Source organism: Pseudonocardia sp. CA-107938 (genome assembly GCF_050936315.1).
Classification (GTDB): Bacteria; Actinomycetota; Actinomycetes; order Mycobacteriales; family Pseudonocardiaceae; genus Pseudonocardia.
The window spans coordinates 836887-952229 of sequence record NZ_JBNJNA010000001.1; the positions used below are offsets into that span (position 1 = coordinate 836887).

Here is a 115343-nt window from a genome sequence, read left to right on the forward strand (position 1 = left end):
TCGACCCACACCGGGGTCCCGTCCGGCACGCGCATCAGCTGCGGACGAAGCTGCCGCCCGCCGATCTCCCGGTTCGTCAGCCGATCGATCATCCGCAGGTTCGCGGGCACGTCAGCACCTCCCACCTGCAGCTCGTGCATGTGATCCGGATCCTGCAACTGCGTCACGCGGTGGATCAGCCGAGCGGCGTGCTCAGCGTTCCACGGCCCGATCATGCTGGTGATCCGGTTGACCAGATCCCGGGTGTACCTCCTGGTCACTCCCGGATCGCGCGCCACGGGGTTCTTCGCCTTGAACAGCTGCCCCGCATCGGACAGGCGCAGCAGCCAGCCCGCCTTGCGCCGGAACTCGAACATCGGCATCGCCTTCTCCCGCCAGACCCACACCAGCACCGCCCCGGCCGGCGGCGCACGCGCAGCGCCCGCCCCCGCCAGTGGCCGGACGCCGGGCACCGCCCAGTCGAACCACCAGGCGGCGATCGGGTGGGCGTGCGCGTCGTGCGCGGGCCCGGTGTGCTCCGGGTGCTCGCCGAGGTGGAACCGCACCTCGTGGTCGAGCAGCCGCTCCCACCACGCCTGCACAGCTGCCTCGTCGACCGCGAAGCGCAGCGCGAGCTGCTCCGCCACGGCCCGCGTGATCACGACCGCGCCGCGCTCGGCCCAGCCGAACGCCACCACCCCCGGCACCGGGAATGCGCCGTCCCAGACCAGCACCTCCACCCCGGGCGGCGCCCGCGGCACGGCGCGCGTCAGCTCCTCCAGCGGCGTCATCCGATCCGTGCTCGCCCGCAAAGCGGCGACGACCCGCTCCCGGTCCCCGTCCATCAAGGGGTGCTCGGCCACCGCACCCCCGCCGGCACCGCCAGCTCGCGCCGGCAATCCGTTGGCGCGGAGGAACGCGTGCAGCACGTCCGCCCGGACGGCCAGCACACCTCTCCTCGCGCCCGAGATGCGCGCATGGACGACACCGGCGAGTACCCACTCGCGGCGGCCGTTCCGGTCGGCGATCTCCACCAGGACCGGTCCGCCCGAGTTGCCTTCTCGGACGGTGTAGTTCCGCGCGATCATGATGTCGAGCGCGCCGGCCGGACGGCGTGCAGCGACTCCGGACCCGATCACCAGGGTGTCGCCGTCAACCTCGAGCGCACCGCCCAATCCGACCGGGAGTGCAGGCTCGAGGCCGTTGCTGCCGATCGGGTCCGCCGTGTCGGGGAAGCCCATCACTGTGACCGGGCGACGCCTGAGTTTCGACCCGTCGTGCAGACGCAGGGGTGGGAGCCGGAGGTCCGCGAGATCGGGGTGCTCGATGCGCACCACCGCGAGATCGAGCGTGTACGCCGCTGTGGCGAGGTCCTCGCCGACCAGCCCGCCGGTGGCGCCGAGCGCGATCAACTCCCGTGTGAGGGCCCGGATCGACGGCTGCAGCAGCACCGTGCCGCGGATGGCCCGCACACCGGCGCGGGTGGGCACCTCCACGGCGACCGCCCGCGTGAAACCTCGATCGTCCACGACGACATGACGGGCGGTGACGACATATCCGACGGAGCCGGTAGTCCACAGGATCGTCCCCGATCCGCTCACGTGGCGGGTCACGAGCCGAACGACCCGGCGCGCGACGTCCGGCGGCCGGTACCCCAGCTTCGGATCCTGCCAGCCGAGGCGGCCGGTGGCGTCGCGGACCAGTACGAACGGACGCTCCCCGCCCCAGGCGGCGCGCCACGCGGTCAGCAGCTCCTCGCTGATCGGGTCGGCATCCTGGTCGTGGCCGTGGCCGGTGTGGTCGTCGCCGAGCAGGTGGAAGTCCCGCTCGTGCGCCAGCAGCCGCACCCAGAAGTCGGCGGCCAGCCGCCGGGTCGTGATGAGTTCGAGGATGTCCTCGAACGTGTCCTCGAAGATCAGCACCACGCCGTCGGGGACGAGGACCGGGTGCTTGAAGCCGAAGGCGACGACGCCTTCCGCACCCGCCGGGCGGAAGCGCGCCGGCACCACGCGCACGTTCACCGGCGGGCCGCGCGGCCGACCCGGTTGCCTCCGCGGGTCCAACGGCCTGGACACCCAGTACAGCTTCTGGGCCGCGTCGAGCATGACCTGCCGCGCAGGCTCGTGCGGCCCGATGACGACACCGCCGCCAGTGCCGCCGCCGGCGTCGTCCGTCCGCATGAACGCCTCGATGGAGAACCGGTCGAAGTAGCGGGGGTGCCCGCCGAACTGGCTGTCGGTGAACACGACCACCACCTGCGGCACACCCTCGATCACCGCGGCCACCGAGCGCACGTTGAACGCGTGGGACGCGGTGACCACGATCCCGCGCACACCCGCACCGGCCGCGGCCATGATCCGCACGACCTCCGCCTCACCCGAGACGGGCTGGAAGCGCCGCCCGTACCGATCCTCCAGGGCGCGGGCCGGCGCGAAGTAGGCCGCGGGATCGGCCTTCAGGTCCTGGTAGGGGACACCAGCGGGGAGCACCGCCGGCGCAGCCACCTCGGCACGGCCGGACGCGGACCGGTCCGCCGCCTCCGCGCACAGGTCGCAGTTGAACTGCCTGGCCTGCTCGGTGCGGAATCCCGGGTTCACCCACCACACCGACCGCTGCACCATCCGGCTCACCAGCAGGCGGTGCTCGACCTGCTCCGGGTCGAGCCCCAGCAGCGCATCGATCTCCCGCGCCCGATCCAGGTCGACTGCCGACTCGTTGCGCATCCGCGTCGCGAGCTCGGCCCGCTTCTGCGGCGACGCCGTCAGCAGTTGCTCCCCGTGGTACATGCGCAGCACGTGCACGACGTCGGCGGGGAGCCGGTGCTCCACGGCGAGCGCGGCGAGCACCTCCTCCACCGCCGGCTGATCGGCCGGCGGCGCGACCGGACCCGCCCAGTCGCCGACCAGCGAGACCTCCATCCCCGGCGTGGTGAACTCGATCCCACCGATCACCGACGTAACCGGAGCCTCGTCCACCAGCGCGCCCAGCTCGGCCCGCACGGCCGGCTCGGCGGGTACCCGCTCGTGCACCTCGTGCTCGGCCGACCCCGGATCCACGACGTGCGCCAGCTCGTGCGCCTCCGCGAAGCTCCTGGCCGCGGCGCTGAGCCGGCTGACGCGCCGGTCGAACAGCTCCCGATCGGCGACCACCCGGCCACCGGTGTGATCGGTGAAGTAGACGACCACCACCGGCGGCAGCCCCAGCCCGACCAACCGGCGGCCGATCAGCTCGTTCAACCCCGCGACCAGCTCGAAACGCACACCCGCCGAGCTCCACCGCCCCGACGGGCTCGCCGCCGCGAGCTCGTCGACACCGGCCGGGTGCACCGCGCCTGCCGCGTCCAGCTCGGCCAGCACCTCGGCCACCACCGGCGCGTACCGCTCGTCGACGACGAACTCGCCGCGACCGTCCACGGCCAGCAGATGGCCACTGCTCGTCGGGGCGGTCGGTCGCACCATCACCAGCTTCGCCCCGCCGCGCCCTGCCGAGATCGAGACGATCCCGGCGCCCAGTGCGTCGGCTCGGCGCAGCGCTTCGTGCGCCGCGGCCAACCCGCCGGTCGCGACGACCTCCACCGACTCCGCGGTCGCCGGGCCGAGCTGGAGCACGGCCCGCTGGGAGGCGGGGCCGAACTCCAGCACCTCGACGGGCCCGCTCTGCGGATCGTGGGTCCTGGCCACGATGGCGGCGATCCCGGTGAATGCCGCGTCGGCCACCTGGCGCCGACGCTTCGGCAGCCCCCTGCGCACTGATTCCACGCTCGCCCAGGCGGCCCGCTCGTGGGTGCTGAGCAGGGGATCATCGCCGTCGTACCGACCGGCCGGCGGCCCGGGCAGGTGCGGCTCACCGGGAGCGGTGACGTCGCCGTAGCGGCCGGTCGCGATGCGCGCGATGTTGATCAAGCCTGGTTCACCGGGCTCGAAGTAGATGCGGTGCGGCAGCCGGGCTCCGCGGCCGCCGTGCCCGCTGTCGAAGACCCGCGCCCCGAACGCGGGATCCGTGGGCTCGCGCCCGTGGAACGGGGTGAACCGGATGCTGTCGTTGGCCGCGGTGCTCGCCCACACGTGGTCGGGCCGGATCCCCAGCTCCGACGCGTGCATCACGCCGACCCCCGGGCTGCCCAGCAGCACCAGGTCGTGGACGGGGAGGCCGTACCGGGGATCGACCGCGGTCAGCCCGGTGACCAGGGAGCCGTAGCTGTGGCCGACCAGGGTCAGGTGCGCCGGCGCGCGCCGCACCGCCCGGATCCCGTGCAAGGCGCGATGCAGACCGGCCTTGCCGCGGCGTGCCGCTGCCCGGGACATCGCCCTGCGCAGGTCGGCCGGCGGACGGTAGCCCAGCCAGTAGACGACGGCCACCGTCTCGCCGGGCCGCGCCTGCGCCAGTGCCGCCTCGTACATCGCGTCGGCGCGCCACACCCCGAACCTGGCGAGCTCCAGCGAGTGCGTGGTTCCCGGCACGTAGACGACGACGTGGTCCGCGGTGGCGACGTCCCCGATCGCCAGCACGACCCGGCCCCCATCGGCCGGATCGAACGTCAGCAGGTAGGCGCGCGGTCGAAGCGGGTGGTGCAGCCGCGCGCTCACCGCCAGTGCACCGGCCAGGCCCTGACGCCCGGGCTCCGCGTCGGCGAGGAAGGTGCGCAGCCGGGGCCGGTTGAGGTCGTCACGCACGTGCGGCGGCAGCCCCTCGGTACGGGCCAGGTCGACGTGCTCGATGGCGCGGGCGCGCATCTCGTCGCGCATCCCGGCCCACCAGCGGTGCACCGCGTAGGGACCGGCGCGCAGCGGTGGGTGCCGGTAGCGCACCAGGTGGCGGTGCAGGGCGCGGCCGAGCGAGAGCGCCACCGCGACACCGCCGACCGCGACGGCGACCCCGAACCCGTTCGGTACGGCGGTCGCGGCGCCGCCGGCCAGCGCGTTCGTCGCGGCGTGGGCAGGAACGGCGTCCCAGCCGAGGAGGACGCCCGCGAGCGGCACCGCGGCCACCCACAGCGGCCAGCGGCGACCGGTGACCCGGTCGAGCTCGTTCGCCAGGTCCGGCTCCGCTGAGCGCAGTGCGCCGGCCAGATCGCGCCACCCGGTCGGCGAGAGGTCGCGGCGCACTGCGGCCAGGCCGCGCCGGAACTCGCCCACGAGAGCCCCGCGCAGGTGTTGCAGCTCCGGGTCGCGGACCGTGTCCCACGCGGTGCGCACCTCGGCGAGCAGCGCCGGGTCCACCGCCTGTGGCCGCGGTAGCGGCGCGTCCCGGCCCACCAGGTGCAGCCGCCAGCCGTGTGTGCGGTTCAGCGCCCGCAGCACCGGCGCGAGCGTCGGCTCCTGCGTGACGAGCAACCGGGCCAGCTCCGCGCGCTGCGGCAGGTCAGCGCGGCGGAAGTCGTGGACGAGCCCGCCCAGCAGCTCGTCGCGCTGCGCGCGGTAACGGCGCGCCGAGAGCGACCCCCTGGCCTGCAGGAACGCCTGCCAGCGCGCGACGAACGTCGACACGGCTGCGGTATCGACGACGTACGCCGGCCGCGCATGCAGCGGGGGTGCCCGCGACCACGCCAGCCGCACGAGCACCGCGGCAGCGCCCAACCCGATCGCCAGCGGCAGCGCACCCGCGGCCGCGACCGGCCACAGCGCCGCCGCGGCCGCACCGATCCCCGCCCAGCGCAGCTGCGTCGGCCGCGCCAGCACGGCTACCCCGACGCCGACCACTGCCAGCCCCGCCGCGACGATCACCGGCGCCACGACGGCGAGCCCCAGCGCGGGCGCTGCACCCAGCAGCGCCGCCGGTACGCGCAGTGCCAGCTGCGGGCGGTCGCGCAACACGTACCGGGCCACGGCCGCCGTGACGACCAGCGCCACCATCGCCGCCACCGGGTGCGCGGCCACCACGTCCAGCAGGCTCGGATCCGCCACCGGCAGCGCGCCGACCAGCGGCGCCGCACGCGGTCGACCCCGGTCGACCTCGTCGACGAACGCCCGTTCCGCCTCGACGGTGGACGGCCGGTCGAACGCAGGCGTCGTCGCCATGTCGTCGGTGCCGTCCAGGACCGTCGCGCGTGCCTGCCCGAAGTCGGGGACGACCTCGTCGCCGGACCGACGATCGGCTGCAGGACCACCACCGGCCACCACCGGCGGCGCCCGCGGGTCGATCGGCAGCCACGTGTTCCGTGGTGCGACCAGCTGGGCACCGGCCACCGACAACGGGTCGACCAGCGCCGGCGGAGCCGGCACGTCCTGCGGTGAGTAGTAGCCGTCGACACGCACCCAGCCGCTGTCGGTCTGCACCCGCGCTCCCAGCAGCGACTGCAGCACCGTCAGCGTCGAGGTAGCCGCGACCACCGGACGCCCGATGGCCAGCGACAGCTCCCGTACCGGGCCTTCGGCGTCCACACCGACCGAGCAGGCGCACAGCACCACGTCACCAGGACCGGCGACGACACCGAGCGCGGCGAGGACCCGGCTCAGCTGTTCCCCGGACAGCCGGACCTCGACCCCGTCGATCAGGTACCAGAACCCGTCCCCGTCACCGTGCACGGCCACGGTCACGTCGCCGGGGCGGTTCCACAGGCGCTGTCCGAACGCGCGGTACCCGTCCCCGGGCGCAACGACCACGAACCCGTGGCCGTCCGGGTGCACCAGCGCCTCGCCGGTGATGCGGGCCAGGTCGGCGTCGGTGGCGGCGCGGCGCTCGCGGGAGGGTGGGCCACGCAGCCGCTTCGCCCGCCAGTTGTCGATGCGGCTGGCCCCCCACATCGTGGCAGCGGCGCCTGCGGTCACGCCCAGTACGAGCGGCCATCCGGCGGACGGCACGATCGCCGCGAGGCCGAACGTGAGCAGGCTGCCGGACAGCACCAGGTTGGCGATCACGCCCTTGCGCGTGGTGATGCGGCCCAGCCGCAGCTCGGCGGCGATGCCCAGGCGGGACAGGTAGGCCGAGGACACGGTCAACGTCACCCCGGCGATGGCCAGCAGGCTGTGGTCGACGAACGCCACCTGCAGGGAGAACAGGAAGTTCGCCAGGGTGATCACCGGCATCGCCCAGGCCTGCGTGATCGCGCGGATGCGCGGCAGGAGGTTCGGGTCGTAGCCGACCCAGCCGGCGACCATCGCGGGCAGCGCCTGGGCCAGGAACAGCGCGTCGGCGAGCGCGAACACCCCGTTGACGGCCAGCGCCAGCGGGCCGGCCGCACCGGGAGGCCCGGCCCCCACGACGACGGCCCACGCGTTCGCCACGTGCAGGACCAGGTTGACCACGAACGTGCCGGCCAACGCCGTGGTGACCAGCCGCCCGAGCAACCCGGCGTGCGGGGAGAACCCGTACATGGACTGGGCCTGGACGCCGAAGATGCTGCCCGCCTTGTCCAGGAAGATCGAGAACTCCTTCAGCGAGGTCCGCAGCCGCGAGTCGGCGGTCTCGTTCGGCCCCAGCGGGACCTCGATCAGCGCCCACGCGTCGGCCAGGACCTGCTCGGCGAGCCGGTCGAACCGGGTGAGCCGCCACCGGGGCATGTGGTCGAGTGCGGCGTACTTGCCGATGATCCCGATGAGGTTGCGGATGACGTCGTGGTCGAACTGCTCGCGCTCCAGGATCGACTCGATCATCGCCCGCAGCTCCTGGGCGTAGACGGTGCGGTGCACGTTGAGGGCGCCGCGCACCGCGTACGCCCACCCGGCAGCGACCGTCGCGGCCGGCAGCATGACGGCGCCGGCGACGACTCCGGCCACGATCCCGCCGACGAGGGCGGCCGCGGTCGCGACGCCGGCCACCGCTGTCAACACGACGTACTTGCTCCGCAGCTTCGCGATCTCCTCGTTGTCGGCGCGCTGCGCGAGCTCGGTCCGCTGGACCTGTGCAGTCACCCGAGCAGCGACGACCGCGTCCGAGGTGGCCAGCAGCGACTGGTGCCCGGCGATCAACGCCTCCACCGTGACCGGGTTCCCGTCGGCGTCGACCAGGCCGATCCCGGTCGCGTCGGCGGCCAGGTCCAGACCCTCCGCGGCCGCCTGCGCTGCGGCCTCGCGCTCGGCTCGGACCGCGGCCAGCGCCCTCTTGCTCGCCCGGGCCGCCTTGATCGACGCGGCGATCAGCTTGACCGAGATCAGGCGGCCGGTGGTGACCCGATGGTTGACCGCCGCCGTCCACATCACCAGCTGACGCGCCTGGTCCGACCCGGGCCGTGCCGGATCGAACACGTCCGCCGGGTCGACCAGCTCGATCTCCGCCCGCTGATCCGCCGTCGGCTCGCCCACGGAGAGCTCGTAGTGGACCAGCCACCGCTCGATCACCGCCTGGCGGTCGGCGTCCAGCGTGCCCAGGAACTCCGTCCACCTCCCCGACGTCCACTGGACGTAGGCCCAGCGCTGCACCCTCTCGCGGGCGGTGGCCAGCAGGCCCTCCAAGTTGTCGTGACGCACGTTGTGGTACGCGTCCATGCCGATCTCGGCGCGGATCCGTTCGAAGATCGGCTCCAGGTCGTAGGCATGGCGGAGGTACTGCGGGATCGACTCCGGCTTGACCGCGTCGGAGCCGAAGACGATCCGGTCGGAGTGCTTCCGTACCAGCTCGAGGAACGCGTTCGTGATCTCTGGCGTCTCCTGCAGGTGGCGGGCCACTTCGTTCCAGGAGATGTCGAACGAGACGTGGTCGTAGGCGGGATCGTCGAGGATCTGGCCGATGAGCTGCAGGTGCTCGACGGAGAGCTTGGTCCACTTCCCGACCCCGAGGTGCGCGAGGATCACCTTCGAACCCGGGTACTGCTTCAGCAGGGCCAGCAGCGGCATGCCGAACCGCTCGTCCGGGACCTCCTCGCCGAACCGGCCGTCGGCCAGGATCCGGGCGAGCCCCCAGTCGTTGTGCAGCACGACCAGGTAACCGATGTCCGACGATGCCTTCAGCAGCTCCTCGACGTGCGGGTTGTGCACCGGCAGGACCTCCAGCTGAGCCTGCGACAGGAGCTGGCCGGCCTCCGCGGCGAACCCGTTGGCCGCGAGCAGCTGCCTGATCGCGTCCGTCTCGTCCAGCAGCGTGGCGATCAGCCCGGCCGCGTCCGCCATCGTCGGCAGGGTCAGCGCGGGCTGCAGCGCGGCCGGCACGTCGGTGAGGTGCAGGCCTGAGTCGGGATCCGCGATGAGCCTGCGCAGGATCCCCACCGCGGTGATCAGGCGGCGCACCTGGCGCTCCCACTCCGGGTTGAGGATGTGGATCCCCTCGTCCCCGAGCAGGTCGCGCACCGCCTCCTTGGCGATCGTGGTCTCGCCCACCAGTACCGCCAGATCGGGGTTGATCATCGCCATCGTCTGCAGGTAGCCCTCGGCACCGGGGATGTCCAGGCGCGCACCGGTCACGCCCATCACCGCGCGCCAGGCCAGGTCCGGCGGGAGCCTGCGGACCGCGTCCACCAGTCGGACGTCGGGGAACGTGCCCCACATCTGCAGCATCGGCACGCGGAACACGAGGCCGAGGGACAGCGCGTTCGTGACCGCGTAGTAGAAGACGCCGCCGGCGGTCGAGATGCCCTTGCCGCGCTGCGGGATCGGGTGGAACGTGATCACGCCCTGGTGCCCGTCGTCGGCCAGCCGTCGCAGGAAGCCGGCGATGTTCGTGCCGCGGGGGTCGTCGTAGCCGATGTGGTGGAAGTGCCCGTCGGACAGGTCGAAGACCGGCAGCCGCGACACACCCAGGAGGTGGGCGACCCGCGGGTCGATGCCCAACGCAGCCAGCCCCTCGGCCGTCACGCCCTCCCTGCGGAGCTGCTCGCGCAGCCACCGCGTGGACACGACGTCACCGTTCGGCAGCCGCATCCTGCTCGCCGGGTGCACCCACGCCGTGAACCGCATCCACCTGGTGAAGACCGGGTCCCAGAACCGGTTCCGCATGCCGGGGTCCGGCTCGGCCCGCTTCGTCAGATCCGACACGACCGACCAGCTCAGCCCGGTCCGCCGCATGATCGCCACGACGGACAGCCCGGCCGTGCCCGCGGCGACCACCGCAGGCTCCACCGCGTCCACGAACGCCTGCCGTGCCGACGCCGCCGCCGTTGCGGCGTCGCCGGCCACCGTCGCCGAGGCCTTCAGCTGCGCCACGGCCGCCTGGTGGGCGGCCTTGCGCTCGCGCCAGAGCGTCGTGTCCGCAGGAGCGAGCTGGTGCCCGTTCCGGTCGAGCACGGCGAGCAGCCCACCGGCACCGGCGACCAGCTCGTCGCGCAGGTCGCGGTAGGCGGCCTGCGCCTGCGCGGCCCGGCGGTCGAGCTCCTGCCACTCCGTCCAGGCCGCGTGCTGACCGCGCAGCGCGGCCACCAGTGCCCGCCGGGCCGTACCCCCGGCGAGGAGGCGACGCGCCCACGGTGGCCCCCGCACACCGGCTCCACCGCTCGCCGGGTCGATCGCCGCCGCACCGTCTGCGGTCGGCACCGGCCGGGGCCGGGCCGACCCCGCTGCCAGTTCGACCACACCGCTGACGGGCGCACCCGAGCCAAGGGTGAGCACCCCGCTGGCATCGATCGCGGCCGCAGGCAGGCCGGTCGCGCGGGCCACGGCCCGCACCCCGTGCCCGGCGGCAACTCCCTGAGCGACGGCCTCGGCGACCACGGCGCGGTGCGCCTCGACCGCGGTGTGCCAGGCCTGCACGCTCGCGTCGAGCCGGCTCTGCGCCCGTTCGAGCGTGGTACGCGAGCGGTGCAGTGCCGCCAGCACCAGCGCCAGGTCGCCGGTGAACGAGCGGTGCCGACCGGGCGTCGCCCCGACCGCGGGCGGCACGTCGGCTGTGATGCGCCGATCGGTCGCGTACGCCCGCGCGAGCTCCAGCGGAATGCCCAGCCGATCCGCTGCGCGACGCAGCTGCGCCTCGTCACCCGCGGGACGGCCCCGCGGGAACATCAGCCACCGCATGCCGTTGCGGATGGTCGACTCGACCTGCGCGGTGTAGACCTCCACGAGCGCCGCGTCGTTGCCGAGCCGGCGACGCGCCATCTCCACGTCGGCCGCCGACGCACCGACCCGGTCGCGCAGCTCGGCCAGGCCGAAATCGGACACCAGGCCGAACCGCGGCCCGGCCGACCCCGCCGGCAACACCGCTCGCGCGTCCGCCATCAGGACCGCCGCCACCACCTCGGCGACACCGAGCGCGGCGGCGATCCGCCGGTCGTCGATGTCGTGGCGGACCGCGTCCACCAGCAGCCAGCCCGCCACCGCGTCGAGGGCATCGGCGGCACGTCGGCGCGCCGCCTCAGCCGCCCGCAGCGCCGCCAGCAGGCCGGCGTCACCGGGGGCTGCCGCGGCAGCCTCACGGGCGGCCGCCAGCCGGCGCTCCGCCTCGACGAGCGCCTCCACCGCGTCGCCGCCCGCGGTGCTGCCGAGCGCCGCCGACAGCCGGCGCAGCACCTCGGCAGCCGATCCTGCTACCGGTGCCGACCGAGCCTCCGAGCGACGGAAGGCCCGAGCCCTCCGCAGCTCGCCGCGCGCCACCACGAGCACCGCCAGCACGTATCCGCCGAGCAGCAACGACCCGGCCAACCAGAGACCGGACCAGCCACTCGAGCCGGGGGCCGCGACCTCCGGGCCGGGGCCGGGGTCGGGTTTCGGTTGACCGGTCGCGGGCGGAGCGGGCTGGTCCGGCACATGCTGGTGCCCGGGGTCGACGGTCTGCCCGGTGCCCGGCTCGGGCTTCGGAGGCGGCGGCGGCTCGGGGGCCGGCGCCGGGACGACGAAGCGCTCGCCGGGATGGATCAGGTCCATCGCTGCGGCGTCGATCCGGCCGTGCACCCGGAACCGGTCGCCCTGCAGCTCTGCGAGCTGGCGGGCCGACATGCCGTACCGCTTCGCGATCCCGGTCAACGTGTCGTGGACATGCACGACGACGATCTCCGTACCGGTCTGCTGGGTCCCGGTGGGCTGCGCGAACGCCGACGCCGACACGGCCATCGACGTCGAGGTCGTCACGTGCCCGTCCCCGGTGTCGGCCTGCGCCTGCGAGGACAACACGCCGATCCAGCCCGCAGCCGCGACCGCGACGAGCAGCACGGCGGTCGCGACGCCCTTGGCGACCGCACCCAGCAGGCCCGACGTCCCGCCCGCACCGGTCCCCGCATCGTCCGACGTCGTGGTCGCCTCATCGGTGTCGTCGCCCGTTGCCCTGCCCGACCCCGGGGGCGGCGCGTCCTCGGAGTCCTGATCGTGCTGCGAGTCCGTGGTGGCCCCGTCCTCGGCGCCGGTCCGCGGGCCCTGATCAGGCGCAGCGCGGCCCCGCGAGTCCCCCGCCGCATGGCGGGACGGGACGACGAGCCCACCGCTCGCCGTGTGCTCCGGCCGACCCCACGGGCCGGATCCCACCGTCGCGGTACCTGCGGAGACGGCCCGCAGGGCCAGCTCCGCAGCCGCGACGGCCTGCATCCCGTCGGCCACGAGCTCGTTCGCGAGCTCGGTGGCGCTGACGAGGTGTTGGCCGGCGGGCGGGGCGCGGGCCTGGGCGGCGCCGACCGGCCGGCCGCCGCGGAGGCGGCCGCCGATGCGACCCATGGCCGCTTCCACGACCCGAGCCTCGCTCGGGGACAGCCCGCCGACGCCGAGCGGGCCGCCGGGTCCACCGGTGTCACCAGGACCCGACGTGGTGCGCGCAGTGCTCCGGTCGGTCGTCCGTAGGTCCACCGCGCCCCGCTGGTCGGCGATCAGCTGCTCGGCCGGTGCCGGCTGCGCGTCGGCGAGGCGCAGGTCGACGGCGCCGTGCTCGTCCGCGGCCCGCGGACCGGGCACGTCGAGCGGATGCCGGTCGGACGGGTCGAGGAACTGGCCGAGGTCGGTGGCCCCCCGCTCCAGACCAGCCGGCAACCCCGCGATCGGCCCGAACACCGCGGCACCGGTGACGGCGCCGTCGGGTCCGACCTGCACGGGCGCGGTGCGGCCGGACGCGTCGGTCAGCACGACCGTCACGGGCGCGCCGCGCGCGGCGGCGACGCCGGCGATCGTCGCGAGCACCGCCGGCACGTCGCCCGGGCCGGCGGTGGCGTGCACGGTGACCGGGCCGCGGCCGGGGAGCTCATCGGCGATGGTCCGGTAGGGCGCGGCAGCGAACCCGGGACGTTCCCCGGCGGCGGTGACGACGTCGGCCCAGTCGGTGGCCGCCGACGGGGCGTCGGTCTGATCGGGCGCGACGGCGCGGAGGTCGGCGAGCGTCAGCCGGCGCTCGAGCCGCGGCAGCGCCGGGATGACGTCGGCGAGCCTCTCGGCTGCGGCCCGCGTCTCGCCGGCGAGCTGCTTCTCGACCGGCAGGAGCGCGTCGTCCCACAGAGCCGGGAGCTCGGCCGGGTCGATGCCGGGCAGGCTGCCCCGCTTGCGGAGGACGGCCAGCGCGGCGAGGTCGAGGCCGAGCTCGTTCGGCACCGGATCGGCCGTCACGCGCAGGCGGCGCAGCGACCGCGCCCGCTGCTCCGGTTCGGCCGTCGGCATGGCCTCCTGCCCGGCGAGCACCTCCAGCGCGAGTTCGGCGTCGCGGCCGCTGAGCTCGCGCGTCGCGAGCACCGGCGGCGCGGTCCCGCGATCCACGCCGACGACCGGCGCGTCCGCGTCCAGCGCGACGTACAGGTGGGTCTCGCCGGGCGCGCCGTTGCGGGCGGTGCGCCCGGTGAGCTGGCCGTACTCGCGGCTGGTTCGCGGCTGCCCGATGCGGAACACCTGCACCCCGCCGAGCGCGTTCACGTCGTCCCTGAACCTGGCGACGTCGTCGGCGAGCTGCCCCGCCGGCACCCCGAGGGTCTCGGCGAGGTACGCGAGGTCGCCGCCGGGGAGGACGTCGACGCCGCGGCCGAACACGTTGGTGGCCAGCGTGACCGCGCCCAGCAGGCCACCGACCGCGGCCGTCTCGGAGAGTCGGTTCCGCACCGTGCGCTCCGCGGTGGCCAGCCGGAGGTGCGGCACGTGCGCCGCCAGCTCGTCGGCGAGCGCGCGGATCTCGGGGATCGAGTCCGCCATCCCCAGGACGGGCACGCCGGTGCGGTGCGCGGCGAGCATGGCGGCGACCATCTGGGTGCGGGACGCGGCGTTGTTCTCGTAGACGTGGACGTGGTCGGTGCGGCGACCGATCCGGTCCGGCCGGACCTCGACGACCTGCTTGCCGTAGAGCGAGTCGACCTGCCGGCTGCCCTCCGCGCCGCCGATCGTGCCGGTGATGCCGGCCCACTTCGGCGCGCGGGTGAGCGTGTCGGTGATCGGCATGCTGGCCACCGTGGTCGACGGCACCTGCACCTCGTCGGGCCCGAGGAAGTGGAACTCCAGCGCCTCGTGCAGGCCACCGTCGAGACGACGCCCGAGCTTGGCCTGCCCACCCGGGCGGTCGACGAGCACCAGCACGCGCCGCCCCGGCAGGGACGGATCGGGCTCGATCAGGAAGTGCCGGTCCACCTCGGCCAGGTGCAGGGCGACCAGCGCGTTGCGCACCCGCGTCTGCAGCGCCTCGGACACCTGGTTGCGCCCGACCCCGGCGATCTCGGCGATCCGCGCGATCCCGACCGGGGTCAACTCGACGGCGAGCTCCCCGGTGCGGCGGAAGTGGCCGGGCCGGTCGACCGTGGACTCGCCGAGCCACGCGGCGATCGCCTCGCCCGTCTGCAGGTCGGGGATCGGTGCGCGGGCGCCCCTCAGCTGGGCCGCGATGCGGGCGCGGTCGTTGATCCCGTCGAGGATGATGGCGTCGATCTCGTCGCCGATGACGAGGCCGAGCCGCGCGGGCACGATCTCGTCGCTGCCCAGCTCCGCCCTGAGCAGGTCGAAGGCGAACTCGTCGTACGTCGAGACGACGATGTCGGCCGTGGCGGCCTCAGCCCTCGACTCCGGGGTCAGGTGCGCGGTCGAGTGGGCGAGGCGGAGGCCGAGCGCGGCGAAAACGTCCCGCGCGCTCACCACCATGTCGCGCCCGAGCTGGTCGTTGAGCGTGAGGACGACGACCTGCTCGCCCGTCGCCTTCGCGAACGCGCCGGCCGCGATGACCACGCTGTAGGTCTTGCCCTGGCCCGTGAGCTGTTCGACGACCGCACCGTCGAGCAGGGCCAATGCTGCCGTGATCTGGCCGTGGCGGGCGGTGATGCCCCGCTGCTCCTTCAGCGCGCGGACCACCTCGGCGATCGCGTCCTCACCGACCACGCCCTCGGACGGCTCGTCCGTCGGATCGATGATCGCGCGTTCGACGGCCGCTCTGCGCTCGCCGTACGCCGTGTCGGTGTCACCCCAGGTCGGCCGGTCCGCGACGGGCCCGAGCTCCACCGGCCGGGCCTCGGCCAGCGCACCGGCCAGTTCCGCGCTAATCCGGGCGGCCCGGTCGAGGGCCTCCTGGGCCAGCTGCCGGTCCTGCTGGCGCTGGGCCTCGGCCGCCGCGATGAGGTCGGCCAGGTCGAACAACGTGTACTGGGGATCCGCGGATGCCCCATCCGCGGGGTTCTCGGGATCGGCGTCCGGTGACGCCGTCGTCGGAGGATCGTCCTGGTCGGTGCTCCTCGCCGTCGGGCCGGTGCGGTGATCGATCGGGTCCGCAGGCGGGGGCGAGCGACCGCCCTCGTCGCCCGGCAGCCGGGGCGGCACCGCGGCGGGCCGCGTGGCCCCACTCGGACCGGTGCCGGTGTGGCCGGCGGGAGCCGCGGCGGCCACCCCGCCGTCCACGCCGCCGCGGCCACCGCCGGCTTCGGTGGGAGCGCCCAGACCGACCGTCCCGTTCGTGCCCGCCGGCACCGTCGCCGGCTCCTGCGCCGGCTGGACGGGCTGATCATCGGCCGGGCCGTCCGACGGGCGCGGCACCTGCCGACCCGCGCCCCCGCTCGGGTCGAGCGGTGTCGGGTCGTCGCCGGGCCCGGCCGGGGCGCCGCCCTCGGGGCCGTCCGGTCCGTCGAACGGTCGCAGCTCCCAGGTTCCGGTGCTCGGGTTCTGCACGAACACGAACCCGTCCGGGGCCGCGCCGGGCGGCGGCGCGTGCTCGCCGGTGAGGATCATCGTGAGCCCACCCGACGGCGTCCAGCGGACCACGCCCTGCGGGATCCACACGGCGACCGAGTCGACGGCTCCGGTGGCCGCCGCAGCCTGCACGCCGCGCACGACCCCGGCGAGGCCGACGGGCCCGGCACCCCGCGCGTCGACGACGACGTCGCGCGCGCCGGCAGTCGCGACCGCGTCGGCGACACCTGTCGCGTCCAGCGCGTCCGGCGTCGCCCGGACCACGGCCGCCCGCGGCTGTTCGGACGGCATGTCGAGCTGCATCCGGTAGCCGGTGTCCGTCGGGCTCCGCCGGATGACGACCGGCCGATCCTCGCTGCCGACCCACGTCATCCGGTAGTCGGGGTGCATCGCGACCTCGACGGCGAGCTCGTCCATCGTGACCGGGTGGCCGCGCTCCTGCGCCACGCGCGACAGCAGCTCGTCGGCCACCATGCCGGGGCGACCCTCGAGCGCGCGGCCGATCGCGCCGTCGCCAGCCGTGCGCACCGCCTGCTCGGGCTCCGCCGCGCGCTCGACCCGCACCGTGCCGTCGGGTCCCGGGACGAGCCGGTGCCCGCCGGCGGTCTCCATCTCGCGCAGCAACTCCATCGCGGAGGCCGGTCCGGTGCGCCCGCGCAACGCGCCCAGCCGGTCGAGCACCTGGTACAGCGGCCGGGAGGTCTCGCCACCCATCGCCCACGTCACCGGGTCGCTGCCCAGGTAGCGCAGCCCCGCGTCGACCACTGCGTCGAGGATCTGGCTCCGGTTGAACCGCACCATGATCCCGAAGTTGGCCGGGTCGGCCGGCATCAACGGCTCTGGAGTGATGGTCTCGGGATCCACGCCGTTGACGTACCGGCTGCGGAACTCGGCGACCGACATGTGCTCGGTGCTGCCGTCGACAGTGACGGTGAAGCGCTCGAACCCGGCCAGCTGCTCCGGGGAGTAGCTGGCGTTGCCCTTGCGGTCGGTCTCCTTGCCCAGGTGCGCACGCTGAGCGGCCGGATCCTCCGGGACGTCGCGGAAGAACTCCTTCAGCTTGGCCTCGTCGACCCCGTTCTTGAGCGAGCCGACGGAGGCCTTCGCCGAGATCTCGCGGACCGGGTGCCCGTCCGCGTCGACGACGAGGAAGTCCATCTCGTTGTGCTTGGTGACCTTGCCGTTCATCCAGCGCCACATCTGGATGTTGCGCACGAGCTTCTCGCCAGGCTTCAGCTGCGGAGTCAGCCGCTCCGCGCCGAGGACCTCGACGCCGTCGCCGACCGCGGAGTTGGCCCACGTCTTCCCCGGCCCCTCCAGGTAACCCTTCGGGTCGGTGAGGAACTGCGTCCGATCACCCGGCCGGTCGAGGAACTTCTTGCCGTGCTCGATGATCACCCCGTCCATCCCGGCCCGCTCAGGGGCCTTGAGCGGGGCCTGGCCGCGGCCACCGAGGTTCTCGATCCGCACGCCGCTCCCGCGGGTCCACACGACGGCACCGTCGGCGGTGAACACCGAGACCGACTTCAGGTCCGGGAACTCCGCCGCCGAGCGCAGGACCGCCGCGGCCGCGTCGTCGAGCGTGAGGCCGTAGGCGCGACGACCGTCGAGCGCGATCGTGTCGCGCGGGTAGTCGGTCCGCCCGGCGAGGGCGCGGACGAACTCGCCGACGTCGTCACCGGTGATGCGGCCGTCGCCCAGCGGCAGCACCGCGTCCTTGGCGGCGCGCATCGGCCGCGGGTCCGGCGACTCGACCGGCAGGTCGTCGAGGACCGCGTCCAGGCCGGACGCCGCCAGGTCCTCGGCGGAGAAGAAGTCCGGCACGAAGTCGCTCTCGCCGTCGTGCATGGTCATGGGCGGCTCACCGACGCCGGGCGCCGGGCGCACGTACAGCTCGCCGTCGACGTCGACGAGGTCGTTGTTCGGATCGGCGCTGACCTTGTCGATCACCTGCTGCCGCGTGAACCCGGTGCGCGCGGCGATCTCGTCGACGGACTCACCGGCGGTGGGCGGCTGCACCCCGGCCACCCCGGCCACCCCGGCCACGTCGCCGGGCTGACCGGGCGCGGGCCGCGGCGCGACCACGATGTCGGCACCGGGCTGCGCGCCCGTGGCCGGGTCACCGGCGACGCTGCGGACGTGCGGCACGCCGTCGACGTCGACGACCTCGACCGTCGGGTCGGCCTGTGCCCTGGCCAGCATCTCCTCGGTGCTGATCCCGGCGAAGCGGGCGAGATCCTGGACCGGCACCCCGCGCGGCGCGCCGGCGATCTCCTGGCGGGGCACGATCGCGGGCTCGGGCCCGGTGCCGGGCTGCGACCCGTCCGGTGCGGGCTGCTGCTGCTTGCGGACACCGGCCGCGGTGACCGGCTTCTCGCCGTTCATCTGGCGGAGGTAGGGCACGCCGTCGACGTCGACGACCTCGAACCCGCGCTCGGTCTGCGCCATGGCGCGGATCTGCGCGTCGGTCATGCCGGTCTGCCTGGTGATGTCGGCGAACGGCACGATGCGCGCATTGCCGCCGAGGCGGTTCTGCACCACCTTGACGCCGCCGTAGGTCGCCGCGGGCAGCAGCACGTTGCCGACGAGCAGCGCGCCCTGGTTCCAGCGCTCGCCCACCGACATCCGGTCCCAGTTCTGGATGTAGGTGGCCGTGCCCTGGGCCAGCGCACCCGCGGCGACCACGAGCCCGGCGCCGTTCACCATGCGGAAGGCCGGCATGGCCGCCGCCCGGCTGAGCACCGCCGCCGTCGCCTGGTTCGCGGCGGCGCGCGCCGTGAGCCCGGTGGCGACCTCGGCCCCGACCTCCGCGGTCGTCTGGACGCCGGCCTTCAGCCCGGCCTTGATGCCCGCCCGCAGCGCCAGTCCGCCCACTCCGCCGGCCGGCAGCGCCAGCACGGCAGCCACGCCGTTCAGCCAGACCGCGCGGGCGTTCGCGTCGGTGAACGGGTTGATGCTCTGCCCGTGGTTGGAGCGGTTGTTGAGGTCGATGATCGTGTCGGTGACGCCGACCACCGCGGTCGCGCCGGCGAGCGCCCAGCCCGCCGCGACCAGCGGGGTGGCCGTGCCACCGGAGCCGATGATCACCGCGGCGCTCGCGATCGCGCCGGCCCCGATGAACACCCAGCCCTTGGTCTTGTCCCAGCCGGAGATGTAGCGGCCCTCGGTCTCGAAGGACTCGACGTTCTTCAGTCCGGCCTGCTTCTCGTCGGCGGACAGCGGGACGACCCTGCCGTCCTGGATCTTCGCCGGCGCCAGGAACTTCCAGTCCTTCGGGCTCGCGAACCGGTCCTTCTCCCCCAGGACCTCGTTGTTCTCCCGGAAGTCGTCGCGCGAGCTGTAGAAGTGCCCGTTCTGGTCGACGAACCGCACCGAGCCGTCGGGGTTCGTGATCCGGTAGATCGTCAGGACGCCGGCCTGGCCGTCGTGGGTGTAGGCGGTGTTGAAGACCTCCCACAGAGCGCCGTCCTTCGCGAAGCCCTTCGCGCCGTCGCGCACCTTCCCGCCGACGTCGATCGGCTTGCCGTCGGCGCCGAGGACCTTGCCGTCCTTCTCGTTGCCCAGCGTCACCGTCATGTGGAACCGCTGCATGAGCTCCTGCGCTGAGCCCTGGCTCGCGAAGTCGGCCAGCACGTCCGCCTTGGAACCCTTCACCAGCTTCGACGGACCGCCCTGCTCGAACAGGGCACGGGCCACGTCCTCGTCCTTGAACGAGGGCAGGTTGTACGCCGAGCGCACGGCGTTGAACACGTCGGCGCGACCCGTCGACGGCAGCGACATGTCGCCCAGCAGCATGTCGGGCGTGCGGAACGCCGTGCTTCGGGCGTGCACGTCGTACATGTGGCCGGCCACCACGGCGAAGTCGGTGTAGGTGCCGGCCAGCTGCTTCTGCAGCGGGTCGCCGGACGCCTTCATGTCGGCGCCGAGCTTCTCGGCGTCGACCTGCAGCTGGTTCCAGTCCTTCAGCAGCTGCGTCAGGCGCGGGTTGTTGTCCTGACCCACGAACCCGATGTCGTAGGCGCGGAGGCGGTCCCGCTTCGCCGGGTCGTTGCCGGCGTCGGGCAGGCCCTTGACCAGTTCCTTGAGCCCGGCAGGGATGGTCTCGGTCAGCGCCGTGTACTCGCCCTTGAGCCGGTTCTGCTCGGCCTCCAGCGCCGCCCGTTCCGCGGGGCTGCCGGGGTTCTTGTTGAACGCATCGATGCGCTGGTCGAGCGCGTCGAGGTCGCGTGCGTAGGCGTCGCGTCGCGCGCCCAGGTTCATGCGCACGACGTTCGCCGCGGATCCCTTGGCGACCTGCGCCGGATCCGGGGTGACCAGCGGCTTGCCCTCTGCGTCGAGCCCGAACTCGGCGTAGCCCTGCTGGTACAGGCGCTTCTGCTGCTCCGACAGCGTGCCGGAAGTGCCGACGAACTGCCCGGGGAGGCCGGGCTTGCCGCCCAGCTCGGCCTGCTTGGCGTTGACGTGGACGACAGAGCCGTCGGCGACCCAGCGGGCGTAGGCGAGGCCGTCGATGGCGTCCACGAGGTCGATCGCGTCGGCGATCCGGGCGTCCGTCGCCTTGGCCTTGTCGATCTTGTCGAGGTAGGGCTTGAGCGCGTCCACCTCGGCCTTGGTCAGCCCGTCCAGGTTCGCGACCGTCTGCTTCTGCAGGGCCTCCTTGAAGCCGGGGATCTGCCGATCCAGCTCGTCCGCGGCCTCGTAGATGACCAGCTTCGCCTTCGTGACGGTCACGGCCGCGTCCGTGGTCTGCCGCAGCGACAGCTGCGGCAGGTCCCGCTGGTACTGCGCCGCCAGGTCGGGGTGGTTCTTCGCCAGCCACTGCTCACCGCTGACGTCGAGCGGGGCCAGCGGCATGCCGACCGTGAACTCCTTGCCCTGGGCCTGCGCGATCGCCCGGTCGAGCTCGGTGTCCTGGGCGGGGCGGGTGAAGTTCGGGTCCAGACGCGTCATCCACGACGGCTCCGGCACACCCGCCAGACCGAGGTCGACGGTGTTGGTGGCGCAGTCGGTGTTGAACAGGCACGCGGCGCCGACGTTGGTCTTCTTGCCGTCCTTCATCTCCGGGTACAGCAGGACGCCCTGCCCGTCGACCTTCTGGCCGTCGACGTTGGTCAGGTGGCAGTCGGCGCCGAGGCAGAGGCCGGCGCCGCCCTCGCCCATGCGCATCCCGATCTTGCAGCTGCCCCCGTTCGGGTTGCACGTGCCGGCGTTGCCGTACGGGTCCTTCCAGGTGCCCTTGGCGTTGCCGTACTGGAACTCGACGCCGGTGAACGCACCCTTCTCGCCCGGCTTGATCATGTCCTCGTCGATCGTGCAGTAGCTGGAGCACGGGTCGTTCTGGACCATGCCGTTCGGCCGGACGAGGGTGCACATGCCGTTGCACTTGATGTTGCCGTGCACGTCGCCGGCGACGGGGAGCTGGACGTCGATGGACGGGCCGTCGAGCTCGTCGATGGCCAGCATCTCCGCCATCGTCGGCGGGCCGCCCTCCTTCACCGTCACCGCATAGCCGCTGGGGTAGGTGACGGTGCCGGTCTGCTGGCCCTCGAACACCACCCGGCCCGGCGTGCCGTTCGCGTCGGGCGTGCGCACGCGCGTCCAGGACGGGAGGAGCGGGGGACCACCGGCGTTCTCGAAGCCCGGGAGCTTCTCCAGACCCGTCGGGATCTTGGCCTGCGTCGCCGGGTCCGTGGCGTCGACGACGACGCCCTCGTGCGTGATCAGCTTGCCGGTGCCAGAGAAGTCGAGCGTTCCGGCTCCGCCGCGGCCGTCGCGCGCGACCAGGATGCCCGGCGAGTCGACGATGCCGATGATCCGGTCGGTCCAGACGCCCTTGCCGATGTCGACGTTGCGCAGTTCGCCGGAGCAGCCGCCGTTGCAGGTCGTGGTGAACGGCGAACCGGCCGGGTTCGCGAAGTGACCGGTGTTCTCGACCGGCTGCGGAGCCTTGGGTGCGTCCGGGACGCCGCCGGTGTAGTGCACGGTCGATCCGCTGACCCCGTCGGTAACGGTGCCCGACCCGCGCGCCCAGTACTTGCCGTTGCCCTCGGCGTCGCGAGCCAGGCCGCAGCCGTCCGACATGGCGCACGTGTCGTCCGGCTTGCCCGCCGTCGACGGGTTGGAGGCCTTGACCCCGTCGTCGGTGACCACGACGTGCTGGCCCTTGCCGCCGCGCACGTCCGAGCCGGGCGCACCGACCTTGCACGGCGCGGGGCAGGTGATGTCGACCGGCGCCTTGTCCGGATCCTTGACCGTGATCAGGTAGCCACCCTTGCCGTCCGGCTTCCAGCCGATGCCGTACTCGCCGGGGCCCAGCTCCTTGACCGCGAGCGTCGGGTCCTTGCCGGCGCCTGCCGACAGGGTGAAGGTCGTGTGCTTGTTGTAGCCGCCCTCCTTCGCGTTGGCGCAGTTGCCGGTGCAGATGCCGTAACCGCCGTCGACCGCGTCGCCCGGGACCGCGATCGCCGTGACACCGCAGCCGCCGTTGCCGCCGCCGCTGCAGCTCATCCAGTGGTAGGCGTCGTCGCGGCCGTACGCGTCGCTCTGGCTCGCGTACTGCTGCGCGAACGCGTAGTAGCTCGCGGAGCAGTTCGCGGCACCCACGCACGACGCCCCCGCACCCGCCGAGTTGCCCTTCGCGTAGGCGTAGGCCATCACGGCCACCCCGCCGCCGCCCATGCCGCCGCCGCCGGAGCCGCGGGCCGATGCCTCGGCGTGCGAGCCCGTCACCGGGTCCTTCGCCGCCGCGCTCGCCGACGCCGAGTAGCTGTGTGAGCAGGACGTGCCGGGCGTGCCCATGCAGGACGCCGACGCGGACGCCGAGCCGCCGCCCGCGTTGGCCGACGCGGTGACGGCGACGCCGCCGCCGCCCATGCGGCCGCTGCCCGACCCGTGCGCGTTCGCCCGCGCCCGAGCGCCGCCGGCAGCAGCGGAATCACTCGCGGTGGCCTCGTAGTGGTAGCTGCAGGACGTGCCGGCGGTGCCCACGCAGCCCGCCGACGCCTGGGCCGCGCCGTTCGCGGCCTCGGCCGTCGTCACGGCCTGGCCGCCGCCCACGGCGCCTTCGCCGTGCGCCGTCGCGTTCGCCCGGGCGCCGGACGCGCTCGCCGCGCTGTTGGCCCGGAAGCGGAAGGAGCAGCCGGCATCGGCTCCCGTGCAGGCGGCACCGGCGACCGCGGTGCCGCCGGCCGCTGCGGCCATGCCACCGATCTCGCAGGCACCCTTCGCCGGCCCGCCGCAGGTGGCCGCAGCCTCGGCCGCGTACCGGCCGGTGCGGGTCGTCGCCGTGGCATCGGTGGCGAGCGAACAGGTGGACCCGGCGGTGCAGGACGCGGACGCCTCGGTCTGCGCAGCGCCCGGCGCGGCACCGACCTTGGCCGACAGCAGGCACGCCCCGCCGGCACCCGCAACGCAGTCGGCCGCGGCGTCCGCGGCCGTGGCGCCGGCCCGGTCGGTGAACCGACCGGTGCCCTCGACGTGGCTGCGGCACCCGGTTCCGGTGCAGCCGGCCTGCGCCTGGCCGATGTGGTCGGCGATGAACTGGCCCGTGCTCGCGCCACAAGCACCCGTCCCTGCGCAGTCCGCGGTGGCGACGAAGTGCGTGGTGTGATCCGCTGCCGGAGCGGTGCCCTTGCGCAGGTCCTGCTCGAGGGTTGCCGGGTCGTCGGTGCCGACCGTGACGCTGCGGGTCGCGACCGGGCAGGCAACGCCGCCCTGGTGGCAGCTGCCCTCCACGGATGCCGCGGTCGTCCCGAAGCGGGAGGCGTCGTTGGGCGACGCCGCCACCGCCCCCGAGGTCGTCATCGCGACCTGGCAGTCCGCTGCGCCGGTGCAGGCCGCGTGGCCGCTGGCGACGGAGACACCTGTGGGGTCGGTCGCCGTCCCGTTGCCGGCCTGCGCGGGACCGGCCATCGTGCCGGTGGGGTCTGCGGCCACGCTGCGGGCGCGGTCCGCGACGGCAGCCGCCCCGCCGTCGGGGCTGACGGCCGACACCGTGTCGGCCGACGCGGTGCCCGTGCATCCCTTCGGGCAGACCAGCGCTGCCGACGCCTGGGTGGCGCCCGACATCCCCGGCAACATCCGCGGGTGGGCCGGGTCGGGGCTCGCGGGATCGGGGGCCCCGCTGTGGGTCGTGGTGACGGCCGTGACCTCGGCGCCGACCTGGCACGCGGCACCGCCACACGTGCTCTCGACGTGGGAGCGGCTGACTGCCGCGTCGTCGCGGCCGGCGTACGTCGCGTCACCCGTCGCCGCGACGACGCAGCCGGGGCCGGCGCAGGCGCCTGATCCGCGGGAGGTGGCGTAGGTGGCCGGGGCGTCGGTCACGGGCTTGGCCGCGCGTGCCGCGGCGTCCTTCGCGGCCTTCTCGGCCTCGGTCGCCGCGGTGGCGGCGTCGGTGGCCTTCTTGATGTCTTCGGGTGTCGCGCCCTTGCCGGCGGCGACCCGCTGGGCCTGCTCGGCGTCCGCGCGGGCCTGCTTGGCCTGCTGGGCGAGCTGGTTGGCGGTGTCGGTGTTCTGCTCGGCGATGATGTCGGCAACGACCTGGCCGGTGCCGGCGGTGGAGCTGGTCTGGACCTGGCACCCGGACTGGGTGGTCACGCACGTGCCCGACGTGGTTCCGCGGCCTTCCGGGGGACCACGGGCACCGTTGGCGCCGTTGACGGTGTTCGGACCGTCCGAGCCGGCCGCGGACGTGCGCGCGGTGCCCGCGCAGCCGCTCGCCGCGCCGGCGCAGTCCAGCATCGCGTCGGCCATCGTCCACGAGGACGCACCGGCCACGGTCGGCCCGCCGGTGTTCGCGGACGAACCCGGCGCGACCGGGGCGGGCGGGGTGGCCGGCTGCTGACCCGGCTGCTGCTGGGCGGGCTGGTCACCGGTGTTGGTCGTCGTGGTCTTCGCGTTCTCGGTGGGGGCGGCGGCCATGATCGGGGCGATCCGGTTCGCGTCCGGCCCGGTCGAGGCACCCGAGTTCGTCACGCCCTGGCAGATGCCACCGGTGACGCCTTCGCACACGCTCTCACTGGAGGAACCGCGCGGGTTCGCCGACACGGCCGGGTCGGTCGCGGTCGCCGCGGAGGTGGCCTTCCCGGTGCAGGTGGTGGTGCCCTGGCAGACCACCAGCGCACCGGCCACCGACGCCGCCGACGGGCCGGCGGGCAGCCGGGCCACGTTGGTGGCCTGGTTGTCACCGGCCAGCGCCAGCGCGGCACCCGGCCCGGTGGCCGCGGTCGAGCTCGACCGCACCTGGCAACCGCCGGTCCCCCCGGTGCAGGACGCGGTACCGGTCGAGGTCCGCGGACCCGCCGTGGTGGTCTCGTCGTAGGCGGTCGTGGTGGTGGTCACCGTGCCGGTGCACGCGCTCTGGCAGTCCAGCGACGCGTTCGACCGCGCCACCGACGACGGACCGGCCAACGCCTGACCGGCCAGCGGCTTGCCGGTGGCCGGGTCCACCATCACGTAGTCCGGGGCACTGGAAGCGGCCGAGCTGGACTCGCCGCGACACCCACCACCGGTCACCGTGCACGCGCTGGTGGTCGAGGTACCCCGCGGCTTCTCGGTGACCGCGGTGTCGCGGGCACTCGTGGCCGCCAGCGTGGTCCCGCCGCACTCGGTCGCCGCACCCGCGCACTGCACGGTCGCCGAGGCGTCGGAGGTCGACACCGGACCCGACACCTGCGCCACACCCGACGTCAGGTCCGCCTTCGACACGGTCGGGGCGCGGTTGGCGACCGCGGTCGTCGCCTCGGTCGAGCACCCCCCACCCGTGCCGTGCACCGTGCACCCGGTGCTGGCCTGGCTGTCACGCACCCCGGTCACATCACCGGTCGCGCCCCCCGCCGTCGTCGACCCCGCCGCGCCCAGGCACCCGACCAACTGGCAGTCCGCGCCGGCGCCGGCGGTGCTGGACGCGGTCAACTCCCGCACCCCCGCCGCGGTCGCGGCGCGCGACCCGGTGGTGTCGCCGACCTGCGACCGGGCGTGGCTGCCGCAGGAGCCGCCGGTGGTGGAGCAGGTCGACGACGCCGTCGTGTCCCGCACCCCCGTCACCGGAGCAGCCGGCACCGGGGCAGCCGCCGGGTCGACAGGGGCCGCGACCGGGGCGGCGATCTTGCCGGTGGTCGCGGTGGTGGTGGCACCGGTGCAGGTCGCGGTGGCGCAGTCGACCCACGCGTTCACCGCCGACACCGCCGCACCCGCACCGTCCACCGTGGCACCCGGGATGCGGGTCACCGCACCGGCCACCGCGTCCCACGTGTAGCGGGCCGCCCGGGTCTCGGTGGGGTTGTCCGCGCGGGTGTCCGACGAGGCCCCGCACGAACCGCCGGCCACCGTGCAGTCGGCCTTGCCCGACCCATCCCGGGTGGTCGCCACACCGTTGACCGTCGACGCCGTCGACGCCGCACCACGACCCGACCCGTCGACCTGCACGGTGGCCTGCGCCGCGCCCTGGTCGCCGCGGTCGGCGTCCGCACCGGAGTGCGCCGAGCACCCGCCGGCGGTGACCGCGCAATCCGCCGCGGCGTTCGTGGCGCGGGTCCGCGGCTTCTCCGCCACCGCCGCCGCGACCACCGCGGGGGTCTCGGTGTGCTCGCCGTTGCTCGCCGTGGCCGCGGTACCGGTGCACCCGGTCGCGCCCTGCGAGCACCGCGCCGACGCATCCGCCGAAGCCTGCTCGCCCACGTGCACCCGGGTGGTGACCTCGCAGCGGCCCGCCGTGGAGGCGCAGTCGCCCTTCGCCGTCGCCGCGCCGGAACGCTGCTCGGTCGGGCCGGCCGCTGCGTTCACCGCAACGGCGCCGGTCTTGTCGCCGGCCTTGTCGCTGTCGCGTCCGGTGCTGGCGGCCGCGCAGGTACCAGCCTCCGAGGAGCAGGAACCTTCCGCGCCCCAGCGGTCGGCCAGCCCGTCGATCGAGCAGGTCCCCGTGCACGACGCGTTCTGCGCCGTCTTCTGGGCCGTCTTCTGGGCAGTCTTCTCCCCCGCGACCCCGCGGCCGTCCTGGCCGGAGCGCGGCGGACCGGTGGTGTCGCCACTGCAACCGCCACCGCTGGACCGGCACGCCATCGTCGCGCCATCACTCGTCGCTCGCGTCGACGCGCCACCATCGCCCTTGCCCAACTCGAACCGGGCATTCGCCACCACCGCGTCCTCGCCAGAACCCTTACGGCTCGACGTCGAACACGACCCCGCAGTCAGATCACATGACGCACTCGCCGCACTGTCGCCGGACCCGGCGGATGCCCCGCACCCGGACGACACCCCGGCCAAGGCGACACACCTGTCCCCTGAACCCCGGTCGCCCCGATCACCGTCGCCGTTGTAGCGGCCCTGCTCGCGATCATCCGCGGTGACCGCGCGGCACTCCACGAACGCGCCACTCGCGCCACAACCCGCGGCCGCACCGTCCCCGGCATCCGACGCAGCGTCCGACACGGTGTCCGGCGACCCACGACCCGTCGCCTCCCGCAACCGATCGGTCTGCTCGTACACCTGCTCGCGGCGCTGCTCGTAGGCGGCCACGTTCTGCTCGTGCGCGTCCTTGCTCACCGCACCGGCAGCGACCTGCTTGTCCTCCGCAGCCAGCTTCGCCTGCGTCGCCGACAGCTCCGCATGCCCGTCGACCACCTCATCGACCAACTGCGCGTCCTCGTCGGAGACCTGCTCCCGCGACGCCGCAGCCTTGGTCTCACGCTCGGACTGCGCCTTCTCCGCCGCCGCGTACTCAGCAGCGGTCATCTTCCCCGCGTCGGCGTTCTTCTTCGCCTCGGCAAGGTCCTTCTCGCCCTTGTCCGCCGCGATCCGATCGTTCAGGTAGTCATCGGTCGCGTTCGGCTCGTGCTCATCGCCGTCGTGATCAGACCAGTCACCATCCCCGTCACCACCATGCCGCGATGACCGAGCGTGACCATCCCCGTCGTGCGACGGCGGGCCCCGACCCGACTTCAGCAACACCGCGTTCTGCGCCGACCCCGCCCCCGCACAGTCGTGCGCCGAGCCGGTGCACTGCCCCGCCGACCCGCTCCCCTCCGACAGCACACCCACCTCGCCGTGCTTGCCCGAACCGTCCACCGCCGACATCGCGTACTCCGCGGCAGCCTGCACCACCCGGCGCACCTCGTGCCCGCCCGGCAGATCCGACGTCGCGTCGACCAGATCGCGCACCGCACCCCGGACGTCACCACCGTCCTCCGCCGCCGAACGCACCGCGTCGACCTTCTCCGAGAACCGCTCGCCGAGCTCGCCCCATTCATGGGCCGACTTCTTCGCGAACTCCATCGCAGCCTTCGCCGGCTCGCGGTCGGAATCCGCGGAATCCTTCGACCAGTGCTCTGCCACCGCGCGGACGAACTTCTCGCCGTCCTCGCGCACGCGCTCGCGGTAGGAGTCGTCGCCGTCATGACCGGAGGCCGAATCCGAGTCGGAATCTAGGCCGGCGCGAGACGCCGCCTCACGGAGTGCGCCCTCGACCTTCTCCTGAACCTTCTCGCGGATCTTCTCGCCGAGCTCCGACGCGCGGTCGCCCTTGTCGTGGCGGTCCGCCTCATCCGCGTCCTCGGAGCTGTCGACCCGGTGGATTTCGCCGGCGGCGTCCTTCACGACGTCGCGAACGATTCCGGTGATGGTCTTCCGCAGTTCCTCGCCGTTCGAGCCGTCGGCGTGGTCGCCGTTCTCGGTGTGCGTCGTGCGGGCCTGCTTCGCGTCGCCGTCGTTGCCCTCGTCGTCGGTACGACCGGCCTTGCCGGTGGTGGCGCCGGAGCGGTGCTCGCCGTCCGTCGCGCGCTCGCCGTCCTCACCGTCACCCTCGTGGGAGCGATCACCGTCGGTGACCCCGAACCGGTGCTCCAGCTCCTTCGCCACACCCTCGGCATCGGCGGCGAACCGATCCCGGAGTTCCTTCACGTCGTCGGCCGAGATCTGCTTGCGCCCGTTGTCCTCGTCGGAGGAATCGGCCTTCTCGTGCTTCGCGGATTCGCGGTCGGACTTCTGCTCCGATCGGACCTCCGCCTCGGCATCCGAGTCGCCGTTGGACCGCTGCTGCTTCTCGTTCTTCTCGCTCTCGTCGTGCGACCGCCGCTTCTCGCCGTCGTCCGACTTCTGCTGCTTCTTGCCGCCGTCGTCCTGCGACTGCTTCTTCTCGCCGTCCTCGTGCGACTGCTTCTTGTCACCGTCGTCGTGCGACTGCTTCTCGTTCTCGCCGTCCGACTTCTGCTGCTTCTCTTCGCCGCCGTCGTTGTCCGACTTCGATTCGCCGCCGTCGTCGTGCGACTTCGACTCACCGCCGTCGTCCGACTTGCCGCCGTTGTCGTCGCCGCCCTTGTCGCCGCCGTCGGAACCGTGCCCGCCGTCGTCGTTGCCGCCGCCGCTGTTTCCGCCGTCGTTCCCGTCGCCGCCGTTGTCTCCGCTGTCCTTGCCTCCCTTCAACAGCGAAGTCGAGGCCATCGGAACAACCACCGCAGCCGACGCCGGAGTCGCCAACAACACCGACCCCAACCACAACGCGACAACAGCACCCGCCACCGCGAGCACCCATCGCAGCAACCGCACCGCCACGTCCGCCGGACCGAACCGCAACTGCACGCACACGGGCACGCCGACAGCGAGGCCGACGGCCTCACCCTCGTGCGCGCTGTGCCCGTACATGTGCAGGAACCCCTCGATGCAGCCGCCCGAACGGCGGAGACGATGCAGAGATACCGACCCGAAAGGCCGGACAGACAGGATTTTGCCAACAGGGAACCAAGCCCTGGGATGTCCGCACGTCGCGCCTGAGGCTGCGACCTGCACTCGGAGCTCTCGACCGAGCTGCTCGCGCTACGTCAGCGACCAGTCCTGGCAGAGAGTTCACCTGCCGTCTCGAAGACGGCTCGATCAAGGTAACCGACGATGGGCCGATCAGTCCATCCATCGGCGAACTTTCGTGATACTTCGAAGTGTCGCCGGGTCCTCCGGCTGACCCGGCCGCGTGCTCGCAGCCGCCTGCCGGGCCCGCTCTCCGCGTGTCCCGACGGTCGACGGAGAGCCGGCTCGGCTGCAACGTCCTCAGCACGGAAACGCGATCGCGGTGAGTTCGTGGGAGGTTGTCAGGATCTGATCGCTTCGTCGTGGCGGAGCGGTTGCGATGCGGATGCGGCCCATCGCGTCCGGTGCACATCGCGCGGCCGGCCATCGCGCGCCGTCCAATCACCGCAGCCGACCCATCCTCATCCTCATGGGTCCGCACGCCGGAAACCCGCGCAATGCGCCGTCGTCACGACCCGAGTCATTCCACGAGTCCCGCCTTCGACGTCTCCTCTCCACCGAGACGCGTTCATCGATCACGGCGCGATCTCCCGATGCAGAGCGGAGTGAAGTTACCGCCGGGGCGGACGGCGGCAGCCCTTGGTCGACGGGCGACGATCCTGCGGAATCGACCCGCTCCGTACGCTGCGCTCTGCTCGAACAGTTCGCTGCTCATCGGCCACCTACGGGGCGAGCGGAGTGATCCGCGACCGACGCGCTTCACGTCCCCCTATGTTCGGCCGCGCAAGACCGATCTATGCGAATCTCGCGGTGGGTTCGGGTTCGATCTCCGGGTGACGATCACCGGATCACCCGGCGCCGCGGCAACCCCGAAGTCCGACACTGCGCGGTGGAGTTCCCTTCACCGGGTCTGCAGATCTGCACCGGAAAGCCCGTGCCGGTCATGCCCTCGGGCGCTTCGGCGATCACGCCAGGTGACCGGAGCTGTCCGTGGCCCACCGCCGCAGCCGCTCGCGCAGCCGGCCACCCAACGCCTCCAGCAGTTCCTCGCCCTCGCCGGCCGAGGCCCCCGCCGGGTCGCCGAGCACCCCGCTGGGACTGGCCGCCCGGACGCCGCCCGCGCGCAGGATCGGGAGCAGTTCCGACAATGGTGTGGTGTTCCCCGCCGCGAGGGACGCGGTGCGCACGGCGGCGGGATCGAGCGCGAGCATCATCGATGTCTCGGTGCGGCCCGCATGTGCATCTCCGCCGCGGATTCCACATCCGAACCACGCCGCATTCCGATCCTCGGCGCGCAGTTGCAGCACCGCGTTCGGCAGGGTCGGAAGGTTCCCGCCGTGACCGTTGACGAAGAGGACGCGCTCGGCCCACGACGTCGCCGATCGACCCAGCTCGAGCAGCACCAGATGGAGCGCCTCATGTCCGATGGAGAGCGTTCCGGGGAATCCGTCGTGCTCCCCGGACGCGCCGAACACGACAGGCGGCGCGACGACGACTCCGTCCACACCCGCCGTTCCGCGAGCCGCGACCGCTACGGCCACCCGGACATCCGTGTCGAGTGGGAGGTGCGGCCCGTGCTGCTCCACCGATCCGACGGGAATGACGACGGTGAGCGGGCCGTCGAGCTCCGTCCACGACGTGTCGGCGAGGTGGCGCGGCATGCCCGTCACGGTCGCATCCCGACGCGCTCGCCGTCACGGATCGCGGCGTCCGCGCGGCGTGGCGCGAGGCAGTCGCCGATCCGGTGGGCGGCCACACCGGCATCGCGCAGCGGCGCCCAGAGGGTGTCGGCCGGCGCGGCCGGGACTGCGCACACCACCCAGTCGTACGTCCGCGCGAGCGTGGTCCCGCGGGTGTGCCGGAGGAGTTCGAGACGGACCCGGTCGCCGGCGGTGGTGGCCGACAGGATCGCGAGTTCCTCACTCAGCGTGATGCCGGCGGATCGCGCGCGGCGGTGGAAGAGCTCGCTGTCGAGGGTCGTGCCCAGGTGCTGGGCGACGACGAGAGCGGGCGTCGCGAGCTCCACCCGGCACCCCCGGAGTGCCAGCAACTCGGCCGTCGAGGTCGCCTCGTGGCCGCCGAGCTCGTCGTGCACGAGCACCTCGCCGGACGGCGTCACGCGACCGGAGAGCACCTCCCGGACGTCGACGACGCGGTCGAGTCCGCCCGCCCACGACGGCCGGACGGGCACCGCTCCGGTGGCGAGGACGACGCTGGCGGCGGCCATCGCGGCGATGCCCGCTGCGTCCAGCTCCACGCCGGTGCGGACGTCCACACCGGCCCGTCGACAGGCGTCCTCGAGAGCCGCGACGAGGCCCGCCCACTCCCCGCGGTGGGGCGCCGACGCGGCCCACCGCAGCTGCCCGCCGAGGGCGTCGGAGCGCTCGCAGAGCACCACCGCGTGCCCGTGTTCGGCGGCCGTCGAAGCCGCCTTCAGCCCGGCTGGACCGCCGCCGACGACGAGCACGTGCCGGCGCCGAGCGGGCGCCGGCACCGTGATCGACTCCCGTCCGGCACGCGGGTTCACGGCGCAGCCGAGCCGCTGGTTCCGACCCACCCGGCCCACGCACTCCTGGTTGCACCCGACGCACGGCGTCGTGGGTCCACGGGCCCACGCGGGGTCGGCGATCTGGCCGCGCACGACCCCGACCAGATCGCAGCACCCACCTGACAGCGCCTCCTCGGCCTGGGCGTGGGTGGTGAACCGCCCGATCCCGATCGTCGGGAGCCCGCTCCCGCGGCGGATCGCCGACGCCACCCCCAGCGCGTAGCCGGCCGGGACGGCCATCGGCGCCTCGATCATGTGCAGAGTCGCCGTGGCCACCCCGACCGCGGTGTTGACGTAGGAGACGGTGCCGTCGGCGGCGAGGAGCCGCGCCGTCTCGACGGCCTCGGCGAGCGCGATCCCGCCCGGAATGCCCTCGTCGCCGCAGAGCCGCACACCGAGCGCGCGCCCGCCGATCGCGTCGCGGACCGCCGCAGCGACGTCCCGCACGATCCGCGCGCGGCGCTCGACATCGCCGCCGTAAGCGTCGCTGCGACGGTTGGTGAGCGGGGAGAGGAACTGCCGCAGGATCGACGCGTGCGAGCACTGCAGCTCCACGCCGTCGAACCCGCCCTCGACGCACAACGCGGCCGTGCGCGCGTACCCGTCGACGAGCTCGCCGATCTCCCGGCTCGTCACCTCGACGGGGACCTCGCGGAACAACGGGTCGGCGATCGGCGACGGCGCCCACACGGGCGCGCGCGAGTACCGCCCGCTCGACTGGCCGCCGTTGTGGTTGAGCTGCGCGAGCACCGGCACGTCGTGGGCGTGGACGGCGTCGGTGATCGTCCGGTAGCCGGGGAGCGCGGCCGGGTCGCCGCCGCGGATCAGCTTCTCGTACGGGCGGTCCGACGGCAGCACCGAGTGCTCCTCGGTGATCACCAGCCCGCTGCCGCCTGCGGCCCGCTCGGCGTAGTAGGCGGCGTGCTGGGCCGTCGGCAACCCGTCCTGCGCGGCGAGGGTGAGGTGGGCGGCGAAGACGATGCGGTTGCGCAGCCGCAGGGGGCCGAGGTCGAAGGGGGTGTGCAGCAGGCTCACGGCGGGCCGTCCGGCTTGGCGTGCCGCGGTCCCCGTCGCGCAATCCACGACTCGCCGACGCGAATCCCACGACTCGCCGTCACCAGAACCACGACTCGCGCACGCCGGAACCGCGACTCGCAGGCGCGGGAACCGCGACTCGCGGGGTCATGGGGTGGCTCCGAGAGCGAGGGCGGCGTGGCGGGCTTCGCGGACGGCCTCGTGGACGGTGCGGGGGGCGACGCAGTCGCCGACGCGGAGGAGGTCGGGGCGGGCGCGCCACAGGGCGTCCGCGGGGAGGCGGTGGGCGCAGTCGAGCACCGCGGCGCAGGGCAGCGAGCGGCGCGCGCCCGTCCAGACGTGCTCGAGCCACGCCGTCCCGTCCCGCACCTCGACGAGCCGGGCGAGGCGTTCCCGGGCGACCCCTGCGCGTTCGAGCCGGACCGCGGCACCTGCGGGGTCGGCCAGCTGCGTGCCCACCACGGGATCGGGCGTCACGATGGCGGCGGCGCCGAGGGCGACGGCGAGGTCGCAGCCGGTGCCGTCGCCGACCGGGTCGTGGACGAGGACGGGCCCGGTCGGGCGGGCACCCGCGGATGCCGGCCACACCGGCACGTCGGACGGGAAGCCGGGCGGCGCGTCGCGGCCACCGGTCGCGAGGACGACGGCGCCGTCGAGATCGTCCGGCCCGGCGTCGACGCCGATCCGGACCGTGACGCCGGCCCGCGCCAGCTCGCTCTCCCACCACGCGACGAGCAGGGCGGCGCGCGGGTTGGGCCATGTCCAGAGCGCGCCGCCGAGCCGGTCGGCGCGCTCCACGAGCCGTACGCGATGGCCGCGGAGCCCGAGCACCCGGGCCGTCTCCATGCCGCCGGGCCCACCCCCGACGACGAGCACGTCGCGGGCGACCGGGTCGCGCCCGTGCACCGGGGGGTCGACGGTCTCGTGGCCGGAGCGGGGCTCGGCGTCGTCGGTGACGAGCGGGCTGCGGACGTCGCGCACCTCGGTCCACCGGTTCGACAGCAGAGCGGGCCGGATCCGCTCCGGCTGCCCACTGCGCACGTGCGCGACGAGGTCCGGGTCCGCCATCAGGCTTCTCGTCATCTCGACGAGATCGCACTCGCCCGCGTCGAGCGCCTCCTGGGCCATGGCGGGATCGACGATGCTGCCCTGCAGCACCACGGGCGCGGCGCCGCGGACCTCGGCGCAGAGGGAGCGGTTGAAACCGGGCGGGGTGTGGAAGTCGGGACGGGTCGCGCCGACGGAGAGCCCGCTCCCGCGCACCGGCACCAGGTAGTCGACGGGCAGGTCGCGCGGGACGTCGGCGGGGGTGATCCCGGCCCAGGGCGCCAGCTCGTCGCAGGACAGCCGCAGCCCGAGCACGCCATCGCCGAGCGCGGCGCGGACCGCGTCGAGGACGGCGCGCAGCACGTCCCAGGTCGGCCGCGGGTTCGTCAGCCCGGACGCGAACTGGCGCAGCAGCGCGTGCTGGCCCGCATCGATCTCCACACCGTCCAGTTCCGCGGCGACGGCGAGTCGGGTGGCCGCGGCGAACCCGTCGACGAGCGCGGCGATCTCCTCGTCGCCCATGGCGAGCGGCACCTCGCCGACGACGACGTCGGGGACCGCGGCGGCAGCCCACAGCTCCCGCTGGGTGTACGCGGAGCTGCCCTGGTGGCCGGCGTGGCCCAGTCCGGCGAGCACCAGCGGACCGTGCGGCCGGCACGCTGCCGCGACCGCGCGCCAGCCCGGCACGGCCGAGGTCGCGAGCGGCGCCCGCTCGTAGGGGTGGTCGAGCGGGTGGACGGACGCGGTCTCGGTGACGATCAGGCCGACCCCGCCGGCGGCCCGTGCGGCGTAGTACGCGACGTGCCGTTCGGAGAACGCCCGCCCGTCGCCGAGGTTGGTGACGTGCGGTCCGAACAGCACCCGGCTCGGCGCGACCCGTCCGCCCAGCCGCACGGGTTCGGTGATCAAGGGCAAAAGGTCGTTCCGAATCGAGTCAGGAACGACCTTTTGCCCTTGATCACCGCAAACCCGCGACCGGACTGCTCTCGCACGCCTTGTCCGGCCGCTTGCCGATCTGCAGGAGGACGGGGGCCTTGCCGGAGCGGCCGTTGCGCGGGGCCGAGCGGGAGTGGTCGACGTCCGAACGCGGGATGACCACGCCCTCGCGCGCCGCCAGTGCGTGCTCCCCGTACCCCTGCACGCACTCCGGGTCGGGTCCGTCCAGCGGCAGCCCGGTGAAGAACTTCGCCGCCATGCACCCGCCCTGGCAGGTGTCGTAGTGCATGCACGAGCTGCACGCGCCGCCGGTCTGCGGTTGCCGCAGCTCCTGGAACAGCGCCGACTCCCGCCACACGCCGGCGAAGCCACCGGCGTCGCGGACGTTGCCGGCGAGGAAGTTCTCGTGGATCGCGAACGGGCACGCGTACACGTCGCCGACGGGGTCGATCAGGCAGACGACCCGCCCCGCCCCGCACAGGTTCAGCCCGGGGAGGGCCTCACCGTAGGCGGAGAGGTGGAAGAAGGAGTCGCCGGTCAGGACCTGGTCGCCCTTCGCGACGAGCCAGTCGTACATCTGCCGCTGCTGCGCGGCGGTGGGGTGCAGCTCGTCCCACACGTCCGCGCCGCGGCCGGACGGGCGCAGCCGCGTGATCCGCAACTGGGCGCCGTACTTGTCGGCGATGGCCTTGAACTCGTCGAGCTGGTCGACGTTGTGCCTGGTCATGACCACGGAGATCTTGGGCTGGCCGAACCCGGCGGCAGCGAGGTTCTCCAGCGCCCTGATCGCCATGTCGTACGAGCCGGGGCCGCGGACGTGGTCGTTGACCTCCGCGGTGGCGCCGTCGAGCGAGATCTGGACGTCGACGTAGTCGGTGCGGGCGAGCTGCTTCGACCGCTGCTCGTCCAGCTTGACTCCGTTGGTGGAGAACTTGACGCCCACCTGGTGGTCGATGGCGTAGTCGAGCAGCTCCCAGAAGTCGGGCCGAACCGTCGGCTCGCCGCCGCCGATGTTGACGTAGAAGACCTGCATCCTCTGCAGCTCGTCGACGACGGCCTTGGCCTCCGCGGTGGACAGCTCGCGCGGATCGCGCCGGCCCGACGACGAGAGGCAGTGCGCGCACGTCAGGTTGCAGGCGTAGGTGAGCTCCCACGTGAGGCAGATCGGGGAGTTCAGGCCGTAGTGGAAGTGCTCGACCAGTTTCACGAAGGACGCTCCTCGATCGTGCCGCTGGCCAGGAGGCCGGCCAGTGCGCGGAGGTAGGCGGGGCGCTGCGGTTCGGGCACGCCGGCGGCGGCGATCGCGGAGTGCACGTCGGGGTGGTCCGCGAGCCCGGAGACGACCGTGACCAGCTCGGGCGTCTTCAGGAACGAGAGTTTCCGGGTCGCGAAGTCGTAGACGAGTGCGCCGAACGGCTCGGGGCGCAGCGACACGGACGGGCTGCAGCGATGCGGGAGCCCGGGGTCGAACCCCGGGCTCGCCATCAGTAGACCCCGCACATGCCGTCGATCGAGACCTCCTCGACGAGGGTCTCCTCGACGACGGGTTCCTCCGAGGTGGTGGACTGGGGCTCGTTCTCGGCCATGTTCGCTCCTCGTGGGCGGGTGGGCGTACCAGCCGAGACGTTAATTGGCACCCGGTGCCAAAGACAAGGACGAGCAAGGGGAAGCCATCCATGCGGGCAGTTCTGCTGCACCTGATCACTACCGCCGAGTGGCGCTCGGTGCTGGCCGTTGGGGCAGTGACGCCCCTGCCGGAGGTCGGTTTCGTGCACCTCTCCGCCGTGGACCAGGTTGCGCTGCCGGCCAACCGGCTCTTCGCCGGTAGGAACGACGTCCTCCTGCTCGTGCTCGACCCCGACCGCCTCGGCGTCGAGGTGCGGTGGGAGCCGGGCGTGCCCGGCGACCCGGAGTCCATGCGGTTCCCGCACGCGTACGGGCCGGTGCCGGTCTCGGCCGTCGTCGCCGTCGAGCCCTACCGGCCGGGCGCCGACGGCTTCGCAGAGCCCCGGCTGCCCGAGTTCGACACCGCGACGCGAGCCCTGCGCCTGGAGATGTCGGTGACACGCCGCATGGCGACGACCGAGGTGCCGGTCACCGGCGGGGTGGCGGTGCGCACCCCGGCCGTCGCGGGCTCCCGCCAGCACAACCAGCTGCTGATCGACGGGCCGACCGATGCCGCGACGATCGTCGCGGAGGCCGACCGGGTGCTCGCCGGGTACGACCGCCGCATGGCGACCCTCCTCGGTGCCGGCCAGGCGGGCACGGCGAAGGCCCTCGCCGACCTCGGCTGGGAGGTCGACGAGGTCGCCGTCATGGCCGCGCCCGCGGGCGGGACGCGGGACGCGCGGGTCGAGCTGGTCGACGTCGACGCGCTCCGCCCGTCCTGGGCAGAGAACCGGCGGCGCAGCGTGCCGGGGATCCGGGACGCGGTGATCACCGACCTGGCCGAGCGCTACGTCCTGCAGCAGCAGGTCGTCGACAACCGGTACCTGGCGGTCCGGGACGGCGACCGGGTCCTGGCGTCGGCGCTCCTGTCGGTGGACGGGGCCACGGCGTGGCTGAACGACGTCATGACGGATCCGGCGCACCGCCGGCGGGGGCACGGCGAGGCGCTCCTCGACACCGCGCTCGCGCTGGCCGACGAAGCCGGCTGCGACCTCGTCGGGCTCGGTGCCGTCGCCGACGACTGGCCGCTCACCTGGTACGCGCGCCGCGGCTTCGTCGACGTGGAGCGCTGCTGGTGCGCCACATCGGTCCGGTAGCCGGTATCTGTGCGCGTCCACGCCGCTCCTCATGGTGACGAGACGGGGGGCACATGGAGCGGCGTGCACGAACGGCCACGCCGACTACGGTCTGGGGATCGATGGCCGGGGTCGACGTGTGGGCGGGCAGCGTGGAGCAGAGCGAGGTGGCGGGCACGGTGCTGCGGGCCGCAGCCGGGGACCGGGCCGCGTGGGACGAGATCGTCGCCAGCTTCAGCGGCCTGATCTGGACGATCGCCGTCACCCACCGGCTCGGCCCGGCCGACGCCGCCGAGGTCACGCAGACCACGTGGATGCGCCTGGTCGAGAACCTGGGCACGATCCGCGAGCCGGAGCGGCTCGCCGGATGGATCGCCACGACGGCGCGGCGGGAGAGCCTGCGGCTGCTGCGGCTGCGCGGGCGCGAGGTCGTCACCGGCGAGGAGGCGACGTTCGACGCCGGCGACAGCGACCCGACACCCGAGGAGCACCTGCTCGACCGCGAGCGCGACCGCGTGCTCTGGCGGGCCTTCGCCCGGCTGCCCGAGCGCTGCCGCACGCTGCTGCAGCTCGTCGTCGTGTCGGCGCCCTCCTACGTCGAGGTCGCGGCGGCGCTCGACATGCCCGTCGGCAGCATCGGGCCCACGCGGGCCCGGTGCCTGAAGCGGCTGCGCGTGCTGCTGGACGGCGGAGTGGTCGGATGACCGACGACGAACAGCTGTTCACCGAGCTCGCCGAGCTGCTGCGACCGCGCCTGGAGCCGCCGCCCGAGGTGCTGGACGCGGCCCGGCTCGCGTTCGGGTGGCGCGACGCGGAGCTCGCCCGGCTCGTCGAGGACTCGCTGCTCGAGTCGACCGCCGGGACCCGGGCCGGCGGCACCGGGCCTCGGCTGCTCGCGTTCGAGAGCGGCGAGGTGGTGGTCGAGCTGCAGATCGACGGGCGGCGCGTGGTGGGGCAGGTCGACCCGCCGGCCGAGGTCGAGCTGGAGCTGCGGGCCGGCGCCCCCGACGGACCCGGCGCGCTGTTGGCGACCGGGCGCTCCGACGCCCTGGGCAGGTTCGTCCTGCACGTGCCCGCCGGGGTCCAGCTCGTCACCCTCGGCTGCACCTACCCGGACGGGACAGGTTTCCGCACCTCAGCGGTGCGGTTGTGAGGCTCCGCGCAGCCGGGCGCCGCGGGGGGCGTTGATCAAGGGCAGAATGTCGTGCTGGATCGATCCCGCAACGACCTTTTCCCCTTGATCAACGAACCTGCTCCGGCCGGCCGCCCCGCACGCCGGGCTGGTTCGGTGATCATGGGCAAACCGTCGTTGTGGATCGATTCCGAAACCACGGTTTGCCCATGATCGACGACCGGCCGTACCGCCGGCCCCGGCCGGCCCTCACGTACCGGGCAGCACCGTGACCGCCTGCCCGTAGTACTGCACCGGGTTCCCCGCCGCGATGAGCTGGTCGAAGGCCTGCTTCGGCGTCAGCGAGGGCTGTTCGCGGCAACGGCGGGCGACGGCGCCCGCGATCTGCGGCGCGGCGAAGGAGGTGCCGGTCCAGCCCGCCCACGCGTTGGGTGGGAAGACGTCGCCGGGGTTCTGCACGATCGGCGACTCGGTGCCCTCGACGTACGTGGAGACGACGCCCTCGCCGACCGTCGAGCAGGTGACCCACGGGCCGTGGCTCGACCACGGTGCCGGGGTCCCGGCCGCGGTGAGCGCCGCGACGGCGACGACGTTGTCCGGGAACTCCTGGCTGAACGCGGCCGGGTAGACCGGCCGGTCGTCGGAGCAGTTGCCCGCGGCCGCGACGACGAGCAGGTCGGGCGCGTCGGCGATGGCCTGCGCGAGCGCGGCCCGCAGGATCGGCGGACCCTGGTCGTCGAGGGTCTGGGTGCCGAACGACAGGCTGAGGATCCGCGCGCCGTCGTCGACCGCGGCCTGGATCTGCTGGGCCACGTCGCTCTCCGACCCGATGCCGTCGGAGTCCATGGCGCGGTACATGCGCAGGTCCGCGGCCGGATCGACCTGCTGGACGACACCGATGGCGAACGTGCCGTGCCCGGCGGCGAGGTCGAGGAGGTTGTCTGGCTGCGGGATGGCGTCGAGCGGGTCGTCGTTGGTGGCGGAGTGGATGCCGGCGAGCCAGCCGTCGGAGCGGACCTCGTCGCTGATGCCGGTGTCGATCACGGCCACCGGCGTCGGCACACCGGTGAGGGGCCCGGACGGGAAGGGTCGAGCGCCCGTCGTCGGGTTCGGGCCGCCCTTGCCCTTCATGACGATGCCGAGCGGCGTGATGTGGTCGAACGTGACGGGAGCGCCGTGCCGCTCGATCGCCGCCAGCGCTTCGGGGGCGCGGCCGGTCAGGCGGTCACTGCCGCGCGGCGTGAGCCGGACGACGCCGGTGAGGCGCGAGAGCGGCGACGGTTCGAGGTCGAGCTCCGTGATGAGCCCCTGGACGCGCTCGTCGTCGAGGTGGCGGCGGTCCGCGACGAGCACCCCGGCGACGACCAGCACGTCGAAACCGCCGTTGGGGATCCTCTCGAACGAGACGAGGTCGCCCCGGCGGGCGCGCCGCTGCTGCAAGGTGTCGAGCACGTTGTCGCGGTACGGCTGGTCGGCGCGCAGCCGGGCGAGGTGCCCGGCCTGCCTTTCGACGGCCGCGCGCTCGGCCTGAACGGCGGCAGCCGGCCGCCGGTCGGGGTAGTCGGTGCCGAACACCGCTGGTGCGGCGGGGTGGTCCATCGATCATGCTCCTTTGCCCGTGACGCGGGGTTGGGCAGGATGCCTCTGTGGTCCGCGCATGACTGACGATGTGGATCGGGGCCTGCTGATACAGGCGGAGGCCGCCTATGACCTCGTGCTCGGCGATCCGGCCCGTTACGGCCCGGCCGTCGCGGAGCTGGTGCGGCGGGCCCGCGAGCGGGACGACCGCGAGGCGCTCGTCGTCGCGCTGCGCGCCCAGGCCTGGTTCGAGCGCTCCCGCCTGGCGAACCGCCGGGCACGGGCGCTGCTCGACGAGGCCGTTTCCGCGGCAGCGGACCTGCCGGTGCGGATGGGCGAGGCGCTGGTGACGCGATCGGCGGTCAACCAGGAGCTGGGCCGCATCGACGCGGCTGTGCGCGACCTGGACCGCGCCGCTGGACTGGTCGACGCGGCCGGCCGACCCGATCTGGACCTCAAGCGGGCGTCGCTGCTGCACAACATCGGCCGGCTCGCCGAGGCCGCGGCGGTCTACCGCGGCATCCTGGACTCGACCGCCCCCGCGGACGTGCGGGTCCGTGCCGCGAACAACCTCGGGTTGATCGAGTCCCTGCGCGGCCGGTCCGGGCCGGCGCTCGCGCACCTGGCGGAGGCCACGGCGCTGGCCCCGGCCGTCGGGCCCGCGTTCGTGGCCGTCGTGGCGCACAACCGGGCCCTCGTGCTCGCGCAGTGCGGGCGACTCGCGGAGAGCGTCGAGGTGTTCACGGCTGCCGAGCAGCTGTTCCTGGACGCGGAGCTGCCGCTGGGCGAGCACCTGGGCGAGCACGCCGAGGTGCTGGCGGACCTGCGGCTGCTGCCCGAGGCGCGGGAGCTGTCGCAGCGCGCCGCCGACGAGCTGGAGCACCACGACGTCCCGCTGATGGCGGCCGAGGCCCGCCTGCGGGTGGCGCAGATCGACCTGCTCCGCGACGAGCCCGTCCCGGCCATCGCCTCGGCGGCGCAGGCCCGCGCGCTGTTCCGCGCGCACCGGCGTTCGGCGTGGACGGCGCGGGCCACCGTCGTGATCGCGCAGGCCCGGCTCGCCGCCGGCACGGCCGACCGCACCGACCTCGCCGCCTGCCGGCGCGCCGGCCGCACCCTCACCGAGCAGGGGCACGCGGCGGCGGCCGTCGACGCGCACCTGACCGCGGGACGGGTGGCCGTGGCCGTCGGCTCACCGGCGGTGGCCGAGCGGGCATGGCAGGCGGCACAGGCGGCGGCCCGCCGAGGCCCGGTGCTCGTCCGGTTGAAGGGTGAGCTGGCCGCGGCGCTCGCCGCCCGCCTCGACGGCGACGACGACGGCGTGCTCGGGCGCTCCCGAGCAGGCCTCGGTGATCTCGCGCGACACCGGGACGCGCTCGCGTCGGCCGAGCTGCGGGCGCTCGCCGCCGGGCACGGCGTGGAGCTCGGTGTGCTCGGGCTGGACGTGCTGCTGCGCCGCGGCTCGCCCGCGCAGGTGCTGGAGTGGATGGAGCGGACGCGGGCCGCGTCGCTGCTGCGGGCGCAACCGCCGGCGCCGGACGCCGTCCGCGACGACCGCGCCGCGCTCGCGCTGCTGCAGAGCGAGGTCGCCGAGGCCCGCCGCGCACCGGACGGCCGGCTCGCCGAGCTGACGGCCCGGCAGGCCGAGCTGGAGGCACGGATCCGCCGCGCGACCTGGCAGGTCCGCGGGGCCGGCGCCGGCGCGGGCCGAGTCACGCTCGCGCAGATCCGGGCGCGGCTGGACGGGCGGGTGCTCGTCGCGTACGGGCGCGGCAGCGCCGACCGGCTCGTCGCCGTCGTCGTGGACGGGCGGCGCAGCCGGCTCGTCGACCTCTGCCCGCTCTCCGACGTCCGCGACGAGCGGGATGCCCTGCAGTTCGCGCTGCACCGGCTCGCCCTCGGCGCGCGCCGACCGGCCGCAGCGCGGGCGAGCGCCGAGCACGCGCTGGCCCGGCTGCGCGCGCTGCTCGTCGAGCCGCTGCGGGTACCGGCGGACGGGCCGCTGGTCGTCGTCCCGGTCGGGGAGCTGCACCGGCTGCCGTGGTCGGCGCTGCACGCGGGGCCGGTGAGCGTCGCGCCGTCGGCGAGCACCTGGGTCCGGGCGGTGGACCGGGCCGCGCCGCCGCCGGACGAGGCACCGCTCCTGGTGGCGGGACCGGGCCTGCCGGGCGCGTCGAAGGAGGTGGAGCTGCTGGCCGGTGCGTACGCGCACCCGACCGTCCTCGACGGGGCACAGGCCGGCGTCGACGCGGTCGCGACCGCGCTCGGCACCGCCGCACTCGCGCACCTGGCCTGCCACGGGTTGCTGCGCGCGGACAACCCGGTCTTCTCCGGGCTGCAACTGGCCGACGGGCTGCTGACCGTGCACGAGCTGGACCTGCGCGGCATCGCGCCGCACCGGCTGGTGCTGGCCGCCTGCGACTCCGCCGCCGACGTCAACGTGGCGGGCGACGAGCTGCTCGGGTTCGTCAGTGCACTGCTCGGCCGGGGCACGGCGGGGCTGGTCGCGAGCGTGGTCACGGTGTCCGACGTCGAGTCCGTCGACCTCATGACGGCGCTGCACGCCGGCCTGCGCGGCGGCGCGTCGCTGCCGGCCGCGCTGCACGCCGCGCGGGCCGGACTCGACCGCGACGACCCCGCGCAGTTCGTGAACTGGTGCGCGTTCACCGCCTACGGGGCGGGCTGAGCGCACCGTCCAGGGCCCGCTAGCTTGGCCGCTCACCAGATCGTGGGAGGCGTGGATGGGCGACCGGCTGATCTTCCAGCTCGGCACCAACAACTGGCAGCGCGGCGGGGAGTTCGCCCCCGGATCGGGCATCCTGCACGAGGCGCACCACCGCGCCTACAACGCGTTGCCCGGCGTGCGCTGCTACTCGATGTACCCGTCGAAGCGGCAGCGGTTCAAGGACGAGGACGTGCACGTCTTCGCGCTCGACCACGACATCCCGATCTGCGAGTCGGTGTCGCCGGTGTCGAGCTACCGGTGGCACTCGATGAGCGAGGACGAGGTCGCGGCCTACCGCGCCCGCCTCACGAACGAGGTCGCCACCTGGATGGACGAGATCGAGGAGACGACCGGCGACGCGTTCGGCCTCGCCATCGCCCACCACGCGTTCATGAACACGGTGGTGATGCGGGACGTGATCCGCCGGCGCGTCGCCGCGGGCAAGGCGGCGATGCCGCTGCTGGCGTTCGCGCACGGCACCGAGCTGAAGATGTACGCGAACGAGCGCCGCGGCGACAACCCGGCCGAGTTCCCGATGCGCTTCCTGCCGTTCATGGAGCAGGAGAAGATCTTCGACTTCGCCGACCCCGACCACGGCGTGGACGTCGTGGCGTCGATCTCGGCGGAGCAGATCGACGCGCTCGTCGACACGTTCCCGACGTTCCCGCGCGAGCGCGTGATCCTCTCCCACAACGGTTACAACTCCGACGTCTTCCACCCCGTCGAGAACGCCTACGCCGACCGCGCCGCCGTGCTCGCCGGGTTCTCGACGATGCCGCCGGAGGGCAGCGGGCGCGCGCCCGAGCCCGTCGCGCCGGCGGACGGGTTCGACGCCGTCGTGACGTTCGTCGGCAAGTTCGCCGACTGGAAGCGGCTCGACGCGCTGCTGCGCGCCGCGGCGATCTACGAGCAGCACCCGACGCGGAAGATCCTCACGGTGGTGGCCGGTTCCGGGCCGCTGGAGGACCAGCAGAAGATGCACGACCTGGTCGCCGAGCTGGGCCTCCGGCGCACCTACCTCGTCGGCCCGCGCCCGCAGGACGAGCTGGCGACGCTGTTCAGCGTCGCCGACGTGGGCTGCTTCCCGTCCTACCGGGAGCCGTTCGGCCTGGTGTTCATCGAGTGCATGGCGTGCGGCACGCCCGTGATCGGGGCCGACTCGGGCGGCCCGCGCGACTTCGTCACCGCCGAGGTCGGCACGCTCGTGCCGGAGACCGACGACCGGGCCGAGCTGGCCGCGTCCCTGGCGGCGGCGGTCACGCAGGCCGTCGACGAGGACTGGAAGACCACGAAGGGCAAGGTCGCGCAGCGGTACGCGCGCGAGCGGTTCAGCGTGGTGGGCCAGGTGTCGGAGCTGCTGGCCGAGGTGGACCGGCTCACGAGCGGCTGAACCCCGACGTCACACACCCAGTGCGGTCGTCACACATGTTGCGACGTGTGTGACGACCGCACTTGCTGTGTGACGTCCGCGGGGCCCCTTCCGCAGGGCCGCGGTGCGGCGTACTGTCCGGCGTGACCAGATGAGCAGATCTGGTCATGGAGGTCAGTTTCGTTGTCTGACGTGCTGGGCGAGCGGATCCTGTCCGCCGCCGCCGACGAGCTGGTGCGCTACGGCTACGCGAAGACCACGCTCGACGCCGTCGCGCGGGCCGCCGGCGTCGCCAAGGGCACGCTGTACCTGCGCTGGCGCACCCGCGAGGACCTGTTCGTCGCGGTGCTGCGCCGGGAGCGGGCGGCCATGCAGGCCGAGATCCTCGCCGAGCTGGGCGACGAGCCGGCCGATCTGCGCGCGCTGCTGGTCGCGCAGGTGCGGGCGAGCTGCCGGCGCAACCTCATGTCCGCGCTGATGCTGCGGGACGCCGACGTGCTCGGCGGGCTGGCCCGCGCCGCGGAGGAACGCGGCCTGGCCACGTCAGGATTCGTCGGCTACCTGGTGGCGCTGCGCGAGCAGAAGCTGATCGACACCGAGCGCACCCTCGCCGAGCAGGCCACCGTGGTCAGCTCGATGTTCATCGGCTACTTCACCAGCGCGCCGATGATCCCGTCGTCGCTGCAGGTCGACGGGTGCGCCGCCGAGCTCGTCGCCGAGACGATCCACCGCATGCTCGTCCGACCCGAGCCGCTCACCCCCGCCGAACAGGCCGCGATGGACGCCACGACCCGGGCCTACGCCACCTTCGATGAGGAGCACCCGTGATCACCCTGCCGCTCGCCGACCCGTCGGCCGACCTGGCCACCACCGGCGGCAAGGGCAGCTCCCTGGCCACCCTGGTGCGGGCCGGGCTGCCGGTGCCGCCGGGCTTCCACGTCACGACCGCGGCCTACCGCGCCTACGTCGCCGCGCACCACCTGCAGGAGAAGATCCTCGCGGCCGACGAGCAGGGCGTCGCCGAGCTGTTCGCGGCCCACCCCGTGCCGGAGGAGGTCGCCGGGCCGATCCGCGAGGCGTACGCGCGGCTGGGTGCCCCGGCGGTCGCCGTCCGCTCGTCGGCCACCGCCGAGGACCTGCCGGACGCCTCGTTCGCCGGCCAGCAGGACACCTTCCTCGACGTGCACGGGGCCGACGCCGTCCTCGACGCGGTGCGCCGCTGCTGGGCGTCGCTGTGGACCGATCGCGCCGTCGCCTACCGGAAGCGGGAAGGGATCGACCCGGCCGACGTGGCCCTCGCCGTCGTCGTCCAGGAACTGGTGGACGCCGACGCGGCGGGGGTGCTCTTCACCGCCGAACCGGTCTCCGGCGCGCCCAATCGGATGGTCGTCAACGCGACGTGGGGGCTCGGGGAGTCGCTGGTCAGCGGGGCCGTCACGCCCGACGAGCTGGTGCTGGACGCCGAGACGGGCGCGGTGCTGGAGCGGCGCACCGGAGACAAGGCGTCGATGACGGTGCGCACCGACGGCCCGCCGCACGAGGTGCCCGTGCCGGCCGACCGCCGCACCGCCGACGTGCTCGACGACGCGGCCGCGGCCGAGCTGGCCGGGCTCGGCCGGCGCATCGCCGCGCACTACGGCCGCCCGATGGACGTGGAGTGGACGCGGGCGCGCGGGGCGTTCGCGATCGTGCAGGCCCGCCCGATCACCGGTCTCCGCGACATCTGGAACGACACGCTCGCCGTCGACCACCTGTGGACGAACACGAACCTCGGCGAGGCCGTCCCGGACGTGATGACGCCGCTCACGTGGTCGCTGATGCAGATCTTCATGGACCACGCCATGGCGACCGCGTCGTTGCCGAGCGCGCGCGGCTACGGCGTCATCGGCGGGCGGTTCTACCTCGACCTCAGCCTCACCGCCACGCTCGCCGGGATGGTCGGGATCTCGGAGAAGCGGTTCCGCTCGCTCACCGAGTCGACGTTCGGCCGGTTGCCCGCCGACGTCACGATCCCGCCGGTGCAGCTGCCGCGCGGGCGGATGCTGCGCGAGCTGCTGCCGCGGGCGTGGCGCACGATCCGCGTGGTGCGCCCGGCGATGCGCCGGCTGCCCGCGCTCGTCGCCACCAACCCGGCGCGGTGCGCCGACCTCGTCCAGCGCATCGGCACCGCCGACGCCGGCGAGCTCGCCACCATCTGGACGGCAGAGCTGCGGCCGCTGCTCGTCGAGGTCTCCGACGCCCTGTCCGCGGCCGGCCGCAGCGACCCGGTCGCGCTGCTCACCGTGCAGAAGCGGCTCGTGAAGCTGGTCGGCGAAGCCGACGCCACCGCGCTCACCACCGGCCTCACCGTCGACGGCGACGTGCTCGCGAGCCTCGGCCCGCTCGTCGGGCTCGCGCTCGTGGAGCGCGGCGAGATCGACGCGACCGAGTACAACCGGCGGTACGGGCACCGCAGCCCGCACGAGTTCGAGGTGTCCCTGCCCCGGCCCGCCGACCGGCCGGGCTGGGTCGACGAGCAGATCGCCGCCCTGCGCGCCGCCGGGCGCGACCCGTTGACGCTCCTCGAACAGCAGGAGGAGGCCAACCGGATGGCCTGGGCGCGGCTGATCCGGGACCACCCGCGGCAGGTCAGGCGCACCCGCAAGCGGGTGGAGCGTTGGGCACGGGCCGAACGGGCGCGCGAGCAGGCACGGTCGGAGGTGATCCGGGTGTTCGGCGTGCTGCGCGCGTTCGCGCTCCGCGCCGAGGAGCTCACCGGCCTCGGCGACGAGGTCTTCATGCTGACCGTCGACGAGATCGCCGCCGTGCTCGGCGGGGCCACCGTCCCGGAGACCACCTCGCGCCGGGCCGCCTACGAGCGCTACCGCGCGCTGCCGCCGTACCCGTCGATCATCCGCGGGCGGTTCGACCCGTTCGCGTGGGCCGCCGACCCGCACCGCCGTGGCGACGTGTTCTCCGCCGGCGCGAGCGCTCGCGAGACAACGGGCGACGTCACCGGGTTCCCCGGCGCTGCCGGGGTCGTCGAAGGTGTCGCACGGGTCCTGACGTCGGTGGACGAGGGCGGGGCGCTGCAGCCGGGCGAGATCCTCGTGACCACCGTGACCAACATCGGGTGGACGCCGCTCTTCCCGCGCGCCGCCGCAGTCGTCACCGACGTGGGGGCGCCGCTCTCGCACGCCGCGATCGTCGCCAGGGAGCTGGGCATTCCCGCCGTCGTGGGCTGCGGCGACGCGACCACCCGGCTCCGCACGGGCGACCGGCTGCGGGTGGACGGCACGCGCGGGACAGTCGAAGTGCTCGCCTGAGCGGTGGTGGCGGCCGGCCCGGGTGGGGTTGATCAGACTCTGTCGGCCAATTCCGCGGCGCCGGCCGGACGTCATTGATCATGGGCAAAACGTCGCTCCACAAGATCGAACTACGACATTTTGCCCATGATCAACACGTGAGCACCGGCCCGCCATCCCGTCGCGCAGAGACCGGCGCGTGTCAGCGCTTCGGCCACCCGCACGACGCGGACGGGACGGAGTCGGTGAGGCCCCGCGCAGAAAGCGACAGGATCTGATCATGGGCAAAACGTCGTACATGAAGATCAACTAGCGACGTTCTGCCCATGATCAACGAGACACCCCCGCCCCACGCCCGCAGGGCTGTCCGGTTCGGGTGTTTACCCTGGTACCCGTGAACGTCGAGGTGACCCCGCTGCCCGGCATCGGTGTGCGCAAGGACTTCGCGATCCGGGGAGGCCGCCGGCTCGGCGTCGTGAGCCACCGCGACGGCAAGATCGAGCTGATCATCTCGAAGGCCGACGACCCCGACGCGTGCCAGGCCGAGATCCCGCTGACCACCGACGAGGCGAGCGCACTGGCCAACCTGTTGGGCGCGCCGCAGCTGGTGCAGCAGCTGTCGCGCGAGCACGCCGACCTGCCCGGCATCGAGACCCGCGGGCTGCCGCTCGGCACCGGCTCGCCCTACGACGGGCGCACGCTGGGCGACACGGCGCTGCGCACCCGCACGTCCGTGTCCGTGGTGGCGGTGATGCGGGCGGGCCAGGTCCACCCGTCGCCGACGCCGGACTTCACTCTGACCGCCGGCGACATCCTGGTCACCGTCGGCACGACGGAGGGGCTCGACGCTGCGGTCAAGATCCTCGAAAGGGGCTAACCCCGCGTGGATCACACCGCACTCGAGCTGATCGAGCTCGGCGCCGTCTTCTTCGGGCTGGGCCTCCTGGGTCGGCTCGCGGGCCGCATCGGGCTCTCCCCGATCCCCCTGTACCTGCTCGGCGGGCTCGCCTTCGGCGCCGGCGGCATCGTTCCGCTGACGGGCATCGAGGACTTCACGACGCTGGCCGGCGAGGTCGGCGTGGTGTTGCTGCTGCTCCTGCTGGGCCTGGAGTACACGGCGTCCGAGCTGGTCACCGGCCTGCGCCGGTCGTGGACGGCGGGTGTGCTCGACGTCGTGCTGAACGCGGCGCCCGGCGTCGCGGTGGCGCTGATCCTCGGCTGGGGACTGGTCGGCGCGCTCGTGATGGGCGGCGTCACGGCGATCTCGTCGTCGGGGATCATCGCGAAGGTGCTCGGCGACCTGGGTCGCCTCGGCAACCGGGAGACCCCGGTGGTGCTGTCGATCCTCGTGCTCGAGGACCTCGCGATGGCCGTCTACCTGCCGATCCTGACGGCGGTGCTAGTCGGGGTGAGCCTGGTGGGCGGGCTGTCGGCGGTCGGGATCTCGCTCGGTGTGGTCGTGGTCGTGCTGGTCGTGGCGCTGCGCTACGGGCGGGTGGTGTCGACGATCGTGGACTCCCCCGACCGCGAGGTGTTCCTGCTGAAGGTGCTGGGCGCGGCGCTGCTGGTCGCCGGGTTCGCGTCGGCGATGCAGGTGTCGGCGGCCGTGGGCGCGTTCCTGCTCGGCATCGCGATCTCCGGCTCGACGGCCGAGAACGCGACCCGGCTCCTGGAACCGTTGCGCGACCTGTTCGCCGCGGTGTTCTTCGTGGTGTTCGGGCTGCACACCCACCCGGCGTCGATCCCGCCGGTACTCGGCTGGGCGGTCCTGCTCGCGGCGGCCGGCGTGCTCACCAAGCTGGTGACGGGCTGGTGGGCGGCGTGGCGGCAGGGCATCGGCCGGCTCGGCCGGGCGCGCGCCGGGGCGGCGCTGGTGGCGCGCGGCGAGTTCTCGATCGTGATCGCCGGCCTCGCCGTCACCAGCAACGCCGTCACCGGCGAGCTGGCCGCCCTCGCCACCACCTACGTGCTGATCATGGCCGTGCTGGGGCCGATCGCGGCGCGCGTCGTCGAGCCGATGGTCCGGACGGTCGGCGCGTGGGCGGGGCGCCGCAGCGCCCCGGCCACGAGTCAGTAGGTCATACGAGCTGCGGGATGCCGCAGACCGTGCAGTAGGCCGCGCCGGGCAGTCGCGCGGCAGCGCAGCGCGGGCAGCCCGGCGGAGCGTCGCCGCGTCCGCTCATGCGGGCGATCAGCGCACCGAGGAGCAGGAGCACCACCAGCGCGGCGCACACGACGAGCACCCAGAACATGACGGGTGTGAGCCCGAACGGCAGCTCCGGCCCAGGTGGTGGCTCGGCGATCTCGCCGTAGCGTTCACGGGCCTCGAACGCGGCGAGCCGAAGCTGCTTGGCCTGCGGGTGGGTGGGCGCCACGGCCAGCAACCGGTCGAGCTCGGCGACAGCGGCGGTGTACCGACCAGCGGCGTAGTCGTCGAACGCCGTCGCGAACATCGTGTCGACGCGCCCCGACTCCGCCGCGACCCTGCGCTCGGTCAGGAACCCGGCGAGCGTGCTGGCCGGCGCCAGGAAGTTGATCGCCGCCGTCTCGCCGGCCGGTCCCCAGCTGTTGATCCCGACGACGCGGCCCTGCATGTCGACGGTGGGTCCGCCGCTCATCCCGTGCGCCATCGCCGAGCTCGTCTCGTAGAACGGCAGGCCGTCCTTGGTCTTCTTCGAGCTGATCCGGCCGTCCTTGTTCGACGGCTCCAGCGACGCGTCGACGAGCTGGTCCGCGCTCCCGGGGAAGCCGACGGACAGCACGTCCTCCCCGATGGCGACGTCGGCGTCGGCAGCGAGCGGCAGCGTCGGCAGGTCCGTGACGTCGATCTTCAGCAACGCCACGTCGCCCTCGGAGATCGGGCGCGAGCCCAGTACCTGCGCCGGGTAGCGGCGCGGCGCCGAGCCGTCGGAGCCGATGAACACCGCGACCTGCACAGTGGGTTCGCTGCCCGGCGTGGCGCCGCGCACGGTCCACGTGCGCGCCTCGGCGAGCACGGCGTCCGTGGTGAGCTTCGGGTCGGCGGCCATGGCCTGCCGCACGACCTGGTCGAGCAGCATGCCGCCGATCCCGCCCAGGTCGCGCAGGTCGACGCAGTGCCCGGCGGTGGCGACGTAGCCGGCCGGGTTGATGCCGAAGCCGGTGCAGCTGCCGCCGCCCTCGAACGGCTTCCCGCCGTTGAACGCCTTGCCCTTCCCGTCGACGACGACCGCGGAGTACGCCATCGCGAGCCGCACCACCGCCGGCCGGGTGAGGGTGGCCGCCCGCTCGACCGCGCTGATCGGCGGGCGCTCGACGGCTGCCTGCGCGGCGCCGGCACCGAGGAAGGTGGTGGCCAGGACGGCGAGTGCCGCCGCGCCGCCCAGCACCCGCCGGCTCACGGCGCACCCCGGTGCTGCGGACGCCCGCACGCCGGGCAGAACGCCGCGCCTGGCGGGACGGGGGCCGGGCAGTGCCGGCACGTGAACGGGGACGGGAGCGTCGCCGTGGCCATGGGAGCCGGCGCACGCATCGTCGGGCCCGGGGCCCAGCGCGGGTCGAGCGGCTGCGGGTACCGTGGCGGGTAGGGCACTCCGACGCGGGCGACCGGCGGCAGGTCCGGCGCTCCCCGCCACGGCTGCTCGACGGCACGCCGCCGACGCCGCCGACGCACCGCTGCGATCACCAGTGCGAGCACGATCAGCAGCACCAGCCCGGCGGCACCGGCGAGCACCCAGAACAGCAGCGGCTCCAGCCCGAGGATGCGGGCCGGTGCCGGCGCGGCCGGCAGTGGGTCGCCGTACTTCGCCCGCGCGGCCAGCGCGGCGGTCCGCAGCTGCTCGGCCTGCGCCTGCCCGGGGGAGACGGCCAGGAGCTGGTCGAAGTCGGCGATCGCGGCGGTGAAGCGCCCGGCGTAGTAGTCGTCGACGCCCCGCCGGAACATGTCGTCGACCCGTCCCGACGCGGCCTTCTCGCCCTTCGCCGCGACCAGGCTCGCGAGGGTGTCCGACGTCGCCATGAAGTTGATCGCCGAGGTCTCCCCCACCGGGTTCCAGCTGTTGATGCCGACGACCCGGCCCTGCATGTCGACGACCGGACCGCCGCTCATGCCGTGCGCGAGCGCCGCGCTCATCTCGTAGAATGGCACGCCCTTCACGGTCTTCTTCGAGCTGATCCGGCCGTCCTTGTTGGACGGCTCCAATGACGTGTCGGTGGTGGTGTCGGCGCTGCCCGGGAAGCCGACGGCCAGCACGTCGCTCCCGATGCGGACGTCGGCGTCAGCGGCGAGCGGGAGGGTCGGCAGGTCCTTGACGTCGATCTTGAGCAGGGCGGCGTCGCCCTCCGCCGCTGGGCGGTACCCGACGATGGTGGCCGGGCTGGTCACCGGCGCCCGCCCGCCGTCCAGCGAACCGACGGTGACCTTCGCCGTCAGCTCGAGCGGGCTCCCCGGCACCGGGCCGCTCAGCTTCCAGTTCTGCACGGCGAACTTGTAGACGTCGGCCAGCGACTTCGACGGATCCGCGGCGACCACCTGCCGGGCCACCGTCTCGATGGCCGAGCCCAGCAGCCCGTCGGGCGTGGTGGTGTCGACGCAGTGTCCCGCGGTGGCGACGAGCCCGTCCGGGTTGATCCCGAACCCGGTGCACGTGCCGCCGTACTCGGGGTCGACGACGGGGCTGGTCAGCAGCGTTCCGGTGGGGTCCTCGATGCGCAGCGGCACCTTCATCGAGACCCGCACGATCGCGGGCCGGACGAGCGTGGCCGTCCGCTCGACGGCGGTCACCGGCGGCGGCCCGCCCGCGACCGGCTCCGCATGGGCGATCCCGCCCCCGAGCACCGGGCCGGCCAGGAGCGCGAGGCTCACGGCTCCGGCCCATCGCGAACGCCCCATGGCGCACTCCTCCCCCGCTCCCGGCCGGGGCTGTCCCGGCGCATCAGCGGAAGGGTCCCCTCAGAAGCCCTGTTCGCGGGATCGTCGGGACGGCCAGCGTCGAGCGGCGGGCACGCAGGAAACTGTCACCACGTGGCCATTGCGGGACGGGGTCAGTTCGTGCTGGTCAGGGCGGCGTTGTAGAGCTCGCGCTTGGACACCCCGGCTGCCTCGGCGACGGCCGCGACCGCGTCCTTGAGCCGCTCGCCGCCGGCCACGCGGTCCGCCACCTCGCCGACGAGCTCCTCCGGCGTCGGCGCGTCCGGGGCGGCACCGGCGAGCACGACCGTGATCTCGCCGCGGACCTGCTCGGCGGCCGACCAGTCGGCGAGCTCGGCGAGCGGGCCGCGGCGGATCTCCTCGTGGGTCTTGGTGAGCTCGCGGCACACGGCCCCGGACCGTTCCGCGCCCAGCACGTCGACGGCGGCGGCGAGGGTCTCGGCGAGACGGTGCGGCGACTCGAAGAACACCACCGCCCGCCGCTCGGTGCGCAGCGTCTCCAGCCAGCGGCGGCGCTCGCCGGCCCGGCGCGGCGCGAACCCGTCGAAGCAGAAGCGGTCGCACGGCAGGCCCGACACCACCAGTGCCGTCGTCACCGCGGACGGGCCGGGCAGGCACGTGACGGGCAGGTCGGCGGCCGCCGCGGCGGCGACGATCCGGTAGCCCGGGTCCGAGACGACGGGCATGCCGGCGTCGGTGACCACGACGACGGTGCGCCCGGCCCGCACCTCGTCCAGCAGCCCAGGCAGCCGCGCGGCCTCCACGGCGTCGTAGTGGCTGATGATCCGTCCGACCACGCTGACCTGCAGCGACGATGCGAGGTTGCGCAGCCGTCGGGTGTCCTCGGCGGCGATCACGTCGGCGGTGGCGAGCGCGTCGCGCAGCCGCGGCGACGCGTCGCCGGGGTTGCCGAGCGGGGTCGCGGCGAGGACGAGCCGACCGGTTGCCGCCTCGGGGTTCATGGCGCCACCCTACGATCGGGGTCGTGGTCCTCCGCAGCGCCGGCAGTGCCCGCGCGGCCCAGCCGTCGCGGCCGGCCGAGGAGACGCCGGAGGAGGGCCTGCCCGCCGTCGGTGGCGCGCCGGCGCTGCAGCACCGCGCGGAGGACACGTTCGCGCTGATCGGCCGGCCGCCGGCCACGGACCGGCTGCGCGGCTGGGTCGTCACGGCCGCGCTCACGGCCCTCGCGGCGCTGGTGCGGTTCACCGGCCTGGGCCGGATCACCGAGGACGGCGGCACGCCCGTCTTCGACGAGAAGCACTACGTGCCGCAGGCCTGGCAGATGCTGCGCAACGGCGGCTTCGAGGACAACCCGGGCTACTGGCTGGTGGTGCACCCGCCGCTGGGCAAGCAGCTGATCGCGATCGGCGAGGCGCTGTTCGGCTACGACGGGTTCGGCTGGCGCTTCAGCGCCGCGGCCGCCGGCGTGCTGACGGTGTTCCTGGTGATCCGGGCGGCGCGCCGGCTCACCAGGTCGACGTTGTTCGGCGCGCTCGCCGGCGTGCTGCTGATCTGCGACGGGCTGTCGCAGGTGCAGTCGCGGATGGGCATGCTCGACGCGTTCTCGGCGGTGTTCGTGGTGGCCGCGTTCGCGACGCTGCTCGTCGACCGGGACGACGTGCGGGCCCGGATGGCCCGGGTCGTGGCGGAGGGCCGCGCCGGCGACGACGACTACGGCCCCCGGCTGGGCGTGCGCTGGTGGCGGCTGGCCACCGGCGTGCTGCTCGGGCTGGGCTGCGCGGTGAAGTGGTCCGGCGTGTACTGGCTGCTGGCGTTCGCGGTGCTGATGCTGGTGTGGGACGCCACCGCGCGCCGCTCGGCCGGGGTGCTGCGGCCGTGGGCGGGGACCCTGCGTCGCGACGTGCTGCCGGCGGTGTGGGCGTTCGGCGTGGTGGCCGCGGTGGCCTACCTCGCGACGTGGGCCCCCTGGTTCGGCAGCGAGACCGGCTACGACCGCTACGCCGTCGAGAACGACGGGTTGCGACCCTGGCCGCTGGTGCCCGAGGCGCTGCAGGGGATGTTCACCTACGCCGAGCGCGTCCTGCAGTTCCACGAGAGCCTCACCACGCAGGCCCAGGGCGCGCACCCGTGGGAGTCGAAGCCGTGGACGTGGCCGATGGGGCTGCGGCCGATGCTCTACCACTTCGAGTCGGGTCCGCAGATCGTCGGCTGCGGCACCGACGACTGCATCAGCTCCGTGATGCTGATCGGCACGCCCGCCCTGTGGTGGCCGGCGCCGGCGGTGCTGCTGTTCGGGCTGTGGCGGGCGATCACCCGCATGGACTGGCGCTGGTCGGCCGTCCTCGTCGGCTACGGCGCCGGGATCCTGCCGTGGTTCGTCAACGTCGACCGGCAGATGTACTTCTTCTACATGACCCCGGTCGCGCCGTTCCTGGCGCTGGCCACCGTGCTCGCCATGGCCGAGGTGCTCGGTCGGCGCGGGATGACCCGGGAGCGCCGCCAGACCGGGCTCGTCGTCGTCGGCCTCTGGGTCGGTGCGGTGGTGGCGAACTTCCTGTGGCTGTGGCCGATCCTCGTGGGCGCGCCGATCACGCAGGAGATGTGGGAGATGCAGCTCTGGCTGCCGTCCTGGCGGCAGTGACCGTCAGCCGGCGGCCGCGAGCAGCACGCTCGCGCCGAGCGCCAGCCCGGTGCCGGTGAGCTGCAGGCCGCTGAGCCGCTCGTGCAGCACGAACCGGGCGAGCACCACCACGACCACCGGGTAGAGCGACACGACGACCGACGTGAGCCCGAGGTCGCCGGCGCGGGTGGCCAGCAGGAACAGCGCGTTGGCGACGGTGTCGAGCATCCCGCTGGCCACACCCAGCCACAGCACCCCGCGGGCGGGCACGCCGCGCAGCCCGGGCCGCGACAGGACGACCGTACCCAGCACGACCGCCGTGGCGAGCCGCCCGGACACCAGCGGCCACAGGCCCGAACCCGCCGGCGAGGCGTCGAGCGCCACGAAGAACAACCCGAACCCGACGCCGGCGCCGAGCCCGAGCAGGATCCCCGTGCGGGCTCCGGTGACGCGGTCGGTGCCCATCGTGGCCAGCACGATCGCGACGAGCGCCAGCCCCACCGCGAGCCACGCGAGCTGACCGGGCCGCTCCCCGTTCACCACGCCGACGGCGAGCGGCAGCCCGGCCCCGACAACGGCCGACAGCGGCGCGACGAGGCCCATCGGGCCGACGGCGAGCCCGCGCAGGTAGAGCATGACCCCGGCGGTGCCCGCCGCGGAGACGAGCAGGCCGCAGAGCAGCGCCGCGACCGTCGGCGGAGCCGGGACGAGGAACAGCGCCGGGATCAGCGTGACGAACCCGGCGAGCTGGGCGATCACGGTCACGACGATGACGGGGGTGCGGCGCGCGGCCAGGCCACCGGTGAAGTCGGCGATGCCGTAGGCGAGGGCGGAGGGCAGCGCGAGCGGGACGGACATCGATCCTCAGTTCATCAAGATAGACCCGTAGTACATCTCAATGAACCATAGCTCGCGGGTGGCGTCGGTACAACAGAATAGCCGTCCGGTACGGCAGAATGTCCGCCATGCCGACCCCAGACGCCGTCGCCGCAGCGGTCGGCCGCAACGTGCGCGCCCTGCGCCAGCAGCGCCGCCTCACCATCGACGCGCTCGCCGGGGCCGCCGGGGTCAGCCGCGGCACCGTCATCCAGATCGAGTCCGGCAAGGCCAACCCCAGCATCGCCACCCTCGTCGCGCTCTCCGAGGCGCTGCAGGTCGGCGTCGCCTCGATCGTCGACGCCGGCGGCGACCCGCGCGTCGTCGTGCGCCGCAGCACCGAAGCCCCGCACCTGTGGACGAGCGACGCCGGCAGCGAGGCGATCCTGCGCATCGGCACCGACCCGCCCGACCTCGTCGAGCTGTGGGACTGGACCCTCCTCCCCGGCGACGCCTTCGACGGGCTCGCCCACCCGCTGGGCACCGAGGAGATCCTCTGCGTCGTCTCCGGCCAGCTGGAGATCACGGTCGGCGAGACCAGCACCCGCCTCGCCGTCGACGACACCGTGATGTTCCAGGCCCACGCGGCGCACCGCTACGCGTGCGTCGGCGACGCGCCCGTCCGCTTCACGATGGTCGTGCTGCAGCCCGGCGACGCCGGGATCGTGCCGCCGGCCGACATCGCGCCGGCCGAGCAGTAGACCGTCAGCAGGAGGTCGCGGCGAGCGGCGCGTGCACCGGCCGCACCTCCAACGTGAGGTCGTCGACCACCGACCGGTACCGGCACGGGCCGGCCTGCACCAGCACGGCGTCGCGCTCGAAGTGCGCGTCGGTGACACCCGGCCCACCCGCCCGACCCTGGTAGACGACCGACTGCTGCTCGAACGGGCCGCCACCGGAGCGGACGACCACCGAGATCACGCGGTCCGCCGCGTGCGGGCCGCCCTCCAGCACGACGAGCCGGCGCCCGCCGTCCACGACGGTGCTCAACTCGGCGTTCTCGGTGGCGAAGCCGACCGCGACCCACACGACGGCACCCCACCCGGCCACCGCAACCACGCCCAACGCCACCACGAACCCGCGCAGGAACCCGCGCACCGGCACCGCGAACGTCGCCGTGACCAGCACGATCGCCACCGCGATCAGCGCGAGGCTGAACCAGCGGGCGTGTCGCAGGTGGAACGGGTCCAGCAGGGAGAACCCGGCGAGCAGGGCGACCACCACTGCCAGGGCCGCGAGCACGATGGTGGCGGCGGCCCGCCGGGGAAGAGGCACGAGCGCATCCTGGCGCACCGCGGGTCGGTCGGCCGGGCGGGGTCGCCGCCGCTCAGGCCACCGACGTGGCGATCTCCTCCAGCAGCGCGGCGATGCGGTGTCGCGGCAGGTCGAGCAGCCGCAACCCGGGCGGGACGGTGACGGCGGCCCGCGCCGCGTCGCGGGAGTGGCCGGCGTGCCGCACCAGCGCGTCGCGCCAGGCCGAGGCGAGGGTCGCGGTCGCGCGGTCGAGCACGTGGCGCTGCACGCGCCGCGCGGTGTCGAGCTCCCCGACGGGCACCGGTTCCGCCGTCACGGTCGCCAACCCGCGGGCGGGATGGTGCCGGCGCACGTCGAGCGCGTACTTGAGCCCCACGAACGGGACGGGCGCGGCGAGGTCAGGGTGGCCATCGGGCACGACGGCGACGAGCCGCGGCACCGTCGCCGCGAGCAGGCTGCGCAGCAGCCACGGCCCGGGGTCGCCGGCGAGGTCGACGACGACGGTGCCGGGGCGCCGCCGGATGGCGGGTGGCAGTCCGCTGCCGAGGAACGTGCCGAGCCGGGTGGTGGGCGGCCCGGCCGGCCAGTCCTCGCCGACGACGCCGGCGATCTCGCCGTCGAGGAGGTTGGCGAGCTCGGGGACGCGCCGCGGCGTCGACTCGAGCGACTGCGCGCCGTGGGTGTAGATCGCGGTGCGCGGGTCGGCGCGGTCGAGGTGCCGCCAGGTGCGGGCGGTGGCGCGGCAGACGTAGAGGTCGCTGCGGGAGCCGACGGCCTGCGCGCCGCGGTAGCGGTTGAACGCCGGCAGCATGGCCTCGGTGTAGAGCCCGAGGCCGGCCAGCGCCTGCTGGACCTTGAGGCCGAGCGCGGGCTGCCCGTCGCCGGTGCCGTAGGAGATCACGACCTGGCCGTACTCGCGGTGCCGCAGCCCGCGCAGGGCCGCCGCGGCGAACAGGCGCACGCCCTCCGGCGTGTACGGCGGGTCGGTGAACGCGACGTCGGCGAACCCGACGAGGTCGGGTGGGAGACCGAAGCGCAGGTCGGCGTAGCGGCAGTCGACGGCGAGGCCGTGCGCGACCGCCGTGCGGTCGATGTGGGCGAGCAGCTCCTCGTCGACGTCGACGACGGCGGCTCGCGCGGCCGGGTTCACGAGCGTGACGGCGAGCGCGGTGAGGTCGTGGTCGCCGACGAACAGGAGCGGTGTCGTGGCCAGGTCGTACTGCTCGTCGAGCCAGCGGGCGCGGCGCAGCGCCGTCTCCGGGGTGGCGGCGACGTGGTCGAGGTCGCGCCGCGCGGCCGGCGCGCCGTCGATCCACGCGGTGAGGGTGCCGAGCAGGTCGGACCGCTCGGGGGTGCCGCGCGGCCGCACGTGCTCGGCCAGGCCGTCGGGCACGGTGGCGAGCCGGAAGGTCGCGCCGTCGGGGCGCGCGCCGGCGAGCGCCAGCACCGCCTCCACGCTGCGCCGCGACAGCCCGGTCTCGCCGACCAGCTCGGCCAGCCCGCGGGGGCGCTCGGCCACCAGCACGACCACCTTCGCGGCGCGCGCCGACCACGGCCCGAACCGCGCCACGAGCTCGTCGAGCATCCGCAGATGATCGCAGACGGCCGTCGCTCAACCGTGCGCGCGGGCTCCTGCCGCATCGGCCCTCTCCCGGGCCCTGGCCGCTGCGACGATCAGATCGATGCAGGTCGGCAGCGGCAGCCGGGTGCTGTCGAGCACCATGTCGTAATGCTCGGGAAGGGCCGGGTCGGTGCGGTAGAAGTGCCGCACGTACGCGGCGCGGGCGGCGTCGTTGCGCGGCTGCGCGGCGCGCGCCTCGTCCTCGTCGATGCCCAGTACCTGCATCGCCTGCCGGACGCGCCGCTCGGGATCGCCGTCCAGCCGCACGTGCAGCGCGCCGGGACGGTCGCGCAGCACGATCGCCGCGGCCCGACCCAGCACGACCCCGCCCTTGTCGCCGATGCAGCGCCGGATGGCGGTCTCGGTGCTCTCCAGCACCTGCTGCGGCGACAGCCACGCCGCGCGCGGCAGCTCGCAGCCGGCCATCCACTCCATCGACAGCGGCGCGGCCGCGGTCAGCCACCGCGACAGCCGACCCTGCACCTGGTCGTCGCTGACCAGCACCTCTTCCATCGAGATGCCCAGGTCGGCGGCGACCGAGCGCGGGATGGCACGGTCGAGGAACGTCACGCCCAGCTGCTTCGCCACCGCGGGGCCGACGACCGACCCGCCGGACCCGTAGGTGGCCGAGATCGTCACGACGTGCATGGCCCACCTGCTCTCCACGAGGGTGTGCGAGAAACGGTAGCCGCCCAGCAGGACGCATGCCTTCACCCGTTCGGATTCACCCCGGCGCAGGCGGCCGGTGCGGAATGATCGGGCCATGACGACGGTCCGCGACGCCACGTTCGCCGTCCTGCGGGAGTGCGGCCTGAACCGCATCTTCGCCAACCCGGGCTCGACGGAGATCCCGTTCCTCCTCGACCTGCCCGACGACCTGGAGTTCGTCCTCGCGCTGCACGAGGCGTCCGTGGTCGGCATGGCCACCGGGCACGCGCTGGCCACCGACCGGCCCGCACTGGTCAACCTGCACACCACCGCCGGGCTGGGCAACGCGGTGGGCGCGCTGGCGACCGCGCGGGTCAACCGGGCGCCGCTGGTGGTGCTCGTCGGCCAGCAGGACCGGCGCCACCTCGCGCAGGACCCGTTCCTCGCCGGCCGCCTGGACGGGCTGGCCGGCACGTACCCGGTGTGGACCCACCAGCCCGTGCAGCCGCACGACGTGCCCGGCGCGATCCGCCGCGCCTGGCACGAGGCGACCCTGCGGCACGGGCCGGCGCTGGTGGTCGTGCCCGCCGACGACTGGCTGGTCGAGCTCGATCCCGAGCTCGCGGCGCCGTCCCCGCCCGTCGTCCACCGGGCCAGGCCCGACGCCGAGCCGGCGGTCGACGACGTCGTGCGGATGCTCGAAGAGGCCGGCAACCCGGTGCTGATCGTCGGTGCCGGAGCCGCCGACCAGGCGTCGTGGGACGCGCTGGTCACGCTGGCGCGACAGCTGGACGCGCCGGTGTGGCAGGAGCCGTTCGGTGCCCGGCCCGGGTTCCCGCAGGACCATCCCGCGTTCGTCGGGCACCTCCCGACCACCCGCTCGCAGGTGCGCGAGGCCCTCGCCGGCCACGACGTCGCCCTGGTGGTGGGCACGTGCGCGGTCCGCCAGTACACGTTCGAACCGGGCCCGGCGCTGCCGCCCGATCTCACCGTCGTCGTCGTCTCCGACGACCCGGACGAGCTGCTCCACAGCCACGCCGAGGTCGCCGTGCTGGCCCCGCCTGCGGCCGCGTGCGCCGCCATCAGCTCCCGGGTGACGAAGCGTGCATGGTCCGGGCGCCGGCGCCCGCAGGACGAGCCGCTGCCGGGCGGCTCGCTGCGCGCCGAGCACGTCTTCGCCGCGCTCGCGGAGCGGCTGCCGCCGAACGTGGTGCTCGTCGAGGAGACGCCGTCCACCCGGCCCGCGCTGCACCGGCTGCTCCCCGCCCGTTCGCCGTACGGGTTCGTCAGCGCGGCCATGGGCGGCCTGGGCTTCGGCCTGCCGGCCGCGGCGGGGCTGAAGATGGGCAACCCGCGCCGGCCCGTCGTGGCCGTGCTCGGCGACGGCTCCTCGATGTACGCGATCCAGGGCCTGTGGAGCGCCGTCAAGTACGGCTGCGGCGTGCTGTACGTCGTGCTGTCCAACGGCCGCTACGCCGTCATGGACCAGCTGGCCCGCCAGGCCGGTGGCAAGGGCCCGTGGCCGGACTTCGGCGACGTCGACATCACCGACATGGCCCGCGCGTTCAGCTGCGAGGCGTGGCACGTCGACACGCCCGACCAGCTCGTCGACGCCCTCGACGAGGTGGTCCCGACGCTCGCCGAGCGGAACGAACCGCTGCTGCTCGACGTGCTGGTGCCGGCGAAGTAGGCGGTCAGCGGGCGCGCATCATGGCGAGCGTCGCGAACGGCGAGTAGCGCGGCGCCCACACCGCCAGCGCGGCGGCCGCGAGCAGCCCCACACCACCGACGGTGGCGATGCCGGCGGCCAGCCCGAACGCGCCCGCGACGGCCGACACGGCGACCGGGCCCAGCGCGTTGCCGCTGTCGCTCATCACCCGCCACGCCGAGAGGAAGCGCAGCCGGTTGTCCGGCGGCGCGACGTCCGCGCCGAGCGTCATCACGATGCCCGAGCCGATGCCGTTGCCGAAGCTCATCACCATCGCGACGGCGGTGAGGCCGACGATCCCGCCGGTCAGCGGCAGCGCGATCATGGCGCCGCCGAGCACCAGCATGGACGGCACGGCGACGGCGAGCCGGCCGTACCGGTCCATCACCTTGCCCGACGGGTAGAACAGCGCCATGTCGACGGCGCCTGCGATGCCGAACACCAGGCTCGTCTCCTGCGGCCCGAGCCCGAGGTGCACCGCCCAGAGCGGCAGCACCACCTGGCGGGCGGCGCGGGTGGCGCCGATCGCGAGCACGGCGACGCCGAGCGTGAGCAGCAGCCGCCGGTGCGCCCGCACCGTCGCCAACATGCCCGTGCGCGCGGCCGCCGGGGCCGGCGTCGCGGTCCAGCCGACCGGCTCGACGTCGCGGACCACCAGCAGCACCAGCACGGTGAGCAGCGCCGTCGCGATCGCGACGCCGTACGCGGCCCGCAGCGACGTCAGCCCGATGACGGCGGCGCCAACGAACGGCCCGATGAACAGGCCGACGCGGTGCGAGCCGCCGAGCATCGACAGCGCCCGCGCACGCAGGTCCAGCGGCGCCACGTCGGTCAGGTACGACTGCCGAGCGAGGTAGAACGTCGCGTTGCACCCGCCGAGGACGAGCAGGCAGGCACCGAACCCGATCAGCGACGGGCTCAGCATCGCGCCGAGCATCACGACCGCCGACACCCCGCCCGCGACGCACATCGCCCGCCGGTCACCCAGCCGGGCGGCCAGGGCGGCGGCCGGGAGATTGCCCGCCAGCTGGCCGATCCCGAGCAGGGCGACGAGCAACCCCGCCGTCCCCGCCGAGGCGCCGAGGTCCAGCGCCGTGATCGCGACGACGGGCAGCACGGCCCCGTTGCCGATCTCGAACACCATCGCCGGCAGGAACATCGACGGCACCAGCGAACGCAACGTCGTGCTGCCGCTTGCCATAGCTAAACACCTTACGTGGCACTGCGGTGGGTCGCTGGCGCCAGGCCCCGGCACGCCGGGCATCGGGTTACGGTCGATCGCACCATGGGGACGCGCGGCGAAGCTCGATACGACGGTCACGCGGCGTGGTACGACCAGATCAACGAAGCAGGCGCGGCATGGCACCGCGAGGAGGTCGCGAGGCTGCTCGGTCGCGGGTCCGGGCGCTGCCTTGATCTGTGCTGCGGGACCGGCCAGTACGTCGCGGCGCTCGGCGACACGGGCCGGACGATCGTCGGGCTGGATCGCTCGATCGATCAGCTCAGGATCGCGCAACGGCGAGCCGGCGCCCTGGTCCAGGGAGACGCGGAGCACCTCCCGTTCGCCGACGGGACGTTCGACCTCGTCACCGCGCTGTGGATCTCCACCGATGTGGACGACCTCGCGGCCGTGATCGGCGAGGCGGCCCGGGTCCTACGCCCGGGCGGCACCCTGTTGATCTACGGCGTGCATCCGTGCTTCAACGGCCCCTGCGTGGAGGCACGTGACGACGGCGGCCAGACGGTCCACCCGGTCTACCGGGTCGCGGACTGGCACCGCGAAGCACCGTGGTGGCGCCCGGACGGCTTCCGCCGCCGCGTCGGCATGCGCCACGTCCCCTTGGCCGACCTGTTCACGGCGGTCCTGGACGCAGGCCTCGTCCTCGAGCGGGTGACCGAACACGGCCCCAACCCCCTCCCCAACGTCCTGGCGCTCACCGCACACCGACCAGACCCGTGACCGGCCGCTACCGCCCCGCAGCACGCCCTGCGAGAGGCGAGCCGGGAGCGCAGGCGACGTCGAAGGCACGAAAGGTGAGAAGACAGCGGGAGGTGCCCACGGGCGGGGGGTCCGGGGGGCGGAGCCCCTCCGGCTGGGGTGTGGGGGCTGGGCCCCCACAAGACACGCGGAACGAGCGAGGGAAGCGGCGAAGTCGCGAACAGCACAAGCCGAGTGGAGCTGAGGGGAATCGAACCCCTGACCTTCTCGATGCGAACGAGACGCGCTACCAACTGCGCTACAGCCCCGGTGCCCGGCGGGCCGGACGTAGAGACGTTAGCAGGCGTCATTCGCCGGCTGCACGCCGGTAGTCGCTGCGCGGGCAGGCGTCGAGTTCGTGCTGGTCGGGGTCGTCCTCGAGTTCCTCGACGAGCACGGTGCCGGCGGGGAGTGGGGGTGGGGGCGCGGGTTCGAGGCGGGGGAGGGCGGACTCGACGGTGAGCTCGTCGAGGGAGGTGACGATGCGGGGCAGGGGCGCGCCGGTGCCGGGGACGCGTTCGGGTTCTTCGCGGAGGAGGTCGTCGGGGTCGTCCGGCGGGTCGGCGGCTTCGACGGGGGCGGATTCGGGGGTGTCCTCGGGTTCGACCGGTGGGTGCGGGGTGTGGTCGTCGGGTTCTGCGGGGCGGCGGCGGGCGCCGGCCATGCGGGCGGCGCGGCGTTGCCGGATGGCTTCTTCGAGGCGCACCTGGCGGCGCAGGTGGGTGAGGTAGCCGACGAGTACGAGGTCGACGCCGCCGTGGGCCCACCACAGTGGGGGCAGTGCGGCTGCGGCGACGACGCCGGTGACGAGGGCGGTGAGGAGGAGGCCGAGCACGACGCGTTGGCGGTAGGCGGCGCGGGCGCGGGCGGCGGCTGCGGCGGCGTGGGGGTCGTAGCCGCCGCGGCCGGGCCGGTAGCGGGGTGGCGGCCGGTCCCAGTCGCGGTCGTCGGGGCGTGCTTCGGCGCGGGTCGGGGGTTGTTCGGAGGTGGTGCGGGTGTCGGCCATGTCGTCCACCTCCGGGTCGGGACGGCGCGGGCGGTCGAGCACCCGTCCGGCGAGGGCTGCCTCGCTGGGGCGCGCGACTTCCTGCCGTCGCCGGGCGACCGCGGGGAGGAGGATGAGCAGCCAGATGACCACCAGACCGGCGAAGATCATCGAGCTGGGCACTGCCGCTTCACCTCCCCCGGGATGCGCTGGACGGAGCCCGGCTCCGCCCGCCCCCGACGGCAAGATCGGCTCCGCGGGCCAACGGTAATGAGCCCGTGCGGGGGAACCGGGCAGCGACGCGCCGTCGCGGCGAGGTTCACTCGTGAGTCGGCACGTGCTCCGTGAGATGGGTGGGACTCCGGTGGGTGACACCGGTCGGGGCGATGGTCACTCCCGCGTCGCGCGTCCCTCCGCGATCAGCCGCCCGGTCAACCCCGTCCGGGGCAGTTCCTCCGCCGTCAGTGCGAAGGAGAGGTGGTCGCGCCACGCTCCGTCGACGTCGAGGTAGCGCCGGAAGAGGCCTTCCTGGCGGAAGCCGAGTTTGGCCAGTACGCGCAGGCTGGCGGCGTTCTCGGGGCGCACGGTCGCTTCCAGGCGGTGCAGGCCGACGGGCCCGAAGCAGTGGTCGGCAACCGTCGCGACGGCTGCGGTGATGACGCCGCCGCCGGCGACCTGCGAGTCGACCCAGTAGCCGACGTAGGCGGACAGCAGCGGCTCGCGCACCACGTTGCCCACCATGACGTGCCCGGCGAACTGCCCGTCGACGGTGACGGCGAACGGCAGCGCGGTGCCGCGCCGGGCCGCCCCGCGCAGCTGCAGCCAGCGGCCGGGCCATTCGATCGACGAGTTGCGCTGGATCCACGTGCCGGGCAGCGTCGGTTCCCACGGCGCGAGGTGGGCCTCGTCGCGGATGCGGATGGCGGACCATGCCCCGCCGTCGCGGAGGCGGACGGGGCGCAGCGCCACGACGCCGGCGCGCACGCGCAGCGCCGGCAGCTTGGCGGGCCAGCCCGGGTGGCGTCCGATCGGGCGGTCCGGCAGCGGGTAGGCCACTAGTGCCCCCCGCCGGAAGTCCGCCGACTGATTCGGCGGCCCAGCTCCACGCTGGCCGCCCCGGCGAACCGGTCGAGTACGCCCGGTACGAGCCCGGTCCGCCGGCACGCCCAGCGCGAACCTGGATCCACCGACTCAACCAACGGACTTCCGGCGGAGGACACTAGCCCGCCGGGAGGAACGCGACGGTGACTTCGTCGTTGACGGTGGCTTCCGTGACGTCCTCCGGCACGATGATCAGGCCGTTCGCGTCGCTGAGCGAGGTCAGCAGGTGCGCCCCTGACGTGCCGAGGGGCTGCACCAGGTACTCGCCCGACACCTCCTCGCGCAGCAGCCGGCCGCGGAGGTAGCCGCGGCGCCCCGGGATCGACGTGATCGGCGAGGTCAGCCGGGCCTGCATGGTGCGCCGGTGCGGCGGGCGCCCCTGGGCGTAGCGCAGGAGGGGCCGCACGAACACCTCGAACAGCAGCAGCGCCGTCGCCGGGTGCGACGGGAACAGGAAGGTCGGCACGCGATCGGGTCCGAGCCGGCCGAACGCCTGGGTGGAGCCGGGGTGCATCGCGACGCGGGTGCCGTCGAGCTCGCCCAGCTCGGCGACGGCTGCGCGGACCTCGGCCCCGGCCCGTCCGCCGACGGCCCCGCAGAGGACCACGACGTCGCTGAACGGGAGCCGGTCGGCGAGCGCGGCACCGATCTCGGCCGCGTCGCCGCGGACCAGCTGGGCTCGGGTGGCGTCGGCTCCGGCCTCCCGCGCGGCCGCGGCCAGCGCGGGCGAGCAGGTGTCGGCGACCTGGCCGGGGCCGGGTGCCCGTTGCAGGTCGACGAGCTCGTCACCCACGGAGACCACCGAGACCCGCGGCTTCGGGTGCACCAGCACCTTGTCGCGGCCGGCGGCGGCGAGCAGGCCCACCTGGGCGGGCCCGATCACGGCGTCGCGGCGGACGGCGACGTCACCGGGCTGCACGTCCTCGCCGATGCGGCGCACGTACGCCGCGGACGGCACCCCGCGGGTGACCTCGATGCGGGCGGTGCCGCCGTCGGTGTGGTCGACGGGCACGACGGCGTCCGCGAGCGTCGGCAACGGCGCCCCGGCCGCGACCGCGACGGCCTGGCGCGGCTGCAGGCGCAGCGGCTGGCGGGACCCGGCCGGGATCTCCCCGACCACGGGGATCGACACGGGGTCGACGTCGGAGGCACCGTTCACGTCGACGCTGCGCACCGCGTAGCCGTCGATGGCGGCCATGTCGAAGGCTGGCAGCGGCCGCCCGGCCACGACCTCCTCGGCGCTGCGCAGGCCGTACGCCTCCGCGATGGCGACCCGTACCGGCGCCGGGCGGACCGCTCCGCCCAGCACCCGTTCGAGCTGCTCGTCGACCGACCGCACCGCTGCCGCCCTACCCCTGCTGCAGTCGGTCGCCGAGCCAGACCCGCAGGTCGGGGCCGTACTCCGGGTGCCGCAGGGCGAAGTCGACGAACGCGCGCACGTAGCCGCCGGGGTTGCCGAGGTCGTGCCGGCCACCGCGGTGGACGACCACGTGCACCGGGTGCCCCTCCTCGATCAGCAGCGCGACCGCGTCGGTGAGCTGGAGCTCGCCACCCGCGCCGGGCTGGATGCGGTCGAGCGCGTCGAAGATCGCGACGTCGAGCAGGTAGCGGCCGGCCGCGGCGAACGTGGAGGGCGCCTGGTCGGCCGGGGGCTTCTCGACCATGCCGTGCACGCGCTTGACGTCGGCGTCGTCGGTGTCGGAGACGTCGAAGACGCCGTACGCGGAGATCTCCTCGCGCGGGATGTCGAACGCGCACAGCACGCTGCCGCCGTGTTCCGCGCGCACTGCCGCCATCTTCTGCAGCACGCCGCTGGGCAGCACGATGTCGTCGGGCAGCAGGACCGCGAACGCGGACTCGTCGGACCCGATCGCCTCCCGGGCGCATCCGACGGCGTGGCCGAGCCCGAGCGCCTCGTGCTGGGTGACGGTCTCCGCCTTGATCAGCTCGTGGGCCCGGCGGACCTTCGCGACCAGCTTCTCCTTGCCGCGGGAGGCGAGCTCCTTCTCGAGCTCGGAGGAGTCGGCGAAGTGCGCGGCCACCGCGTCCTTGCCCGGGGAGGTGACGATCAGCAGCCGCTCCGCACCCGCCTCCGCGGCCTCGGCCGCGACGATCTCGATTCCGGGCGTGTCGACGACCGGCAGCAGCTCCTTCGGCACGGTCTTCGTGGTCGGCAGGAACCTGGTGCCCAGGCCGGCGGCCGGCACCACGGCGGAGCGGAAAGGCGGAGGCGCGCTCATGGCCGGCGAGCCTATCGGCGTGGCTAACCTGACCCTGTGACGGCACACGGACAGGACCGGTCCGCGTCGCCGGACGGTGCGGTGCGGGCGGCCAAGGACCAGGTCCGCGCCCGGATCCTCGCGGCCCGGCGCGCGCTGCCGGCGCAGGAGCGCGCGGCCAGGGCCGAGGCCATCGCCGCGCACGCCGTCGCGCTCGCCGACGGCGTGTCCGGCCCGGTGTGCTCGTACCTGCCGTTCGGCACCGAGCCGGGCTCTCCGGCGCTGGTGGAGGGCCTGGTGGCAGCCGGCCACGACGTGCTGCTCCCGGTCGTGCCCGACGGCGCAGGCCCCATGGACTGGGCACCGTGGACGTCCGACGCCGACACCGCCCCGACCCGTATCGGCATCCGGGAGCCCACCGGGCGGCGGCTGGGCCCGGGTGCGATCGCGCAGGCGGCGCTCGTCCTGCTGCCGGCGCTGGCGGTGGACCGGGCAGGCACCCGGCTCGGCCGCGGCCGCGGCCACTACGACCGTTCCCTGCCCCTGGCCGCGCCGGGCGCGCTCCTGGTCGCCGTCGTCGACGACGACGAGCTGGTGGCGGCCCTGCCGGCCGAGCCGCACGACCGCCGGGTGGCCGCCGCGCTGTTACCCCGAGCGGGTGTGACGTGGCTGCGGAACAGAAACTGATCGATCCGGGTTAAACTGGCACTCAACGTGTTCGAGTGCCAGCCCGGAGGAACCCGTGCCGACCTACCAGTACGCCTGCACCGTGTGCGGCCACCGCTTCGAAGCGGTTCAGTCGTTCTCCGACGCGGCGCTGTCGGAGTGCCCGCAGTGCGCAGGCAAGCTGCGCAAGGTGTTCTCGTCCGTCGGGATCGTGTTCAAGGGCAGCGGCTTCTACCGCACCGACAGCCGCAGCGGCGGCAGCACGGTCGCTGCCGGCGACTCCAGCTCCAGCTCGTCGTCCGAGGGCTCGAAGAGCTCCACGCCGGCGGCGACCGGATCGAGCTCCAGCAGCTCGACGTCCAGCTCGACCACGTCGAGCACGACCTCTCCGGCGGCTGCGGCCTCCTGAGCGCTGCGCGGCGGCCCTACCACAGGCCGCCGACGATCTCGCCTGCATGATCGCGAGTTGTCCCCAACTCGCGGGTCGGTCCACAGGTAACACCTGACCGCACCCAAGCAGGCACGGTTCGGCCTACCGTCGAACGCATGGCCGATGCGCTCTCCCCACACCTGTCCGACCGGATCTCCGACGCCGTCCGTGCGCTCGTCGGAGGCCCCAGCTGGCGACGCACCCTGCGGCTGCGAAGAGCGGCGGCAGCGGTCCTCGCCGCCACCGCACTGGTGCTCGTTGCCGCGCCGCGAGCGGGACCGTCCGGGGTCCCCGTCCTCGTCGCCGCCGTCGAGCTGCCCGGCGGAAGCACGGTGCGCGCGAGCGATCTGGCGGTCCGCGAGTGGCCGGCCGATCTCGTGCCCGCGGGCGCCCTGCGCACCGCCGAAGACGCAACCGGACGGGTGCTGGTCGGCGCAGCACACCCCGGCGAACCGCTCACCGACGTGCGCCTGGTCGGCGCCGGTCCGGTGCCCAGCGGCGCCGCGGCCGTACCCGTGCGGATCGCCGACGCCTCCGTCGCCACGCTCCTCGTACCCGGCAACCGGGTCGACGTGGTGAGCATCGGGCCCCAGCAGCAGGAGCCCGCTGTGCTGGCGGGCGACGCGCCGGTGCTCGCCGTTCTCGCCGAGGAGAAGGGCACCCGGGGCCGGCTCGTGCTCGTCGGGATGTCACGCGATGCGGCGACCCGGGTCGCGTCAGCCACCTTGACCGACCAGGTGACGATTACCCTCCGCTGATGCTCAAGGGCTTCAAGGAGTTCATCCTGCGCGGCAACGTCGTCGAACTCGCCGTCGCGGTCGTGATCGGCGCAGCGTTCGGGGCCATCGTCACCTCGTTCACAGACGGCATCGTGAAGCCGCTGGTCAACGCCATCACCCCGGCCGAGAGCCCCGGCCTGGGCATCACCGTCGTCCCGGGGAAGGAGAGCACCTACGTCGATTTCGCGGCGGTGATCACCGCAGCGGTCAACTTCGTCATCGTCGCGGCCGTCGTCTACTTCGTCATCGTGCTGCCGCTGGCCCGCCTGCAGGAGCGGCGCCGGCGCGGTGTCGAGCCGGCGCCGGTCGAGCCGACGGAGGCCGAGCTGCTCACCGAGATCCGTGATCTCCTGCGCGCTCAGCGCGGCGCTCAGGAGTAGCCGGCTCAGGCGCGGTCGTGGTGCGGGGGTCGGTCGGCGAGCAGGTCGGCGTCCGTGTCGCGCGGGCGGTCGTCCGGGTGCTCCACCTCGCGCTCGTCGCGGGTGGTGTCGGGCATCGTGTCGCCGAAGATGGCATCGAGCTTGCGGCGGAGGTGATCCGACTGTTCGGGCACGCCGTTCATGCTCCTCCGGTGCCACGATGGATGCCATGACGCACCCCGACAACCGCACCGAGCGGGCCAAGGAAATCACCGACACCGCACTGGAGAAGGCCGGCGAGTTCGCCGAGCTGGCCGGTGCCAAGGCTGCGGAGCTGGCGGAGAAGGCCCGGGAACGGGCCCCGGAGTTCCTCGACCGGGCGGCCGAACTCGCCGGCGGGGCGGTCGAGCGGGCGGCTGCGGCCGTCGACAAGGCGACCGGCGGCCGGTTCCACGACTACCTGTCCCACGTCGGGGAGAAGAGGGAGGAGACCGAGACGGCACCCACGGCACTGCACAACCCACCGGCCGAACCGACGGGGACGACCACGCCGACGACTCCGACCGAGGCCACGCCGACCACGCCCACCGAGGCCACGCCCACCGAGGCCACGCCGAAGCCGCCGGCCGAGGAAGGCTGATCGGGCCTGGTGATCACCGCCTGACGAGCGGGGTCAGCGACGGCCGCGCGACCAGCGCCGGCACCGCCTGAGCACGGCGGAACCGCCGTGGCACCCTGCTCAGTCGAGCCCGGACAGCTCGGTGATGACGTGCGCGACGAGGGGGGTCAGTGTCGCCATGCCGTCGCGCACGGCCGCGCGCGACGGAGCGAGGTTCACGACGAGCGTGCTGCCCGAGACCCCGACCAGGCCGCGGGAGAGCCCGGCGTCGACGGCGCCGGCGGCGAGGCCGGAGGCACGGATCGCCTCGGCGATGCCGGGGATCGGCCGGTCCAGCACGCCGGCCGTGGCGTCGGCGGTGACGTCGCGGGGAGAGACCCCGGTGCCGCCGACGGTGACGACCAGGTCGACCCCGCCGATCACCGCGGTGTTGAGCGCGTTGCGGATCGCGACCGGGTCACCGGGCACGCTCACCACCCCGTCGACGAGCAGCCCGGCCTCCTCGAGGAGCTCCGTGACGAGCGGGCCGATGGAGTCCTCCCGCTCGCCCTGGCTCACGCGGTCGTCGACGATCACCACGAGTGCGCGGCCGATCTGGGGTGGTGCGATCTCCATGGCATCACCGTAGCGAGCGCCGCTGGGCGGGCGGCACACGGTCGGGTGGCGACGCGACGTCAGCCGGCGGCGCCGAGCGTCGCGTCGACGGTCCGGTCGGCCAGCTGGATCCGGACGGCCTCGCCGGGTGCTCGGGAGCCCACGACGGCCTGCAGGTCGTCGCCGGTGATGATGGGCCGGTCGTCGATCCGCACGATGGTGTCGCCGACCTTGATGCCGGCGGCGGCACCGGGTCCGTCCGGCACGAGCGTCTTGACGAGCGCACCGCCGCGCTTGGGGTCGCTGCCCACGGTGAGCCCGAGCGTGGCGCGGCTCGCCTTCCCGGTGCGCTCCAGCTCGTCGGCCACCCGCTTGGCCTGGTTGATCGGCACGGCGAAGCCGACGCCGATCGACCCGTCCTTCGGTCCGGTCGTGGCGATGGCGGAGTTGATCCCGATGACCCGACCGGTCATGTCGACGAGCGGGCCGCCGGAGTTGCCGGGATTGATCGCGGCGTCGGTCTGGATCGCGTTGAGCACGGTGGAGGTGCGCGAACCCTGCGCCGGCCCGACGGTGACCGCCCGGTCGAGCGCGCTCACCACTCCGGTCGTGACGGTGCCGCCAAGACCGAGCGGTGAGCCCACCGCGACCACCTGCTGACCCACCGCGATGGACGACGAGTCGCCCAGTTCGGCCGGGGTCAGACCGGTGACGTCGGCGATGCGCACCAGCGCCAGGTCGGAGTTCGGGTCGCGCCCGACGATGCTCGCCACGGCCGTGCGCCCGTCCTGCAGGAGCACGGCGAGCGGCCGGTTGCCGGCCTGTTCGACGACGTGGTTGTTGGTGAGCAGCAACCCGTCGGCGCTGAGGATGACGCCGGATCCGGTCGTGGTGTCCGCTGCCCCCTCCGCGCGCAGCTGCACCACGCTCGGCAGGACCTTGGCCGCCACCTGCTCGACGGGGCCCGCACCCGTGGCTGTGGCGCCGGGGGCCGACACGTCGGGGGTGCCCGACCCGGTACCACCGTTGCGCGCGAGCGAGTAGCCGACGGCACCGCCGGCGGCCCCGACGACCAGGGCGGCCACGACTGCCGCACCGGCCATCGCCACCGAGCGACGCCGCCTCGGCGGTGCATCGACGGCGTAGGACGGGTCCTCGTGGAACCGGTCCGGGCGTTCCCGGTGGTCGACGTCCTCCGCAAGCGCCGGCGCGGCGGCACGCGGGGGCCGCACCGCGATCGGCTCGGTCAGCGGCGCGGCGCCGTCCTCAGGGCCCCGGGACGGGCGCGGGCGCCCCGTCGGCAGTGCCGTCGTGAGCGGCTCGACGTCGCCGGCCGGGCCAGGGGCCGGCCGGCGGGCACCGTTCGGCGCCACCGTGCCCAGCACGCTGGTGACCGGGTCGATGTCGGCCTCGGGCCCGTCGTCCAGGTCGTCCAGGTCGTCCAGCTCGTCGTCGGCGGAGTCGGGACCGTACGAGTCCTCGTCCCAGCCGGATCGCCGGCGCGGCGGGCCTTCGATGTCCGCCGGCTGCCGCGCCTCGGGCAGGCCGAGCTCCGGCGCCTCCGCGTGTCGCGGCCCGGCCTCCAGCCCGTCCCGGTCCTCGTGCAGGAGCGCGCCAGCGTCGTGGCCGTTCCGCGCGTCGTGCTCGGGCGCCGCGTCGCGGACGCGGGCCGTGGGATCGTCCACGTCGCCCGCGTCCTCGTCCTGTCCGGCGCGGTCCTGCGTCGGGACGGCGAGCCGCGACGTGATCACCTCGCCGCCAGGACCGTCGGGTCGGGCGTTGCGGGGGCCGCGGTGGCGGCCCCGCTGGTGCTCGTCCATGGCCACCACGGCGCGCTGGTCGCCCTGGCGGGTGTGGCGGGAACGGCCGGGTTGGTCGTCACGGACCGGTGGGCGGCCAGACCCCGGGCGCGGCCGGGGATCGGGTCGGGACGGCGGTTCGTCGCCGAACCGTCCATCGGCGCCCGGCCCGGGGAAGGGGTCGGGGTCGGGTCCGTCGAACTCGTCGTCGGGGTCGCCGGGCAGGTGTCGCTGCGTGGCGCCGTTGGTGCCGGCGCCCCGCGGGGCGATCGAGCGGCCGTTGCGGTCGTGACGGCCGTCGAGCGGAACCACGACGCCCCAGGCGCCGGACCGCTCCCCGAACGCCCCGTCCGACCCGCTGCTCGGGTCGGGCGTCGACCGGTCGACGTCGCCGGCGTCGCCGTACGGGTCCTCAGGACGATCGTGATCGGTCGTCGAGGGCGGCTCACCGGCCGGCCCGTCGAGGCCGATCGGCTCACCGCGTTCGGCCGGCCACGACGGGTCGAACCGGTCCTGCGCCGAGGGGCCGTCCACCCCTCCGCCCGGACGTGCCGCGTGCCGTCGGAACGGGAACGGTGCGCCGGACCGCGGCCCGTCCGGGCCGCTCCCGTTCAGCGGCCCCGGCTGGCCGGTGGGCTCGCCGAAGCGTGGCCCGCCCCCGCCGGACCCACCGTCCGCCCACGAACCACCGCCGTCGAACGGCTCCGCGGCCGAACCGGTCACGCCGTCGCGATCGCCCGACCACGGCTCAGCCTGATCGGACGAGCCGAGGCCAGAACCTCCGCCTGGCCGGGTCGGGCCGTCGTGGTCGCCGGACCACCGCCCGTCTCGACCGGCGAACGAGCTCGGATTCGCTCCACCGGGCTGCCCGCCCGGGTCGAACCCGCCGTCCCGCGCCCAGGAGCCGGCGCCGTCGGACTGCTCCGCGCCCGAACCGGCGCCCGGCCCGGCCACGCCCTCCCGGCCACCTGCCCATTGCCCATCTGCGTCGAACGGCTCCGAGGCGCGTGCGCTGCCCCACGACCCGCCGCGGTCGAACGGATCCGAGCCTTCGCCCAGGCCGGCCGGACCACCGCTGCCGTCCGACCCCGCCCGGTCGAACGGCTCGGCCGAACGCTGACCGGGCAGCCCGCCCCGGTCGGCTCCACCGTCGCGACCGTCCCACGAACCCGCCTGCGGGGTCGAGCCGTCACGGGGCGATCCGCCGTCGCGACGCGCCCGCGAACCACCCTGCTCGAACGGCTCCGCCGAGCGCTGACCGGGCAGCCCACCTCGATCGGTCTCGCCGTCTCGACCGGTCCACGATCCGGCCTGCCCGAACGACTCCGGCGCCGAACCGTCCGCCGGCAACCCGCCGGTCTCCAGCCCGCCGTCGTGACCCGCCCACGAGACGGCTCGCCCGAACGAGTCGGACGCCGAACCGTCCGCCGGCAACCCGCCGTCGCGACCGCCCCCGAACCCGTCCTGGTCGTGCGGCTCCGACCTCGACCGCTGACCGGGCAGCCCATCTCGATCGGACTCGCCGTCTCGACCGGCCCATGAACCGGCCTGCCCGAACGACTCCGACGAGGAACCGTCAACGGAAAGACCGCCGGTCTCGAACTCGTCGTCCCGGCCGGCCCACGAACCGGCCGCCCCGAACGAGTCCGACGCCGAACCGTCCGCCGGCAACCCACCGGTCTCCAACCCGGCGTCCCGACCAGTCCACGCCGAACCGTCCGCCGGTAACCGGCTGTCGCGACCGCTTCGGGACCCGCCCTGGTCGTGCGACTCCGACCTCGACCGCTGACCGGGCAGCCCGCCACTGTCGCGATCGGGTCGCGGACGACCGGGGTCGAAGGACGGCGCCGAGCCGTTCCGGTTGTCGGGCGCCGCGAAGGGGTCCCGGTGCACTCCGCCGGACCCGTTCTGCTGCCCCTCGGGGCCGAGCAGGTCCGACACCCACGCCTGCCCGAACAGCTCGGCGGCGCTGTCCCGCCCGTTCGTGCCGTTGTGGCGGCCCGCGTCGGACGGGCCGTCGGCTGCTCCCCGTCCGCTGCGCGCTTCGCCGGCCGAGCCCGGCCAGCTCGTCCAGCCGCCGCGCTCCGTACCCGGCCGCGGGGGATCGCGGCGTTCGGTCCCCTGGCTACCGGCCTCGGACGCCGGCGCGAACAGGTCGGCCGCCGAGCTGGGGGCGCTGTCGCGGTACGCGCGGCGCTCGGCGAACGGGTCGTCGGCAGCGTCACCGTCGGACGGGCGACGCCCCGATCCCGCGACACCGCGCGCGAACCGCGCGGCCGCGCCGGCACCGGTCTCGGTGCGAGGCCGGGGCGCAGCGGCCCCGCCGGCGTCGGCCGGGGTCTCCGCGAACAGGTCCATCGCGCTTCCGGATGCGCCGAACGGCTGTTCCTCGAGGCGGCGGCGTTCTCCGGGCACCCGGCGCGGCAGCAGCGGCGGCGGGGAGTCCGGTACGCCGACGGCGGGGGTGTCGCTGAACTGGGGGTCCTGCGGGTCCGGGACGGCCACGGCGTGCAGGCGCGGCGGATCCAGCGCGTCGCTCTCCGCGGCCAGCGCGGCGAACAGCGGATCGCCGGCCAGCTCGTCGAGCCGCCGCGATCCGCCGGCGGTCACGTCGTCGGACCCGGCCGAACCGTCCGCGGGGGTGTCGTCGGCGGGGGTGTCGTCAGCGCCGTAGGGCCAGTGCGTCGCACCATCGCGTGCCACCTGGTCGGGGCCGCCCCCCTCCGTGTCCGGCGCCTGCTCCGCAAGACCTTTCGGCTCACGGTCCTCCATCGCCATCACCCGTTCGGCTGTCCGTCGGATCAGAGGAGAGCCTATGAGTACGTGGCGTACCGACATGCAGCCCCACCCCGCCCGCGGTCGGGTGACGGCGTCACCCGTGCGCTGAACGGCCGGGCAGCCGCAGAGCGAGCAGCGCACCGCCTTCCGGCGCCCGTCCGGCCCACACGGCGCCGCCGTGTCGCACAGCGACCTGTCGGACGATCGCCAGCCCGAGCCCGGAACCGGGCATGGTCCGGGAGGTGGCGGCCCGGTAGAAGCGGTCGAAGACGTGCGGGAGGTCCTCGGCCGCGATGCCGGGCCCGGCGTCGGCGACCTCGACCACGACCGACCAGTCGTCGATGGGCCGCATCTGCACCCGCACCTTGCCGCCGGCCGGGCTCCACTTGGCCGCGTTGTCGAGGAGGTTGAGCACGGCGCGCTCCAGCGCGGTCGCGTCGCCGAGCAGGGTCCAGGGGACGAGCGTCGGCACGAACTCGACGTCGCCGGCGCGCCGCCGGGCGCGTTCGAGCGCCCGCTCGATGACGTCGGTGAGCTCGACCGGCTCGTGGACGACGGCCGGTGCGTCGTCGCGGGCCAGCTCCACGAGGTCGCCGACGAGGGTGGACAGCTCGGCGACCTGGGCTGCGACGTCGTCGAGGATCTCGAGGCGCTCCGATTCGGGCAGGGCGGGCGCGCCGGGCCGGCTCGCCGCGGCCAGCAGCTCCAGGTTGGTGCGCATGGAAGTGAGCGGCGTGCGCAGCTCGTGGCCCGCGTCGGCGACGAGCCGGCGCTGCTGCTCGCGGGAGGCGGCCAGCGCGCCGAGCATCTCGTTGAAGCTGTGGGTGAGCCGGGCCAGCTCGTCGGTGCCGTCGACGGGGATCGGCCGCATGTCGCCGGTGGCGGCGACGCGTTCGGCGGCGTCGGTGAGCCGGTCGACCGGACGCAGGGCGGCCCGCGCGACCGCGACGCCGGCGATGGCGGCGAGCACCACGCCGACCCCGCCGACGATCGGCAGGGAGACCCCGAGCTTGGTGAACACCTGCTGGGTGGCGTCGAGCCGCTGGGCGATGACGAGCGCCTGTCCGTGGCCTGCCTGGACGGCGACGACCCGGTACGGGTGGTCCTCGAGATCGGCGGTGCGCACCGAGTAGTCCTCGTTGCCGGCGGCGACGGCCACCTCCCGTGCGCCCAGCGGCGGGGCGGACGCCTGCCCCTCCGCGGAGATGAACGTGCTGTTGGCCGCGACGAGCGCCAGGCGGATGTCGCCGGCGCCGAACGCCTCCGGCGGCAGCGTGGCGAGCTGCTGCGGATCGACCAGGTCGCTCTTCGCGGCGGCGTAGGCGCGCTGGAGGAGGTTGGAGTCGAGCGAGTCCATGATGTTGACGCGCACGGTCACGAACGCGGCCACAGACACCAGCACCACCATCAGGCCGGCGACGAGCGCGGCCAGCACCCCGATGCGTCCGCGCAGCGAGATCTGGTCGAACCGCTGCCGCGACGCCCGCACGGCGCCGCGCACGGCCGTCGGAGCACTCACTGCGCTGTCACCTCGTTCCTCCCGAGGCGAAGTCTCCTCGCCCCGCCCGCGCGTACGCGGCCGGCCGAGCTCACGGCGGGGTGTCGCGCAACACGTACCCGACGCCGCGGACGGTGTGGATCAGCCGGGGCTCGCCCTCGGCCTCGGTCTTGCGTCGCAGGTAGCCGATGTAGACCTCCAGCGCGTTGCCGGTGGTCGGGAAGTCGTAGCCCCACACCTGCTCGAGGATCTGCGACCGGGTGAGCACCCGCCGCGGGTTGGAGAGCAGCAGCTCCAGCAGGGTGAACTCGGTGCGGGTGAGGCTGATCGCCCGCTCGCCGCGGCGGACGTCGCGGGTGTCGGGGTCGAGGGTGAGGTCGGCGAACTGCAGGACCTTCGCCTGCCCGGCGGCCGCCGCGATGTCGTCGGGGGTGCGCCGGCGCAGCAGGGCGCGCAACCGCGCGAGCAGCTCCTCCAGGGCGAACGGCTTCGGCAGGTAGTCGTCGGCGCCGGCGTCCAGCCCGGCCACCCGGTCGCTGACGGCGTCGCGGGCGGTGAGCACCAGTATCGGCAGCTCGTCGCCCGCGGCGCGCATGCGCCGGCAGACCTCGAGCCCGTCGAGGCGAGGCATCATGACGTCGAGCACCATCGCGTCGGGCCGCTGGGCGAGCACGGCGTCGAGCGCCGCCTGGCCGTCGTTCGCGAGCTCCACCTGGTAGCCGTTGAACGCGAGCGAGCGGCGCAGCGACTCCCGGACCGACCGGTCGTCGTCCACGACGAGTATGCGCATGCCGCAAGTCTGATCGGCACTACTGAGAAGTGCCTGAGAGGGGCCTGTGACGCCGCCGCGAGCCCCGCGGCGCAACGATGCACCCATGTCATTCGGCGCCCGCCTGCTCGACCTGCTCACCGGACACGCCCTCACCATGATGATCAGCCTCGGGCACCGCACCGGACTGTTCGACGCGGCCGCGCAAGGTCCGGCCACGTCCGCGGAGCTGGCCGGACGGGCCGGGCTGGCCGAGCGTTACGTCCGCGAGTGGCTCGGCGCCGTGGTGACGGGCGGGATCATGGAGTACGACCCCGCGTCCGGCCGGTACACGCTGCCGGCCGAGCACGCGGAGTTCCTCACCGGCGAGCGGGCCCGCAACGTGGGCCCGACCGCCCTGATGCTCGGCAGCCTGGACGCGGTGCTGCCCGAGGTGGCAGCCGGGTTCCGCTCCGGCGATGGCGTGGAGTACGCGCAGTACGTCACCGCGACCGAGGGCCGGATGGGCGGGTCCTGGCGGCACATCTACGACGAGCACCTGGTCGACGGCTTCGTCGGCGGCGTGCCGGGGCTCACCGAGCGCCTCCGCGCCGGCGCCCGCGCGCTCGATCTGGGCTGCGGCACCGGGCACGCGATCACGGTGCTGGCGAGCGCGTTCCCGGCGGCGGAGTTCGTCGGGCTCGACATCGCGCCCGAGGCGATCGCGGCCGCCGAGGCCGAGCGCGCCGAGCTGGCATTGTCGAACGCGCGGTTCGCCGTCGGCGATGCCGCCGATCCGCTGCCCGGCGGACCGTTCGACGTGGTGTTCGCCTTCGACGCGATCCACGACCAGCAGCGCCCCGACGTCGTGCTGGGCCGGGTGCGGGACGCGCTCGCGCCCGACGGCGTGTTCGTGATGGTGGACGCGAAGTTCGCGAGCGCGGTCGAGGACAACCTCGACAACACCTACGCCCCGATGGCGTACGCGATCAGCACGCTGTTCTGCGTGCCCAGCACGTTGGCGCGCGGGGAGGAGGCGCTCGGGGCGGTGTGGGGCGTCGAGACGGCCACGCGGATGCTGGCCGAAGCCGGGTTCTGCCAGGTCACGGTGCTGGACTCGCCACGCCCGCAGAACTGCGTCTACGTCTGCCGAACCGCTGAAGTGGACCACTGCGAGGGGTGACAATTGGATCTGCTGCCCGGGCCGCCTGCCGATTAGCGTTGCTGTCATGAGCAGGCGTGGAGTGGTGTTGTTCGCCCTGATGGCAGTCATCTGGGGCGTCCCGTACCTGATGATCAAGGTGGCCGTCGAGGGCGTTTCGGTGCCCGTGCTGGTGTTCGCGCGGTGCGCGCTCGCCACTCTTCTGCTGCTGCCGCTGGCCCTGCGGGGCGGGCAGCTCGCGGCCCTGCGCCCGCACTGGAAGCCGATCGTGGCGTTCGCCGTCCTCGAGATGGTCGTCCCCTGGTTCCTGCTCGCCAAGGCGGAGCAGGACATCACCAGCTCCATGACCGGACTGCTGATCGCCGCGTCGCCCATCGTCACGGTGCTCGTGGCCCGCATGCTGGGCAGCTCGGAGCGGTTGGGGCTCACCCGCATGGTCGGGCTGGGCATCGGGCTCGCCGGCGTGGCCGTGCTGGCCGCGCCCGAGCTGCGCGGCGGCAGCCCGCTCGCCATCGTCGAGGTCCTGCTCGTCGCCGTCTGCTACGCCACCGCGCCGCAGATCGCCGCGCGCCGCCTGCAGGACGTGCCGTCGCTGCCGATGACGGTGGCCTGCCTCGGGTTCGCCTCGATCGTCTACGCCGGTCCGGCCATCGCCACCTGGCCGGCGGAGCTGCCCGGCGGCTGGGTGCTCCCCGCGATCGGCGGCCTCGCCGTGATCTGCACGGCCGTCGCGTTCATCGTGTTCTTCGCGCTGATCCGCGAGGTCGGCCCGTCGCGGGCGCTGGTGTTCACCTACCTCAACCCGGCCGTGGCCGTGACGGCCGGCGTGGTCCTGCTCGGCGAGCCGCTGACCCTGCCGATGATCGCCGCGTTCGTGCTCATCCTCGCCGGTTCGGTGCTCGCCACCCGCTCCGCGAAGGTCGTCGAGCCCGCTGCGACCCCGCAGCGGGCCAACGCCACTGCCTGATCAGCACGCGCCCGCCGCCGCCGGCTGCTCCACCCGGCGCCGGCGGGCGTTTCGGCGGTGCAGGGCCTTGCGCACCAGCGGGTGGTAGAGCGGGAACAGCAGCAGACCCAGCACGGTGACCACCACCACCGTCTGCCACGGCTGCGCGACGCGGTCGCGCAGCAGGTCGCCCAACCGGCTGTCCCACAGCAGCACCGCCAGCCCCACCATGACGTACAGGCAGGCCATCGACGTGGCGCCGAACGCGAGCAGGCCGAGCTGCTTCGGCCCGGGCCGACGGCCCGCGGCCAGGTCCCGCCAGAGGTCGCGCAGCAGGTACTGCTTGGCCTCCTCGCGCAGCCGCGGCGTGCGCAGCGCGTCGGCCAACGCCTGGTAGCCGTCCAGCGGCATCAGCGGGATGAGGTTGAACAGCGTGTTGGAGTACAGCCCGTAGGCCAGCGTGAAGCACATGCCGGCGATCTGCGGATGGGGCAGGAACGCGGCGGTCAGGCCGGCCGCACCGGCGATCCCCGCGGTCGTCATCGGCCCCGACAGCGCCACCACGATCCGCGAGTACGGGCTGCCGAACCACATGTCGGACGTGTCGACGAACGCGAACGGGAACCCGAGCATGACCATGAACCCGCCGCGGTTGACGCGGCGCCCGTACGACTTCACGGCCAGCGCGTGCGCCGCCTCGTGCGCTGCGGTCGCGACGACGTACCCGGCGACCACCACCGCCGCCCCGACCGGACCGGCGCCGGCCAGGTCGAACAGCTGCTGGTGCCCGGTCGCGCGCCAGAACCCGTACCCGCCCGCGATGATCAACGCCCATAGCGCGAACACCGCGGCAGGTGTGAACAGCCGCCAGCCGAAGGCTCGGTAGGCCCGTTCCACGAGCGGGTCGAGGCCGCGGACCGACACCTGGACCCGGATCAGGTTGCGCACGACGGCCCGGCCGAACCGTTGCCAGCCGGTGAGCTCCGGTTGCGCGTCGGGCAGGCCACGCACCAGCCCCGCCGCGGCAAAGGACCGCACCGTCGCCTCGATCCGCGGCAGCGCGAGCTGCCCGAACCTGCGGAAGTAGGCGAACAGCAGGTCCCGGATAGTGTGCTCGCCGTCGAGGTGCTCCCAGACGAACACCTCCCGCTCGTCGAGCGACAGGTACGTGCCCGTCCGCGTGTTGCGCAGCACCCAGCGGGGATCGCCGCTGCCGGGCACCTGCTTGAGCGCCCACCCGCTGCGCCGTTCCGGCCGCGCGTCCAGCGGCTCGGTGGCGGTCGCCGCCTCCTCGGGTGCGTCGGCGGCCCGCAGCATCGTGTGCTCGGTGCCGCGCAGCTGGGTCCGGCCGCCGACCGCGACCGAACGGGGCTGCGTGAACGTCGTCTCGACGTCGCCGAAGAACACCGTCGTCGCGTCCTGCAGCGGAGCGCCGTCGGCCCGCACCGGGTGCTCCGCGCCGTCGGGCGGGCGCACCGCGGTGCCGTTGAACGACCCGAGATCGAGCACCCGGAACCCGTCCCGACCCCGGACGATCCGGGCGTGCCGGCGCGACACGCTCGGATCGTCGAGCACGACGTCGTTGTCGGCGTCGCGGCCGATCGAGGTCTCCGGCCGGGTCAGCGACACGACCGTCGCACCCCACCGCAGCTGCGGGGCGGTGAACTCCTCCACCTTGGCGCCCTTGCGCAGGGCACCGCAGGCCAGGCAGTACGGGAAGTCCCGGCGGACGTGGATGCGGCAGACCCGGCACAGCATCGTCAGCGCCTAGTTGACGACCGGGCCGGGGTCGCTCGGACCGGTCCAGACCGCGTAGTCCAGCACGTCCGGCACGGCGGGCTGCGACGCGGCGTTGTTCGGGTCGCTGCCCGACTGCACCTCGTAGCCGTCGAGGTAGCCGTCGTCGTCGGAGTCCGGGTCCTTGCCACTGGTGCGCAGGTCCATGCCCTCGCGGCGGTCGTCGAGCCCGTCACCGTCGCTGTCGGGGTTGTTCGGCTTGGTGCCGGCCCAGATCTCCATCTGGTCGGAGTAGCCGTCGCCGTCGGTGTCCCACGTGTTCGGGTCGCTGCCGTGCAGGTACTCGGCCTGGTCGGGCATGCCGTCGCTGTCGGAGTCGGCGGCTGTCGGGTTCGTGCCGCGGTCGATCTCCTCGCGGTCGGGGATGTTGTCGCCGTCGGAGTCGACGCCGGCCGGATCGGTGCCGCGCTGCAGTTCCTCGCCGTTGAGGATCCCGTCGTTGTCGAAGTCCATCGTGGGGAACACCGGGCTGAGCGCCCTGGCCTCGTCCGGGGTGAGCTGCACGGGCCCGTCGTCGTCGTTGCCCCACAGGTCGTCCCAGGCGTCGCCGATCGCGTCGACGGCGTCCTCTCCGGCCCTGAGCACGGTGTCGAAACCGTCCTTCACCGCGCCCGTCGTGTCGTTCCAGGCGCCCTCCAACGTCGCGCCCGGGTCGTCGACGAGGTCCTCGATCGCGTTGACCGTCCAGTCCGCACCGTCCAGCCAGGCCCCCACCATCGGCGTGGGCACCTCGAGCGAGATGAACGGCAGGTCGACCTTCGTCGAGTAGCCGAAGTCGGCGCCGAGCTCCGCCTTCAACCCGACCTCGGCGCCGACACCGACGTTGTTGTCCAGGATGTCGGTGTCGAGCCGCACGCCGGCTTCACCGGCCGACGCGCCCACGGTCGCCTCGACGTGCCCGTCACCGACGCCCACCGACGCGTTCGCGGACGGCCCCTCGGCCGCGGCGCTTCCCTGCACGTCCCCGACCGGCGTCTCGATCTTGCCGTCGGCCGTGACCCGCACCGTGACCGCCTCGGCCTCGGCCCGACCGGTCATGTGGTCCAGGTCGAACTCGGCCCGTCCCGTCACCTCGCCCACCACGATCTTCGTTCCACCGGCGACGGTGATCGGGCCCAGCTCCTCGCGGCCGTGCGCCTCGGCCTCGAACAGCACACCGCGGAAGGCCACGAAGTCGTCGCCGGAGGAGGTCTCGAAGCTCGGCCCGGACGCCGACGCCCCGCTCGACCCGCCTGCCTCGTTCGGCAGCTCCCCCGACACGTACGCCCCTGCGACGGCACCACCGGCCTCTCCGATCCCGGCGAACGCGTCGGCGGCATCCGCCGTCGGCGCGACCCCCTCCGCCACCGCGGCCAGCACCGAGTCGGGCCCGATCGGCAGGATCGGATGCGGTGGCAGCACCAGCGGCTCGGCGACCTCCCCGGCGTCCGCCGGTTGCGGCAGATCGAGTGCAGACCCGTGGACCGGCAGGACCGGGTGCAGCGGAAGCACCAGATCGACGTCCACCTTCGGCGGCAACGGCTGCGGATTCAACGCTGCGACGTCGGTGCGGGCAGCCGACCCCGGGTCGAACCGGGGCGTCGGGTCAGGAGCGGACGGAGGCTCGAGGTCGAGGTCCCGCCCACCGACGATGATGATGCCCGCGTCACCGGGGTCCGACGACCCGCCGCCGATGTTCGCCGACACCGCTGCGGCGGCGTCGGACGTGGACTCGGCCGTCGTCCGCGCAATTTGCTCCGTGCCGATGTCGTCGGTGACGGACTGCTGGATGCGGTCCTGGGTGAGGTCGTCATCGGACGTCTCCGTGAACCGTGCGGGTGCCTGCTCGGCTGCGTCGCCGGGGTCCTCTGCACGGTCCTCTGTGTGCTCGGCTTCCGGCTCGTCGGCTGCAGAGCTGTCCGTCTCGCGGTCGCCGCGCTCCTCGCCACCGGACTCGTCGTCGCCACCGGAGTCGGCGCGGTCGTCGCTGCCCGCGTCCGACCCGTCGTTCGAGGAGTCGGTCGCATCGCTCGCGCCGTCGTCGCCCCCGTCACCGTCAGAGCCGCCGTCCGAGCCCCCGTCGCCGGTGTCGGCGTCCATGACCACGGCCAGGTCCGCGCCGAACACCAGACCCGACCGGGACAGCCGCTCCTCGAGCCGGCGCGGCCCGCCACGGCCGGCGTCGAGCGTGGCGCCGAGCACGAGCGCCACCTCGTCGGCGTCCAGGCCCCACGTGCCGGCGAGCTCGTCGGGGTGCCGGTGGATCCTCCGCGCGAACGCGGTGTCGGTCGCCATCCGGGTCAACAGCCGTTCGAGAGCGGTCATCGGAAACTCCAGGTGAGATCAGGATCGGCAGGTGTAGGTGAAGCCCGCGGCGGCTTCGCCGGGGTCTGGTGCGAGGACGCGCAGGGTCGCCCGCGCCGGGTAGGTGCCTTCGCCGGCGAGCGTCCACATCAGGTGGACCTGCACCGAGGTGACGCCGGACTCGACGGTCTCGACCAGCACCGCGCTGGTCGTGCCGTCGCTGCGCAGCCACTGGTAACGGACGACCCCGGCCTGGCCGTTGGTGTCGATGGTTCCGACGACGTCGACGGTCACGTCGCAGGCTGTTCCCGGTTCTGCGACGCTGACCGCGGTGCCGGTCACCTGCAGCGGCGCCGGCCGCGACAGCAGCAACCACACCACGAGACCGACGAAGGCCGCGGTCGCCACCGTGGCCAGCAGCACCGCCCCGGGCCCGGACCGGGAGCGGCGCCGGGCCGGGACGGTCCACGCCGCCACCGGCGGCACGCCGGGGCCGAAGCGCGTCCCGTCCGCTGGAGCGGGGTCGGGCTCGACGCTGCGCCGTCCGCGGCCCGTCTCGCCCGCTCCGGCCGCCGCGCGCTGACCGATGCGGGTGGCGTGCGGGTCGACCTGTTCGTCGGCTGCGGGGCGATCGTCGTCGCCGTGCCCGCGGTGCCCGAGCTGGGTCTGCACGGCTAGTTCACCACCGGACCGTCGCCGCTCGAGCAGCCGGTGCACCCGCCGTACTCGACGTCGTTGCCCGGGTCGTAGACCGGGACGTCCGGGTTGCCGTCGTCGGTCGGGGTGTCCCCGGGCACGTCGCCACTGCCACCGGACGGGATGTCGCCGCCGCCGGACGGGACGTCGCCACCGCCGCCCGACGGGACGTCGCCACCACCGCCAGACGGGACATCGCCACCGCCACCCGACGGGACATCGCCACCACCGGACGGGATGTCGCCGCCACCGCCCGACGGGATGTCGCCGCCACCGCCAGACGGGATGTCGCCACCTCCGCCAGACGGGATGTCGCCGCCGCCACCCGCGGGAATGTCGCCACCGCCACCGGACGGGACGCCGCCACCGCCGCCCGGCTCCTCGTCCCCCTCGGACGGGATGGCCTCGTCGCCGCTGCCGCCGCGGTCCTGCGCGTCGTCACGGCGGGGCTCGTCGCTCACGTCGTCGCTGGGCTGCTGCTCGTCCTGCCACGGGGGTTGCTCTGCAGGCCGGTCGATCGCGACCGCGGGCCGCCGTGCCGGACGCTCGACCACCGCAGCCGGCGCCGGAACCACGATCTGTGGCTGGACCTGCGCCGGCGCCGCGGCGGGCACCTCGATCAGGCCGGCCGCTGGCAGCTGCGAAGGGGTCGGGCCGGGCAGCGTCGCGGCGGGTTCGGCCAGCAACCCGGCCAGGCCGCTACCCCCGATGAGGAGCAGCGCGGCTGCGGCCGCGCCGACCGCGATCCGGCCGTTGCGTCGCCGCCGGCCGAGCACGGTCGTCGCGATCGCGGTGCCGCCGGCCGACCCGCCGCCGGCCAGCGGGAACAGCAGCGCGAGCAACGCGACCCGCTTGGCGAGCCCGCGCCGTCCGCGTTCCTCCCAGTCCGCGCCGTACCCGGACAGCGCCGCGGCCTCCAGCTCGTCGAGGAACTCGGCGACGGTCCGGGGGCGGCGATCGGCGTCCTTGGCCATCCCCCGCGAGACCAGTCCGCGCACCGCGTCCGGCACAGCGCCCAACGGGACCGGCGCGTGCTCGTGCAGCCGGCGCAGCGCAGCGGGATCGGTGGCCGGGAAGGGCGGCTCACCCGCCAGGCACTCGAAGAACGTCGCGGTGGCGGCGTAGATGTCGCCCGCCGGCCGCGCAGGCGCCCCCGCCCACTGCTCGGGCGCCATGTACCAGGGCGTGCCACTGCCGACGAGCGCCCCGCCACCGGCCCGCGCCGCGATGCCGAAGTCGGTCAGCTTGCTGATGCCGTCCGCCGTGACCAGCACGTTCGCGGGTTTGACGTCACGATGGACGACCCCGGCGGCGTGCGCGGCGCCCAGTCCGCACAGCGCCCCCTTCAGCACCACGAGCGCCGGCTCCGGCGCGGTCGGCCCCTGCTGGTCGAGCACCGTCCGCAACGACACGCCGTCGACCAGTTCCATGACGATCGCGGCGCCGGCCGCGGACTCCACGTACTCGTACAGCTGCACGACCGTCGGCGCGTCCACCGCACCCAGCAGTTGCGCCTCCCGGCGGAACTGGGTGCGGAACTCGGCATCGTCGAACAGGTGATCCGCCAGGTACTTGATCGCCACCTGCCGCCCGGTGGCGTGGTGGCGGGCGAGCACGACCGTCCCCGCCGCACCCGAACCAAGCTCCCGCACGGTCGAGCAGCCGGGCACCTCCCAGCGGGTCGTCGCCTGGTCCAAGGTCCGTTCGATGTTGCCGACCATCGTGTCCAGCCAATCTCTCGGGTGCATCGGGACGCTATGAGCCGCAGGTCAGAGCAGGCATGAGGAGCGCGACACCTACTTTCGGCAGCCCGTCACCCATGTACGGGCGACGCCCGACGGACTCGTCCCTCACGCACAGCACGATGCGACCCGCGACCCCTCCCGGGCGACGTGGCACCGACCGAAGGGTTGACCGCAAGGATTAGCCCGACCCCGCACTGACCGGCCCGAACGACCGCCCCACGGGCCATGGGCCGACACCCCACCTACGCGGCTAGGATCAGGCGAGCGCCCTCGTAGCTCAGGGGATAGAGCAACGGTTTCCTAAACCGTGTGTCGCAGGTTCGAATCCTGCCGGGGGCACCACGTCCGACCGGCACGAACCCCCCGACCTGCTGAAACGGGCGACATCGCCCTGCTGTCAGACCGGCTGATCGACGGCCTCACCGCGTGGGACGACCTCGACGCGATCGTCGTGCACTGCGCCGCGGACGCGGACCAGGTCGTCGTGCCGATGAACCGGTTGTCGAAGGAGTGGCAGGGCGGCTGGGCGAAGCGCAGCCTGACCAGCAGGTCACACGCCGGGCGGCCATCGTCGAAGAGCCGCCCGGACGGTGCCCGCGCTGATGCTCGTCATCCGATCCCGTGAGTAGACGATCCGCTCCTCGGCTGGATCGTCGTCGCTTCCATCGGCATGGCGCCATGTGCCGGTGTAGGCGGAGTCGTCGTCGGCGAAGGTGGCCTCGATGAGCGTCGCTGTGACGTCGTTCAGCCGGAGCTCCGCCGGAACGCCCGCACGGCGATCACCGCGAGCCCGACGTACAGCGCGGGAAGGTCGCCGTGGCGATCGGCTCGGTGAGCTCGAACATGCGGTGGACCTGGGACTGTGCGTGCGGCATCGGTGCGTCCTAGACGGTCGGGCGGATGTTCTGGTTGAGGTGGAAGACGTTCGTCGGGTCGTAGGCGTTCTTAAGCGCGGTGAGCCGGGCCATCTTGGCGGGCGGGAAGGCGCGGCTGACGCTCTCGCCGTTGAGGGTGTTGACGTAGGCGCCGCCTGCGTACCGGTCGAGGGTGGCGGCATAGCCGCGGACCGTGGCGATGCGCTCGGCGTCGTCGGCGGGGTCCTCCCAGCGGGTGGCGGTGACGAACTCGAACTGGGTGTCGCGGTGGCTGAACGCGGCCTCGTGGTCGGGAACGTCGGCGATCGCACCGCCGTACGCCTGCAGGCTCGCGCCGACGCCGGGGTTGCGCAGCAGGGCGCGGATGGCCGCGTCGGGCAGGGACTTGAAGTAGTGGCCCTTCCAGTAGCGGCGGTACCGGTGCCCCTGCACGCTGTCCTCGCGGCTCTGCAGCGTCAGGTAGGGCATCTCCTCGACCTTCTCTGCGACGACCGTGCCGAGCTCGCGGAACGCCGTGACGAGCGCGGCGCCGTCGGCCGGGTCGCCGACCCAGACGAAGCCGACGGTCAGCTCCTCGCCGCGGACGCTCGCGGTGAAGGTGGCCTGGCGAGGTGCGGTGGCGTTGAGGTCGCGCCAGCCCTGCATCACGGCGAACGCCTCGGCCCAGTCGTAGGTGAACTCGGCGACGAGCGTGCGGGTGCCGACGTGGTGCAGCCGGAACTCGAACGCGGTGACGATGCCGAAGTTGCCGCCGCCGCCGCGCAGCCCCCAGAACAGCTCAGGGTTCTCGGTGGCGCTCGCGGTCACGACGTCGCCGGCGGCGGTGACGAGCTCGTAGGAGATGACGTTGTCGCAGGCCAGCCCGAACTGCCGGGCGAGCCAGCCCATCCCGCCGCCGAGGGTGAGGCCGCCGACGCCGGTGTGCGAGACGTTGCCGGCCGTGGTGGCCAGCCCGTGCGCCTGCGCGGCGCGGTCCAGCTCCCCGAGCAGCGCGCCGCCCTGGATCCAGGCGATCTGCCGGTCGGCGTCGACGCGGACCTCGTTCATCGGGGTGAGGTCGATCATCATGCCGCCCTCGGGCACCGCGTGCCCGGCGATGCTGTGCCCGCCGCAGCGGACCGCGATCTCCAACCCCCTGGCTTGGGCGAGCCGGACGGCGGCCGCGACGTCCGCGGTGTCGCGGCAGCGGGCGATCACGGCCGGGTGCCGGTCGATCATCGCGTTCCAGACCGATCGCGCTTCGTCGTAGCCGGCGTCGCCCGGCTGCAGCAGGTCGAGGGTGAGGGTGGTGGCGGTCATCTCGGGCTCCCGTCCGAAGTGGTGGTACGGACAAGCCTGACAGCGAACCGGTACTTCGATAAGGTCCGTTTCCATGCGCCGACCCAGGACCAATTCGGGCGCGGGTGAGCTCCTCGTCGAGCTCCGCCGCGACACGTCGGTGCCGCTGCACCAGCAGCTGGAGAGCGGGATCCGGGAGCGGATCCGGCAGGGCCTGCTCCGGGCCGACGCCGTCATGCCGGCGACGCGCGCGCTCGCCGCGGACCTGGGGCTCTCCCGCGGCGTGGTCGTGGAGGCGTACCAGCAGCTGGTGGCCGAGGGCTACCTGGTCAGCCGCGCCGGCGGCTACACGCAGGTGGCGCCGGCCGCGGCCGCGGTCCGGACGGAGCAGCCGAGCGCCCCGGCGACCGCCGGGCCGCCGCGGATCGACCTCAAGTACAGCAAGCCCGACGTCTCGCAGTTCCCGCGCGCCGCGTGGCTGCGGTCGGTCCGCAAGGTCCTCAACGAGACGCCCAACAGCAGCCTCACCTACCTCGACGGGCGCGGCGCCGACGAGCTGCGCGAGGCGATGGCCGACTACCTGAACCGGGTCCGCGGCACGTCCGCGCGGCCGGAGAACGTGCTGATCTGCAACGGCTTCGCCCAGGGCTCCCGGTTGCTCCTGCAGGTGCTGGCTGCTGCGGGGTACCGCCGGCTGGCCGTCGAGGACCCGTCCGACAACGAGGTGCGCGATGTCGCGACGAAGGCGGGCCTGGAGACGGTCGGCGTCCCGGTCCTGGAGACCGGGCTGGACGTGGCCGCGCTCGAACGTTCTGGCGCCGACGTCGTGCTGGTGACCGCGGCCCACCAGTTCCCGACGGGAGCCGTGGCATCGGCGCAGACCCGGGCCGGGCTGGTCGCGTGGGCCGCGGAGCACGACGCCGTCGTCATCGAGGACGACTACGACGCCGAGTACCGGTACGACCGCGAGCCGATCGGCGCCATCCAAGGGCTCGCGCCGGAATCCGTCGTGTACGCGGGTACGGCGAGCAAGACGCTGGCGCCCGGGCTGCGGCTCGGCTGGCTGGTCCTGCCGAGCCGGCTGGTCGAGCCGATGTCGGCGGCCAAGGTGATGGACGACCGCGGCTCGCCGGTGCTCGACCAGCTGACGTTCGCCGACTTCGTCGCCCGCGGCGAGTTCGATCGCCACCTGCGCCGGATGCGGCCGCGGTACCGGCGGCTGCGCGACGCCCTCGTCGGCCGCCTGGCCGAGCGGCTGCCCGACCTCGTGCCGATCGGCGTCTCCGCCGGCCTGCACGTCATGACGTGGCTGCCGCCCGACCTCACCGAGGAGGCCGTGGCGGAGGCGGCGCTCGAACGCGGCCTCGGCGTCTACGGCCTGGCGCCCTACTGGGTGGGCGAGCGCGGACCGGACGGGCTGGTCTTCGGCTACGGCAGCCTGACCGAGTCGGCCGCCGTCGAGGGCGTCGACCTGCTCGCCGACGCCATCCGCTCCCTCCGCCGGTGACCGGCTCGGCGCTCGGACGGCTGGGCCTGCTGGCGCCCGCGTTCCTCGGCCTGGTGCTGCTGGCCCGGGCCGCCGACGCGGTCAGCCACCCCGACTTCCGCTACGTCCCGTTCGTGGCGGCGGCGTTCGCGCTGCCCCTGTGGTACGCGACCGGGCTGGGACGGTCGGTGTGGACGCGCTGGTACCCGGGGCTCCTCGCCGTGCAGGCGGTGCTGTCCTTCGCGCCGTTCGCGCTCTTCGGCTCCACCTGGCCGAGTGGGATCGTCGGGCCGCTCGGCGGGCTGCTCCTGCTCACCCTGCGCGCCCCGCTGGGGCAGGCGCTGTTCCTCCTCGCCGGTGCCGCGGACCTCGCCGTGCGTCTCGTGGTGGGGATGCCCGCGGTCCCGCCGCACGCCGCCATCGCCTGGGTCGTGATCACCTACGCCGACACCGGGCTCGCGCTCTACGGCCTGGTGCGGCTCACCACGATGGCCGCGGCGCTCGACGCGACCCGTTCGGAGCTGGCCGCGGCCGCGGTCGTCGAGCAACGCCTCGCGAGCGCGCGGCGGCTGCGGGCCGCGGTGGTCGAGCGCCTCGACCAGGTCGTCGTGCACGCGGGCGCAGCGCTGGGTGGCGCACCCGAGCGCGCCCGGCAGGAGCTGGAACGGGTCGGTGGGCTGGCCCGCGAGGCCGGCGCCGAGGTGCGCCGGACCGCCCCGGACGCGCCGCCTGTTCCGCCCGATCCCGCCGGGCAGCACACGGAGGTGCTGGCCCCGCGGCTGGCCCGGGTCGTCCTGCTGGCGATGCTGGTGATGTTCGCCCTGCTCGCCGTGCTGAACGTGGTCCGGCGCACCACCGCGGTGCCGTACTCGTCGTTGCCCGTGATCGTGGCGTCAGCCGTCGCGTCGATCGTGATCGTGGCCGTGCAGTGGCGGCACTCGACCATCGCCCGGCCGCGGGGGTGGCCGTGGACCCTCGCCCTGCAGGCCGCGCTGATCTACGCCTTCTACCCCGTCGCGGAGGCGTCCGCCTTCTCGAGCGCGGCGTTCCTCGCCGGGAGCTGCCTGCTGCTGCTCCCGGTCCGATGGCGGTGGATCGCGTTCGCCGCGGTCGTGTTCAGCCACCCGCTGCTGGTCGCCATCGCCCCGAGCACGCCGCTCGACGTGCGGGACCTTCTCCCCTGGGCCGGGTACGCGGTCGCGGTCGTCTCGGCCTGGGGCCTGATGGTGTACGGCTTCTCGCGGCTGACGACCGTCGTCGGCGAGCTGGTCGAGGCCCGGGCCGAGCTGGCCGAGGTCGCCACGATCCGCGAACGGCTGCGGATCACCCGCGACACGCACGACCTGCTCGGGCTCGGCCTGTCCGCGATCGCGCTCAAGTCCGAGCTCGCCGCGGCCGTGCTCGACACCGATCCCGCGCGGGCCCGCCGCGAGATCACCGAGCTGCTGGGCATCGCGGTCGCGACCCGCGACGACGCCGGCGTCGTCAGCACCGACCCCACCCGCCCGGCACTGGTCACCGAACTGCGGTCGGCGCGGGAGATCCTGCGCTCGGCCGGTGTGGAGGCGCACTGCGTCGATGCGCCGCCGCTGCCGCCCGACGTCGACACGGCGTTCGCCACCGTGCTGCGCGAAGCGGTCACCAACGTGCTGCGCCACAGCAGGCCCACCCGGGTCGACGTCCAGGTGCGCGTCGACGACGGCAGCGCCACCCTCACCGTCGCCAACGACGGTGCCCCGCCGGCCGCCGCCGACGCGGCCGGGCAGGGCCTGACCAACCTGGACGAGCGGCTGGGCGCGCTCGGCGGGTCGGTGCGCGCGCACCGGGCGGACGGCCGCTTCGTGCTGGAGGCGAGCGCTCCGCTCGCCGCGTTGACCACCTCTTGACGTCACCCGATCGGGGAGTCACGATCTACGCGAACGTTCGCTGTTAACGCTCACACTCAGGGTGGAGGTGGCGTGTACGTCTCGTTGAAGGACGTCGCGGCACGCGCCGGCGTGAGCTTCCAGACAGCGAGCAAGGTGCTCAACGGCAACACCGCGGCCGCCTCCGCGGCGACCGCAGAGCGCGTCCTGCGCGTGGCAGCCGAGCTGGGCTACGTGCCGAACGCGCTGGCCAGGGGTCTGGTCCGGCGCAGCTCGGTGACCATCGGCGTGCTGGTCGACGACCTGGCCGACGCCGCGCTGGTCCGCTTCGTCGACGGCGCGCAGGCTGCGCTCGCCGCGCAGGGCCACGCCGTGCTGCTGACCGCGGTCACCCCGGGTGAGCCGGCCGCCGACGCGCTGCGCAAGCTGCTGGAGCACCGCGTCGACGGGGTCCTGGTCGTCGCCCCCGGCATCGAGCGGGACGAGGGGGTCGCCCGCGTGCTGCGTCCCGGGCTGCCGCTGGTCGGGCTCAACCGGATGCCCGGCGCCGACGCCGTGCTGCTCGGCTCCGACCACCGCGAGACGGGCCGGCTGGCCGCCGAGCACCTGCTCGAGCTGGGCCACCGCGAGATCGCCACCGTGGTCGGCCCGCGTGGGCGCCACGTGGTGCGCAGGCGCCTCGAGGGGTTCGGCACGGCGCTCGCCGCGGCCGGGGTGGCGTTGCCGGAGCATCGGATCGTCGAGTCCGGGTGGTCGGCCGCGACCGCCTATGCCGCGGCCGCCGCGCTGCTCGACCGCGCCGGCGAGCCGATCACCGCGGTGTTCGCGCAGAACGACGAGATGGCCTCCGGCGTGCTGCGGCTGCTGGCCGACCGCGGGGTGCGCGTGCCCGAGGAGGTGTCCGTGGTCGGCTGCGACGACCTGCCGGCCTCGCGGTTCCTGGTGCCCGCGCTGACCACGATCGCCGTCCCGTTCACCGAGACCGGCGAGCGCGCGGCCGCCGTCCTGCTCGACCTGATCGCGGGGAAGCCGGCGCCGCGGCGCGAGCTGCTGCCGGTCCGGCTGGTCGTCCGCGCGTCCACCGGCCCGCCACCGGCGTCCGACCTGCCCACCATCGACCCCAGGGAGCAGCCTTGACCCATCCGAACCGGCGTCGTTTCCTCGGTGGCGCGCTCGCCGCCGGTGCGACGATGTTGCTCTCCGGCTGCTCGACGGCGGTTGCCGGCGGGCTGCTCGGCCGGAGCTCGTCGCCGAGCACCCTCGCCTACTGGAACCTCTTCGGCGGCGGCGACGGCAAACGCATGCAGGCGATGGTGGCCGCGTACCAGGCGGCGACGCCGCAGGTCACGCTGGAGCCGATCACGCTGAAGTGGGGCAACCCCTACTACACGAAGCTGTCGCTGGCCACGATCGGCGGGAAGCCACCGGACGTCGCGGTCGCGCACATGACGCGCGTGCCGACGTTGCAGGCCGCCGGCCTGCTCGCCGAGCTCGCACCGGGCGACATGGCCCGGCACGGGATGACGGCGGACCGGTTCAACGCCACGGCGTGGCGGGCGGGCCAGGTCGGCGGCAGCACCTTCGCCGTGCCGCTGGACACCCACCCGTTCGTCTGCTTCTACAACACCGACGTCTGCGCCAAGGCAGGCCTGCTCGACGGATCGGGCGCGCTGCGACCGATCACCAGCGAGGACGCCCTCGTCGACGCGCTGCGCCGGGCCAAGCAGGTCACCGGCCAGTTCGGCGCGTCCGTCGCCGCGGTCAGCGAGCAGGCCAGCCCGTGGCGGATCTTCCAGACGCTCTACAGCCAGCTCGGCGGGCAGATGATCGCCGACTCCGGGCGGCAGGTCGTCATCGACGACGCCAAGGCCCTGCGGGTGCTGTCGCTGCTCTCCCGGCTCAACGTCGACGGCCTGATGCCGGGCAACCTGGACTACCAGGGCGCGGTCGCGACGTTCGCCAACGGGCGCGCCGGGTTCTACTTCCAGGGCGAGTGGGAGATCACGACGTTCCAGACGTCGAAGACCCCGTTCGGGATGACGTTGTTCCCCAACGTCTACGGCGGCTCCCGCTACGCGGTGCAGGCCGACTCGCACGCGCTGGTGCTGCCGCGCCGTGACCGGTCACCGGCCGAGCTGGACAAGGCGCTCGGGTTCGTCCGGTCGATGCTGGACCAGAGCGCGGTCTGGGCCGCGGGCGGGCACGTGCCGGCGTGGCTGCCCTACCGCGACAGCCCCGACTACGCGGCGCTGCAACCGCAGGCGAACTACGCAGCGGCGGCCGACGCCGCCGTCTACGACCCGGACGCCTGGTACTCCGGGTCCGGCTCGAACTTCGAGATCGTCCTCGGCGACGCGATCGGCGCCGTGCAGGGCGGGCTGCTCACCCCGGAGGCGGGCCTTGCCCGCATGCGGGACCAGCTCACCACCCTCGCCACCACCCGACCGCCCCTGTGATGCGAGGGAGACTCCGGTGACCACCACGCTTCCGTCCACCACCACTGCGACGCCGGTCGCCCCGACCCGCGGCCCGTCGAGGATGCGACCGGACGGCCGACCGGCCGTCGGGTTCCTCGCCCCGTTCCTGATCCTGTACGTGCTGTTCGTGATCGGCCCGGCGCTCTACGGGCTGCTGATGAGCTTCTTCGACGCCAGCCTCGTGCGCGGCGGCCTCGGCCCGTTCGCCGGCCTCGCCAACTACGGCGAGGTGCTCACCAGCAGCGCGTTCTGGGCGGCGATGTGGCACACGGTGTGGTTCACCGTGCTCACCACGCCGCCGCTGGTCGTGCTCGGGTTCGTCCTGGCCCTGCTGGCCGAGCGGGCCGGCCGGGCCCGCTGGTTCCTGCGGCTGGCGTTCTTCGCGCCCTACATCCTGCCGTCGGCGGTGATGGCGCTGATCTGGATGTGGATCTACACGCCGGAACTCGGGCTGGGCGCCGCCGCGGTCTCCACGTTCGGGCTGGAACCGCCGTCGTGGCTGGGTGACCCCGACTGGGCCATGGTGTCACTGGCCATCGCGACGGTGTGGTGGACGCTGGGCTTCAACTTCGTGCTCTACCTCGCCGGGCTGCAGGAGGTGCCGCGCGAGCTGTACGAGTCGGCGGCGCTGGACGGTGCGACGCCGTGGCAGCAGACGCTGCGGATCACCGTGCCGCTGCTCGCCCGCACGACCACGCTCGTGGTGGTGCTGCAGGTGATCGCCTCGCTCAAGGTGTTCGACCAGATGTACATCATGACCTCGGGTGGGCCGAACGGCAGCACCCGACCGGCGCTGGAGTACGTCTACGACGTCGCGTTCACCGACTACCGCATCGGCTACGCGGGTGCGGCCTCCACCGTCTACTTCGTGCTCATCCTCGCCGTCTCGGCGATCTGGTACCTGCGCACCCGCCGCCAGCAGGAGGTCTGACGTGACCACCGTCCTCGACACCGAACCCGTCGCCGCCGCGCGCGCGTCACGGCAGGTCTCCGCCATCACCGGGTCCCGGCTGTTCAACCGGATCTGCACCGGTGTCGTCCTCGCCATCGCCGTGATCTGGCTGGTGCCCCTCCTGTGGGCGGTCGACACCTCGTTCAAGCCCAACTCCGAGACCGCCAACCTGCCGGTGACGTGGTGGATCGAGCAGCCCACCCTGGACTCCTACGCGTCCGTCCTGCGCGCGGGCGACGTCTGGGACTGGTACGCGTCGAGCGCGATCATCGGCGTGCTGACGGTCGTCCTCACGGTGCTGACCGCGAGCATGGCCGCGTTCGCGCTCTCCCGGATGCGGTTCCGCCGGCGCGGGGCCGTCCTCGGGCTCGTGCTCGCCGGGCTGCTCATCCCGAGCCAGGTGCTGATCGTGCCGCTGTTCCGTGAGATGAACGCGCTCGGCCTGCTCAACACGTACTGGGCGGTAATCCTGCCGCAGGTGCCCACCGCGATCGCGGTGTTCGTGTTCAAGCAGTTCCTCGACGGCCTGCCGATCGAGCTGGAGGAGGCCGCCCGCATCGACGGCGCCGGCTGGTGGCGGATCTACTGGACGATCGCGCTGCCGCTGACCCGGCCCGCGATCGCCGCAGTCGCCATCTTCACGTTCGTCTGGTCGTGGAACAGCCTGCTGTGGCCGCTGCTGGTGCTCTCCAGCCCGGACGTCATGACGGTGCCGGTGGGGCTCGCGACCGTGCAGGGCAACTTCGGCATCCGCTACGCCGACACCATGGCCACCTCGCTGCTGGGCGGGTTGCCGCTGGTCGCGCTGTTCCTGTTCTTCCAGCGCCAGATCGTCGAAGGCGTCGCCGGCACCGGCCTCAAGGGATGATCCCCGCACAACCCGACCGAAGGAGTGCAGTGCTCCGCTCTACCGTCACCATCGATCCCGCGCTCGCGCTGGCCGAGATCGACCCGCGCCTGTACGGCTCGTTCGTCGAGCACATGGGCCGATGCGTCTACACGGGCATCCACGAGCCCGGCCACGCGACCGCCGACGAGCTGGGCTTCCGCGGTGACGTCGCCGAGCTCGTCGGCGAGCTCGGCGTGCCGATCGTGCGCTACCCGGGCGGCAACTTCGTGTCGGGCTACAACTGGGAGGACGGGATCGGGCCCGTCGCCGACCGCCCGGTGCGCCTCGACCTCGCGTGGCGCTCCATCGAGACCAACCAGGTCGGGCTGCACGAGTTCGCCGCGTGGGCCAAGCGGGTGGGCACCGAGCCGATGATGGCGGTCAACCTCGGCACCCGCGGCGTCGACGAGGCGCGCCGGCTCGTCGAGTACTGCAACCACCCCGGCGGCACCGAGCTGTCGGACCTGCGCCGCAAGAACGGCGCCGAGGAACCGTTCGGCATCAAGGTGTGGTGCCTCGGCAACGAGCTGGACGGGCCGTGGCAGATCGGCCACAAGACCGCGTACGAGTACGGCCGGCTCGCGCTGGAGGCCGGCAAGGTGATGCGGTGGGTCGACCCGTCGATCGAGCTGGTGGCGTGCGGCAGCTCCAACCGGCGGATGCCGACGTTCGGCAGCTGGGAGGCCACGATCCTCGAGGAGTGCTACGACACCGTCGACTACCTGTCGCTGCACTCCTACTCCGAGGAGCGCAAGGGCGACCGCGACAGCTTCCTCGCCTCGGGCGTCGAGCTCGACAACTTCATCGAAGAGGCCATCGCGACCTGCGACTACGTCCGCGCGAAGGGCCGCCACCGCAAGCGCCTCTCGCTGTCGGTGGACGAGTGGAACGTCTGGTACCTCACCCGCTACCACGAGCAGCCGCCGCAGGACTGGGCGCACGCGCCGCGCCTGATCGAGGACACCTACTCCGTCGTCGACGCCGTCGTGGTCGGCGACCTGCTGATCTCCCTGCTCAACCACGCCGACCGCGTCCGGATCGGGTGCCTGGCGCAGCTCGTCAACGTGATCGCGCCGATCCGCACCGAACCCGGCGGCCCGGCCTGGCGCCAGACCACCTACCACCCGTTCGCGCTGACCTCGGCGAACGGGCGCGGAACGGTGCTGCGGCTGGCGCCGAGCGCGCCGACGCACGAGACGTCGTGGCTCGGCGAGGTCCCGCTGCTGGACGCGGCCGCGGTGGTGCGCCCGGACGGCTCGGTCGCGGTCTTCGCGGTGAACCGCAGCCAGACCGAACCGATGGCCCTCGACCTGGACGTGCGGCCGCTGGAACGGGCCGGCGCCGGCTGGGTCGCCGATCACGTCGCGCTCTGCGACGACGACCCGGAGGCCGTCAACTCCGCGGACCAGCCGGACCGCGTCACCCCGCACACCCGTGAGTCGGTGGCGGCCGACGGCGGAACGGCTCAGGTCGTGCTCCCGCCGCTGTCGTGGAACCTGATCACGCTCAGGAAGGCTGGCTGAGGTCGGCCGGCGCGCGGGTCTGGGCGGGCGCACGGCTGGGGCTGGTCCGCGAAGGCCGCCCGGTGATCAAGGACAAAAGGTCGTTCCCCGAGATCGAACAACGACATTCTGCCCTTGATCACCGCAACATCCGCTGCGGCCCCAGGCCCCGCGCCAGCCGTCGAGCAGGGAGGGGCGCTTTCGCAGCGCCCGCCCCGGGCTCATGAGTGCCGTCCAGCCGGAAATGCCGAGGTCGGCAGGCCGGCGCTGCCCTACGCTCGCCCTGTGCCCTACCGGGAGTGGCCGGCGCCCGCCGATCTCGCCAGCGACGTCGCGCGGATCTGGGTGCTGCGCGGCACCGGGGCGGTGCCGCCGGCGCTGCCGGTGCCGGCGGTGGACCTGATCGTGCTGGGTGACGGGCGCGTGCTCGTCACCGGCGCGGAACGGACGGCGCGCCGCGGCGACCTGCCGCGGGACGGCGTGCTCACCGGGTTCCGGCTGCTGCCGGGCAGCTGCACCGCCCTGCTCGGGGTGAGCGCAGCCGACGTGCCGGCAGACGGGTTCGAGCTGGTCGCGGCGCGGGCGGCGAGCCCGCTCGCGACCGGTCTCGCGACCCTGCGTGCCCTCGTCGCGGACCGCACGCGCACGCCGGACCGCGAGGTCCGCCGCGTCGTCGACCTGATGCGCGCGCGGCCCGCGGTAGCCGTCGGTTCCTACGCCGCTGCGGTCGGGCTCTCGGAACGGCAGCTGCGCCGCCGCTTCGACGCCGCGGTCGGCCTGTCCCCCAAGACCTTTCTGCGCGTGCAGCGGCTGCACGCGGTGGTGGCGGCCCGTCGTTCGCGCGGCGCGAGCTGGGCGTCGCTGGCCGCCGCGGCCGGCTTCTACGACCAGCAGCACATGCTCGCCGAGTTCCGGCGCGTCGTCGGCTGCACACCCGACGTGCTGGTCGGCGCCGCAGACGTCCGATTCCTCCACGATTCCTGCCCGGACCTGCGGCAGCATCCGGGGCATGACCGACCGCCCGGCCGATGAGCTGCTCGCGTGGCACGAGGACGTCGCCGTCGCGGGTGCCCGCGAGCCCGTCCGGTTCGTCGAACCCCTAGGTGCGTGGTTCGTCCACGGCCACGCCGACGTCGACCGGGTGCTGACCGAGTACGCCCTCTTCTCCTCGGACGAGCTGCGCCACAGCGCGCAGGACGTGCCGCACCGGGACAACCCGGTGCTGCGCACGCTCGTCGCCACCGACCCGCCGCGTCACCACGTGCTGCGGCGCATCGTGAGCCGTGCGTTCACGCCGCGCTCCGTCGCGGCCGTCGAGCAGCGGATCGTCGCCACGGCGCACGGGCTGCTCGCGGGCTCCCGCGACGAGCTGGACGTCGTCGTCGACCTGGCCCACCCGCTGCCGATCGCGACGATCTCCGCCCTGCTCGGCGTGGAGGCGGAGCGGCAGGCCGACTTCGTCCGCTGGGCGGAGGCGATCACGTCGTTCGCCGGCGCGTTCGCCACCGACCCGGCACGGCGCACGGCGTTCGTCTCCGCCTTCGCCGAGCTGGGCGACTACTTCCGGGACGTGATCGAGGAGCACCGCCGCAGCCCGGCCGACGACGTCATCGGCGCGCTGGTGGCCGCGGAGCCTGACGGCACCGCCCTCTCCACGGACGAGCTGGTCGACTTCTGCGCACTGCTGCTGATCAACGGCCACGAGACGACCCGGACGCTGATCGTGCACACCCTGCTCTGCCTGCAGCGCGACCCCGCTCTGCTGCGACGGCTGCGCGCCGACCCGGAGCTGGTGCCCGCGGTCGTCGAGGAGGTGCTGCGCCTCCTCCCGCCGATCGGGGGCACGGACCGCTTCACCACGGCCACCACGTCGATCGGCGGGCACACCGTCGAGGCGGGCACGCGGGTCGTCGGCATGGTGGTCTCGGCCAACCGCGACCCGCGGGTGTTCGTCCGCCCGCACGACCTCGTGCCCGGCCGCGACCCCAACCCGCACCTGTCGTTCGGCCACGGCGTGCACTTCTGCCTCGGCGCGCACCTCGCTCGCTGCGAGGTGCGCGCCGCCGTCGACGCCGCTCTGGCCCGGATGCCCGGCGAGTGGTGGCTGCCGCCGGACCGGTTCACGACGCGGCGCACGCCCGTCGGCATCGACGTCACGGGGATGGCCCTGAAGTGGGGCGGCTGATCACCCGGCGGTTTCCGGCACTCGGCTGGCGAGCAGCAGCTGTGCGGCGACGGTTGCGCCGTCGGTCCGCACCTCGCCGGCGAGGGCCACGGCCCGCTCCTGAACCTGCGGGTCCAGCGAGACGGCCAGCGCGGCCGACAGGGACTCGGCGGTGGGCTGCGCGCCCTCGTGCGCAGCACCGATGCCCAGCTCGGCGATCCGCGACGCCCAGTACGGCTGGTCCGCGATCAGCGGCACGATCACCTGCGGCGCACCGGCCCGCGCCGCGGTCGTCGTGGTGCCCGCACCGCCGTGGTGCACGACGGTGGCGACCCGGCGGAACAGCGCCTGCTGGTTGACCTCACCGACGACGAAGCAGTCGTCGGCGTCGTCCGCGGAGGTCAGCCCGGCCCAGCCGCTGCCGATCAGGATCCGGCGGCCGTGCCCGCGGGCCGCCTCGATCGCCGCCTCCGCGACGCCCTTCGGCGCGTGCGCGGCCATGCTGCCGAAGCCCACGTACACCGGCGGCGTGCCGGCGTCGAGGAACGCGGCCAGGTCGTCGGGCAGGGGACGGTCGTCGGGCAGGATCCACGCCCCCGTCTGGACGAGGTCGAGCTCCGTCATGCCCGCGGACGGGCACAGCGTCGGGTCCGCCGCCAGGAAGGGCCGCGCGGTGAACACCTGGTCGCGGACGTTGTCCACGGGCGGCATGCCCAGCTCCGCCCGGTGGCTGTTCACCGCGGGCCCGTACAGGTTGGTCACGCGCTCGGCGTCCTGCTGCCACAGCACCCGCTTGTCGGTCTCCTCCGCCGACGACGGCGTGCCCGGCCGCACCCCCGGCGAGAAGACCCGCGACGGCAGGCCGGCCATGTGGAAGCTCACGTAGTGGTAGTCGATGCCGAGCTTCTCGGCGACGTCCGGCGCACCGGCCGGCATCAACCCGCACGCCAGGATCGCGTCACAACCCTTCCCGACCCTGCCGAGCGTCTCGAACCGTGCCGCGACCAGGTCGGCCGCGAGCTGGAACGGGTCCGTTCGCCCACCGCTCACCACGGAGCGCACGCTCGGCCCGAGCGGCTCGTGGGCCACCCCGACCCGACCCAGCAGAGCCACGAAGTCGTCGTCCGGCGGCGCGCACACGACCGCGTCCGCACCGTGCTCCCGCAGTGCCACCGCCAGCCCGGCCAGCGGCTCGACGTCCCCACGCGATCCCCACGTCGTCAACAGCAAACGCACTTCGAATTCCCCATTTCCCCAGCTGGCGCCGTTCGGCCGGGGAATTCTGAGGGACCACCGGCGTCTTGTGGCAAGTCCCCCCGTCGGCTATACGTTGAAGTGGGAAGAGATCACTGGTAGAGCACCGCCTGGATCTGCGGGCTGTCGATGTTCGACTGGTCGTACCAGAAGAAGCCGGTGTCGATGGTCTTCGGCACCTCCTCGCCGTGGATCGCCTTCACGGCCGCGGCCACGGTCTGCTCGCCGATCCCGATCGGGTTCTGGGTGATCGCGCCGAGCATCACGCCGCTCTTGATGGCGTCGATCTGGTCCTTGCCGGAGTCGAACCCGATGATGGCGATGCCCTTGCGGCCGGTCGCGGTGACCCCGCGCACGATGCCGATCGCGGAGCCCTCGTTGGTGCCGTAGATGCCCTTGACGTCGGGGTTGGCCGCGATGATGTTCTGGGTGATCTGCGCCGACTGGTCCTTGTCGCCGGCGCCGTACTGGGTGTCGAGCAGCTGCACACCCGGCGCGTTGGCCTTCATCCACTCGATGAACCCGTCGCGGCGCTCGACGCCCGTCTTGCTCTTGTCGTCGTGCACGACCAGCGCGACCTTGCCGGAGCCGCCGATCGCCTCCGCCATGTGCTTGGCCGCCTCCGCGGCCGCCGCCTTGCTGTCGGTGGCCGCGGTGGTGACGGGCAGGTCGGAGTCCACACCGGAGTCGAATGCGACGACCGGGATGTTGCGCTTCTTCGCCTCGTCCAGCAGCGGGGCGGCGGCCTTCGAGTCGAGCGCGGCGAAGCCCAGCGCGGCCGGGCGCCGACCCAGCACGATCCCCAGCATGCGGACCTGGCTCTCGATGTCGGACTCCGTGGCCGGCCCCTCGAACGTGACCCGCACGTTCTCCTTGACCGCCTCCTGCTCGGCGCCCTTCTTCACGGCCTGCCAGAACTGGTGCTGGAAACCCTTCGCCACGATCGCGACCGTGGGCGGGCCGCTCGTCGACACGGTCTCTCCGCACGCTGCGGTGGCCAGGACGAGCGCGGCACCGACCAGTGCCGTGGCGAGTGGACGGGTGCGCATGGCGGTCGAGCCCCTCTGCTCCAACGGTGCACGGCGGGAGCGTCAGGACAGCCCTGCCGCTTGCCCCCGTTCGCCGGATAGTGGCACATCACAATGCGCTGACCTGCACTGAACTCACCGTGGTGGGCGGAGAGCCGCGGCGCGCGCGAGCCGGGCGAGTTGCCCGGACCAGGCCCGCGAGTTGCCCGGATCGGGACTGCGAGTTGGCCGGATCGGGACTGCGAGTTGGCCGCTTGAGCCGGATCCGATCCGGCCATCTCAGCGTCCTGATCGGGGCAACTCGCCGACCCGGTCCGGGCAACTCGCGGGCCACCTGCGGACGGGAGCGGGCAGGTGCGGGCGATCAGCGGGCCGGGCGGACCGTGCCGGTCACTTCCCCGAACCCGATCCGTGCACCGTCCGGACCCGGCGCCGTGGCCGAGATGGCGATCTCGTCGCCGTCGAGCAGGAAGGTGCGGTCCTCGCCCTTCACCTGGATCGGCTCGCGGCCGCCCCACGTCAGCTCGATGAACGCGCCGCGCTGCCGCTTCTCCGGCCCGGACACCGTGCCGGAGGCGAAGAAGTCGCCCGTCCGCGTCGACGCACCGTTGACGGTCATGTGCGCGAGCATCTGGGCCGGCGACCAGTACATCTCGCGGTACGGCGGCCGGGCGACCTCCTCGCCGTTCCACTCCACGACGAACTCGACGTCGAGCCCCCAGTCACCGCCGCCGCGGAGGTAGTCGAGCGGCTCCGGGTCCTGCCCGGGCAGCGGGATGCGCGCCTCCTGCAACGCGGCCAGCGGCACCACCCACGGCGAGATCGACGTGGCGAAGCTCTTGCCGAGGTACGGGCCGAGCGGCACGTACTCCCAGGCCTGGATGTCGCGGGCCGACCAGTCGTTGACCAGGAACGCTCCGAAGACGTGCTCGGCGAACGCCTCGACGGGGATGCGGTCGCCCAGCTCCGACCCGACGCCGACGACGAACCCGAACTCGACCTCGATGTCCAGCCGCCGGCTCGGCCCGTACGTCGGCGCCTGCTCGTCGGGCGCCTTGCGCTGGCCACAGGGCCGGACGACGTCGGTGCCGGAGACGACGACCGTGCCGGAGCGGCCGTGGTAGCCGACGGGCAGGTGCTTCCAGTTGGGGAACAGCGGCTCGGCGTCGGGTCGGAAGAGTCGGCCGAGGTTGGAGGCGTGGTGCTCCGACGCGTAGTAGTCGACGTAGTCGCCGACCTGGAACGGCAGGTGCAGCGTCACGTCGCGCACCGGGTGCACCGCCCCGTCCGGCACGTCGGCCGTGACGGCGGCCGCGATGCGTTCCCGCACCTCGGCCCACCGGGCCGGCCCCTGCGCCATGAACGGGTTCAGGGCGGGCTCGGCGAACACCTCGTCGCCCAGCAGCACGGACAGGTCAACCACCGAGTCGCCGACCCGGACCCCGACCCGTGGCCGCCCGCCGGCCTCGGAGAAGACCCCGTACGGCAGGTTCTCGACGCCGAACGGGGAGCCGTCCGGGATCTCGACGACGCTCACTGGTCGACCTCTCCTTCTGTGACGACGCTGATGATGCCGAGCGCGACGAGCTCGGCCAGCGGCTCGGTGATGCTGCACGTCCCGAACGAGGTGAACGCGGCCCGGGTGCGCGCCACGGCGGCCGCGTCGAGCGCCCGGACCTGCGCTGCGACGGCTGCCGGGTCGCGCTCGGCGAGCAGCGCCTGCGCGTCCGCCGCCGAGCCGCCGGCGAGCAGCGCGTCGGTGGCGAGCAGCAGGTTGAGGAAGCCGTGCTGCTCGAACCCGGTCTCCGGGTCGGTGTTGCGCACGGCGTGGTGTAGCCCGGCCGTCGCCTTGAACGGGACGCCGGCGGCGACCACGGCGGCGATGCTCGCGGCCAGCTCCGCGACGCTCGGGTACAGCTCGGCCCGGACCCCGCCGGTGCGGAACTTGGCCCGGTACCGGCCCCGCAGCCCGTCGACGATCGCCGGGCCGCGGCCGTCCCGCGGCACCTCGACGTAGACGTCGACGGGCGGGTCGGCCAGGTGCTCGAAGAACTCGGCGGCGCCCATGCCCGCGGGCACCGCGACCTCGACGGCGGCGAGCTCGACGGACAGCTCCGCGCAGGCGGCGACCACCGCGGGCAGCCCGGCCGGGCCACCGGGCAGCGTCACCGAGACGCGCAGGTCGGCGTCGGGTGCGTCGAGCTGGGCGAGCGCGGCGTCGGAGAGGACGAGCGGGCCGGCGAGGTCCGCGTACCAGCGGCCGCGACGATCCCGGTGGTCCCGCACGGCGTCGGGCAGCGGGGCCAGACCAGGCGGGAAGATCGCGGCGTCGTCGCAGAGCCCGGCGACGACGGCGGGGATGCTCACGCCGGCCCCCGGCCCGCCCACGTCCACGCGTACGCGGGGTCCTCGGAGGCGCGCCCGGCCTCGCCGAGCTCCAGCGGCCGGAACGTGTCGACCATGACGGCGAGCTCGTCGAAGAACTCGGCACCGATCGAGCGCTCGACGGCACCGGGCTGCGGGCCGTGCGAGTGCCCGCCGGGGTGCAGGCTGATCGAGCCCTGCCCGATCCCCGAGCCCTTGCGGGCCTCGTAGTCGCCGCCGCAGTAGAACATCACCTCGTCGGAGTCGACGTTCGCGTGGTAGTACGGCACGGGGATCGACAGCGGGTGGTAGTCGACCTTGCGCGGCACGAAGTTGCAGATCACGAAGTTCTGCCCCTCGAACACCTGATGGGCGGGCGGCGGCTGGTGCACCCGTCCGGTGATCGGTTCGAAGTCGGCGACGTTGAACGTGTACGGGTAGAGGCAGCCGTCCCAGCCGACGACGTCGAACGGGTGCGTCGGGCAGACGTACCGGGTGCCGGTGATGCCGCGGGAGCCGCGGTGCTTGACCAGCACCTCCACGTCGGTGCCCTCGACGACCAGCGGGCCCTCCGGCCCGTGCAGGTCGCGCTCGCAGTACGGCGAGTGCTCCAGGAGCTGCCCGTACCGGGAGAGGTAGCGCTTGGGCGGCGCGATGTGCGAGTTGGCCTCGATGGCGTAGAGCCGCAGGGGCTCCGATCCCGTCGGGATCCAGCGGTGCGTGGTGGCGCGCGGGATCAGCACGTAGTCGCCCTGCACGGCGGGCAGCGTGCCGAACACCGTCTCCACCGTCGCCGTGCCCGACTCGACGTACACGCACTCGTCGCCGACGGCGTTGCGGTAGAGCGGCGAGGTCTCGCCCGCGACGACGTAGGAGATGCGCACGTCGGCGTTGCCCAGCACGAGCCGGCGCCCGGTGACGGCGTCGACGGCCTTCCAGTCCGCACTGGTGAGCTCGTGCAGCTTCAGGTGCCGCGGGATGAGCGGGCGGTTCTCGGTGGTCGTCTGGTCGGAGAGCTCCCACGGGCTCGCGTCGACGATCGCCGACGGCACGCCGGAGTGGTAGAGCAGCGACGAGTCGGAGGAGAACCCCTCCTCGCCCATCAGCTCCTCGTAGTAGAGCCCGCCGTCGGGCCTGCGGTGCTGGGTGTGCCGTTTCGGGGGGACGGTGCCGACGCTGCGGTAGTGCACGGGAACCTCCGGCCGAGAAAGTAGTTTTCAGATTTACTATCTCCTGGTCAGGCTACCGCTCCGACCGGCACATCGGAAGGGTCAGTGCCGCTCGCGGACGTCCAGCCGGCCGTCGTCGGCGTGCCGGGTGATCAGCTTGTTCAGCAGCAGGACCAGCGTCCGCTGCTCCTCCTCGGTGAGCGACGCGGCCCAGCCGAGCTCCCGCTCGTTCTGCTCGCGGAACACGTCGAGCATCTCCGCCCGGCCGGCCGCGGTCAGCGACAGGCGCACCGAGCGGCCGTCCACCTCGGCCGGGGTGCGGTCCAGCAGGCCGTCACTCACCAGCGGTTTCGACAGGTTGGACACCGCGGCTCGGCTCATGCCGGCCAGCCGCGCGGCCGCGGACGGCTCCAGCGGCCCGGCGAGCCACACCACGAACATCAGCCGGAACGCCGACCAGGACCGCCCGCGCGGCCGGTGCACCGCCGCCTCGAGGTCGTAGGTGACGAGGTTGGACGCCCGGTTCAGCGTGAGCAGCACCTCGGTGGCGAGCTGGTGGGACGGGCCGAACTCCTCGGCGATGCGCCGGTTCGCCTGCGCCACGAACGACCAGAAGTCCAGCTCGCTCTCCTCCGACACGCGAGCACCGTACGCACCGCCGGTCAGCCGGACGGCACCAGCCGCCACACCTCGTCGGGGCGTTCCCAGTGCACGTTGTGGCCCGCCGAGCCGATCACCCGCGCCTCGGGGTCGACGCTGCGCATCGCGTCCGCCGTCACCATCGGGTCGTCGGCTCCGGCCGCGAGGTGCAGCGGCGCCCGGCTCGACCGGAGCAGCGCGCGGACGTCCGGGCCGACGACCGAGAGCGCGCGCGGATCCAGGGCGGCCCGGAAGCCGCCGTCCGTCGCGGTCGTCGCGGCGACCGGGTCGTCGGCGCTCGCGAGTCCGCCGAGGCCGGCGAGTCGCAGCGCGAAGTCGGCGGCCTCGGCCTCGGTGTCGAAGACCTTCGGCGGCCGCCCGGCGACGCGCCGCGCACCGGCCACGTCCTCCTCGCTCCACTCCAGCTTGACGCCGACGGCGAGGACGCTGCGGACCGGCACCTGGAACAGGTCACCCGCCAGCACAGCTCCCAGCACACCGCCGAAGGAGTGCCCGACCACGACGACCTCGTCGGCAGGGAACTCCGCGACGACCGTCGCGAGGTCGGCGGCGTGCACGCCGTAGCTGAACGGGGGCTGCGCGAGCGAGCGCCCGTGCCCGCGCAGGTCGGGCGCCACCCATCGGCCCGGCCACGTGATCGTCTCGAGCATGGGGCGCCAGACCGCGCCGTTCGCGCCCATCCCGTGGACCAGCAGCAACAGGCCGGGTCCGGCACCGCCGGTGGTGTAGGCGATGCCGGACGGCGTGACCTGGTGCTCCACGACGTCCGACCCTACCGAACGCTTGGTCGGAGACGGGCGACGATCAGGAGACCCAAGCCCAGAGGTCGACCGTCGCGCTGGTGTCGCTGTTGAGCTTGCAGTCGCCCTTGTAGACGTTGACCTTCGCGTTCCAGCAGTCGGCCCAGCCCTGCGGGGTGGCGGGGTAGGTGGCGACGACCTCCCAGTGGCCCGGGGTGGCTTCCGACGCCGCGGCGGTGCCGGCTGTCGCGAGCGCGGCCGCTCCGGCGACGAGGCAGATCGCGGCGAACTTCCTGATCATCATGGAGACACTCCGTCGGCAGTCGCAATGAAGATGACCGATCGGAAGCTAGGTCGCGCCGGATCGAGGCGACCAGCTTTTCGCCTGGAGGCCAAGAGGTTGACGCGCGGTGCGGGCCGTGCGCCGTCAGGCGCGGCGTTGCCGGGCCGCCTCGTAGAGGGCGATGGAGCCGGACACCGCGGCGTTGAGCGAGCTGGCCGTGCCGGCCATCGGGATGCGGACGAGCAGGTCGCAGCGCTGCGACCATGCGGCGCTCATGCCGCTCGTCTCGTTGCCGACGACGAGCAGCACCGGGCCGGTCAGGTCGACCTCGGCCAGCTCGTGCGGGGCGTCCTCTGCGGTGCCGACGACCTGGAGGCCTGCCTCCTTCGCCCAGTCGACGACGGCGTCCGGCCCGTCGGCGCGCACCGCGGGCAGCCCGAACAGCGAGCCGGTGGTGGCGCGCACGGTGCGCGGGTCGTAGAGGTCGGCGGCGTGTCCGGTCACGACGACGCCGTGCGCGCCGAGCGCGTCGGCGGAGCGGATGATCGTGCCGAGGTTGCCCGGGCTGCTGGGCCGGTCGAGCGCGACGACCAGCGAGTCCGCCGGGGTCGGGATGCGGTCGAGGTCGTCGGGCGGGATGCGCACGACGGCGAGCGCCTCGGGCGCCTGCTCGTCCTTCTCGCCGAGCTCGGCCATCAGCTCGGGGGCGAGTTCGAACTGCGCGGCCGAGGACGTGTCGCGCAGCAGGTCGGCGGCCCAGCCCGAGCGGGTACCGGCGCGGACCAGCAGCGCGTCGACCGTCCAGTTGTGGCGCAGCGCCATCGTGATCGGCCGGACGCCCTGCACCAGGAAACTGCGGCTGCGGTGCCGCTTCGACCGGTTGGTCAGCAGCGCCTGCCACTGCTGGAACGCCGCGTTGCGGCTGGTGACCGGTCGGGGTGCGGGCATGCGCGCGACCCTAGCGGCGCGGGGCGGTTGCGGTGATCAAGGGGAAAGGTCGTTCGGGATCGATCACGGAACGACCTTTTGCCCTTGATCAGCGATGCCTTCGCCGCGCCGCCCGCGTCCGCTCCACGACGAACGCGCTGGGGTGCAGCTCCCCCCCGGGCGTCGCCAGTTTGACCTCGCGCACGACCTTCAACCCTCGGGCATCCGCGACCGACCGGTTGAGCAGCGTCTTCTCCTCGGTCATCAGCACCGCCCGCCCGTCGGCGCGCAGGACACGGCCCAGCTCGGCGGCGAACGCCGGGTAGAGCGCGAGGTTCGTGGTGTGCGAGCCGACGAGCTTGCCGAACGGCATGTTCGTCACCACCCGATCGATCACGCCGTCCGCGTACGGGAGGTGGGCGGCGTCGGCGCGCGCGAACACCCCACCGGCGATCAGCGGTGCGTTCGCCCCCGCCGCGCGCAGCGCACCGGGATCGACGTCCGAACCGACCAGCACCGCGCCCGCGCCGACCGCCGCGGCCTCGACGAGCATCGTCGCCGCCCCGCAGAACGGGTCGAGCACGACGTCGTCGGCGCGGATCTTCGCCAGCTTGACCACCAGCGCCGCGAGCACGGGGTTGGCCGACGCCGGCAGCCGGGCCATCGCCGGGAAGCGCCGGGACCGGAACAGCGGCCCGACCTGCGCCACCAGCTCCCGACCGGCCTGCTCGACGTTCACGTCGTAGTCGCCGGGATCGTTCGTCCAGCCCAGACCGCTCGCGAGCTGCTCGGTGAGCGCACGGCGACCGGGCAGCTCGCCGACCCGGAACCGCTGCGCGTCCAGCACGGACAGCACGCCCGTCTCCCGCGAGCGCTGCAGGGTGGCCACCGGGTCGTCGCCCAGCACGATCCCGAACGCCGCGTACAGCCGCAGCGCCGCGATCGGCCTCAGCGGGCCGGCCAGATCCGCTACGACGGCATCGGCGGTGCGCCGGATGCCGGTGAGCAGCGGCGCACCCAGGTCGTGGCACTGCTGCAGCAACGGTTCGACGGCGCCGGGGAGGCTCGCCAGGTGGACCCGGTCGGCGACGGGCCGGTCCAGGTCGACAGGCGTCACGCCGGCCAGTACCGCTTCCACGCGTCGGCGTCGAGGGTGCGGGGGTCGTGGCCGTCGGCGCGGGCGGCGTCCTCGGCGGCGCGGACCTGCGCGTCGAAGCGCCGGGCCGCGGTGCGCAACTCGGCCTCCGGGTCGATCCCGGCCAGCTTCGCCGCAGCCGCGACGGCGAACAGCCGCTCGCCGACGCTCGGCCCGTCCGGCAGCAGCTCGGCGGGCAGCCCGGCCCGGGCGGTGCGGCTGGTCAGCTTCGCGGCCAGCGCCACGGCCGGTTGGCCGAGCGGCACCCCGTCGACGCTGGACGCCCGCTGCTTCTGGGTGCGCTTCAGCTCGTCCCAGTTCGCTTCCTGCTGCGCGGCGGTGGCCATGCGCTCCGTGCCGGCGAACACGTGCGGGTGCCGCTCGACGAGCTTCGTGACGAGGTCGCGGGCCACCTCGTCGATGCCGAACGGCTCCACCGCGTGCTCGGTGGCGATGCGGGCGTGGAACAGCACCTGCAGCAGGACGTCGCCCAGCTCCTCGCGCACGTCGGCGCGGTCGCCGTCCTCGATCGCCTGGTAGAGCTCGTAGCACTCCTCCACGAGGTACTGCAGCAGCGACTCCGGCGTCTGCTCGGCGTCCCACGGGCAGCCGCCCGGTGAGCGCAGCCGGTCCATCACGGCGACGGCGTCCAGCAGGGCGGCGCCAGGAGTCGCGGTGAGGACGACGTCGTCGGGGCCGGGCGGGTCGGCGGGATCGATCCGCTGCGCACCCGCGCTCGCGACGTCGGCATCGGCGACCGTCGCGTCCGCGAACACCCGCGCGGCAGCACGCAGGGCGGGCAGGTCCGCCGCGCTCACCGGCACGCCGATCGTGACCGCCATGTCAGGCGGGGAGCAGCACGCGACCGGCCGAGTCGCCCGCCGCGACGACCCCGAACCGCACCGGGTCCCACTCGCCGTAGCGGGGGTTGACGGTGACGGTGCCGGTCGTGGCCTGCGCGGCGCGCAGCCCGATCAGCAGGAGCTGCTGCTGGCTGAGGCCGGCGACGTCGTCGTCCTTGCCGGGTGCCGCGACGTCGCGCGCGACGACCCTCGCGACCGACCACGTCGCGTTGGCCTGGCTCGGCTGGTACGCGACCACCCCGCCCTGCGGGACGCCGAAGAGGACGGTGCCTGCGCGGTCCGGGTCCACCCGCGCGTCGGGATGGGCCTGATCCGGGGTTGCCCGGTACGTGACGCCCTTGCGCACCCCGGGGCCGGAGAGCGCCGCCTCCGCCGCCGGACCGCCGGTCGCGAGCGCGGTGGCCAGCTGCTCGGCCGTCGCGCGGTCGCGGACGGAGACCTCGTCGACGGTGACCGCGAGGTGGGCCGCGACCTTCCGGCCGAGCTCCTGCGCCGTGAGCTGAGCCGGGACGGCGCGCCGCAGGGCCCCGCGGAACGCCTCCGCCTTCGCGGCGATCGCCTGCTGGTCGGCCGGGCTGACGCCGCCGAGCGCCGCGCGCATGGTGCTGTCGATCTCGCTGTCGATCTGCGCCTGCGGGATCACCACCCCGGCTGCGGCCGCCGCCGGGACGACCACGCCTTCGGTCACCCGCGACGAGACGACGTCGCGCGCCATGTCGATCGGCTTCTCGTCGCGCGTCTGCGCCAGCTCCACCGCGCCGGGATCGCCCAGGACGCCCTCGACCTCGGTCTCGACCTGGCCCAGCGGGATCGTGCGATCGCCGATCACCGCTGCCGTCCCCGGCGCACCCGGACCGCCGCAACCGCTGATCACGGCGCCGACGATGGTCACGGCCGCGACCGCGCGCCCCACATGACTCCGCACGTGCGACACCTTCTCACGAGGGCATCGCCGGCCCCGCCCGGCCCCGGACGGGTTACGGTCGACCTCTCCTGATCATGAAAGGATGACATGACACGCACACGCTCGACCTTCGTCGCCGGGCTCCTCGTCGTCGTCGCGGCCGGGGGGCTCGCGACGGCGCTCCCGGCCACGGCCTCGGCGGCGCCGACCCTCGCCGTCGCGGACGCCGCGCAGCAGGCCACCGCGCCGCTGCGCGAGTTCCGCACGTCCGACAACAGCGGCACCTTCTACACGCTCAACGCTGCCGAGGCCGACCGCGCCGGCTCCCAGTTCGGGTTCCGCCCGACCGACGAGGCCCGCGGCATCACCCTGTACGCGGCAGCTGCCCCCGGCCGGGTCGAGGCCCACCGGCTCCGGCTCAAGACCGGCAAGGTGAGCTACCTGGTCTCGACGAGCCCCACCGAGATCCGCTCGCTGACGACGGGCGACAAGGCCGCGTTCGTCGACGAGGGCGTGCTCGGCTACGTCGACGCGCGAGCCGGCGCCGGCCAGATGGTGCTGCACCGCTACAGCAAGAACTCCGAGTGGCGCGTCGCCCGAGCGGACCGCGCCGACCTGCTCAAGGCCGGCTTCGCCGACGACGGCCCCCTCGGCGCGGTGCCCCGCGGCTGATCGTCAGGCCCTGATCGGCCAGGGCGCGCGGGCGCGGAAGTCGTCGAGCACAGCGGCGATCTCCGCGCCCGTCGCGTCCCGGGAGTCGGGCTCGTCCTCATAGCGCATCCGCAGCTCGCCCAGCGGCGCGAGCAGGCCGAACGGGTCGCTGGGGCGGTAGATCTCGACCGCGACGATGGCGCAGGCCGCGAAGTACGGTGTGTTGTTGCCTTCGGCGAGGGCGCTCGCCTCGTTCCAACAGATCAGGTCGAAGGACGGATCCGGTCCGTCGCTCGCGCCGAGGACGGAGCGGACCGGAACGTCCACGATCATCGGCTCGGCCGCGTCCCACGCGTCGAGCTGGACGTCATCCGGTGGGATGGCCAGGGGCTCGACGATCGGGCGGAGCTGCTCGAACGCATCGAGGCACCGCCGCTCGAAGTCGGACCCCGTCCGGCGCTGGCCGCCGTCATCGACGAACGAGTCGACCCGCCGCCACATGCGGATCGGCGTGAGGACCGAGTGATCGCTGTAGCCCTGGCGTCCACAGCCGCTGATGAAGCTGCACATCGCCAGCCCCAGCTGCCGATCGGCCCATGATCGGATGATCGCCCGTTCGGCCGCAGCGACCGCACGCACCCGCTCGAGCACTCCCGGCGGCCGCATTACCGAATGGTCACGAATGCATCGTGAGCGTTGTCCCTACACCGCCGATCACACCTGGACACCCGTGCACGATGACACATCGTCCACGTTGGCCGACAAGTCCGAAAGAATCGTTCACGACTGTGAACGCGCCGGCACCGGCACCACGTCGCGCAGGAGGGTGGCGAGCCAGTCCAGCAGTTCCTTGTCGCGCAGCGCGGCACCGCCGAGCCGGCCGCCTTCCAGCGGCTTCGGCACCTGGATCATGCGGGCCGCCGGCCGGTACTGGGACTTGGGGTGCAGCCGCTTGAGGCGCATCTGCGCGGAGTCGGGCAGGTCGACCGGGCCGATCCGGATGCCCGTCCCGGCCGCCGCGACCTCCGCGACGCCGAGCGAGCGACAGGTCTGCCGGAACGCGGCCACCGCCAGCAGGTTGCGCACGGGCTGCGGGAGCTCGCCGTAGCGGTCGGTGAGCTCGTCGACGATCGCGTCGAGCGCCGCCTGGTCGCCGGCCTCGGCGATCTTGCGGTACACCTCCAGCCGCAGCCGCTCGCCGGTCACGTAGTCGTGCGGCACGTGCGCGTCGACGGGCAGGTCGACCCGCACCTCGGCCAGCGACTCCTCCTCGAGCTCGTCCGCCCCGGCCTGCTTGCGGAACGCGGCGACGGCCTCGCCGACGAGCCGGATGTACAGGTCGAACCCGACGCCCGCGATGTGCCCGCTCTGCTCGGCGCCCAGGATGTTGCCGGCGCCGCGGATCTCCAGGTCCTTCATCGCGACGGCCGCGCCTGCGCCCAGCTCGGAGTGCTGGGCGATGGTGGCGAGCCGGTCGTGCGCGGTCTCGGTGAGCGGGTGCTCGGGCGGGAACAGGAAGTACGCGTACCCGCGTTCGCGCCCGCGACCGACCCGGCCGCGCAGCTGGTGCAGCTGGGAGAGCCCGAGCGTGTCGGAACGCTCGACGATCAGCGTGTTGGCGTTGGAGATGTCCAGCCCGTTCTCGACGATCGTGGTGCACACCAGCACGTCGAACTCGTTGTGCCAGAACCCGTTGACGGTGCGTTCGAGCAGGTCCTCGTTCATCTGCCCGTGCGCGACGGCGATACGGGCCTCCGGCACCAGCTCGCGCACGTGCCGGGCGGCGCGCTCGATCGAGCTGACCCGGTTGTGCACGTAGAACACCTGGCCGTCGCGCAGCAGCTCGCGCCGGATGGCGGCCGCGACCTGCTTGTCGGAGTAGGCGCCGACGTAGGTGAGCGTGGGGTGCCGGTCCTCCGGCGGGGTGGTGATCGTCGACATCTCGCGGATGCCGGCGAGGCTCATCTCCAGCGTGCGCGGGATCGGTGTCGCGGAGAGCGTCAGCACGTCGACGTGCGTGCGGAGCGCCGTGATGTGCTCCTTGTGCTCGACGCCGAACCGCTGCTCCTCGTCGACGATCACGAGGCCGAGGTCCTTCCAGCGGACCCCCTTCTGCAGCAGTCGATGCGTGCCCACGACGACGTCGACGGTGCCCTCGGCGAGCCCCTCGATCGTCTCCTTCGCCTCGCCCGGATCGGTGAACCGCGAGAGGCCCTTCACCGTGACGGGGAACGCGCGCATCCGGTCGGTGAACGTTGCGAGGTGCTGGGTGGCCAGCAGCGTCGTCGGCACGAGCACGGCGACCTGCTTGCCGTCCTGCACCGCCTTGAACGCCGCGCGGACGGCGATCTCGGTCTTGCCGAAGCCGACATCGCCGGAGATCACCCGGTCCATCGGGACCGGCGCCTCCATGTCCCGCTTGACCTCGTCGATGGCGGAGAGCTGGTCGGGCGTCTCGGTGAACGGGAACGCGTCCTCCATCTCCCGCTGCCACGGCGTGTCCTTCGCGAACGCGTGCCCGGGCGCGGCCTGGCGGGCGGCGTACAGCTGGACGAGCTGCGCGGCGATCTGGCGGACGGCCTTGCGGGCGCGGCCCTTCGTCTTCGCCCAGTCGGCGCCGCCCAGCTTGTTCAGCGTGGGCACCTCGCCGCCGACGTAGCGGCTGATCTCGTCGAGCGCGTCGGTGGGCACGAACAGCCGGTCGGCCGGCTGGCCGCGCTTCGACGACGCGTACTCCAGCACCAGGTACTCGCGGGTGGCCCCGGAGACGGTGCGCTCGCGCATCTCCACGAACTTGCCGATGCCGTGCTGGGAGTGCACGACGTAGTCGCCGGGCTTGAGGGTGACCAGGTCGACGGCGTTGCGGCGCTTGGTGGCGAGCTTGCGCGGCTCGGTGAGCCCGGCTCGGTTGCCCGTCAGGTCGGCCTCGGAGAGCACCGCGAGGCCGGCCGTGGTGAAGCCGTCGGTCAGCCGCCCGCACGTCACCGTGACCAGGCCCTTGTCCGGCGCGTCCACCAGCTCGTCGACGCGCACGGCCGGCACGTCGGCCTCGCGCAGCTGCTCC

75 protein-coding genes, 2 tRNA genes and 1 pseudogene (2 of these 78 only partly in view) are annotated in these 115343 nt (G+C 73.8%); 32 read left to right on the forward strand and 46 right to left on the reverse strand.

Annotated features, from left to right (window positions below; genetic code table 11):
* The 7 genes from ACQEVB_RS04265 to mftA form a co-directional block, all read right to left on the reverse strand.
* On the reverse strand, positions 1-29336 hold the 5' portion of the coding sequence (locus ACQEVB_RS04265; protein WP_432965256.1) for a DUF4781 domain-containing protein. Its footprint begins 208 nt before the window's first position; only the first 29336 of its 29544 coding nucleotides appear in the window; its start codon is at positions 29334-29336; the stop codon falls past the left edge of the window.
* A 1265-nt stretch (positions 29337-30601) separates the two neighbouring features.
* A complete protein-coding gene (gene mftE / locus ACQEVB_RS04270; RefSeq protein WP_432965259.1) occupies positions 30602-31297 on the reverse strand; it encodes a mycofactocin biosynthesis peptidyl-dipeptidase MftE in 696 nt (231 codons plus the stop codon).
* A 5-nt stretch (positions 31298-31302) separates the two neighbouring features.
* Positions 31303-33219: a mycofactocin system FadH/OYE family oxidoreductase 2 gene (locus ACQEVB_RS04275; RefSeq protein WP_432965262.1), complete on the reverse strand. Its 1917-nt coding sequence runs from the start codon at positions 33217-33219 to the stop codon at positions 31303-31305.
* 147 nt (positions 33220-33366) lie between these two features.
* Positions 33367-35175 carry a mycofactocin system FadH/OYE family oxidoreductase 1 gene (locus ACQEVB_RS04280; protein ID WP_432965265.1) on the reverse strand — a complete coding sequence of 603 codons (1809 nt, stop codon included), beginning with the start codon at positions 35173-35175 and terminating at the stop codon, positions 33367-33369.
* Between the two features lie 49 nt (positions 35176-35224).
* A complete protein-coding gene (mftC, locus tag ACQEVB_RS04285; protein ID WP_432965268.1) occupies positions 35225-36409 on the reverse strand; it encodes a mycofactocin radical SAM maturase in 1185 nt (394 codons plus the stop codon).
* Positions 36406-36687: a mycofactocin biosynthesis chaperone MftB gene (gene mftB / locus ACQEVB_RS04290; RefSeq protein WP_432965271.1), complete on the reverse strand. Its 282-nt coding sequence runs from the start codon at positions 36685-36687 to the stop codon at positions 36406-36408. Before mftB ends, mftC begins: the two co-directional genes overlap by 4 nt.
* Entirely contained in the window at positions 36687-36788 is a 102-nt protein-coding gene (gene mftA, locus ACQEVB_RS04295; protein WP_432965274.1) for a mycofactocin precursor MftA, read from the reverse strand. Before mftA ends, mftB begins: the two co-directional genes overlap by 1 nt.
* Positions 36789-36878: 90 nt before the next feature.
* On the opposite strand from mftA, the gene ACQEVB_RS04300 reads away from it, so the two are divergent.
* The 3 genes from ACQEVB_RS04300 (at position 36879) to ACQEVB_RS04310 (ending at position 39099) form a co-directional block, all read left to right on the forward strand.
* Entirely contained in the window at positions 36879-37967 is a 1089-nt protein-coding gene (locus ACQEVB_RS04300; protein WP_432965277.1) for a GNAT family N-acetyltransferase, read from the forward strand.
* Between the two features lie 101 nt (positions 37968-38068).
* Complete coding sequence (locus tag ACQEVB_RS04305; protein ID WP_432965280.1) at positions 38069-38650, forward strand: RNA polymerase sigma factor; 582 nt, start codon at positions 38069-38071, stop codon at positions 38648-38650.
* The gene (locus ACQEVB_RS04310) at positions 38647-39099 is read left to right on the forward strand and encodes a hypothetical protein (RefSeq protein ID WP_432965283.1); all 453 of its coding nucleotides are present in this window, start codon (positions 38647-38649) and stop codon (positions 39097-39099) included. Before ACQEVB_RS04305 ends, ACQEVB_RS04310 begins: the two co-directional genes overlap by 4 nt.
* Before the next feature lie 228 nt (positions 39100-39327).
* Here the strand turns inward: ACQEVB_RS04310 and ACQEVB_RS04315 are convergent, their stop codons facing one another.
* The gene (locus ACQEVB_RS04315; protein ID WP_432965286.1) at positions 39328-40677 is read right to left on the reverse strand and encodes a S8 family peptidase; all 1350 of its coding nucleotides are present in this window, start codon (positions 40675-40677) and stop codon (positions 39328-39330) included.
* Positions 40678-40735: 58 nt separating this feature from the next.
* Between ACQEVB_RS04315 and ACQEVB_RS04320 the strand changes: the two genes are divergently transcribed.
* The 6 genes from ACQEVB_RS04320 to ACQEVB_RS04345 all read left to right on the forward strand — a co-directional run bounded on the left by ACQEVB_RS04320 (position 40736) and on the right by ACQEVB_RS04345 (position 50111).
* Positions 40736-43342 carry a CHAT domain-containing protein gene (locus ACQEVB_RS04320; protein WP_432965289.1) on the forward strand — a complete coding sequence of 869 codons (2607 nt, stop codon included), beginning with the start codon at positions 40736-40738 and terminating at the stop codon, positions 43340-43342.
* Between the two features lie 55 nt (positions 43343-43397).
* The gene (locus ACQEVB_RS04325) at positions 43398-44771 is read left to right on the forward strand and encodes a glycosyltransferase (protein WP_432965292.1); all 1374 of its coding nucleotides are present in this window, start codon (positions 43398-43400) and stop codon (positions 44769-44771) included.
* A 171-nt stretch (positions 44772-44942) separates the two neighbouring features.
* Positions 44943-45578 (forward strand): TetR/AcrR family transcriptional regulator, encoded by a 636-nt coding sequence (locus ACQEVB_RS04330; protein WP_432980137.1) that lies wholly within the window; start codon positions 44943-44945, stop codon positions 45576-45578.
* Complete coding sequence (locus ACQEVB_RS04335; RefSeq protein WP_432965295.1) at positions 45575-48055, forward strand: PEP/pyruvate-binding domain-containing protein; 2481 nt, start codon at positions 45575-45577, stop codon at positions 48053-48055. Before ACQEVB_RS04330 ends, ACQEVB_RS04335 begins: the two co-directional genes overlap by 4 nt.
* Positions 48056-48428: 373 nt before the next feature.
* Positions 48429-48911, forward strand: coding sequence for a cation:proton antiporter regulatory subunit (locus ACQEVB_RS04340; RefSeq protein WP_432965298.1), 483 nt, complete (start codon positions 48429-48431; stop codon positions 48909-48911).
* Between the two features lie 6 nt (positions 48912-48917).
* On the forward strand, positions 48918-50111 hold the full coding sequence (locus tag ACQEVB_RS04345; RefSeq protein ID WP_432965301.1) for a cation:proton antiporter: 1194 nt from the start codon (positions 48918-48920) through the stop codon (positions 50109-50111).
* A gap of 1 nt (position 50112) precedes the next feature.
* Here ACQEVB_RS04345 and ACQEVB_RS04350 read toward each other — a convergent pair whose 3' ends face one another.
* The 3 genes from ACQEVB_RS04350 to rsmI all read right to left on the reverse strand — a co-directional run bounded on the left by ACQEVB_RS04350 (position 50113) and on the right by rsmI (position 53905).
* Entirely contained in the window at positions 50113-51414 is a 1302-nt protein-coding gene (locus ACQEVB_RS04350) for a trypsin-like peptidase domain-containing protein (protein ID WP_432965304.1), read from the reverse strand.
* Positions 51411-52904, reverse strand: a complete 1494-nt coding sequence (locus tag ACQEVB_RS04355; RefSeq protein WP_432965307.1) for a trypsin-like peptidase domain-containing protein — start codon at positions 52902-52904, stop codon at positions 51411-51413. The genes ACQEVB_RS04350 and ACQEVB_RS04355 overlap by 4 nt, the downstream gene beginning before the upstream one ends.
* Before the next feature lie 152 nt (positions 52905-53056).
* Positions 53057-53905 (reverse strand): 16S rRNA (cytidine(1402)-2'-O)-methyltransferase, encoded by an 849-nt coding sequence (rsmI, locus tag ACQEVB_RS04360; RefSeq protein ID WP_432965310.1) that lies wholly within the window; start codon positions 53903-53905, stop codon positions 53057-53059.
* 98 nt (positions 53906-54003) lie between these two features.
* Here rsmI and ACQEVB_RS04365 point away from each other — a divergent pair, with 98 nt between their 5' ends.
* On the forward strand, positions 54004-55545 hold the full coding sequence (locus tag ACQEVB_RS04365) for a dolichyl-phosphate-mannose--protein mannosyltransferase (protein WP_432980140.1): 1542 nt from the start codon (positions 54004-54006) through the stop codon (positions 55543-55545).
* Between the two features lie 3 nt (positions 55546-55548).
* On the opposite strand, the gene ACQEVB_RS04370 is transcribed toward ACQEVB_RS04365, so the two are convergent.
* Complete coding sequence (locus ACQEVB_RS04370) at positions 55549-56382, reverse strand: EamA family transporter (protein ID WP_432965312.1); 834 nt, start codon at positions 56380-56382, stop codon at positions 55549-55551.
* 107 nt (positions 56383-56489) lie between these two features.
* Between ACQEVB_RS04370 and ACQEVB_RS04375 the strand changes: the two genes are divergently transcribed.
* Positions 56490-57101, forward strand: coding sequence for a helix-turn-helix domain-containing protein (locus ACQEVB_RS04375; RefSeq protein ID WP_432965315.1), 612 nt, complete (start codon positions 56490-56492; stop codon positions 57099-57101).
* A 4-nt stretch (positions 57102-57105) separates the two neighbouring features.
* Here the strand turns inward: ACQEVB_RS04375 and ACQEVB_RS04380 are convergent, their stop codons facing one another.
* The 3 genes from ACQEVB_RS04380 to ACQEVB_RS04390 are packed head-to-tail and all read right to left on the reverse strand — an operon-like array spanning position 57106 to position 60040.
* The gene (locus ACQEVB_RS04380; RefSeq protein WP_432965318.1) at positions 57106-57675 is read right to left on the reverse strand and encodes a hypothetical protein; all 570 of its coding nucleotides are present in this window, start codon (positions 57673-57675) and stop codon (positions 57106-57108) included.
* A gap of 52 nt (positions 57676-57727) precedes the next feature.
* Entirely contained in the window at positions 57728-59239 is a 1512-nt protein-coding gene (locus ACQEVB_RS04385) for a bis-aminopropyl spermidine synthase family protein (protein ID WP_432965321.1), read from the reverse strand.
* 27 nt (positions 59240-59266) lie between these two features.
* Positions 59267-60040 carry an AAA family ATPase gene (locus ACQEVB_RS04390; RefSeq protein WP_432965324.1) on the reverse strand — a complete coding sequence of 258 codons (774 nt, stop codon included), beginning with the start codon at positions 60038-60040 and terminating at the stop codon, positions 59267-59269.
* Here ACQEVB_RS04390 and ACQEVB_RS04395 point away from each other — a divergent pair.
* Positions 60039-61613, forward strand: a complete 1575-nt coding sequence (locus ACQEVB_RS04395; protein WP_432965327.1) for a thiamine pyrophosphate-dependent enzyme — start codon at positions 60039-60041, stop codon at positions 61611-61613. The genes ACQEVB_RS04390 and ACQEVB_RS04395 overlap by 2 nt on opposite strands.
* A 4-nt stretch (positions 61614-61617) precedes the next feature.
* Here the strand turns inward: ACQEVB_RS04395 and ACQEVB_RS04400 are convergent, their stop codons facing one another.
* Entirely contained in the window at positions 61618-62832 is a 1215-nt protein-coding gene (locus tag ACQEVB_RS04400) for an MFS transporter (RefSeq protein WP_432965330.1), read from the reverse strand.
* 84 nt (positions 62833-62916) lie between these two features.
* Here ACQEVB_RS04400 and ACQEVB_RS04405 point away from each other — a divergent pair, with 84 nt between their 5' ends.
* Entirely contained in the window at positions 62917-63591 is a 675-nt protein-coding gene (locus ACQEVB_RS04405) for a class I SAM-dependent methyltransferase (RefSeq protein ID WP_432965333.1), read from the forward strand.
* A 214-nt stretch (positions 63592-63805) separates the two neighbouring features.
* On the opposite strand, the gene ACQEVB_RS04410 is transcribed toward ACQEVB_RS04405, so the two are convergent.
* The 5 genes from ACQEVB_RS04410 to ACQEVB_RS04430 all read right to left on the reverse strand — a co-directional run bounded on the left by ACQEVB_RS04410 (position 63806) and on the right by ACQEVB_RS04430 (position 67935).
* Positions 63806-63878: transfer RNA gene (locus ACQEVB_RS04410), tRNA-Ala, on the reverse strand.
* 38 nt (positions 63879-63916) lie between these two features.
* Positions 63917-64777, reverse strand: coding sequence for a gephyrin-like molybdotransferase receptor GlpR (locus ACQEVB_RS04415; protein ID WP_432965336.1), 861 nt, complete (start codon positions 64775-64777; stop codon positions 63917-63919).
* 207 nt (positions 64778-64984) lie between these two features.
* The gene (locus ACQEVB_RS04420; protein ID WP_432965339.1) at positions 64985-65650 is read right to left on the reverse strand and encodes a GNAT family N-acetyltransferase; all 666 of its coding nucleotides are present in this window, start codon (positions 65648-65650) and stop codon (positions 64985-64987) included.
* A 163-nt stretch (positions 65651-65813) separates the two neighbouring features.
* Complete coding sequence (gene glp / locus ACQEVB_RS04425; RefSeq protein WP_432965342.1) at positions 65814-67034, reverse strand: molybdotransferase-like divisome protein Glp; 1221 nt, start codon at positions 67032-67034, stop codon at positions 65814-65816.
* A 10-nt stretch (positions 67035-67044) separates the two neighbouring features.
* Positions 67045-67935, reverse strand: a complete 891-nt coding sequence (locus ACQEVB_RS04430; RefSeq protein WP_432965345.1) for a UTP--glucose-1-phosphate uridylyltransferase — start codon at positions 67933-67935, stop codon at positions 67045-67047.
* Positions 67936-67971: 36 nt separating this feature from the next.
* Between ACQEVB_RS04430 and ACQEVB_RS04435 the strand changes: the two genes are divergently transcribed.
* A complete protein-coding gene (locus ACQEVB_RS04435) occupies positions 67972-68601 on the forward strand; it encodes a 5-formyltetrahydrofolate cyclo-ligase (RefSeq protein WP_432965348.1) in 630 nt (209 codons plus the stop codon).
* A 55-nt stretch (positions 68602-68656) separates the two neighbouring features.
* Positions 68657-68797, forward strand: a pseudogene (locus ACQEVB_RS04440) (FmdB family zinc ribbon protein); the annotation flags it as partial.
* 14 nt (positions 68798-68811) lie between these two features.
* Here ACQEVB_RS04440 and ACQEVB_RS04445 read toward each other — a convergent pair.
* The gene (locus ACQEVB_RS04445; protein WP_432980719.1) at positions 68812-68961 is read right to left on the reverse strand and encodes a hypothetical protein; all 150 of its coding nucleotides are present in this window, start codon (positions 68959-68961) and stop codon (positions 68812-68814) included.
* Between the two features lie 165 nt (positions 68962-69126).
* Here ACQEVB_RS04445 and ACQEVB_RS04450 point away from each other — a divergent pair, with 165 nt between their 5' ends.
* Together ACQEVB_RS04450 and mscL are read left to right on the forward strand one after the other, a co-directional pair.
* A complete protein-coding gene (locus tag ACQEVB_RS04450) occupies positions 69127-69768 on the forward strand; it encodes an SAF domain-containing protein (RefSeq protein ID WP_432965351.1) in 642 nt (213 codons plus the stop codon).
* Positions 69768-70169: a large conductance mechanosensitive channel protein MscL gene (mscL, locus tag ACQEVB_RS04455; RefSeq protein WP_432965354.1), complete on the forward strand. Its 402-nt coding sequence runs from the start codon at positions 69768-69770 to the stop codon at positions 70167-70169. The genes ACQEVB_RS04450 and mscL overlap by 1 nt, the downstream gene beginning before the upstream one ends.
* Positions 70170-70174: 5 nt before the next feature.
* Here the strand turns inward: mscL and ACQEVB_RS04460 are convergent, their stop codons facing one another.
* On the reverse strand, positions 70175-70342 hold the full coding sequence (locus ACQEVB_RS04460) for a hypothetical protein (protein WP_432965357.1): 168 nt from the start codon (positions 70340-70342) through the stop codon (positions 70175-70177).
* 35 nt (positions 70343-70377) lie between these two features.
* On the opposite strand from ACQEVB_RS04460, the gene ACQEVB_RS04465 reads away from it, so the two are divergent.
* On the forward strand, positions 70378-70788 hold the full coding sequence (locus tag ACQEVB_RS04465) for a hypothetical protein (RefSeq protein WP_432965360.1): 411 nt from the start codon (positions 70378-70380) through the stop codon (positions 70786-70788).
* A gap of 99 nt (positions 70789-70887) precedes the next feature.
* Here ACQEVB_RS04465 and ACQEVB_RS04470 read toward each other — a convergent pair whose 3' ends face one another.
* From ACQEVB_RS04470 to ACQEVB_RS04485, 4 genes are all read right to left on the reverse strand, one after another.
* Entirely contained in the window at positions 70888-71382 is a 495-nt protein-coding gene (locus ACQEVB_RS04470; RefSeq protein ID WP_432965363.1) for a MogA/MoaB family molybdenum cofactor biosynthesis protein, read from the reverse strand.
* Between the two features lie 59 nt (positions 71383-71441).
* Complete coding sequence (locus tag ACQEVB_RS04475) at positions 71442-75932, reverse strand: trypsin-like peptidase domain-containing protein (protein ID WP_432965366.1); 4491 nt, start codon at positions 75930-75932, stop codon at positions 71442-71444.
* A 100-nt stretch (positions 75933-76032) separates the two neighbouring features.
* Positions 76033-77457 carry a sensor histidine kinase gene (locus tag ACQEVB_RS04480; RefSeq protein WP_432965369.1) on the reverse strand — a complete coding sequence of 475 codons (1425 nt, stop codon included), beginning with the start codon at positions 77455-77457 and terminating at the stop codon, positions 76033-76035.
* A 70-nt stretch (positions 77458-77527) separates the two neighbouring features.
* Positions 77528-78226: a response regulator transcription factor gene (locus ACQEVB_RS04485; protein ID WP_432965372.1), complete on the reverse strand. Its 699-nt coding sequence runs from the start codon at positions 78224-78226 to the stop codon at positions 77528-77530.
* Between the two features lie 85 nt (positions 78227-78311).
* Here ACQEVB_RS04485 and ACQEVB_RS04490 point away from each other — a divergent pair, with 85 nt between their 5' ends.
* Both ACQEVB_RS04490 and ACQEVB_RS04495 read left to right on the forward strand, forming a co-directional pair.
* Positions 78312-79367: a class I SAM-dependent methyltransferase gene (locus tag ACQEVB_RS04490; RefSeq protein WP_432965375.1), complete on the forward strand. Its 1056-nt coding sequence runs from the start codon at positions 78312-78314 to the stop codon at positions 79365-79367.
* A 46-nt stretch (positions 79368-79413) separates the two neighbouring features.
* On the forward strand, positions 79414-80313 hold the full coding sequence (locus ACQEVB_RS04495; protein ID WP_432965378.1) for a DMT family transporter: 900 nt from the start codon (positions 79414-79416) through the stop codon (positions 80311-80313).
* Here the strand turns inward: ACQEVB_RS04495 and ACQEVB_RS04500 are convergent, their stop codons facing one another.
* From ACQEVB_RS04500 to ACQEVB_RS04515, 4 genes are read right to left on the reverse strand one after another with little or no spacing between them, the layout of a single operon-like run.
* Positions 80314-82050, reverse strand: a complete 1737-nt coding sequence (locus tag ACQEVB_RS04500) for an FHA domain-containing protein (protein WP_432965381.1) — start codon at positions 82048-82050, stop codon at positions 80314-80316.
* Between the two features lie 9 nt (positions 82051-82059).
* Entirely contained in the window at positions 82060-84393 is a 2334-nt protein-coding gene (locus ACQEVB_RS04505; RefSeq protein WP_432965384.1) for a hypothetical protein, read from the reverse strand.
* An 18-nt stretch (positions 84394-84411) separates the two neighbouring features.
* A complete protein-coding gene (locus tag ACQEVB_RS04510) occupies positions 84412-85044 on the reverse strand; it encodes a hypothetical protein (RefSeq protein WP_432965387.1) in 633 nt (210 codons plus the stop codon).
* 2 nt (positions 85045-85046) lie between these two features.
* Entirely contained in the window at positions 85047-86816 is a 1770-nt protein-coding gene (locus tag ACQEVB_RS04515) for a protein kinase domain-containing protein (protein ID WP_432965390.1), read from the reverse strand.
* 263 nt (positions 86817-87079) lie between these two features.
* On the opposite strand from ACQEVB_RS04515, the gene ACQEVB_RS04520 reads away from it, so the two are divergent.
* Together ACQEVB_RS04520 and ACQEVB_RS04525 are read left to right on the forward strand one after the other, a co-directional pair.
* Positions 87080-87155: transfer RNA gene (locus tag ACQEVB_RS04520), tRNA-Arg, on the forward strand.
* Positions 87121-87438 (forward strand): hypothetical protein, encoded by a 318-nt coding sequence (locus ACQEVB_RS04525; RefSeq protein WP_432965393.1) that lies wholly within the window; start codon positions 87121-87123, stop codon positions 87436-87438. The genes ACQEVB_RS04520 and ACQEVB_RS04525 overlap by 35 nt, the downstream gene beginning before the upstream one ends.
* Before the next feature lie 259 nt (positions 87439-87697).
* Here ACQEVB_RS04525 and ACQEVB_RS04530 read toward each other — a convergent pair whose 3' ends face one another.
* Positions 87698-88987 (reverse strand): FAD-binding oxidoreductase, encoded by a 1290-nt coding sequence (locus tag ACQEVB_RS04530; RefSeq protein ID WP_432965396.1) that lies wholly within the window; start codon positions 88985-88987, stop codon positions 87698-87700.
* Between the two features lie 73 nt (positions 88988-89060).
* Here ACQEVB_RS04530 and ACQEVB_RS04535 point away from each other — a divergent pair, with 73 nt between their 5' ends.
* The 9 genes from ACQEVB_RS04535 (at position 89061) to ACQEVB_RS04575 (ending at position 100322) form a co-directional block, all read left to right on the forward strand.
* Positions 89061-90473 carry a PLP-dependent aminotransferase family protein gene (locus tag ACQEVB_RS04535; protein ID WP_432965398.1) on the forward strand — a complete coding sequence of 471 codons (1413 nt, stop codon included), beginning with the start codon at positions 89061-89063 and terminating at the stop codon, positions 90471-90473.
* On the forward strand, positions 90470-92338 hold the full coding sequence (locus ACQEVB_RS04540) for a sensor histidine kinase (protein ID WP_432965401.1): 1869 nt from the start codon (positions 90470-90472) through the stop codon (positions 92336-92338). Before ACQEVB_RS04535 ends, ACQEVB_RS04540 begins: the two co-directional genes overlap by 4 nt.
* Positions 92339-92410: 72 nt before the next feature.
* The gene (locus ACQEVB_RS04545; RefSeq protein WP_432965404.1) at positions 92411-93454 is read left to right on the forward strand and encodes a LacI family DNA-binding transcriptional regulator; all 1044 of its coding nucleotides are present in this window, start codon (positions 92411-92413) and stop codon (positions 93452-93454) included.
* Positions 93451-94773: an extracellular solute-binding protein gene (locus tag ACQEVB_RS04550; RefSeq protein WP_432965407.1), complete on the forward strand. Its 1323-nt coding sequence runs from the start codon at positions 93451-93453 to the stop codon at positions 94771-94773. The genes ACQEVB_RS04545 and ACQEVB_RS04550 overlap by 4 nt, the downstream gene beginning before the upstream one ends.
* Before the next feature lie 16 nt (positions 94774-94789).
* Positions 94790-95725: a carbohydrate ABC transporter permease gene (locus tag ACQEVB_RS04555; RefSeq protein WP_432965410.1), complete on the forward strand. Its 936-nt coding sequence runs from the start codon at positions 94790-94792 to the stop codon at positions 95723-95725.
* Position 95726: 1 nt separating this feature from the next.
* A complete protein-coding gene (locus tag ACQEVB_RS04560) occupies positions 95727-96614 on the forward strand; it encodes a carbohydrate ABC transporter permease (protein ID WP_432965413.1) in 888 nt (295 codons plus the stop codon).
* A gap of 29 nt (positions 96615-96643) precedes the next feature.
* Positions 96644-98158 (forward strand): alpha-N-arabinofuranosidase, encoded by a 1515-nt coding sequence (locus ACQEVB_RS04565; protein ID WP_432965416.1) that lies wholly within the window; start codon positions 96644-96646, stop codon positions 98156-98158.
* 264 nt (positions 98159-98422) lie between these two features.
* On the forward strand, positions 98423-99169 hold the full coding sequence (locus ACQEVB_RS04570; protein ID WP_432965419.1) for a helix-turn-helix domain-containing protein: 747 nt from the start codon (positions 98423-98425) through the stop codon (positions 99167-99169).
* Positions 99147-100322 carry a cytochrome P450 gene (locus ACQEVB_RS04575; RefSeq protein WP_432965422.1) on the forward strand — a complete coding sequence of 392 codons (1176 nt, stop codon included), beginning with the start codon at positions 99147-99149 and terminating at the stop codon, positions 100320-100322. Before ACQEVB_RS04570 ends, ACQEVB_RS04575 begins: the two co-directional genes overlap by 23 nt.
* Here the strand turns inward: ACQEVB_RS04575 and ACQEVB_RS04580 are convergent, their stop codons facing one another.
* From ACQEVB_RS04580 to ACQEVB_RS04635, 12 genes are all read right to left on the reverse strand, one after another.
* Entirely contained in the window at positions 100323-101537 is a 1215-nt protein-coding gene (locus tag ACQEVB_RS04580) for a glycosyltransferase (RefSeq protein ID WP_432965425.1), read from the reverse strand.
* A gap of 110 nt (positions 101538-101647) precedes the next feature.
* Positions 101648-102604, reverse strand: a complete 957-nt coding sequence (locus ACQEVB_RS04585) for an ABC transporter substrate-binding protein (RefSeq protein ID WP_432965428.1) — start codon at positions 102602-102604, stop codon at positions 101648-101650.
* Positions 102605-102947: 343 nt separating this feature from the next.
* Positions 102948-104120, reverse strand: coding sequence for a fumarylacetoacetase (fahA, locus tag ACQEVB_RS04590; RefSeq protein ID WP_432965431.1), 1173 nt, complete (start codon positions 104118-104120; stop codon positions 102948-102950).
* Positions 104117-104950 carry a hypothetical protein gene (locus ACQEVB_RS04595; protein ID WP_432965434.1) on the reverse strand — a complete coding sequence of 278 codons (834 nt, stop codon included), beginning with the start codon at positions 104948-104950 and terminating at the stop codon, positions 104117-104119. Before ACQEVB_RS04595 ends, fahA begins: the two co-directional genes overlap by 4 nt.
* Entirely contained in the window at positions 104947-106137 is a 1191-nt protein-coding gene (locus ACQEVB_RS04600; protein WP_432965437.1) for a homogentisate 1,2-dioxygenase, read from the reverse strand. Before ACQEVB_RS04600 ends, ACQEVB_RS04595 begins: the two co-directional genes overlap by 4 nt.
* Before the next feature lie 81 nt (positions 106138-106218).
* Positions 106219-106755 carry a MarR family winged helix-turn-helix transcriptional regulator gene (locus ACQEVB_RS04605; RefSeq protein ID WP_432965440.1) on the reverse strand — a complete coding sequence of 179 codons (537 nt, stop codon included), beginning with the start codon at positions 106753-106755 and terminating at the stop codon, positions 106219-106221.
* Positions 106756-106778: 23 nt separating this feature from the next.
* Positions 106779-107537 (reverse strand): alpha/beta fold hydrolase, encoded by a 759-nt coding sequence (locus tag ACQEVB_RS04610; protein WP_432965443.1) that lies wholly within the window; start codon positions 107535-107537, stop codon positions 106779-106781.
* A 43-nt stretch (positions 107538-107580) separates the two neighbouring features.
* Positions 107581-107820: a hypothetical protein gene (locus tag ACQEVB_RS04615; RefSeq protein ID WP_432965446.1), complete on the reverse strand. Its 240-nt coding sequence runs from the start codon at positions 107818-107820 to the stop codon at positions 107581-107583.
* A gap of 123 nt (positions 107821-107943) precedes the next feature.
* On the reverse strand, positions 107944-108747 hold the full coding sequence (locus ACQEVB_RS04620) for a TrmH family RNA methyltransferase (RefSeq protein ID WP_432965448.1): 804 nt from the start codon (positions 108745-108747) through the stop codon (positions 107944-107946).
* Between the two features lie 88 nt (positions 108748-108835).
* On the reverse strand, positions 108836-109843 hold the full coding sequence (locus tag ACQEVB_RS04625) for a TRM11 family SAM-dependent methyltransferase (RefSeq protein WP_432965451.1): 1008 nt from the start codon (positions 109841-109843) through the stop codon (positions 108836-108838).
* Positions 109840-110703 carry a MazG family protein gene (locus tag ACQEVB_RS04630; RefSeq protein ID WP_432965454.1) on the reverse strand — a complete coding sequence of 288 codons (864 nt, stop codon included), beginning with the start codon at positions 110701-110703 and terminating at the stop codon, positions 109840-109842. Before ACQEVB_RS04630 ends, ACQEVB_RS04625 begins: the two co-directional genes overlap by 4 nt.
* Position 110704: 1 nt before the next feature.
* Positions 110705-111649 (reverse strand): hypothetical protein, encoded by a 945-nt coding sequence (locus tag ACQEVB_RS04635; RefSeq protein ID WP_432965457.1) that lies wholly within the window; start codon positions 111647-111649, stop codon positions 110705-110707.
* Positions 111650-111736: 87 nt separating this feature from the next.
* On the opposite strand from ACQEVB_RS04635, the gene ACQEVB_RS04640 reads away from it, so the two are divergent.
* Positions 111737-112300, forward strand: coding sequence for a hypothetical protein (locus tag ACQEVB_RS04640; RefSeq protein ID WP_432965460.1), 564 nt, complete (start codon positions 111737-111739; stop codon positions 112298-112300).
* Between the two features lie 3 nt (positions 112301-112303).
* Here the strand turns inward: ACQEVB_RS04640 and ACQEVB_RS04645 are convergent, their stop codons facing one another.
* Positions 112304-112945 (reverse strand): hypothetical protein, encoded by a 642-nt coding sequence (locus ACQEVB_RS04645; RefSeq protein WP_432965463.1) that lies wholly within the window; start codon positions 112943-112945, stop codon positions 112304-112306.
* Positions 112946-113059: 114 nt separating this feature from the next.
* Positions 113060-115343 carry the 3' portion of a transcription-repair coupling factor gene (gene mfd / locus ACQEVB_RS04650; protein WP_432965466.1) on the reverse strand. The gene runs 1256 nt beyond the window's last position, so the window shows 2284 of its 3540 coding nt (coding positions 1257-3540); the start codon falls outside the window, past its right edge — the gene reads right to left on this strand; it ends in the stop codon at positions 113060-113062.

What these genes read in the sequence shown, in the direction of transcription:
- mftE (WP_432965259.1), bottom strand. Translation starts at nt 31,297, where the DNA reads ATGCCGCGCCACCTCGCCGACACGTCGTGGACGGAGCTCGACGGCCCG.
- mftB (WP_432965271.1), bottom strand. Translation starts at nt 36,687, where the DNA reads ATGGCGAGCCCGGGGTTCGACCCCGGGCTCCCGCATCGCTGCAGCCCG.
- mftA (WP_432965274.1), bottom strand. Translation starts at nt 36,788, where the DNA reads ATGGCCGAGAACGAGCCCCAGTCCACCACCTCGGAGGAACCCGTCGTC.
- ACQEVB_RS04300 (WP_432965277.1), top strand. Translation starts at nt 36,879, where the DNA reads ATGCGGGCAGTTCTGCTGCACCTGATCACTACCGCCGAGTGGCGCTCG.
- ACQEVB_RS04305 (WP_432965280.1), top strand. Translation starts at nt 38,069, where the DNA reads ATGGCCGGGGTCGACGTGTGGGCGGGCAGCGTGGAGCAGAGCGAGGTG.
- ACQEVB_RS04310 (WP_432965283.1), top strand. Translation starts at nt 38,647, where the DNA reads ATGACCGACGACGAACAGCTGTTCACCGAGCTCGCCGAGCTGCTGCGA.
- ACQEVB_RS04315 (WP_432965286.1), bottom strand. Translation starts at nt 40,677, where the DNA reads ATGGACCACCCCGCCGCACCAGCGGTGTTCGGCACCGACTACCCCGAC.
- ACQEVB_RS04320 (WP_432965289.1), top strand. Translation starts at nt 40,736, where the DNA reads ATGACTGACGATGTGGATCGGGGCCTGCTGATACAGGCGGAGGCCGCC.
- ACQEVB_RS04325 (WP_432965292.1), top strand. Translation starts at nt 43,398, where the DNA reads ATGGGCGACCGGCTGATCTTCCAGCTCGGCACCAACAACTGGCAGCGC.
- ACQEVB_RS04355 (WP_432965307.1), bottom strand. Translation starts at nt 52,904, where the DNA reads ATGGGGCGTTCGCGATGGGCCGGAGCCGTGAGCCTCGCGCTCCTGGCC.
- rsmI (WP_432965310.1), bottom strand. Translation starts at nt 53,905, where the DNA reads ATGAACCCCGAGGCGGCAACCGGTCGGCTCGTCCTCGCCGCGACCCCG.
- ACQEVB_RS04370 (WP_432965312.1), bottom strand. Translation starts at nt 56,382, where the DNA reads ATGTCCGTCCCGCTCGCGCTGCCCTCCGCCCTCGCCTACGGCATCGCC.
- ACQEVB_RS04375 (WP_432965315.1), top strand. Translation starts at nt 56,490, where the DNA reads ATGCCGACCCCAGACGCCGTCGCCGCAGCGGTCGGCCGCAACGTGCGC.
- ACQEVB_RS04385 (WP_432965321.1), bottom strand. Translation starts at nt 59,239, where the DNA reads ATGCTCGACGAGCTCGTGGCGCGGTTCGGGCCGTGGTCGGCGCGCGCC.
- ACQEVB_RS04395 (WP_432965327.1), top strand. Translation starts at nt 60,039, where the DNA reads ATGACGACGGTCCGCGACGCCACGTTCGCCGTCCTGCGGGAGTGCGGC.
- ACQEVB_RS04390 (WP_432965324.1), bottom strand. Translation starts at nt 60,040, where the DNA reads ATGGCCCGATCATTCCGCACCGGCCGCCTGCGCCGGGGTGAATCCGAA.
- ACQEVB_RS04400 (WP_432965330.1), bottom strand. Translation starts at nt 62,832, where the DNA reads ATGGCAAGCGGCAGCACGACGTTGCGTTCGCTGGTGCCGTCGATGTTC.
- ACQEVB_RS04405 (WP_432965333.1), top strand. Translation starts at nt 62,917, where the DNA reads ATGGGGACGCGCGGCGAAGCTCGATACGACGGTCACGCGGCGTGGTAC.
- ACQEVB_RS04430 (WP_432965345.1), bottom strand. Translation starts at nt 67,935, where the DNA reads ATGAGCGCGCCTCCGCCTTTCCGCTCCGCCGTGGTGCCGGCCGCCGGC.
- ACQEVB_RS04450 (WP_432965351.1), top strand. Translation starts at nt 69,127, where the DNA reads ATGGCCGATGCGCTCTCCCCACACCTGTCCGACCGGATCTCCGACGCC.
- mscL (WP_432965354.1), top strand. Translation starts at nt 69,768, where the DNA reads ATGCTCAAGGGCTTCAAGGAGTTCATCCTGCGCGGCAACGTCGTCGAA.
- ACQEVB_RS04465 (WP_432965360.1), top strand. Translation starts at nt 70,378, where the DNA reads ATGACGCACCCCGACAACCGCACCGAGCGGGCCAAGGAAATCACCGAC.
- ACQEVB_RS04470 (WP_432965363.1), bottom strand. Translation starts at nt 71,382, where the DNA reads ATGGAGATCGCACCACCCCAGATCGGCCGCGCACTCGTGGTGATCGTC.
- ACQEVB_RS04475 (WP_432965366.1), bottom strand. Translation starts at nt 75,932, where the DNA reads ATGGAGGACCGTGAGCCGAAAGGTCTTGCGGAGCAGGCGCCGGACACG.
- ACQEVB_RS04485 (WP_432965372.1), bottom strand. Translation starts at nt 78,226, where the DNA reads ATGCGCATACTCGTCGTGGACGACGACCGGTCGGTCCGGGAGTCGCTG.
- ACQEVB_RS04490 (WP_432965375.1), top strand. Translation starts at nt 78,312, where the DNA reads ATGTCATTCGGCGCCCGCCTGCTCGACCTGCTCACCGGACACGCCCTC.
- ACQEVB_RS04495 (WP_432965378.1), top strand. Translation starts at nt 79,414, where the DNA reads ATGAGCAGGCGTGGAGTGGTGTTGTTCGCCCTGATGGCAGTCATCTGG.
- ACQEVB_RS04500 (WP_432965381.1), bottom strand. Translation starts at nt 82,050, where the DNA reads ATGCTGTGCCGGGTCTGCCGCATCCACGTCCGCCGGGACTTCCCGTAC.
- ACQEVB_RS04505 (WP_432965384.1), bottom strand. Translation starts at nt 84,393, where the DNA reads ATGACCGCTCTCGAACGGCTGTTGACCCGGATGGCGACCGACACCGCG.
- ACQEVB_RS04515 (WP_432965390.1), bottom strand. Translation starts at nt 86,816, where the DNA reads ATGCACCCGAGAGATTGGCTGGACACGATGGTCGGCAACATCGAACGG.
- ACQEVB_RS04530 (WP_432965396.1), bottom strand. Translation starts at nt 88,987, where the DNA reads ATGACCGCCACCACCCTCACCCTCGACCTGCTGCAGCCGGGCGACGCC.
- ACQEVB_RS04535 (WP_432965398.1), top strand. Translation starts at nt 89,061, where the DNA reads ATGCGCCGACCCAGGACCAATTCGGGCGCGGGTGAGCTCCTCGTCGAG.
- ACQEVB_RS04575 (WP_432965422.1), top strand. Translation starts at nt 99,147, where the DNA reads ATGACCGACCGCCCGGCCGATGAGCTGCTCGCGTGGCACGAGGACGTC.
- ACQEVB_RS04585 (WP_432965428.1), bottom strand. Translation starts at nt 102,604, where the DNA reads ATGCGCACCCGTCCACTCGCCACGGCACTGGTCGGTGCCGCGCTCGTC.
- ACQEVB_RS04615 (WP_432965446.1), bottom strand. Translation starts at nt 107,820, where the DNA reads ATGATGATCAGGAAGTTCGCCGCGATCTGCCTCGTCGCCGGAGCGGCC.
- ACQEVB_RS04620 (WP_432965448.1), bottom strand. Translation starts at nt 108,747, where the DNA reads ATGCCCGCACCCCGACCGGTCACCAGCCGCAACGCGGCGTTCCAGCAG.
- ACQEVB_RS04630 (WP_432965454.1), bottom strand. Translation starts at nt 110,703, where the DNA reads ATGGCGGTCACGATCGGCGTGCCGGTGAGCGCGGCGGACCTGCCCGCC.
- ACQEVB_RS04640 (WP_432965460.1), top strand. Translation starts at nt 111,737, where the DNA reads ATGACACGCACACGCTCGACCTTCGTCGCCGGGCTCCTCGTCGTCGTC.
- ACQEVB_RS04645 (WP_432965463.1), bottom strand. Translation starts at nt 112,945, where the DNA reads ATGCGGCCGCCGGGAGTGCTCGAGCGGGTGCGTGCGGTCGCTGCGGCC.